General features: G+C 65.5%; 114 protein-coding genes and 1 tRNA gene (2 of these 115 cut by a window edge). 56 read left to right on the forward strand and 59 right to left on the reverse strand.

Annotation, left to right across the window (positions count from 1 at the left end):
• Nucleotides 1–1,737: the 5' portion of a M1 family metallopeptidase gene (locus ACUXST_RS06055; protein WP_458389073.1), read on the reverse strand. The gene continues 201 nt to the left of window position 1, outside the view; the window shows 1,737 of its 1,938 coding nt (coding positions 1–1,737); its start codon is at nt 1,735–1,737; its stop codon lies beyond the left edge, outside the window.
• A 208-nt stretch (nt 1,738–1,945) separates the two neighbouring features.
• Between ACUXST_RS06055 and ACUXST_RS06060 the strand changes: the two genes are divergently transcribed.
• Genes ACUXST_RS06060 through ACUXST_RS06070 form a run of 3 tightly spaced genes read left to right on the forward strand, consistent with a single transcriptional unit; the run spans nt 1,946 to nt 4,204 of the window.
• Entirely contained in the window at nt 1,946–3,016 is a 1,071-nt protein-coding gene (locus ACUXST_RS06060; protein ID WP_458389548.1) for a sensor histidine kinase, read from the forward strand.
• Nucleotides 3,016–3,819, forward strand: a complete 804-nt coding sequence (locus tag ACUXST_RS06065) for a LytR/AlgR family response regulator transcription factor (RefSeq protein WP_458389074.1) — start codon at nt 3,016–3,018, stop codon at nt 3,817–3,819. The genes ACUXST_RS06060 and ACUXST_RS06065 overlap by 1 nt, the downstream gene beginning before the upstream one ends.
• Nucleotides 3,794–4,204, forward strand: coding sequence for a response regulator (locus tag ACUXST_RS06070; protein WP_458389075.1), 411 nt, complete (start codon nt 3,794–3,796; stop codon nt 4,202–4,204). Before ACUXST_RS06065 ends, ACUXST_RS06070 begins: the two co-directional genes overlap by 26 nt.
• A gap of 13 nt (nt 4,205–4,217) precedes the next feature.
• Here ACUXST_RS06070 and ACUXST_RS06075 read toward each other — a convergent pair whose 3' ends face one another.
• From ACUXST_RS06075 to ACUXST_RS06105, 7 genes are all read right to left on the reverse strand, one after another.
• Entirely contained in the window at nt 4,218–4,742 is a 525-nt protein-coding gene (locus tag ACUXST_RS06075) for a hypothetical protein (protein WP_458389076.1), read from the reverse strand.
• Between the two features lie 27 nt (nt 4,743–4,769).
• Nucleotides 4,770–5,060 (reverse strand): hypothetical protein, encoded by a 291-nt coding sequence (locus ACUXST_RS06080; protein ID WP_458389077.1) that lies wholly within the window; start codon nt 5,058–5,060, stop codon nt 4,770–4,772.
• Nucleotides 5,061–5,086: 26 nt separating this feature from the next.
• Entirely contained in the window at nt 5,087–5,635 is a 549-nt protein-coding gene (locus ACUXST_RS06085; RefSeq protein ID WP_458389078.1) for a hypothetical protein, read from the reverse strand.
• 81 nt (nt 5,636–5,716) lie between these two features.
• Entirely contained in the window at nt 5,717–6,730 is a 1,014-nt protein-coding gene (locus ACUXST_RS06090) for an anion permease (RefSeq protein ID WP_458389079.1), read from the reverse strand.
• Between the two features lie 12 nt (nt 6,731–6,742).
• Nucleotides 6,743–7,384 (reverse strand): DUF47 domain-containing protein, encoded by a 642-nt coding sequence (locus ACUXST_RS06095; protein ID WP_458389080.1) that lies wholly within the window; start codon nt 7,382–7,384, stop codon nt 6,743–6,745.
• 117 nt (nt 7,385–7,501) lie between these two features.
• Complete coding sequence (locus tag ACUXST_RS06100; RefSeq protein WP_458389081.1) at nt 7,502–8,725, reverse strand: ABC transporter permease; 1,224 nt, start codon at nt 8,723–8,725, stop codon at nt 7,502–7,504.
• Nucleotides 8,722–9,645, reverse strand: coding sequence for an ABC transporter ATP-binding protein (locus tag ACUXST_RS06105; RefSeq protein WP_458389082.1), 924 nt, complete (start codon nt 9,643–9,645; stop codon nt 8,722–8,724). The genes ACUXST_RS06100 and ACUXST_RS06105 overlap by 4 nt, the downstream gene beginning before the upstream one ends.
• 83 nt (nt 9,646–9,728) lie before the next feature.
• Here ACUXST_RS06105 and queG point away from each other — a divergent pair, with 83 nt between their 5' ends.
• The gene (gene queG, locus ACUXST_RS06110) at nt 9,729–10,784 is read left to right on the forward strand and encodes a tRNA epoxyqueuosine(34) reductase QueG (protein WP_458389083.1); all 1,056 of its coding nucleotides are present in this window, start codon (nt 9,729–9,731) and stop codon (nt 10,782–10,784) included.
• On the opposite strand, the gene ACUXST_RS06115 is transcribed toward queG, so the two are convergent.
• Entirely contained in the window at nt 10,763–11,122 is a 360-nt protein-coding gene (locus ACUXST_RS06115) for a hypothetical protein (protein WP_458389084.1), read from the reverse strand. The two genes, queG and ACUXST_RS06115, sit on opposite strands and share 22 nt — an antisense overlap.
• Nucleotides 11,123–11,220: 98 nt before the next feature.
• Between ACUXST_RS06115 and ACUXST_RS06120 the strand changes: the two genes are divergently transcribed.
• Complete coding sequence (locus tag ACUXST_RS06120; RefSeq protein WP_458389085.1) at nt 11,221–12,216, forward strand: adenosine kinase; 996 nt, start codon at nt 11,221–11,223, stop codon at nt 12,214–12,216.
• On the opposite strand, the gene ACUXST_RS06125 is transcribed toward ACUXST_RS06120, so the two are convergent.
• Nucleotides 12,213–13,859 (reverse strand): amino acid permease, encoded by a 1,647-nt coding sequence (locus ACUXST_RS06125; RefSeq protein WP_458389086.1) that lies wholly within the window; start codon nt 13,857–13,859, stop codon nt 12,213–12,215. The genes ACUXST_RS06120 and ACUXST_RS06125 overlap by 4 nt on opposite strands.
• A gap of 74 nt (nt 13,860–13,933) precedes the next feature.
• Nucleotides 13,934–14,311: a histidine triad nucleotide-binding protein gene (locus tag ACUXST_RS06130; RefSeq protein WP_458389087.1), complete on the reverse strand. Its 378-nt coding sequence runs from the start codon at nt 14,309–14,311 to the stop codon at nt 13,934–13,936.
• 48 nt (nt 14,312–14,359) lie between these two features.
• On the opposite strand from ACUXST_RS06130, the gene ACUXST_RS06135 reads away from it, so the two are divergent.
• The 5 genes from ACUXST_RS06135 to ACUXST_RS06155 all read left to right on the forward strand — a co-directional run bounded on the left by ACUXST_RS06135 (nt 14,360) and on the right by ACUXST_RS06155 (nt 18,686).
• Complete coding sequence (locus ACUXST_RS06135) at nt 14,360–14,857, forward strand: SspB family protein (protein WP_458389088.1); 498 nt, start codon at nt 14,360–14,362, stop codon at nt 14,855–14,857.
• Between the two features lie 9 nt (nt 14,858–14,866).
• Nucleotides 14,867–17,803: a PAS domain S-box protein gene (locus tag ACUXST_RS06140; RefSeq protein ID WP_458389089.1), complete on the forward strand. Its 2,937-nt coding sequence runs from the start codon at nt 14,867–14,869 to the stop codon at nt 17,801–17,803.
• A 186-nt stretch (nt 17,804–17,989) separates the two neighbouring features.
• Entirely contained in the window at nt 17,990–18,196 is a 207-nt protein-coding gene (locus ACUXST_RS06145; RefSeq protein ID WP_458389090.1) for a cold-shock protein, read from the forward strand.
• 62 nt (nt 18,197–18,258) lie between these two features.
• On the forward strand, nt 18,259–18,465 hold the full coding sequence (locus tag ACUXST_RS06150; protein ID WP_458389091.1) for a hypothetical protein: 207 nt from the start codon (nt 18,259–18,261) through the stop codon (nt 18,463–18,465).
• Between the two features lie 8 nt (nt 18,466–18,473).
• Nucleotides 18,474–18,686, forward strand: a complete 213-nt coding sequence (locus ACUXST_RS06155; RefSeq protein WP_458389092.1) for a hypothetical protein — start codon at nt 18,474–18,476, stop codon at nt 18,684–18,686.
• 13 nt (nt 18,687–18,699) lie between these two features.
• On the opposite strand, the gene ACUXST_RS06160 is transcribed toward ACUXST_RS06155, so the two are convergent.
• From ACUXST_RS06160 to ACUXST_RS06175, 4 genes are all read right to left on the reverse strand, one after another.
• Complete coding sequence (locus tag ACUXST_RS06160) at nt 18,700–19,032, reverse strand: cupin domain-containing protein (protein ID WP_458389093.1); 333 nt, start codon at nt 19,030–19,032, stop codon at nt 18,700–18,702.
• Nucleotides 19,033–19,127: 95 nt separating this feature from the next.
• On the reverse strand, nt 19,128–19,727 hold the full coding sequence (locus ACUXST_RS06165; protein WP_458389094.1) for a PilZ domain-containing protein: 600 nt from the start codon (nt 19,725–19,727) through the stop codon (nt 19,128–19,130).
• The gene (locus tag ACUXST_RS06170) at nt 19,724–20,032 is read right to left on the reverse strand and encodes a PilZ domain-containing protein (RefSeq protein ID WP_458389095.1); all 309 of its coding nucleotides are present in this window, start codon (nt 20,030–20,032) and stop codon (nt 19,724–19,726) included. Before ACUXST_RS06170 ends, ACUXST_RS06165 begins: the two co-directional genes overlap by 4 nt.
• Before the next feature lie 80 nt (nt 20,033–20,112).
• The gene (locus ACUXST_RS06175; protein ID WP_458389096.1) at nt 20,113–20,451 is read right to left on the reverse strand and encodes a hypothetical protein; all 339 of its coding nucleotides are present in this window, start codon (nt 20,449–20,451) and stop codon (nt 20,113–20,115) included.
• 196 nt (nt 20,452–20,647) lie between these two features.
• Here ACUXST_RS06175 and fumC point away from each other — a divergent pair, with 196 nt between their 5' ends.
• Nucleotides 20,648–22,045 carry a class II fumarate hydratase gene (gene fumC, locus ACUXST_RS06180; protein WP_458389097.1) on the forward strand — a complete coding sequence of 466 codons (1,398 nt, stop codon included), beginning with the start codon at nt 20,648–20,650 and terminating at the stop codon, nt 22,043–22,045.
• Between the two features lie 15 nt (nt 22,046–22,060).
• On the opposite strand, the gene ACUXST_RS06185 is transcribed toward fumC, so the two are convergent.
• The gene (locus ACUXST_RS06185) at nt 22,061–22,573 is read right to left on the reverse strand and encodes an acyloxyacyl hydrolase (RefSeq protein ID WP_458389098.1); all 513 of its coding nucleotides are present in this window, start codon (nt 22,571–22,573) and stop codon (nt 22,061–22,063) included.
• 37 nt (nt 22,574–22,610) lie between these two features.
• The gene (locus ACUXST_RS06190) at nt 22,611–23,180 is read right to left on the reverse strand and encodes a DUF2585 family protein (RefSeq protein WP_458389099.1); all 570 of its coding nucleotides are present in this window, start codon (nt 23,178–23,180) and stop codon (nt 22,611–22,613) included.
• 59 nt (nt 23,181–23,239) lie between these two features.
• Between ACUXST_RS06190 and ACUXST_RS06195 the strand changes: the two genes are divergently transcribed.
• Nucleotides 23,240–24,217 carry a magnesium transporter CorA family protein gene (locus ACUXST_RS06195; protein ID WP_458389100.1) on the forward strand — a complete coding sequence of 326 codons (978 nt, stop codon included), beginning with the start codon at nt 23,240–23,242 and terminating at the stop codon, nt 24,215–24,217.
• 1 nt (nt 24,218) lies between these two features.
• On the opposite strand, the gene ACUXST_RS06200 is transcribed toward ACUXST_RS06195, so the two are convergent.
• The gene (locus ACUXST_RS06200; RefSeq protein ID WP_458389101.1) at nt 24,219–25,052 is read right to left on the reverse strand and encodes a hypothetical protein; all 834 of its coding nucleotides are present in this window, start codon (nt 25,050–25,052) and stop codon (nt 24,219–24,221) included.
• 272 nt (nt 25,053–25,324) lie between these two features.
• A complete protein-coding gene (locus ACUXST_RS06205) occupies nt 25,325–26,695 on the reverse strand; it encodes a glycosyl transferase family protein (protein WP_458389102.1) in 1,371 nt (456 codons plus the stop codon).
• A gap of 202 nt (nt 26,696–26,897) precedes the next feature.
• Between ACUXST_RS06205 and ACUXST_RS06210 the strand changes: the two genes are divergently transcribed.
• The 8 genes from ACUXST_RS06210 (at nt 26,898) to ACUXST_RS06245 (ending at nt 35,511) form a co-directional block, all read left to right on the forward strand.
• Nucleotides 26,898–27,404 carry a hypothetical protein gene (locus tag ACUXST_RS06210; RefSeq protein WP_458389103.1) on the forward strand — a complete coding sequence of 169 codons (507 nt, stop codon included), beginning with the start codon at nt 26,898–26,900 and terminating at the stop codon, nt 27,402–27,404.
• A 24-nt stretch (nt 27,405–27,428) separates the two neighbouring features.
• A complete protein-coding gene (gene rlmN, locus ACUXST_RS06215) occupies nt 27,429–28,610 on the forward strand; it encodes a 23S rRNA (adenine(2503)-C(2))-methyltransferase RlmN (protein WP_458389104.1) in 1,182 nt (393 codons plus the stop codon).
• A 16-nt stretch (nt 28,611–28,626) separates the two neighbouring features.
• Entirely contained in the window at nt 28,627–29,361 is a 735-nt protein-coding gene (locus tag ACUXST_RS06220; protein ID WP_458389549.1) for a sulfite exporter TauE/SafE family protein, read from the forward strand.
• Nucleotides 29,362–29,410: 49 nt separating this feature from the next.
• On the forward strand, nt 29,411–30,253 hold the full coding sequence (locus tag ACUXST_RS06225) for an oxygenase MpaB family protein (protein WP_458389550.1): 843 nt from the start codon (nt 29,411–29,413) through the stop codon (nt 30,251–30,253).
• A gap of 68 nt (nt 30,254–30,321) precedes the next feature.
• Nucleotides 30,322–31,614, forward strand: coding sequence for a class I SAM-dependent methyltransferase (locus ACUXST_RS06230; protein ID WP_458389105.1), 1,293 nt, complete (start codon nt 30,322–30,324; stop codon nt 31,612–31,614).
• 133 nt (nt 31,615–31,747) lie between these two features.
• Nucleotides 31,748–32,815, forward strand: a complete 1,068-nt coding sequence (locus ACUXST_RS06235; protein WP_458389106.1) for a phosphatase PAP2 family protein — start codon at nt 31,748–31,750, stop codon at nt 32,813–32,815.
• Between the two features lie 201 nt (nt 32,816–33,016).
• On the forward strand, nt 33,017–34,498 hold the full coding sequence (locus ACUXST_RS06240) for a hypothetical protein (RefSeq protein ID WP_458389107.1): 1,482 nt from the start codon (nt 33,017–33,019) through the stop codon (nt 34,496–34,498).
• Nucleotides 34,495–35,511: a glycosyltransferase family 2 protein gene (locus ACUXST_RS06245; RefSeq protein ID WP_458389108.1), complete on the forward strand. Its 1,017-nt coding sequence runs from the start codon at nt 34,495–34,497 to the stop codon at nt 35,509–35,511. The genes ACUXST_RS06240 and ACUXST_RS06245 overlap by 4 nt, the downstream gene beginning before the upstream one ends.
• Here ACUXST_RS06245 and ACUXST_RS06250 read toward each other — a convergent pair.
• Both ACUXST_RS06250 and ACUXST_RS06255 read right to left on the reverse strand, forming a co-directional pair.
• Nucleotides 35,445–36,188: a class I SAM-dependent methyltransferase gene (locus tag ACUXST_RS06250; RefSeq protein WP_458389109.1), complete on the reverse strand. Its 744-nt coding sequence runs from the start codon at nt 36,186–36,188 to the stop codon at nt 35,445–35,447. The genes ACUXST_RS06245 and ACUXST_RS06250 overlap by 67 nt on opposite strands.
• Nucleotides 36,173–36,589 (reverse strand): GtrA family protein, encoded by a 417-nt coding sequence (locus tag ACUXST_RS06255; RefSeq protein WP_458389110.1) that lies wholly within the window; start codon nt 36,587–36,589, stop codon nt 36,173–36,175. The genes ACUXST_RS06250 and ACUXST_RS06255 overlap by 16 nt, the downstream gene beginning before the upstream one ends.
• 71 nt (nt 36,590–36,660) lie before the next feature.
• Here ACUXST_RS06255 and ACUXST_RS06260 point away from each other — a divergent pair, with 71 nt between their 5' ends.
• On the forward strand, nt 36,661–38,460 hold the full coding sequence (locus ACUXST_RS06260) for an AcrB/AcrD/AcrF family protein (RefSeq protein WP_458389111.1): 1,800 nt from the start codon (nt 36,661–36,663) through the stop codon (nt 38,458–38,460).
• 6 nt (nt 38,461–38,466) lie between these two features.
• On the opposite strand, the gene ACUXST_RS06265 is transcribed toward ACUXST_RS06260, so the two are convergent.
• From ACUXST_RS06265 to gluQRS, 10 genes are all read right to left on the reverse strand, one after another.
• Nucleotides 38,467–39,099 carry a MarC family protein gene (locus ACUXST_RS06265; protein WP_458389112.1) on the reverse strand — a complete coding sequence of 211 codons (633 nt, stop codon included), beginning with the start codon at nt 39,097–39,099 and terminating at the stop codon, nt 38,467–38,469.
• The gene (locus ACUXST_RS06270) at nt 39,096–39,731 is read right to left on the reverse strand and encodes a hypothetical protein (protein WP_458389113.1); all 636 of its coding nucleotides are present in this window, start codon (nt 39,729–39,731) and stop codon (nt 39,096–39,098) included. The genes ACUXST_RS06265 and ACUXST_RS06270 overlap by 4 nt, the downstream gene beginning before the upstream one ends.
• On the reverse strand, nt 39,728–40,615 hold the full coding sequence (folD, locus tag ACUXST_RS06275; RefSeq protein ID WP_458389114.1) for a bifunctional methylenetetrahydrofolate dehydrogenase/methenyltetrahydrofolate cyclohydrolase FolD: 888 nt from the start codon (nt 40,613–40,615) through the stop codon (nt 39,728–39,730). Before folD ends, ACUXST_RS06270 begins: the two co-directional genes overlap by 4 nt.
• Entirely contained in the window at nt 40,612–40,914 is a 303-nt protein-coding gene (locus tag ACUXST_RS06280; RefSeq protein ID WP_458389115.1) for a YggT family protein, read from the reverse strand. Before ACUXST_RS06280 ends, folD begins: the two co-directional genes overlap by 4 nt.
• Nucleotides 40,915–40,949: 35 nt before the next feature.
• Entirely contained in the window at nt 40,950–41,909 is a 960-nt protein-coding gene (egtD, locus tag ACUXST_RS06285) for an L-histidine N(alpha)-methyltransferase (RefSeq protein WP_458389116.1), read from the reverse strand.
• Nucleotides 41,893–43,140, reverse strand: coding sequence for an ergothioneine biosynthesis protein EgtB (gene egtB / locus ACUXST_RS06290; protein WP_458389117.1), 1,248 nt, complete (start codon nt 43,138–43,140; stop codon nt 41,893–41,895). The genes egtD and egtB overlap by 17 nt, the downstream gene beginning before the upstream one ends.
• Nucleotides 43,137–43,760 carry a flavodoxin family protein gene (locus tag ACUXST_RS06295; protein ID WP_458389118.1) on the reverse strand — a complete coding sequence of 208 codons (624 nt, stop codon included), beginning with the start codon at nt 43,758–43,760 and terminating at the stop codon, nt 43,137–43,139. The genes egtB and ACUXST_RS06295 overlap by 4 nt, the downstream gene beginning before the upstream one ends.
• A gap of 82 nt (nt 43,761–43,842) precedes the next feature.
• Complete coding sequence (locus tag ACUXST_RS06300) at nt 43,843–44,403, reverse strand: cob(I)yrinic acid a,c-diamide adenosyltransferase (protein ID WP_458389119.1); 561 nt, start codon at nt 44,401–44,403, stop codon at nt 43,843–43,845.
• A gap of 12 nt (nt 44,404–44,415) precedes the next feature.
• Complete coding sequence (locus ACUXST_RS06305) at nt 44,416–44,622, reverse strand: HIG1 domain-containing protein (protein WP_458389120.1); 207 nt, start codon at nt 44,620–44,622, stop codon at nt 44,416–44,418.
• A 9-nt stretch (nt 44,623–44,631) separates the two neighbouring features.
• Entirely contained in the window at nt 44,632–45,486 is an 855-nt protein-coding gene (gene gluQRS, locus ACUXST_RS06310) for a tRNA glutamyl-Q(34) synthetase GluQRS (RefSeq protein ID WP_458389551.1), read from the reverse strand.
• 196 nt (nt 45,487–45,682) lie between these two features.
• Between gluQRS and ACUXST_RS06315 the strand changes: the two genes are divergently transcribed.
• Complete coding sequence (locus ACUXST_RS06315; RefSeq protein ID WP_458389121.1) at nt 45,683–46,249, forward strand: HNH endonuclease; 567 nt, start codon at nt 45,683–45,685, stop codon at nt 46,247–46,249.
• Here the strand turns inward: ACUXST_RS06315 and ACUXST_RS06320 are convergent.
• Nucleotides 46,222–47,103 carry a UTP--glucose-1-phosphate uridylyltransferase gene (locus ACUXST_RS06320; protein WP_458389122.1) on the reverse strand — a complete coding sequence of 294 codons (882 nt, stop codon included), beginning with the start codon at nt 47,101–47,103 and terminating at the stop codon, nt 46,222–46,224. The genes ACUXST_RS06315 and ACUXST_RS06320 overlap by 28 nt on opposite strands.
• Nucleotides 47,100–47,423 (reverse strand): hypothetical protein, encoded by a 324-nt coding sequence (locus ACUXST_RS06325; RefSeq protein ID WP_458389123.1) that lies wholly within the window; start codon nt 47,421–47,423, stop codon nt 47,100–47,102. Before ACUXST_RS06325 ends, ACUXST_RS06320 begins: the two co-directional genes overlap by 4 nt.
• 76 nt (nt 47,424–47,499) lie before the next feature.
• Here ACUXST_RS06325 and ACUXST_RS06330 point away from each other — a divergent pair, with 76 nt between their 5' ends.
• The 5 genes from ACUXST_RS06330 to ACUXST_RS06350 all read left to right on the forward strand — a co-directional run bounded on the left by ACUXST_RS06330 (nt 47,500) and on the right by ACUXST_RS06350 (nt 52,995).
• Nucleotides 47,500–48,072, forward strand: coding sequence for a TlpA family protein disulfide reductase (locus tag ACUXST_RS06330; RefSeq protein WP_458389124.1), 573 nt, complete (start codon nt 47,500–47,502; stop codon nt 48,070–48,072).
• 52 nt (nt 48,073–48,124) lie between these two features.
• Nucleotides 48,125–48,607 (forward strand): transcription antitermination factor NusB, encoded by a 483-nt coding sequence (gene nusB / locus ACUXST_RS06335; protein ID WP_458389125.1) that lies wholly within the window; start codon nt 48,125–48,127, stop codon nt 48,605–48,607.
• A complete protein-coding gene (thiL, locus tag ACUXST_RS06340) occupies nt 48,604–49,584 on the forward strand; it encodes a thiamine-phosphate kinase (RefSeq protein WP_458389552.1) in 981 nt (326 codons plus the stop codon). Before nusB ends, thiL begins: the two co-directional genes overlap by 4 nt.
• Before the next feature lie 162 nt (nt 49,585–49,746).
• A complete protein-coding gene (locus ACUXST_RS06345) occupies nt 49,747–51,906 on the forward strand; it encodes a sodium-translocating pyrophosphatase (protein WP_458389126.1) in 2,160 nt (719 codons plus the stop codon).
• 126 nt (nt 51,907–52,032) lie between these two features.
• Nucleotides 52,033–52,995, forward strand: a complete 963-nt coding sequence (locus ACUXST_RS06350; protein ID WP_458389127.1) for an IS1595 family transposase — start codon at nt 52,033–52,035, stop codon at nt 52,993–52,995.
• Nucleotides 52,996–53,141: 146 nt separating this feature from the next.
• On the opposite strand, the gene ACUXST_RS06355 is transcribed toward ACUXST_RS06350, so the two are convergent.
• Complete coding sequence (locus ACUXST_RS06355; protein WP_458389128.1) at nt 53,142–53,882, reverse strand: DUF3800 domain-containing protein; 741 nt, start codon at nt 53,880–53,882, stop codon at nt 53,142–53,144.
• Nucleotides 53,883–53,885: 3 nt separating this feature from the next.
• Here ACUXST_RS06355 and ACUXST_RS06360 point away from each other — a divergent pair, with 3 nt between their 5' ends.
• From ACUXST_RS06360 to ACUXST_RS06395, 8 genes are all read left to right on the forward strand, one after another.
• Nucleotides 53,886–54,020: a hypothetical protein gene (locus ACUXST_RS06360; protein WP_458389129.1), complete on the forward strand. Its 135-nt coding sequence runs from the start codon at nt 53,886–53,888 to the stop codon at nt 54,018–54,020.
• Complete coding sequence (locus tag ACUXST_RS06365) at nt 54,017–54,262, forward strand: hypothetical protein (protein WP_458389130.1); 246 nt, start codon at nt 54,017–54,019, stop codon at nt 54,260–54,262. Before ACUXST_RS06360 ends, ACUXST_RS06365 begins: the two co-directional genes overlap by 4 nt.
• A gap of 39 nt (nt 54,263–54,301) precedes the next feature.
• Nucleotides 54,302–55,273 carry a quinone oxidoreductase family protein gene (locus ACUXST_RS06370; RefSeq protein ID WP_458389131.1) on the forward strand — a complete coding sequence of 324 codons (972 nt, stop codon included), beginning with the start codon at nt 54,302–54,304 and terminating at the stop codon, nt 55,271–55,273.
• A 139-nt stretch (nt 55,274–55,412) separates the two neighbouring features.
• The gene (gene infA, locus ACUXST_RS06375) at nt 55,413–55,661 is read left to right on the forward strand and encodes a translation initiation factor IF-1 (RefSeq protein ID WP_458389132.1); all 249 of its coding nucleotides are present in this window, start codon (nt 55,413–55,415) and stop codon (nt 55,659–55,661) included.
• A complete protein-coding gene (locus ACUXST_RS06380; RefSeq protein WP_458389133.1) occupies nt 55,662–56,234 on the forward strand; it encodes a Maf family protein in 573 nt (190 codons plus the stop codon).
• Nucleotides 56,227–57,183, forward strand: coding sequence for a ribonuclease (locus tag ACUXST_RS06385; RefSeq protein ID WP_458389134.1), 957 nt, complete (start codon nt 56,227–56,229; stop codon nt 57,181–57,183). Before ACUXST_RS06380 ends, ACUXST_RS06385 begins: the two co-directional genes overlap by 8 nt.
• Nucleotides 57,167–57,352, forward strand: coding sequence for a DNA gyrase inhibitor YacG (locus ACUXST_RS06390; protein ID WP_458389135.1), 186 nt, complete (start codon nt 57,167–57,169; stop codon nt 57,350–57,352). Before ACUXST_RS06385 ends, ACUXST_RS06390 begins: the two co-directional genes overlap by 17 nt.
• A gap of 43 nt (nt 57,353–57,395) precedes the next feature.
• Nucleotides 57,396–57,471 (forward strand) — tRNA-Phe (locus ACUXST_RS06395).
• A 16-nt stretch (nt 57,472–57,487) separates the two neighbouring features.
• On the opposite strand, the gene ACUXST_RS06400 is transcribed toward ACUXST_RS06395, so the two are convergent.
• From ACUXST_RS06400 to ACUXST_RS06445, 10 genes are all read right to left on the reverse strand, one after another.
• The gene (locus tag ACUXST_RS06400) at nt 57,488–58,468 is read right to left on the reverse strand and encodes a Gfo/Idh/MocA family protein (RefSeq protein ID WP_458389136.1); all 981 of its coding nucleotides are present in this window, start codon (nt 58,466–58,468) and stop codon (nt 57,488–57,490) included.
• A complete protein-coding gene (locus ACUXST_RS06405; RefSeq protein WP_458389137.1) occupies nt 58,465–59,436 on the reverse strand; it encodes an MDR/zinc-dependent alcohol dehydrogenase-like family protein in 972 nt (323 codons plus the stop codon). The genes ACUXST_RS06400 and ACUXST_RS06405 overlap by 4 nt, the downstream gene beginning before the upstream one ends.
• Before the next feature lie 2 nt (nt 59,437–59,438).
• Nucleotides 59,439–61,544: an NAD-dependent epimerase/dehydratase family protein gene (locus tag ACUXST_RS06410; protein ID WP_458389138.1), complete on the reverse strand. Its 2,106-nt coding sequence runs from the start codon at nt 61,542–61,544 to the stop codon at nt 59,439–59,441.
• Entirely contained in the window at nt 61,541–62,635 is a 1,095-nt protein-coding gene (locus ACUXST_RS06415) for a CgeB family protein (protein WP_458389139.1), read from the reverse strand. The genes ACUXST_RS06410 and ACUXST_RS06415 overlap by 4 nt, the downstream gene beginning before the upstream one ends.
• Entirely contained in the window at nt 62,632–63,741 is a 1,110-nt protein-coding gene (locus ACUXST_RS06420; protein ID WP_458389140.1) for a CgeB family protein, read from the reverse strand. Before ACUXST_RS06420 ends, ACUXST_RS06415 begins: the two co-directional genes overlap by 4 nt.
• On the reverse strand, nt 63,738–64,856 hold the full coding sequence (locus ACUXST_RS06425; RefSeq protein WP_458389141.1) for a glycosyltransferase family 4 protein: 1,119 nt from the start codon (nt 64,854–64,856) through the stop codon (nt 63,738–63,740). Before ACUXST_RS06425 ends, ACUXST_RS06420 begins: the two co-directional genes overlap by 4 nt.
• The gene (locus ACUXST_RS06430; RefSeq protein WP_458389142.1) at nt 64,853–65,929 is read right to left on the reverse strand and encodes an SDR family NAD(P)-dependent oxidoreductase; all 1,077 of its coding nucleotides are present in this window, start codon (nt 65,927–65,929) and stop codon (nt 64,853–64,855) included. The genes ACUXST_RS06425 and ACUXST_RS06430 overlap by 4 nt, the downstream gene beginning before the upstream one ends.
• On the reverse strand, nt 65,926–67,041 hold the full coding sequence (locus ACUXST_RS06435) for an SDR family NAD(P)-dependent oxidoreductase (RefSeq protein ID WP_458389143.1): 1,116 nt from the start codon (nt 67,039–67,041) through the stop codon (nt 65,926–65,928). Before ACUXST_RS06435 ends, ACUXST_RS06430 begins: the two co-directional genes overlap by 4 nt.
• Nucleotides 67,042–67,158: 117 nt before the next feature.
• Nucleotides 67,159–68,910 (reverse strand): hypothetical protein, encoded by a 1,752-nt coding sequence (locus ACUXST_RS06440; RefSeq protein WP_458389144.1) that lies wholly within the window; start codon nt 68,908–68,910, stop codon nt 67,159–67,161.
• A 2-nt stretch (nt 68,911–68,912) separates the two neighbouring features.
• Nucleotides 68,913–69,497 (reverse strand): protein-tyrosine phosphatase family protein, encoded by a 585-nt coding sequence (locus ACUXST_RS06445; RefSeq protein WP_458389145.1) that lies wholly within the window; start codon nt 69,495–69,497, stop codon nt 68,913–68,915.
• Between the two features lie 136 nt (nt 69,498–69,633).
• Between ACUXST_RS06445 and ACUXST_RS06450 the strand changes: the two genes are divergently transcribed.
• From ACUXST_RS06450 to ACUXST_RS06465, 4 genes are read left to right on the forward strand one after another with little or no spacing between them, the layout of a single operon-like run.
• Nucleotides 69,634–70,428 (forward strand): TIGR04290 family methyltransferase, encoded by a 795-nt coding sequence (locus ACUXST_RS06450; RefSeq protein ID WP_458389146.1) that lies wholly within the window; start codon nt 69,634–69,636, stop codon nt 70,426–70,428.
• The gene (locus ACUXST_RS06455; protein WP_458389147.1) at nt 70,425–71,438 is read left to right on the forward strand and encodes a glycosyl hydrolase; all 1,014 of its coding nucleotides are present in this window, start codon (nt 70,425–70,427) and stop codon (nt 71,436–71,438) included. Before ACUXST_RS06450 ends, ACUXST_RS06455 begins: the two co-directional genes overlap by 4 nt.
• The gene (locus ACUXST_RS06460) at nt 71,438–72,547 is read left to right on the forward strand and encodes an inositol-3-phosphate synthase (protein ID WP_458389148.1); all 1,110 of its coding nucleotides are present in this window, start codon (nt 71,438–71,440) and stop codon (nt 72,545–72,547) included. The genes ACUXST_RS06455 and ACUXST_RS06460 overlap by 1 nt, the downstream gene beginning before the upstream one ends.
• Nucleotides 72,548–72,562: 15 nt before the next feature.
• Complete coding sequence (locus ACUXST_RS06465; protein ID WP_458389149.1) at nt 72,563–72,751, forward strand: DUF3008 family protein; 189 nt, start codon at nt 72,563–72,565, stop codon at nt 72,749–72,751.
• Here ACUXST_RS06465 and ACUXST_RS06470 read toward each other — a convergent pair whose 3' ends face one another.
• Genes ACUXST_RS06470 through sucC form a run of 4 tightly spaced genes read right to left on the reverse strand, consistent with a single transcriptional unit; the run spans nt 72,752 to nt 76,623 of the window.
• Entirely contained in the window at nt 72,752–73,669 is a 918-nt protein-coding gene (locus tag ACUXST_RS06470) for a TonB family protein (RefSeq protein ID WP_458389150.1), read from the reverse strand. It abuts the gene before it with no gap.
• Nucleotides 73,670–73,726: 57 nt separating this feature from the next.
• Nucleotides 73,727–74,656 (reverse strand): electron transfer flavoprotein subunit alpha/FixB family protein, encoded by a 930-nt coding sequence (locus ACUXST_RS06475; RefSeq protein ID WP_458389151.1) that lies wholly within the window; start codon nt 74,654–74,656, stop codon nt 73,727–73,729.
• Nucleotides 74,653–75,402: an electron transfer flavoprotein subunit beta/FixA family protein gene (locus tag ACUXST_RS06480; protein WP_458389152.1), complete on the reverse strand. Its 750-nt coding sequence runs from the start codon at nt 75,400–75,402 to the stop codon at nt 74,653–74,655. The genes ACUXST_RS06475 and ACUXST_RS06480 overlap by 4 nt, the downstream gene beginning before the upstream one ends.
• Nucleotides 75,403–75,417: 15 nt before the next feature.
• Nucleotides 75,418–76,623: an ADP-forming succinate--CoA ligase subunit beta gene (gene sucC / locus ACUXST_RS06485; RefSeq protein WP_458389153.1), complete on the reverse strand. Its 1,206-nt coding sequence runs from the start codon at nt 76,621–76,623 to the stop codon at nt 75,418–75,420.
• A gap of 208 nt (nt 76,624–76,831) precedes the next feature.
• Between sucC and dinB the strand changes: the two genes are divergently transcribed.
• The 4 genes from dinB (at nt 76,832) to ACUXST_RS06505 (ending at nt 80,163) form a co-directional block, all read left to right on the forward strand.
• Nucleotides 76,832–77,869, forward strand: coding sequence for a DNA polymerase IV (gene dinB, locus ACUXST_RS06490; RefSeq protein WP_458389553.1), 1,038 nt, complete (start codon nt 76,832–76,834; stop codon nt 77,867–77,869).
• 163 nt (nt 77,870–78,032) lie between these two features.
• On the forward strand, nt 78,033–78,566 hold the full coding sequence (locus ACUXST_RS06495) for a CarD family transcriptional regulator (protein WP_458389154.1): 534 nt from the start codon (nt 78,033–78,035) through the stop codon (nt 78,564–78,566).
• A gap of 120 nt (nt 78,567–78,686) precedes the next feature.
• Nucleotides 78,687–79,415 carry a head GIN domain-containing protein gene (locus tag ACUXST_RS06500; protein WP_458389155.1) on the forward strand — a complete coding sequence of 243 codons (729 nt, stop codon included), beginning with the start codon at nt 78,687–78,689 and terminating at the stop codon, nt 79,413–79,415.
• Between the two features lie 40 nt (nt 79,416–79,455).
• Entirely contained in the window at nt 79,456–80,163 is a 708-nt protein-coding gene (locus ACUXST_RS06505; RefSeq protein ID WP_458389156.1) for a GIN domain-containing protein, read from the forward strand.
• Here ACUXST_RS06505 and ACUXST_RS06510 read toward each other — a convergent pair.
• The 3 genes from ACUXST_RS06510 to mgtE form a co-directional block, all read right to left on the reverse strand.
• On the reverse strand, nt 80,157–80,834 hold the full coding sequence (locus tag ACUXST_RS06510) for a CADD family putative folate metabolism protein (protein ID WP_458389157.1): 678 nt from the start codon (nt 80,832–80,834) through the stop codon (nt 80,157–80,159). The genes ACUXST_RS06505 and ACUXST_RS06510 overlap by 7 nt on opposite strands.
• A gap of 61 nt (nt 80,835–80,895) precedes the next feature.
• Nucleotides 80,896–81,297: a DUF1489 family protein gene (locus ACUXST_RS06515; RefSeq protein ID WP_458389158.1), complete on the reverse strand. Its 402-nt coding sequence runs from the start codon at nt 81,295–81,297 to the stop codon at nt 80,896–80,898.
• Nucleotides 81,298–81,336: 39 nt separating this feature from the next.
• Nucleotides 81,337–82,749, reverse strand: a complete 1,413-nt coding sequence (gene mgtE / locus ACUXST_RS06520) for a magnesium transporter (protein WP_458389159.1) — start codon at nt 82,747–82,749, stop codon at nt 81,337–81,339.
• Nucleotides 82,750–82,870: 121 nt separating this feature from the next.
• On the opposite strand from mgtE, the gene ACUXST_RS06525 reads away from it, so the two are divergent.
• The 4 genes from ACUXST_RS06525 to ACUXST_RS06540 all read left to right on the forward strand — a co-directional run bounded on the left by ACUXST_RS06525 (nt 82,871) and on the right by ACUXST_RS06540 (nt 87,257).
• Nucleotides 82,871–83,338, forward strand: a complete 468-nt coding sequence (locus ACUXST_RS06525) for a peptidylprolyl isomerase (protein ID WP_458389160.1) — start codon at nt 82,871–82,873, stop codon at nt 83,336–83,338.
• Nucleotides 83,335–84,090: an SDR family NAD(P)-dependent oxidoreductase gene (locus tag ACUXST_RS06530; protein ID WP_458389161.1), complete on the forward strand. Its 756-nt coding sequence runs from the start codon at nt 83,335–83,337 to the stop codon at nt 84,088–84,090. The genes ACUXST_RS06525 and ACUXST_RS06530 overlap by 4 nt, the downstream gene beginning before the upstream one ends.
• A gap of 72 nt (nt 84,091–84,162) precedes the next feature.
• Nucleotides 84,163–86,475, forward strand: a complete 2,313-nt coding sequence (locus tag ACUXST_RS06535) for a CDC48 family AAA ATPase (RefSeq protein WP_458389162.1) — start codon at nt 84,163–84,165, stop codon at nt 86,473–86,475.
• Nucleotides 86,476–86,615: 140 nt separating this feature from the next.
• Nucleotides 86,616–87,257: a class I SAM-dependent methyltransferase gene (locus ACUXST_RS06540; RefSeq protein WP_458389163.1), complete on the forward strand. Its 642-nt coding sequence runs from the start codon at nt 86,616–86,618 to the stop codon at nt 87,255–87,257.
• 3 nt (nt 87,258–87,260) lie between these two features.
• Here ACUXST_RS06540 and ACUXST_RS06545 read toward each other — a convergent pair whose 3' ends face one another.
• Nucleotides 87,261–88,421 (reverse strand): phospholipase D-like domain-containing protein, encoded by a 1,161-nt coding sequence (locus ACUXST_RS06545; protein WP_458389164.1) that lies wholly within the window; start codon nt 88,419–88,421, stop codon nt 87,261–87,263.
• 127 nt (nt 88,422–88,548) lie between these two features.
• Here ACUXST_RS06545 and rpoZ point away from each other — a divergent pair, with 127 nt between their 5' ends.
• Nucleotides 88,549–88,890 (forward strand): DNA-directed RNA polymerase subunit omega, encoded by a 342-nt coding sequence (rpoZ, locus tag ACUXST_RS06550; RefSeq protein ID WP_458389165.1) that lies wholly within the window; start codon nt 88,549–88,551, stop codon nt 88,888–88,890.
• A 30-nt stretch (nt 88,891–88,920) separates the two neighbouring features.
• Here rpoZ and ACUXST_RS06555 read toward each other — a convergent pair whose 3' ends face one another.
• The gene (locus tag ACUXST_RS06555; protein ID WP_458389166.1) at nt 88,921–89,415 is read right to left on the reverse strand and encodes a winged helix-turn-helix transcriptional regulator; all 495 of its coding nucleotides are present in this window, start codon (nt 89,413–89,415) and stop codon (nt 88,921–88,923) included.
• Nucleotides 89,416–89,590: 175 nt separating this feature from the next.
• Here ACUXST_RS06555 and ACUXST_RS06560 point away from each other — a divergent pair, with 175 nt between their 5' ends.
• Both ACUXST_RS06560 and ACUXST_RS06565 read left to right on the forward strand, forming a co-directional pair.
• Nucleotides 89,591–91,681, forward strand: coding sequence for a RelA/SpoT family protein (locus tag ACUXST_RS06560; protein ID WP_458389167.1), 2,091 nt, complete (start codon nt 89,591–89,593; stop codon nt 91,679–91,681).
• Nucleotides 91,682–91,747: 66 nt separating this feature from the next.
• Nucleotides 91,748–92,692 (forward strand): formylglycine-generating enzyme family protein, encoded by a 945-nt coding sequence (locus ACUXST_RS06565; RefSeq protein WP_458389168.1) that lies wholly within the window; start codon nt 91,748–91,750, stop codon nt 92,690–92,692.
• 3 nt (nt 92,693–92,695) lie between these two features.
• On the opposite strand, the gene ACUXST_RS06570 is transcribed toward ACUXST_RS06565, so the two are convergent.
• Entirely contained in the window at nt 92,696–94,984 is a 2,289-nt protein-coding gene (locus ACUXST_RS06570) for an NADP-dependent malic enzyme (RefSeq protein ID WP_458389169.1), read from the reverse strand.
• Between the two features lie 164 nt (nt 94,985–95,148).
• Between ACUXST_RS06570 and mutS the strand changes: the two genes are divergently transcribed.
• Complete coding sequence (mutS, locus tag ACUXST_RS06575) at nt 95,149–97,722, forward strand: DNA mismatch repair protein MutS (RefSeq protein WP_458389554.1); 2,574 nt, start codon at nt 95,149–95,151, stop codon at nt 97,720–97,722.
• The gene (locus tag ACUXST_RS06580; protein ID WP_458389170.1) at nt 97,719–100,421 is read left to right on the forward strand and encodes a [protein-PII] uridylyltransferase; all 2,703 of its coding nucleotides are present in this window, start codon (nt 97,719–97,721) and stop codon (nt 100,419–100,421) included. The genes mutS and ACUXST_RS06580 overlap by 4 nt, the downstream gene beginning before the upstream one ends.
• Nucleotides 100,422–100,470: 49 nt before the next feature.
• Here the strand turns inward: ACUXST_RS06580 and ACUXST_RS06585 are convergent, their stop codons facing one another.
• From ACUXST_RS06585 to ACUXST_RS06600, 4 genes are all read right to left on the reverse strand, one after another.
• Entirely contained in the window at nt 100,471–103,566 is a 3,096-nt protein-coding gene (locus tag ACUXST_RS06585; RefSeq protein ID WP_458389171.1) for a TonB-dependent receptor, read from the reverse strand.
• A gap of 163 nt (nt 103,567–103,729) precedes the next feature.
• Nucleotides 103,730–104,233: a translation initiation factor IF-3 gene (gene infC, locus ACUXST_RS06590; RefSeq protein WP_458389172.1), complete on the reverse strand. Its 504-nt coding sequence runs from the start codon at nt 104,231–104,233 to the stop codon at nt 103,730–103,732.
• A 158-nt stretch (nt 104,234–104,391) separates the two neighbouring features.
• Entirely contained in the window at nt 104,392–106,404 is a 2,013-nt protein-coding gene (gene thrS, locus ACUXST_RS06595) for a threonine--tRNA ligase (protein WP_458389173.1), read from the reverse strand.
• A 33-nt stretch (nt 106,405–106,437) separates the two neighbouring features.
• The gene (locus ACUXST_RS06600; RefSeq protein ID WP_458389174.1) at nt 106,438–106,956 is read right to left on the reverse strand and encodes a DUF2939 domain-containing protein; all 519 of its coding nucleotides are present in this window, start codon (nt 106,954–106,956) and stop codon (nt 106,438–106,440) included.
• A 195-nt stretch (nt 106,957–107,151) separates the two neighbouring features.
• Between ACUXST_RS06600 and ACUXST_RS06605 the strand changes: the two genes are divergently transcribed.
• The 3 genes from ACUXST_RS06605 to ACUXST_RS06615 are packed head-to-tail and all read left to right on the forward strand — an operon-like array spanning nt 107,152 to nt 108,865.
• Nucleotides 107,152–107,730 (forward strand): hypothetical protein, encoded by a 579-nt coding sequence (locus ACUXST_RS06605; RefSeq protein ID WP_458389175.1) that lies wholly within the window; start codon nt 107,152–107,154, stop codon nt 107,728–107,730.
• Nucleotides 107,730–107,945 carry a helix-turn-helix transcriptional regulator gene (locus ACUXST_RS06610; protein ID WP_458389176.1) on the forward strand — a complete coding sequence of 72 codons (216 nt, stop codon included), beginning with the start codon at nt 107,730–107,732 and terminating at the stop codon, nt 107,943–107,945. Before ACUXST_RS06605 ends, ACUXST_RS06610 begins: the two co-directional genes overlap by 1 nt.
• A 32-nt stretch (nt 107,946–107,977) precedes the next feature.
• Nucleotides 107,978–108,865 carry an alpha/beta fold hydrolase gene (locus ACUXST_RS06615; RefSeq protein WP_458389177.1) on the forward strand — a complete coding sequence of 296 codons (888 nt, stop codon included), beginning with the start codon at nt 107,978–107,980 and terminating at the stop codon, nt 108,863–108,865.
• Here the strand turns inward: ACUXST_RS06615 and ACUXST_RS06620 are convergent, their stop codons facing one another.
• The gene (locus ACUXST_RS06620; protein WP_458389178.1) at nt 108,866–109,822 is read right to left on the reverse strand and encodes an aldo/keto reductase family protein; all 957 of its coding nucleotides are present in this window, start codon (nt 109,820–109,822) and stop codon (nt 108,866–108,868) included. It lies immediately after the preceding gene.
• A 93-nt stretch (nt 109,823–109,915) separates the two neighbouring features.
• Between ACUXST_RS06620 and ACUXST_RS06625 the strand changes: the two genes are divergently transcribed.
• Nucleotides 109,916–110,503 carry the 5' portion of a cupin-like domain-containing protein gene (locus tag ACUXST_RS06625; protein ID WP_458389179.1) on the forward strand. Its footprint extends 429 nt past the window's final position, so 588 of the gene's 1,017 nt are visible here — the first part of the coding sequence; it begins with the start codon at nt 109,916–109,918; its stop codon lies off the right edge, out of view.

A 110,503-nucleotide genomic window follows, 5' to 3' on the forward strand; every position in this document is an offset into this window, starting at 1 on the left:
CGGGATCGCCGGATCATACCGGTTGGCGACTGCGAGAGTGAGCCACGCGAAGCGCACCTCCATGTTGCGGGTCTCGTTCAGTTTGAAGGCTGACTGGAGCGCGTCGAGTTTGGCCCTGCCAATCTTGCGCGGCAGTCGAGTGAGGAAGCGGAGGCGTTCGTCCGTGGTCCAGTTTCCCCACTCCTTCGGCGTAGCGGCGCCGCCAGCGAAGGTGCGCGCAGCCCGGTCCTGCTCGGCAAAGGTGCCGGCGCCGGGGCGGACCATGTTGGGCGGAACGCCAGGCTGATAGACCCAGCGGTCGAGCATCAACTTGCCCTCTAGCTTCTGGTCGCCCTTCACCAGGTACTTCCGGATGTCCCCAAGGAAGATGGCGGAGGTGACCGGCTGGAATGCGTGGCGGTCGAACCAGCCCTTCAGCCATGCGTCGAACGCCGGCCGGCCGACCGCCGCCTCGATCGTCCGGAGGAACGCGGCCCCCTTCTCATACGCGATGTCGCTGCCGGCATCGTCCGGGTTCTCACGCTTGAGGTCGAGATGGAGACGAGTTGCGGGGCTTGCAGGACCGCCGGCATCGCCGATCGCGCTGTTCATCGCGTCGATGCCAAGCAGGATCTGCTCGTCGGCAACTTTCTTGCCGTAAAGCTCCTCGACGATACGCCGCTCGGCATAGGTGGTCATGCCTTCGTTGAGCCAGAAGTCATTCCACGTCGCGTTGGTCGCGAGGTTGCCCGACCAGCTATGCGCCAGTTCGTGGGCGACCAGGCTCACCAGGCCCTTGTCGCCTGCAATGAAGGTGGGCGTGAGGAAGGTCATGTTGGGGTTTTCCATCCCGCCGAATGGGAAGGACGGCGGCAGGACGAGCACGTCGTAGCGGCCCCAGCGATATGGCCCGTAGAGGTGCTCCGCTGCGGAGACCATCTTTTCGGTGTCGGCGAGCTCGGCTGCGGCGGCTGGAAGCGTAGCCGGCTCCGCCCACACTCCGGTGCGGGCTCCAAGCGGCTTGAAAGCGAGGTCCCCGACCGCAATCGCGATCATGTAGGGGGCGACACTATGGTTCATCCGGAAGCTGAACACGCCCTCGCCGCCTTGCGTGATCGGCTGTTCCGATCGTGGGGCGCTCATCACCGCGGTCATGCCGGCGGGCACGTGGATCGTCGCTTCCCACGTCTGGCGGATACCCGGTGAGTCCTGCGTCGGGATCCAGCTTCGGTTCTCAATCGATTCGCCCTGACTGAACAGGAAGGGCGCGGTCTTTCCGGCCGTCTGCTGCGGGGTCAGCCACAGCAAGGCGCCAGCATTCGGCGCGCTCTTGTAGTTGATGACGAGGCGGTTGGTGTCGGGCTGAAGCGCGACAGTCAGCGGAGACCCGATCACAGGATCCTTCGCGCCGACCCGGAACTGCAAAGGCTTCCGGTTCTGGTCGGTGATTCCGTCGATCTCGAGTCCGTTGTCGTCGAGCACGATCAACCGGGCTTCGGGTCGCCGCTGGATATCGAGCGTGGCCGTGCCGCCCAGGCGCTTGCTGTCGAAATCGACATTGAGATCGAGAGCCACATGCGTGACCCGCGCCTCCAGCGGCTTGGCGAAACTATGAAGGTCCACTGCGTCCGGGGTCGTCAGGAGCGGAGCGACAGCCGGATCAGCGCTGGACTGGCCTTCTGGACGTTCGTGCATGCGTGAGTGGCACGCAGAAACGACGAGGGCGCCGAGCAGCGCCAGGCGGGTCAGCAGTCTCATTCCTCGGCCCCTGAGAAGACGGATGCGGGGCAGCCATAGGCCGGCGGCCGGTGCGGGCAAGCCTCACCGCTCGCATTGCCGGCGCCCGGCCTCTATATCCACCGCGATGGCGACCGACAGCGCGATCCTCGACCGGCGGACGGCACAGCATCGGCGTTCCGCCGATGTCGAACCAATCCGCTCGCCAGCGGCGCCGATCGCGCGCGGCATGGGTCTCGACCAGCCGTTCTTCGAGGACAAGAACCGCGCCTTCTGGATCCTCCAGTCGATCGGCTGGAGCGGCTATTTCATTCTCCGCACCATATCCGGCTTCGCGAACAGCAAGGGCTGGATGTTCGTCGTCCACACGCTTTTGCTGACAGCCACCGGTTATTCGCTCACCTTGTTGATCGGCGCGCTGTTCAGGCGCCTGATCCGGCTGCGCCCGGTCCTGACGATGGCGCTGTCCCTCGTCGCGGTCGTTTTGGCCTCGAGCGCTTTCTCGATCATCGAGACATGGAGCGCCGCGACGTTCGTAAACTCGGGATGGCGGCCGGTCGGCGTCGAATATTTCAGCGCCATCCTCTTGGACTTCGCGCTGCTCGCCGCCTGGGCCGCCCTCTACTACGGGATCAACTACTATCTGATGCTCGAAGAGCAGATCCGACAGCGCGAGCGGCTGGAGAACCAGGCATCGAGCGCGCAGCTCGCGATGCTCCGCTATCAGCTGAACCCCCACTTCCTGTTCAACACGCTGAATTCCATTTCGACGCTGGTGCTGCTCAAGCATACGGAGCGGGCGAACGCGATGCTGGCGAGGCTGTCCTCGTTCCTCCGCTACACGCTTGCGAACGAGCCCACAGCCAAGGTGACCCTGGCGCAGGAAGTCGAGACTCTGAAGCTCTATCTCGAAATCGAGAAGATGCGCTTCGAGGATCGGCTTCGGCCGCACTTCCGGATCGAGCCGGAGACGATCGGTGCGCGACTGCCGTCGCTGCTCCTCCAGCCACTCATTGAAAATGCGATCAAATATGCCGTAACGCCGAGCGAGAACGGAGCCGACATCTTCGTCGGCGCGCGGCGCGAGGGACAGGCGGTGCGCATCGAAGTTGCCGATAGCGGTGGCGATGCTCCAGGCGGCATGGCAGCGAGCCCGTCCACGGGAGTCGGCCTCGCGAACATCCGTGACCGGCTGACCCAGGCCTATGGGCCATCACATCGTTTCGAGACTACGCAGAACGAGAAGGGCGGATTCAGCGTTATCGTGGAAATCCCCTATGAGAGCGGAGACAAGGCCTGATGACCATCCGGACCATATTGGTCGACGACGAGCCGCTTGCGACGCAGGGCCTCCAGCTGCGGCTGCAGGCTCATGACGACGTGGAGGTGGTCGCGACAGCGTCCAATGGTCGCGAGGCCATCCGCCAGATCAAGACCGACAAGCCCGACCTCGTATTCCTCGACATCCAGATGCCGGGCTTCGACGGCTTTTCTGTCATTCAGGGTCTGATGGATGTCGAGCCGCCGCTGTTCGTCTTCGTGACGGCGTATGGCGATCATGCCTTGCGGGCCTTCGAGGCACAGGCAGTTGATTACCTGATGAAGCCGGTCGACGAGGATCGGCTTGCCGCGACTCTCGACCGTGTTCGCCAGCGGCTCGCCGAGCGGCGCAGCGCCGATGAGGCCGAACGGCTGAAGGAAGCCCTTGCCGAACATGCGCCGGAAGCCGCCGAGGAACTGGCCGATGCAGCGCCTGAAGGTCCTGCGTCGAACCGCTACGAGAAGATGATCAACATCAAGGACCAGGGCCAAATCTTCCGCGTAGACGTGGATACGATCGAACGGATCGACGCCGCGGGCGATTACATGTGCATCCAGACTGGCGACAATACGCTGATCCTTCGCGAGACTATGAAGGACCTCGAGAAGCGGCTCGACCCGCGCCGTTTCCAGCGCGTCCACCGCTCAACCATCGTCAATCTCGACCTCGTTCGGCAGGTGAAGCCGCATACCAACGGCGAATGCTTCCTGGTGCTCGATTCGGGCGCGCAGGTGAAGGTGTCGCGAAGCTACCGCGATGTGGTCGCACGGTTCGTCCACTGACGACGGCGACAAGGTGACGGTCGATCCCGTCCTCGCAGGGCGGAAGATCCTGATCGTGGAAGATTCGCCGGTGGTCGGCCCATTCGCGGCAGACATCGTAGAGGCGCTCGGCGGCATCCCGATTGGTCCCGCGCCGACGCTGGCAGCGGCGCGCGAGCTAATCGCGGCCGGCGGGTTCGATCTTGCCCTGGTCGATGTTCATATCCGCGGCGAGCGCGCGTTCGCACTTTGTGACTCGCTTGCGGCGCAGGGCGTGCCCTTCGTTCTGACGAGCGGTTATGCAGATTGGCAGGTGCCGGAGCGCTTGGCCGGATGCACCCGCCTGCAAAAGCCCTATGGTCGGGACAGCGTGCGAGACGCGCTCAGGACGGCTCTGGCGTCCTGAGCGCGCCGTCACTTCACTGAGTCTGAGGCGTGCCGCCCATCGTCTGCGGGCCGCCGGTCACCGAACCGCCCGAAGCGATCTGCTGCTGGACGAGCTGCGTCAGCTGCGGCGACGCAGTGGTCGCGGTGCAGCCGGCCTGACCGCTGGCGATAGATGCCGCGAGCGCCGAAACCGAAACGCCGCAGACGTTCGCAGCCACCTCGATCGGGACCTGCGCACTGACCGGAATGTTGTTGCGGTTGACCTGCAACGAGACCGACAGATCGTTCAGGACGTTCTGCAGATTGACGTTCACCAGTGTCGGGATGCTCGTGCCAGTGCTTGCACTGGTTCCAGCGTCGGTGCCGGCACCCGTCGTGGTGCCGGTCCCGGCAGTCGCACCTGCGTCGGTGCCTGTAGATCCGGTCGGAGTCGTGCCGGTCGCGTCAGTACCAGCCGGAACGGTGGTGCCGGTGCTGGCCGGCGGCTGCTCCGACTTACATCCGGCCAGCATAAGCGCAGCAACGCTGGCCGCGACCATCCATGAACGTGCGCTCATTCGAGCCCTCCTTGTCTTGACGTAATGTTACTGCGGCTGCGTCGGCGTGGTCGGAGCCGGCGTCGTGTCGGCCGGCGCCGTTCCCGTCGTGTCCGAGCCAGTCGTGGTCGTCGTACCGGTCGTTCCATCGGTGCCCGTCGTCGTCGTGCCCGTCGTCGTGGTGCCCGTCGTGTCGGTGCCGGTCGTCGTGGTCGTCGTGTCGGTCGTGGCAGGCGCAGTCGTGCCCGTCGTTCCCGCATCCGGCGACTGGCTCGTCTGGCAAGCGGCAAGTGCAAGGGCTGCGACGGCCGATCCGATCATCCATGTACGTGTGCGCATTGTCTTTCTCCTGCTTGGTGTCGGCCTTACTGGGCGGGAGTAGTCCCGGCCGTAGAGGTCGTCGTGTCGGTAGTCGTGCTCGTCGTTCCGGTCGCCGGGGTGGTCGTGGTTGTCGGCGCGGTGGTCGTCGTCGTCGTGCCGGTCGCCGAGGTGCCGGTTGTGGCCGGAGCAGTCGTGGTGCCGCTCTGGGCGCCGCCGCCTACGGAGCCGTTGGCGGCAAGCTGCTGCTGAACGGCCTGCACGAGCTCGGGCGAGGCGGTCTGCGCCGTGCATCCCTGGCTCGAGCCTCCGCCAGCTCCGACTGAAAGGATGTTGATCGATACGCCGCAGACGTTGGCCGCCAGGCTGATCGGGATCTGCGCGTTGATCGGGATGTTCGACTTGTCCACGTGAAGGTCGAGCGCGAGGTTGTTGAGCACGTTCGAGAGGTTGACGTTCACCAGGCCCGGAACGGAACTAACGCCCGAAGCAACCGCGCTGCCCGCGCTCTCGACACCATCCACGGCGGACGACGCGGTCTTGCAGGCGGAGAGGAGGCCGAGAGCCGCGACGGCGGCGATGATCGATTTGCGCATGAAACAACCCCTTGTTTTCAGCGCCAACGCGCCTGGCGGGGATTGTTTCCGCTGCGGCTTAGTCGGCAGGGGATCGCCGCGTCACCAGATTGAAATGAAAAGGTAAAACAACGCGCCGACGGTGGCGGACGCCGGGATGGTGATGATCCATGCGACGAGCACGTCCTGGGCGACGCCCCAGCGCACGGCAGAGGCGCGGCGGGCAGCGCCGGCGCCGATCACGCAGCCGGTAATCGTGTGCGTCGTCGATACGGGAATGCCGAGGTAGGAAGCGCTGAACAGCATTACCGAGCCGCCGAGCGAGGCTGAAAAACCTTGGTGCTGGGACAGTTTGGTAATGCGCGTGCCCATCGTCTCAATGATCCGCCAGCCGCCGGTCAGCGTGCCCACGCCCATGGCGACGTAGCAGCTCAGCGCCACCCAGTTTGGCACTTCAAAGGCGCCGTGGAGATGCCCGGTCGAATAGAGGAGGACGGTGATCAGGCCCATTGTCTTCTGGGCGTCATTGAGGCCGTGGCTGAGCGACAGGGCTCCGGCGGAAACGAGGTGCAGGCCGCGGAATGTTCGCTCGGCGCCGCGCGCGCTCGCCCGGACGCCGAGCCAGCTCGTGACGAGCATGATCAGCATGGTCAGCATCAGTCCGAGCACCGGGGAGAGCACGATGGCGATCAGCGTCTGGTTAAGGCCGCTCCACTGGATGCCTGATACGCCCGCATGTGCTGCGCCGGCACCGATGATCCCGCCCACCAGCGCATGGCTCGACGAGGACGGGATACCCTTGAGCCAGGTAACGACGTTCCAGAACATCGCGCCCACCAGCGCTCCGAACACCACCGCCGGCGTGATCAGGTCCTTGTCGATCAGGCCCTTGCCGATCGTGTCCGCCACCTTGTGCAGGCTCGGCCATTGCAGGGCGAGGAAGTAAGCGGAGAAGTTGAAGAAGGCGGCGAAGGCGACCGCACCGACCGGGCTGATGAGGCGCGTCGCGACAACCGTGGCGATCGAATTGGCCGCGTCATGCAGGCCATTGAGGTAATCGAACGCAAGCGCGACCGCGATCAGGCCGATCAGTAGTGGAAGGGCGAGGGTGTGCATCAGTCGCCCTGGTCAGGCATGATCGATGACGATGCCGTCGATCTCGTTGGCCACGTCTTCAAACGCGTCCGCGATGCGCTCCAGATGCTTGTAGATTTCGCGGGCGACCATGAACTGCATCGGGTTGCCGGAATGCTCCTGGAAAGCCTTTTTGAGCCCGGCCGCATGGACGACGTCCGCCCGGCTCTCCAACTGGACCAGCTTCTCGGTAAGTTCGTGGATACGAGCTCCCTTGCGGCTGATGTCGCGCAGCATCGGGACCGCTTCTGCGGTGATCCCGGCCGCTTCGAAGATGATCGCGACCATCTCCCTCATTTCGGGCTCGAAGGTCTGAAGCTCGTAAAGGCTGATGGCGCGTGCCGTGTCCTGGATCTCGTCGATCGTGTCGTCCATCGCGCCGATCAGCGAGGTGATTGCGCCGCGGTCGAACGGCGTCAGGAAGGTGCGTCGGACGCTGGTCAGGACCAGCCGGATGATCTCGTCGGCCTCGTGCTCCCGGCGGTTGATCTCGGCGATCTGCTCCTTGTGGGGAACGCCTCCATCGACGAGCTTGCTCATCGCATCGGCGGCCGCAACCACGGTCGCGACGTGCGCTTCGAACATCCCGAAGAAATCGCCCTTTTTCGGCAGCAGACGCTGAAACCAAGCGAACATGGAAGTCCCCTGCATTGCCGTAACATGGCTCGTTCCGCCGCGCCTATAGCGGCAAATATGGCGGACGCTACAGCAGCCGTGCGGAACCGCACAGCGGCCGTCCCGCTCTGAGGCAAGCTAAGGCGTGGGCCTCGGATGCCGCCGTGCGGGGGAGCGCCAGCGTTCGAACCACCGGCGCCTCGGTCCGGACTTCAGAACGGTCTTGCGGAAGAGGTGCGATCCGATGCGAAGGATCAGCGCGATCCACAGTGCCTGCCAGCACACCGCAAGCAAGTGCGGCCAAAGCTCGGATCGCTGCGCCGCGCGGGCGAGCATGACCATCGGCGAAGATAGCGGGAATGCGGCGGCAATCAGCCCTTTCGCCGAGTTCGGGCTGCCGATCGCGGTCGCCGCGAAGCCGAAGATCAGCACCTGCCCAAAGGTCACCGGCATCGACATGGTCTGCACTTCGCGAGCGGTCGAGGCCTGGGCGCCGATCATTAGGAAGGCCGCGCCGAACAGCAGGTAGTTCATCCCGAAGTAGATGGTGGAGAGCGCCAGGAACGCGGGCCAGCCGACGGCCGGCGGCGGCAAGCTGGAAACGCCGCCATGCTTGACGAGCTCGATGAGCAGGGCGCCGCAGCCGATCCACACCACGAGTCCCAGGATCGAGGCAGCCAACATTGCGAACAACTTGCCGACGAACATCGCTTCGATCGGGATCGCCGCCGCGATCACTTCGATAACCTTGTTGGATTTCTCCTCGATAAGTTGGGAGAGCACCATCGTCGAAAGCATCAACGTCAGCAGAAAGAGGACAACCTGCGCGACCTGGGCGGTCGTCGCCTGATCCTTGGCCAGCGATCCGGATGACGCCTGCGTCTGTGTCACGGTGATCATCTGAGCGTTACCTGGCGATCTTGCGTTGGCAAGGATCAGCCGCAGCTGTCCGCCGGTCGTCGGATCATCCTGGAGCGGCCCGGTCAGGTGCGGTGCGGCCAGGCCGCCGGTGAGGACGGCGCGGATTGGCGGCACCCGCGTCGCGAGCAGCCGCTTCACCTGTGCAGCCGCATTCGCCTCGGGCCTGTAGTGGACCAGGGCGACCAGCGTGTCCTGCTGGATCGCCCGCGCGAGCTGTGACCGGGCATCATCCAGCATCGCGAATTCGGCGTCGGACGAGACTACGGCCACGACCGGCTTCTCGGTCTGGCTGGCGACCTGAGCGCCGATGCTGCCGAAGACCCCGCCGAACAGCAGCGGGAACATCGGGCCGAGCAGGAAAAACAGGAAAGTTTTGGAAAGCACCGTCGCCGCGAAGTCGCGGCGGCCAATGACGAATGCGCCGCGCAGCAGCCGCTTCATGGTTGCGCCTCCGTGTGCCCCATGGCCGCGGCCGCGTCACCGCCGGCGATCGCAACGAATGCGTCGTGGAGGCCGGGCCGTTCAATGGCCAGCGTCTCGATGCCCGCGCCGCCGTCGATGAGTGCCTTGAGCAGCGGCTCCGGCCCGGTCGGCGGAAGTTCGAACACCCATTCGCCGGCTTCCTGCCGCGCGGAAGACGGGAAGGCCGCACGCCACGGACCATCCTCCGCCCGGGTGCGCAGGCGGACGATCGGCCGAAGACGATTGCGGGCTTCCGCGACGCTGTCGTCGAACACGACCTTGCCCTTGGCGATGATCGCCACCCGCTCGCACAGGCGCTCGGCATGGGCGATGACGTGGGTTGAGAAGATGATCGTGACGCCGCTCTCCGCCTGACCGCGAATCAGCTGCTCGAGCTTGCCCTGGTTGATGGCGTCGAGGCCGGAGAAGGGCTCGTCGAGCACCAGCAGGCGGGGGCGGTGGATGATGCTGCCGAGCAGCTGCACAGTCTGCGCCATGCCCTTCGACAGGCTGCGGATCGGCTTGCGCGACCACTCGCCGAGGCCATGTTCGGCAAGGAGGGCCTCGGCCCGATTGCGTCCTTCGCGCAGGGGGACGCCGCGGAGCGCGCCCATGAACGCAATCGCGTCGCGGGCGTGCATGGCCGGATAGAGGCCGCGCTCTTCGGGAAGGTAGCCGACCTCGGGCGCCGCATCGATCGGCCGATCGTGACCGAGCAGGCTGCGCCTTCCGCTCGACGGGTCGATGATGCCCAGAAGCATGCGCAACGTCGTGGTCTTGCCGGCGCCATTGGGGCCGAGCAGTCCGTAGATGCTGCCCGTCGGGACGGCGAGGCTGACTCCATCGACCGCTCGCGTCTCACCGAAATCCTTTACGAGATCGACGGCCTCGACCGCCAAGCCGCCGCGCACGATGCTTTGAGAGGCCTGTCGAAGCACTGAAATCCCTGCGAAAATGCAAGCAACCGTGTAGAGCGCGAGCCGTGCATACGGGTCAAAGCCTTGAGGAAGCAATAAGGGCGAAAGCGGGCGAGCTGGGCTTCGCCGCCTGCCGTTTCGCGCGCGCCGATGCAGCCGATGCCGCGGGCGTGGACCTGCGCCGTTGGCTGGACGATGGCCGGCACGGAGCGATGCAGTGGATGGCAGAGCGCGCTCATCACCGCGTCAGCGCGCAGGCGCTGTGGCCGGAAGCCCGTTCGGCGATCGCCCTGGCGATGAGTTATGCGCCGGAACACGATCCGCTCGCCCTGGCGGAAACGCCGGAGTTGGGCCGCATCTCGGTCTACGCGCAGGGCGGCGACTACCACAAGACCGTGAAGAAGGCGCTCAAGGCGCTCGGCCGCTGGTTGGCGGCGGAGGCCGGGTGCGAGCTCAAGGTCTTCGTCGACACGGCGCCCGTCATGGAGAAGCCGCTCGCTCAGGCGGCGGGGCTCGGCTGGCAGGGCAAGCACACCAATGTGGTCAGCCGGGAGCACGGCAGTTGGTTGTTCCTCGGTGTGGTCCTGACCAGTCTCGACCTTGCGCCGGACGCGCCCGCCGACGTCGGGCTTCACTGCGGAACCTGCAGCCGCTGTCTCGACGCATGCCCGACAAAGGCATTCGACGGTCCGCACCGGATCGATGCAAGGCGCTGCATTTCCTACCTGACGATCGAGCATCAGGGGCCGATACCGGACGAGTTCCGCAAGGCGATCGGCAACCGGATCTACGGCTGCGACGACTGCCTTGCCGTCTGCCCGTGGAACCGGTTCGCGAAGAGCGCCTCGGCCAACCGCGCCTTCCTGCCGCGAGACGATCTCGCTGCGCCCCGGCTCGGCGACCTGCTCGCGCTGGACGATGCGGCTTTCCGCGTGAAGTTCGCCGGCTCCCCGATCAAGCGGATCGGCCGCAACCGTTTCGTCCGCAATTGCCTGATCGCTGCGGGCAACAGCGGCGAGCCGGCGCTTGCCGCCTCAGTCCGCCCCCATCTCGATGATCCCGATCCGGTGGTCGCCGAAGCCGCGTCCTGGGCGCTCGATCAGCTGCCCCGGTCCATCTGAGCGACGCAGGTCTGGGGATTGGTATCGAGGCCGGACGGTAGCCGCGCGTCGATGTGCGTGGCTCGTTGCGCTCCCCCGCCCGACGGGTAGAGATAGACGTCCAACACGCAGTTGGGTCGGCGGAACTGCAGCTTGAGGCTGGCGCCCTCGCGCACCTGCAAGGCTGGCGACCCGAAATGGGCGACCAACTCGGCCGCGGTCATGCCGATGACGGCGCCCTGCTCGCGCGGCTGCGGAGCCTGGACGACCGGCGGCGGCGCGACCGACGTTTGGGGCTGCCCCTGCGGAGCTGCGCAACCGGCGACGAGGAGAATGGCGGCAAGAGCGATACGGCGCATCCCCGGAGGATGCCCGCAGGCACGCGCTCGTGCAAGGTTGCCGGGCGCCGAGTGCGCCGCTACCCGCCGCGCTCCTGCACCCGTTCCCCGGAGCTTTCATGGCCGACCCCCGCCTCGACGTCCTCGCCATTGGCAATGCCATCGTCGACGTGATCACCGACGTCACTGATGATTTCCTCGAGGAGGAGGGTCTCACCAAAGGCTCCATGCGGCTGATCGATGCCGAAGAGGCCGAGCGGCTGTACGGACGCATGACGACCCCGCTTCAGGTCAGCGGTGGATCGGCGGGCAATACGGCTGCTGGCGTTGCGGCGCTCGGCGGACGTGCCGGCTTCATCGGCCAGGTGGCACCTGATGGCTTGGGCGACTTCTACGGCGACAATCTCCGCTCCACTGGGGTCGAGTTCACGAGCCGGCCGGCCGATTTCGGCGTGCCGACTGCCCGATCCATGGTGCTGGTCACGCCCGACGGGCACCGCACCATGAACACCTTCCTGGGTGCAGCGCAGCACCTGCCGTCGGCGGCTCTCGACGAAGCGCAGATCGCATCTGCGGCGATCCTCTATCTTGAGGGCTACCTCTGGGATCCCGAGACGCCGCGCTACGCCATGGTGCGGTCGATCGAGCTGGCGCGCGAAGCTGGCCGCAAGGTCGCCTTCACCCTCTCCGACACCTTCTGCATCGAGCGCCATCGCGACGGCTTCAACGAGCTGATCGACGGCGGACGGATCGACATCCTCTTCGCTAACGAAGCAGAGATCCAGGCGCTTGCGGGTATCGGACATCTCGAAACCGCTGTGGCAGCGTTCGCCGGCAAGGTCGAAACGCTAGTCGTGACCCGCGGCGAGCATGGCGCCCTTGCCGTCCAGGGGGACGAGCGGGCCGATGTTCGGGCCGAGCCGGTCGGCCAGGTCGTGGATACGACCGGCGCCGGCGACCTGTTCGCTGCCGGCTTCCTGGTCGGCTACGCGCGGGGCAAGAGCCTGGAGGGTTCGCTGCGTATCGGGGCCATCGCCGCCGCCGAGGTCATCCAGCACTATGGCGCACGCCCCGAGGCCGACCTCAGGGCGCTTGCCGGTTCGTTGCTGGCTTAGTCGCGCTCGGCGCGGCTGCCGGGCTCCGGAGCTCCCGGCAGCGCGCCGATCCCGACAGACTGCGGAGCATCCGGATCGAGTTCCGGTACTTCCGTGATGCCGTGCGCGACATGGCTGTGCCGGTATCCGTAGAGAAAGTAGAACACGAGGCCGAGCACCGTCCACACCAGGAACAGCATCTTGGATTCGATGTTCAGACTCATGAACAGCACCGCGCAGCCGATGATCGACGCTGGCGCAACGAGGTAGAGCGCCGGGGTGCGGAACGGCCGGTGCCGGCCCGGGTCGGTGCGGCGAAGGATCATCACGCCGAGCGAAACCGCGGCAAAGGCGAACAAAGTGCCGGCGTTCGAATAGTCGGCGAGAGTGCCGACCGGCAGGAACGCGGCCGCGATCGCCACGAAGACGCCGGTCACGATGGTCACGATCCAAGGCGTGCGGAAGCGCGGGTGAACGGCTGCGAGCTTGCCCGGAAGTAGGCCATCGCGCGCCATAACGAAGAAGACCCGAGTCTGACCGTACATCATCAGCAGGACGACCGAGGGCAAGGCGATCGTCGCCGCAAGTCCGAGCAGGTTGCCGAGCAGCGGGTGCCCGACGTTGCGAAGGACGTGCGCGAGCGCCTCCTTCGAGCAGACCAGCGGAGCATTCGCCGCCTGGCACGCCGCGTTTGCGTAGAGCTCCGGCGAGCCCTCCTGCAGCGGCAGCCCATTGGCTCCCAGCAGCGGCTGAGCGCCGTAGGCGCCGATCGCGCCACTGGCGACGAGGATGTAGAAGATGGTGCAGATCGCGAGGCTGCCGATCAGGCCGATCGGAACGTTGCGCTGCGGATTCTTGGTTTCCTCCGCAGCCGTCGAGACCGCGTCGAAGCCGACGTAAGCGAAGAAGATCGACGCTGCGGCGCCAAGCACGCCCGCACCCGATGAGCTCAGCGGGCTGCCCCAGCCACGCGGCGTGAAAGGATGGAAGTTCTCCGTGTGACCGCTGATCATCGGCAGGGTGACCGCGACGAACAGCGTCAGGGCGGCGACCTTGATGACCACCAGCACGGCGTTGAAGGTCGCGCTTTCCTTGGTTCCGATCACGAGCAAGGTGGTGACGAGGCCAACGATGAGAACGGCCGGCAAGTTGACGATGCCGCCAAGCTCGCCGCCTTCGAGGAAGCCCATCGAGATCTTTGGGCCGACGGTTATCGCATGCGGTAAGTGGACACCTATCGAGTCAAGCAGGCCGATGATGTGACCTGACCAGCCGACAGCGACGGCACTGGCGCCGAGAGCATATTCCAGGATCAGTGCCCAGCCGACGAGCCAGGCAACGATCTCGCCCATGACGGCATAGGAGTAGGTGTAGGCCGACCCGGCGACGGGGACCATGGATGCGAGCTCCGAGTAGCAGAGCGCCGCAACCGCGCAGACGAAGCCGGCGATGATGAAGCTGATCATCATGCCCGGGCCCGCCTTCTGAGCCGCGGTCGCCGTGAGCACGAAGATACCGGTACCGATGACGGCGCCGATGCCGAGCATGGTCAGCTGGAAAACGCCAAGCGAGCGCTTGAGGGACTTCTTTTCCGCAGTTGCAAGTATCGCGTCGAGTGACTTGATCCGTGCGCTGCCGCCCTCGCGCGGTGCTACAGTGGCCATCCTACTCCCCTATGAGCTGTTTGGCGCGACCCTAACGGCTGAGGACGCGAGGGCAATCCCCCTTGGAGTGCCGCTTACCGGGCAAGCATCGGCCCGAGCGGCCGGCCGCCGAGGATGTGGACGTGCAGGTGCGGCACTTCCTGGCCCGAGTGGTAGCCGACGTTGGCGAGCAGCCGGTAACCCTCGGCGACGAGCCCTGCATCCCGCGCGATCCGGCCTGCGGCACGCACGAACGCGGCGATCTCCGCGTCGGAGGCGCGCTCCGAGAAATCGTCCCACGACACGTAGCTGCCTTTGGGAATGACGAGGATGTGGGTCGGGGTGAGCGGGCTGATGTCGTTGAAGGCAAGGACGTGCTCGTCCTCATAGACCCGCGTCGCGGGGATCTCGCCGCGCAGGATCCGGGCAAAGATGTTGCTGTCGTCATAGGCTTGGGTGGCATCGATGGGCATGCAACGACTCCGCTTGACCGGTCGGCCCCGCCCGCTACCAGAAACACGATGGCGGACGAGACTCCTGAAAGCCTGATCCCGTACGACGAGATCGTCCAGGACGCACTGCGGGCGGTTGTCGGCCGCGTGCTTGGCGAGGTCGCGCTCTCCGGCGGCCTACCTGGCGACCACCATTTCTACATCACGTTCAGCACTCGCGCGCCTGGTGTCTCAATCCCCAAGCACCTGATCGAGCGCTTCCCGGACCAGATGACGATCGTCATCCAGCACCGCTTCTGGGACTTGAAGGTCGAAGAGGATGCGTTCAGCGTCGGGCTCTCGTTCGGCGGGGTACCGTCGACGCTGCACGTGCCGTTCGCTGCCGTCACCCAATTCGACGATCCCGCGGTCGAGTTTCGCCTCACCTTCCAGGCCAATGCGGCGGAGGAAATCGACGAGCATCACGAGACCGCGGAAAACGATGCTCCGGGCAGCGAGGCTGCCGACCCGGTTGCGCGAGATGATGGCTCCAACGTCGTTAGCGTCGACTTTACCCGCAAGAAGTAACGGAAGCGGGTGACCGCCGAGCGCGACAATCCCATTGCCAAGCCCGCAAGCGGCGCCGCCTGCTTTGCGGAGGCCGCTCCGGACCTCGCGAACACGGAGGGATCGATCGCCGCCCTTCGCGAGAGCGAGGCACGGCTGGAACTGGCCACCCATGCCGCCAACATCGGCATCTGGGACTGGGATGTCGCCAGCGGGCGGATGACCTATTCATTGCTGGCCAAGGCAATCTGCGGGTTCGCGCCAGACCAGGAGGTGACCTACGCGGATGCCAGCCGGGTGACTCATCCCGCCGACCTGCCGCGGACGACCGAGATGGCGCGGCGCGCGCTGGACCCGGCTCTGCGGGAGAGCCTGCCCTACCACTATCGCGTCGTCCGTCCGGATGGCGCTGTGCGTTGGGTGCTTGCCCATGGCGAAGCCGTGTTCGCTGAAGTGGACGGGGAAACGCGCGCGGTCCGCTACGTCGGCACGCTACAGGACGTCACTGAACAGCGGCGCCTGGAAGAATCCGACCGTTCGGCGCAGTCGCGCCTCCGCCTCGCCGTGGAAGCGGGCAAGATGGCGATCTGGGAAGTCGACCTCGAAGCGCAGGAATTGGTTGGCTCGCCGGAACTGAACCGGCTCCTGGGCTTCCCCGAAGACGCCGAGCCCACAATGGAAGATGTCGGCGCCCATTATTATACCGGCGAAAGAGAGCGGCTGAGAGCGGTAGCCGAAGCCGCCCTCGCGCGCGGCGAAACCACGATGGACGCCGAATTCCGCTACTTCGGCCCCGATCGTTCGCTGCGCTGGTTGTGGCTGCGCGCAGAGTTTCTGATGACCGACGAACAGCGGCCGCTGCGCGCCATCGGCGTCATCATGGACGTCACTCAACGTAAGCAGTCCGAGCTGCGCCGGCAGACCCTTGCCGAACTCGCCGACCGCTTTCGCAACCTGGATGATCCATCCGATCTGGCCTATGCGGCAGCCGAGACGCTGGGTCGCGCCCTTGACGTGAGCAGGGCTGGCTACGGAACCGTCGACCCGATCCGGGAAACGATCACGATCGAAAGGGACTGGAACGCGCCGGGCGTTCACAGCCTCGCCGGCGTCCTGCAGTTTCGCGATTATGGATCATACATCGAGGATCTGAAGCGCGGCGCCACGGTGGTCTTCGCCGACGCCGAGCGTGACCCCCGGACCGCAGCGACTGCCGACGCTCTGAAGGCGATCAGCGCCCAAGCCGTCGTCAACATGCCGGTCAGCGAACGCGGTGGTTTCGTTGCCTTGCTTTACCTGAACCACGCCACTGCGAGGGAGTGGACGCCCGACGAACTCGCCTTGATCAGCGAAGTCGCCGAACGCACGCGCGCAGCCGTCGCGCGAAGGGAAGCAGAGATCGAACTGCGTGAGCTCAACTTGTCGCTTGAGCGCCGGGTGGATGATGCATTGGCTGAACGCAAGCTGTGGGCCGATGTGTTCGAAAGCTCGGACGCGCTAATCGCGGCGGTTGCTCCCGACCGCACCTTCCTCGCGCTCAACAGCGCCTTTGCGGCGGAGGCGGAGCGGGTGTTCGGCATCCGTCCCGCGATCGGTGACCGCCTGCAGGACATCCTCAAGGAAGTACCGGACGAAGCCGAGGCCGTACTCGCCATCTGGGACCGCGCACTCGCCGGCGAGGAATTCTTCCTGACCCATGACTTCGCCGACACAGCCGGTGATCGGCCGGTCTATGACTTGCGCTTCAACAATCTCCGCAACCGCGAAGGTGAGGTGATTGGCGCCTTCCAGTTCGGGATCAACGTCACGGAGCGCGCGCAGGCGCAGGCGCGGCTAGCCGAGGCGGAGGAAGCGCTGCGGCAATCGCAAAAGATGGAAGCCATGGGTCAGCTGACCGGCGGCGTCGCGCACGACTTCAACAATCTTCTGACACCGATCGTGGGCAGCCTCGACCTTCTCCAGCGGCGGGGTCTCGGCGGCGAACGTGAGCGCAGGCTCATCGACGGGGCTCTGCAATCGGCCGAGCGGGCGAAAACGCTCGTCCAGCGACTGCTCGCCTTCGCGCGTCGTCAACCGCTGCAGCCGCGGGCCGTGAACTTGGCCAGCCTTGTGCAGAGCATGTCCGACCTGGTCGCCAGCACCTCAGGTCCCCGCGTCACGCTGAACGTTGATGTTCCGGAGGCTCTGCCTGCGGTTCAGGCTGACCCCAATCAGCTCGAGATGGCGATCCTCAATCTCGCGGTGAACGCCAGGGACGCAATGCCAGATGGCGGCGTTCTCACCATCAGCGCGACGGAGCAGAATGTCGGGGCCCGGCTTCGGTCGAGCCTTCAGGCCGGGCGCTACATCCGCCTGTCCGTGGCCGACACCGGCGTTGGGATGGACGCCGAAGTTCTCGTCCGGGCCATCGAGCCGTTCTACAGCACCAAGGGCATCGGCCGGGGAACTGGGCTCGGGTTGTCGATGGTTCACGGGCTCGCCGCACAGTTGGGCGGCGACCTCACCATCGAGAGCCGGCCAGGTGTCGGCACCAATGTCGAACTGTGGCTTCCCGTCACGCGCGAGCAGCCGACCGACGACGCTGTTGCTATCGAAGCTCATGAACCCTTGACTGCCGGGACTGCGCTGCTCGTTGATGATGAGGAGCTGATCCGCATCAGCACGTCGGACATGCTTCAGGAACTTGGATACCATGTCGTTGAAGCGAGCTCCGCCGAAGCTGCGATGAAGCTCCTGGCTGAGGGATTGCAGTTCGACGTCCTCGTCACCGACCATCTGATGCCGGGGCTCACCGGCACCGAGCTTGCACGCGCGATCTTAAACGAGCGACCCGGAACGCCGGTGCTGATTATCTCGGGCTACGCCGAGCTCGACGGCATCGCACCCGATCTGCCGCGAATCACCAAGCCGTTCAGAAGGGATGAATTGGCGGCGAACCTGGCCGCCCTGGTTACCCGCGCCGCGTAGCATCCCTAATCGTCCCGCCTGGCCGTTCTTTGCGCGATCATTGTTAAATGCCGCCGCAGCGCCTATCTAAGGCTTGCTAATAGTCGCATTCAGACGGTCTTCGGCGCTTTGCGGCTCCTTTTCCTTCTCGCCTCTCCTAGCCACCGGAGGGCCGATTGGCGGTCCGCCATCAGAAGGAATCACAACATGGTCACTGGAACCGTAAAGTTCTTCAACAACGAAAAGGGCTACGGCTTCATTCAGCCTGAGGACGGAAGCAGCGATGCATTCGTTCACATCAGCGCCGTCGAAGCAGCCGGCATGGGCACGCTCGAGCGTGACCAGCGCGTCACCTACGAGCTCGAGAACGACAAGCGCGGCCGCGCCAGCGCGGTCAACCTGCAGAGCGCCTGATCGAGCGATTCCCCGCCCCGCGATCCCGCGGGGCGGGCCACTCGATTGAAAGGAACGCTCCGATGTCGACACTCCAATTCTACAATGAACGTGCCGCCGACTGCCGCCGCGAAGCGGATGCCAGTCCGCTGGTCAATGTTCGCGAGCGTTGTCTGAGCGCGGCTCAGGCCTGGGACAGCATGGCAGATCGCGTCCGCCGCACGGAAACATTCCGCGCCCAGGATGCCGCGCGCAAGTCCGGCGAACCCCATCCCTGGTCGGCCGAATGAGCCGCGCAATGCAACTCGCAATGAGCGAGAGCGAAGTCATGGCCGGCTGCTCGGCAGCGAAGGTCGGCATTTCGGCCATCGAGACGCTGCCTTCCGGCGGCGTGCGCCTGGTCTGCAACAGCGTCAGCGGCGCCGAGCAGATGCGGCGTAAGTTCAAATCCAAGATCATCAGCGTCGAACAGCCGCGGGAACGTCACCGGCCGGTTGCGCCTCTCTGGTGAGCGCGGGGCGGCGCTAGCGTTCGCCGCCTTCCGGACCCCAGAAAATTACCCAGGCCGAAAAGTCAGGCGTGAAGTCGACGAAGCGGTGCTCAGCGCCAGCCTTGACGAAGATGACGTCGTGCGGTCCGAACTGTTTCGAAACACCGTCGTTGATGAACCTTCCGTAGCCGGACACGACCACATAGATCTCGTCCTGGCGATGCGGCTCCTGCGTGTCGGTCCCACGCGGGGCATACAGACCAACCCGCATCGTCCCGTGCCGAAGCGCATCGGTGAACCGCATCGTGCTGCTGGGGTCCGGGAGCCTGCTCTCCACATCCGCGAGCGAAAGCAGCCAGTCACTCATCGGTACCTCCCCTCAAGCGCTTCGCACGCCTGCTGACGTGCACCACCGCGATACAGATTAGGGGCCGCGGCGTCATGCCGGCTTGGGCCGGGCGATCAGCCCTGCAGTTTTCGAAGCAGCAGATCGAAGACAGCTGCATAGATCGGCCGCACGAACTCGAGCCCGCCGTAATAGCCATCCACCCAGCGCACCGTCGCTTCCATCGGCTCCAGACCGTCGAACTTGGCCCACAGCACTTCGCCCTCCTTCGGGCGCTCGACGAATTCAACCTTGCACCCCGTTGAGGTGAGGTCGAACAGCCTGGCTTGGTAGTGCTGCCGGCCAAGGCGGCGCAGCGAGAGATGGCCGGCCAGTTCGACGCGTTCCTCCTGACGTGGCGCATGCGCGGTCTGAGCGGCCTCTTCGGCCTTGAACTCGAGACCGGCGCGGCCATCCCTGTACCATCGAACGGTGGCGTCCAGCGCGCTGCCGAGACCGAGCATCGAAACCTTCAGTTTGATGCCGGGCATTAGAGCGAGGGACGTCTGCACCTTGCAGCCATCGTACGACAGGTCGAGCACCGTCACGCCGAACGTCGTCCCGTCGTCCAGGGCCCCGAACCCGCTCAGCTGAACCGCGCGCCTCGGTTGGCGGTCGCTCGCTGCGCCGCCTGAGCGCTCCGAGCGAACGCGGTCTGCAGTGCTTCCGCCGGTCACCACCTGGGCGGGTCCGAGTTCTCGGCGAACACTCCTCCCGCCGTGAACCCGTTTACCCAGCGCAACTCACAGGCGAGCGTCTCGCGAGGGGTGTGCATCTTCAGCTTCTGCCCAGGCTGGAGAGCCGCTCGCGAGCGCAGCCGGAAACCGTCCTTGGAAAGGTCGTCGATGATCGCCTTGGCGGTCCGATCCGCGCTGAGCTCGAGCGTCACGGGCATGCTGATCCGGATCCGCCGCGGCCGCGCGGCAGGGTCGCCGTCCTGCGGCAGCGCACTTTCGTCCGAGGATCGGTCGAGCTTGTCCATGCGCGCAACCTACAGCGCGGCGTGTGAAACGTCAGCTAATCGTCATGGTTAATGGTCCGATTTGGACCGGTCTGAAGCCGTCAGCGCAGCTGTGTGATCGGCCGGATCGTGAAGCCGGTAATCTTCGTCCCGAAGCGGCATTCGAACGACTGACGCTGCTTGCCGTCGTCGGTGGTCCCCCAGACGACAATCCGGTCCGTCTTTTGCTGCTGTACGTCGATGATCTGCACCGTGCCATAAGGCGCGGCCTGCGCGGTGCAGGCTTCGCGGGCCTGCGGCTGTAGCGCTTCGTTGCTGACGGGCGTGCCTTGGGCACTTCGCGCGGCCATGCTGAGCGCGGAAGCCGCCATGCCGGCGACGCAACCGCCAAGGAGCGGGGCGACGGCCACGATCGAGAGTGCTGCCAGGATGCGCTTCATTCGAGCAACTTTCTTTGACGAGCGAAGGAGTTAGCCGCGCGAGGCGTTCACGGCAAGCTGAGCGGGCGGGCGCGGCATTCCGGCGGTCATGACCGGACCAGGTGCGGCAACTTGTCTCGCTGACCGTTTCGTAGCATCGGACGCGCCAGCATCCGTCGACGCGCGAACGCGTCCTGGGCTACTGAACAGGAGACCTATGCCGAGCACTGCCACGCGTACCGAGACCGACAGCTTCGGACCGATCGCGGTCCCGGCCGACGCTTATTGGGGGGCGCAAACGGAGCGGTCCATCGGCAACTTCCCTTTCGGCCCGCGGGAACAGATGCCGCTTGAGATCGTCCGTGCGCTCGGCTTCATCAAACAGGCCGCCGCACGGGTGAATGCGCGCATTGGCGGTCTTGATCCCAAGACTGCCGAAGTGATCCAGCAGGCCGCCGCCGAAGTCGCGCGCGGCGACCTGGACGGTCAGTTTCCGCTGGTCATCTGGCAGACCGGCTCCGGCACCCAGTCGAACATGAATGCCAATGAAGTGATCGCGGGCCGGGCCAACGAGATCCTCACCGGCAAGCGGGGCGGCAAAAACCCGGTCCATCCGAATGACCACGTCAACAAGGGTCAATCGTCGAACGACAGCTTCCCGACGGCGATGCACATCGCCGCTGCGATGTCGGTCGAGGGTCGGCTGTTGCCGTCGCTCCGCAAAATGCTTGCGCGGCTCAGCGACCAGGCAAATCGCTGGGACTCGATCGTCAAGATTGGCCGCACGCACCTGCAGGACGCGACGCCACTGACGCTTGGACAGGAGTTTTCGGGCTACTCTGCGCAGGTCGAAGACTGCATCGCTCGCGTGGAAGGCGTGCTGCCGCGCATCCTGCGCCTGGCGCAGGGCGGCACTGCCGTCGGTACCGGCCTCAATGCACCCAAGGACTTCGCCGAGGAATTCGCTAAGGAAGTCGCCAAGCTCACGCGGCTGCCGTTCACGTCGATGCCCAATAAGTTCGCGGGCCTCGCCGCCCACGACGACCTCGTTGAGCTCTCCGGCGTGCTCAACGTCATCGCGGTGGCGGTAAGCAAGATCGCCAACGACATTCGCCTGCTCGGCTCCGGCCCGCGCTGCGGTCTCGGCGAGCTTAAGCTCCCGGAGAACGAACCCGGCAGCTCGATCATGCCCGGCAAGGTGAACCCGACCCAGGCCGAGATGCTGACGATGGTCGCCGCCCAGGTGATGGGCAACCACGTCGCGGTGACGGTCGGCGGACTTCAGGGCCACATGGAGCTGAACGTGTTCAAGCCGCTGATCGGCGCCAACGTCATCCGCTCCATCAACCTGCTGTCGATCGGGATGGAAAGCTTTACCGATCGGATGCTCGATGGTGCCGAGCCCGACGAGAAGCGCATCGCGGACCTGATGAACCGCTCCCTCATGCTCGTGACGGCCCTGGCCCCGGAGATCGGCTACGACAATGCCGCGAAGATCGCGAAGCATGCGCACCAGACCGGGCAGACGCTCAAGGAAGCCGGGCTGGAGCTTGGTCTGGTCGACGAAGCGACGTTCGATCGCGTCGTGAAGCCGGAAGGGATGGTCGGCCGCTAAGCGCGGGCGGCTCGTCTACAGCGCCAGGTTCAGCCGCACGCCGAGGTTGTCGATGCCCGGGTTCTCGTTGCTGAACAGGGTCGCGTGGCTCATGTGGACCCAGCTCGCCTCAACCGACATGCGGCTATTAAGCCGCGCTCCGACGCCGAGTTCCGGCTCGAACAGCACGCGGCTTCCAAACGCGATCTTGTCGAAACGGTAGAACTTGCCGGCCGAGCCCGTGTGCACCGCCAAGCCCAGGCCAGGCCGGATGTACATGCGGTTGCCGAACTTCGCCGAGAGCCCGACGGCTGCGTAATTCGTGTCGCCAGCCGTGTTCACCGCAGCGAACGCATAGGGCTGCAGCGGCGTGTGCATCATACCGCCGCCGCGATAGCCGACCTGCAGGTCGAGCCCGCTCTCGAGGCCGCTTTTGTCCGTCGGCAGCTTGACGTCATGCACGTAAACTCCGCCGAACAGCTCGCCGGCGTGGGCCGGTGCGGCAGCAGCGAAGAGAGCGAATGCGAGTGCGGCAGCGAGCTTTCTCATGGCGGCTCAATGCTTAGCCGCCGCATCGGTGCCGATGCTAGCCCCCCGCCTGCCAGTGGGCGATCGCCGAATTAGGTGCCAAGAGCATCCAGACATTCAGCGTCAGGTTGTCGCGAATGACGAACAGCGGGATGAGCTCGAGCACGACCAGGAGCACGATCGAAGCCCATACCGGGAGCTTGCGAGCGACCCAGAGCCCGATCCCCATCATGGTGATGTCCGACATGGAGTTGAGCACGCTGTCGCCCGAATAACCCAGCGCCGCGGTCGCCTCGCGATAGCGGTCGATAACCACTGGCGTGTTCTCGACGATCTCCCAGCTTGCCTCGACCGCTAGCGCTGCGAGGAAGCGCCACTCGACGGGGGCCTTGCGCGCGACCAGCCACAGCAGAGCGTAGAAGATGAGCCCGTGGACCATGTGGCTCGCGCTGTACCAGTCGGCGAGCATCTGGCTGGTCTTGGAACTGTCGCGTCCGGCGACCCACAGGTCCACGGTTCCGCAGGTGCAGATCGGGTTTCGACCCATCGCGAGCAGCAAGGTTGCCGTGATCGCCATCAGCAGGACTGCGGCGATAACGGTGCGCTGGCTTCGGGTCAGTGCGAACATGACAGCCAATTAACATTCATACGCTTGCAAAGCGTTACGCTTGGCCCGACACCCCTGCCATGCTGCGCGCCTACGGACCCGGCTGCGACGGGAGCATCGTCGAGGCCAAGCTCGACCGCATCCCCGAAGGGGCGACCTGGATCGACCTCGAGGAGCCGACGCAGGAGGAGGAGCGCTTGGTCGAGCGCTGCATCGGCGTCGACGTGCCCACGCAGGACGAGATGTCGGAGATCGAGCCCTCCAGCCGCCTGTATGAGGAGAACGGCGCGCTCTACATGACTGTGAGCGCATTGCGCGGTCTCGACGAGCACCAGCCCGCCACGACGCCAATCGGGTTTGTCCTAGGCAAGGATCGCCTGGTCACCGTCCGCTACGCGACGCCCAAGCCGGTCCGCGCTTTCGAGAACCACGCCCGCCGCGACCCCGACCTGGTGCGTGACGCGCCAACCGCGCTCGTTAGGCTGCTGGACGCGATCATCGACCGCATGGCCGACGAGATCGAGGGCGTTGCGGCCACGATGGAGCAACTCTCCTCGGCAGTCTTCGTCGCTGCTCCCGACGAGCGCCGCATCCCCGCCGAAAAGCTGACCCACCTGTTGACCAGCATCGGCCGCACCCAGACGCTGCTGGCGAAGATCCGCTACACCGCCGTCAGCACCAGCCGCATGCTGAACTTCCTTGGCGCCAGCAACCGCATGCACGAGCCGGCCAACGTCGATTCCCGCCACCATCTTGCCAGCCTGGTCACCGACGTCACCGCTCTGGCGGAACACTCGACGTTCCTCGCGGACAATTTGCAGTTCCTGCTCGACGCCTCGCTTGGCCTGATCAGCATCGAGCAGAACGCGGCGATGAAGCTATTTTCCTGGGCGGCGGTCGTGTTCCTGCCGCCGACGCTGATCGCCGGTATCTTCGGCATGAACTTCGAGCACATGGCATGGATTCACTCATCTTACGGCTACCCGCTGTCGTTAGGTCTCATGGTCGCGAGCGCCGTGCTTCCGTATCTCTACTTCAAACACCGGAAGTGGATCTGACTTAGAAGTCCCCGGCCAACGTCACAGCTGGGCCGGAGCCCGGGCGAGCGTTCCCGGCAACCCGCTGGCGCCAGTCAAAGTAGACACGCACGTTGTTGCGAACACGCATGGTGACCCGCGGTCCGACGTCCACGCGATACAGCCCCGGCTGTACTCCGCCCCAGACGCCAAGCCCTGCCGAGAATTGCTTGTACACGGGACGAGTGACCGTGAGGGCGCCGTCCGCAAAAAGGTCGCGGCGCTTGAAGCCGACGAGGCCGCCCTGCGCGTAGGCGTTCAGCAGGAAGTCGCCGAACACCGGCCGGTCGTAAACGCCACCTTCAGCGAACAGCGCGAAGGCATTGCGGCCGCCGCCTGTCATGCCGAGCCTCTGGCGCCGTTCGGCAGTGATCCAGACCGGGACCGATTGCAGCGGATGGACTCGGAAGCCCAGCGCAACTTCGCCGCCGCGGCGGCCCACCTCGGTGGTGGTTCGAAGCACCGCGGCAATCTGCGCTTTGAAGTTGTAGATCAGGCGTGCGCCTGCCTGGCTGCCGCCGAGCATACCGTTCGGCGCAAGTGACGGCGCCGGGGCGGCCGTGAGCGTCTGCGTACTGCGAAGAAGCGCCCACATGCTGAGTTGGATGCGGTCGAGGCGGGCCTGCGCTACTGCCGGAATCGCGGTTTGCAGCGGAGTCAGGATCTCCGATCGAGCCGGCTGGTGTGAGGCGGACGCGAGGCGCGACAGCGGCCACTCGTCCAGCTGCGGCACCGATGGGAAGAAATGCGGACGCGGCGAAGGTAGCAACTCGGTGTAGCGGTCGGCCGGACGCGCCGGCGGCAGTGGTATCGTCACGGTCCTTCCCACCGGCACCAGTATGGGCCGGAAACCTGCCGGCCAGCCATACCGGGGCATCTGCATGCTCGCAGCTTGCAGAGGCGGAGCCTCGCTCAAGGATGTGACCGCAAGGGGCTCGATCGACGGGAATTCTGTCGGCGTGATCGGCGCCGGCTGAGCGTTGCCGGGTTGCACGTGAAGGATCGAAGCGCCGGGGAGGACGCCAAGCGTTGCGGCGCGAAGCCCCACCCAGGCCAGGACGACCAGAACAAGGAACCGTAACGACGGCCTCACCGCGGCAGGTCCGCCGGGAACATGTGACCGGTCTTGTCCCACCGTTTGGGTCCGCCCCCGACGTGGAGGGCGAGGGCACGCATTGCAGCCAGCACGGCGATGACGTTCCCGACGAAGTGGCGAGGAATGGACAGGAGCCCTTCCGAGAAGCCGTAGGCGGAGGCCGTGAAAGCGGCCCGCATCAGCACGCGCCAGGCGAGCAAGACCGCGTTGATCGTGAGAAGGGTCGTGAGTGCGTGGTCCATTCGCGCCTGCACAGGCGCGCCGAGCGCTTCGGCGAGCCATAGCTGCGACCACAGCAGGGCCGCGCCGTAGCCAGCCAGAAGCAGTAGTGCAGCGATGGGTCCACGGCGGTCTCGCAGCCGCATCCAGCGCTCGCCGAGCCCGCCGCTCCAGCCCAGGCGGTCCCAACCGGCGAGGGCAATGCCGCCAAGCCAGCGTGCCTTCTGCCGAACGGCGCCGCCGAGTGTCGCCGGAAAGTGCCCGCGGCTGGCAACGACGCCCCGACTCCCGGCACGCGCGGGAATGCGGACGAACATCGTCTTGAGCCCGAGTGCTCCGATGCGGAGGCCGATCTCGTAATCCTCGGTCATGCTGGTGCCAGCGAACGGCTTGCCGTCCTGCAGCGCGGCGAGGCGGGCGAGCGCCTTTCGTTCGATCGCGCACCCGACGCCGGCGAGCGGGATTGCCGCACCCACTGCTTCGCGGACGACTAGCTCCTTGACGTGCGCTTCGGCGAACTCGTCGCAATAGTGACCGGCGATCCACCGCGAATGCGGGTCAGGCAGCGGCAGAACCGGAACCTGCACGACGGCGGCGCGATCGATCAGCCGGTCGAACAGCTTGAGCTCGAACGGATCAACGAGATCTTCGGCATCGTGGAGGATGATCGCCTTGGCGCTGCCGGCACCGGCAAGTTCATGGGCCAGGAGAGCGTCATACAGATGGTTGAGGCAGTCGCCCTTCGTTGTCGGCCCTGCGGCACGAACTTCGACTGGAATGACGCGCCGGTCGGCAACGCTCGCGATCGCCGCAGCGGTCGCCGGATCATTCCGATAATGGCCGACGAAGATCGCGTAGTTCGGGTATTCGGCGCGGGCGAGCGTTGCCCGCAGCATGGATGCTATCACCGCACTCTCGTCCCATGCTGGAACGAAGATGGCCATGAAGCCGGGCTCTGCAGCGGCCTGCAGGTCGCTCGCGAAAGCGCGCGGGAAGCGGCTGTAGACTGTCACAGAGCGCCACAGGCGCCGCCCGAAGTAGATCAGGTCGACAGCAAGATCGTTGAGCCCGAACAGCAGGAAACCGGCGCCTGCGAACAGCGCCAGCTCGGCCGCGATTCGGCCGAGGAGGTCGGCGGTTGCCACTGAATGCGGGGCTAGGATGCGCGAAAATAGCGCGCGCGGAAATCTCGGTTCATGGACAGGCCCCTCAACGAATCAACAGGACCGAGCGAGGCGGAAGCTGGCAGAACCCTCCTCTTATCGCAAGATTGGAGGGTTAACGGCCAAATTGGACCGGGGCAGCCATGGCGTGGCGTCTGGCAGCGCGGCCCGCTACCGTCGGGACATGGATGTGCGCCGCGCCCTTGCCCTGCTGTTGCTGATGATGCAGGCAAGCGCAGCCTCCGCCGCGCCCTCGGTGGTGTTTGCAGGCGGCTCGTGGGCGGCCCTCGACCGGGGTGATGCTTGCGTGGCGCTGACCCGCTCGCTGCGGATCGCCGCCAGGGGCAAGGTGCAGGCGACGGCAGGCTTCACCTTCACGCCGGACCACCGCCGCTGGGGCGAGTTTCACGCTCACCTCCGGCGCTTGCCGCGGTCGGGGGCGAGCGTGATCCTAAACATCGGGTCCCAGCCGTTCCTGCTGGTGTCGCGGGGCGACTGGGCGTGGAGCCGGGGTCCGCTGCAGGAGCAGGCGATCATCGCCGCCGCTCGCAGCGCAAGGGGGATGAGCGTCGAGAGCCGCGACGCAGGCGGCCGTCGCTTCGTGGACCCTTACCTGCTCGACGGCGCGCCGACGGCCATCGACGCGGCGGCGGCCAGGTGCGCACTCCGGGGTGCTGGCAAAATCCGCTAGTCCTACCTAGATAGGCGGCTCGCCATGAGTGCCGATACCGTCCTGATGCCGATCCCCGGCGCCGTCGATCCCGTGCCTGTGCCGCGGGCCGTTGTCGCGCGCGCAGATGGCCGCGTCGAACTCGTCGGGCTGTCGAAGGCGCAGATCCAGGGCGAGCTGGAGACGGCGGGTCTGGAACCGCGCCAGACCAAGCTTCGCGCCAAGCAGATCTGGCACTGGATCTACAATCGCGGCGTCAGCGACTTCCTGGCGATGAGCGACATCGCGAAGCCGCAGCGCGGCTGGTTCGCGGAGCGCTTCGTCATTTCACGGCCGGAAGTGGTCGAGGCGCAGGTCTCGACGGACGGCACGCGCAAGTGGCTGCTGAAGACCCACGACGGTCACGATTTCGAGATGGTGTTCATCCCGGACGCGGACCGGGGCACGCTCTGCGTCTCCAGCCAGGTCGGATGCACCCTCAACTGCCGCTTTTGCCACACGGGAACCATGGCACTGGTCCGCAACCTCGAGCCGGCGGAGATCGTCGGCCAAGTGATGCTCGCGCGCGATGCGCTCGGGGAATGGCCGAGCCAGCCTGAGGGACGGATGCTCACCAACATCGTGATGATGGGGATGGGTGAGCCGCTCTATAATTTCGACAATGTCCGCGATGCGCTGAAGATCGTCATGGACGGCGACGGGCTGGGACTCTCTCGGCGCCGGATCACGCTGTCGACCAGTGGCGTGGTGCCGATGATGGAGCGCGCGGGTGCCGAGATCGGAGTCAACCTCGCCGTCTCGCTCCACGCCGTGACCAAAGAGATCCGCGACGAGATCGTCCCGCTGAATCGCAAGTACGGCATTGACCAGCTGCTTGCGGCTTGCGCAGCCTATCCGGGCGCCAACAACGCGCGGCGGATCACGTTCGAATACGTGATGCTCAAGGACAAGAACGACAGCGACGAGCATGCCCGCGAGCTGGTGCGGCTGATCCGGGAGTACCGGCTGCCGGCGAAGGTGAATCTCATCCCGTTCAATCCCTGGCCCGGCGCCGTGTACGAATGCTCGAGCGAAGAGCGCATTCGCTCATTCAGCAACATCGTCTTCGAAGCCGGGATTTCCGCTCCAGTGAGAACGCCGCGCGGCCGGGACATCGACGCGGCTTGCGGCCAGCTGAAGACCGCAGCCGAGCGCAAACGCCGCGCGCAAGCCGCGAGCGCTGCCTGATCTTGCAAGCATAGGCCTGGCTGCCGGCGCAGGCTGCGTCGGCGGTGCTATGAACGCGCTCGCGGGCGGCGGCACTTTCGCCACGCTCCCGGCGCTGATCTCGCTCGGGCTGCCGGCCAATGTTGCAAATGCAACGTCCAACGTCGCGCTGCTTCCGGGCGCCGCGACCAGCGCTGCCGCTTATCGTGACGAACTTGGTCCGATCGGCCAGCTGTCGGTGCGGCTGCTTGCGGGGATCACCTTCATCGGCGGGCTGGTCGGCAGCGTCCTTCTCGTCCTGACACCCAGCCGCGCATTCGACTTCATCATCCCGTGGCTTCTGCTGCTCGGCTTCATCGCCATGCTGTTCGGCAAGGCCGCTTCCGCCTGGCTGCACGACCGGGTGACGATCGGCCGGCGTACACTGGTCATCGCCCAGTCGCTGCTCGCCATCTACGGTGGCTATTTCGGCGGCGGCGTCGGACTGATGGCCACGGCCACTTACGGCCTGCTTGCCGGAGCACATCCACGATCCCTCTTCTCCGTTCGCACCTTTATGCTTGCGGTCGCCAATCTTGCCGCAGCGATCGTGTTCATCGCCGTCGGACTGGTCCGCTGGGCGGCATGCATTCCGATGCTTGCAGGATCGATTATCGGCGGCTGGATCGGAGCAAAGGTCGGCAAGCGCCTGCCTGCCGGGCCGGTCCGGGTCTGGACCCTGACGGTCACGGCGGCCACTACTCTGGTCTTCTTTGAGCGGGCCTATGGCTGATCAAGCTCATGTAATTGCGGGCGATCCGAACCCGTGGCATGCGGCGGTGATGCTTGCACCAATCCGCCGGGCGCTGGTCAAGCAGGTGCGTTCCACCTTCAACGACAGCGCGAAGGGTGAGCGGCCAATCCCGAGGTCCGAGCACGCGCTGTTCCGCCCGGACTCGGTGATCTGGCGAGTTCACGCGGACGTCACGTCGATGATGGCAGGCGGAGTCGCGGCTCTGCTGACCCAAATGCTTCACCCGCACGCGCTCGGCGGCGTTTGGGACCATAGCGATGTCCATTCCGACATGCTTGGCCGCTTGCGGCGGACCGCCCGGTTCATCGCGGTGACCACTTACGGTGAGCGCGAGTCGGCGGAGCAGGCGATTGCCAAGGTCCGGCAGATCCACGGCTTCGTTGGCGGCGAGCTGCCCGACGGCACCGAATACCGGGCCGACGATCCGCACCTGCTCGCCTGGGTGCATGTCGCAGGGGCGGTCCTGTTCCTGGATGCCTGGCGCCGCTACGGCGAGCCGCGGATGAGCGTGGCTGATCAGGACACTTATTTCGCGCAGGCCGGGGAGATTGCGCTGATGCTGGGGGCGGATCCGGTCCCGGGAACGCGTCGCGCCGCCGAGCGCCTGATCGACGAGTTTCGACCGGAGCTCCGGTCCGATGAGCGGACCCGCAGTTTCCGCGACCTCGTCCTCAACGCTCCGGCCCCTTCGCTTGCAGAAGTGCCGGTGCAGCGTCTGCTGATGCGGGCGGCGGTCGACCTGCTGCCGCCGTTCGCGCGCAAGCTGCACGGCTTACGGGCGCCGGCGATCACGGCGCCGGCGGTCCGCGGCGCAACCATGGGTCTGGCAGGCACGCTGCGCTGGGCGTTCGGCGCCGAAAGCTATCGCTAAACCTGCCTGATTGCCGAGCGCGCAACTCCGTGGCAATTCGCTACCAAAGGTCTGGAAAGGTCCATTAAATGTCGCTGATCGGAAGGCTGGTGAACACGTTGCTGCCGAAAGGCGGCAGCATCACCCTCCTCGCCCCAGGCAAGCCGCCCGAGACTCTCGGCGGCGGCGGTGGCAAGCACCTCACCATCCGCTTCACAGACAACAAGGTCGGCTTCGACATCGCTCGCAATCCGCGGCTGGGCTTCGGCGAGGCGTACATGGACGGGCGCCTGGTGATCGAGGACGGCACGATTCTCGAGCTCATGGAAATGGTCGTCGGTTCAAACCGCTGGGAAGACGGCGGCCGGGGCCGGGCGGCCATGTCACGGGGCAAGCGCACGCTGAAACGGCTGTTCTCCACGAACAACCTGAAGCGCGCCCGCCGGAATGTCGCCCACCATTATGACCTCAAGGACGAGCTCTATGAACTCTTCCTCGACGCGGACAAGCAGTACAGCTGCGCCTACTTCACCGATCCCGGCAACAGCCTCGAGCAGGCGCAGCTCGACAAGAAAGCGCACATCGCCGCCAAGCTCGCGCTCGAGCGGGGACAAAAGGTGCTGGACATCGGCTGTGGGTGGGGCGGCATGGCGCTGTTCCTGCACAAAGTGGCGAACGTGGACGTGCTCGGTGTCACCCTGTCCGAGCATCAGCTGAAAATCGCTCGTCAGCGCGCCGAGGCGGCCGGCGTATCGGACCACGTCAAGTTCGAACTGATCGACTACCGAAAGCTCACCGACAGGTTCGACCGTATCGTCTCCGTCGGCATGTTCGAGCATGTTGGCGGCGACCATTACGATGAATTCTTCGCCAAGTGCCGCGACCTGCTGAAGCCCGACGGCGTCATGCTGCTGCACACGATCGGCAAGCTCGGCAGCAAGTCGAAAGCGCCCGATCCCTTCACGGACAAGTACATTTTCCCGGGCTACCACCTGCCCGCGCTGTCGGAGATGACGGCGGCGAGCGAGGGCGCACGATTGATCGCGAGCGACGTCGAGACGCTACGGCTGCACTACGCATACACCCTTCGCGAGTGGCTCAAGCGTTTTGCGGCCGAGCACGACGCGGTCGTGAAGATGTACGACGAGCGCTTCTACCGAATGTGGGATTATTATCTCGCCGGCGGGATCGTCATGTTCGAGAGCGGCTCGGCCTGCAATTACCAGGTCCAGTATATCCGCGACCGCCGGGCACTGCCGATCACCCGGGCCTATATGGCGGAAGCGGACGAGCGCTACCGTCGCCTGGGGGCTGAGGCAGCGCCAGCGTCGAAAAAGCGCACGAGCGCTCGCGGCAAGTCGCTCGAAACCACGAGTAACTAGAGAGCGAGCTCAGAGTGGCCTGCGGAAGCGGGCCGGCAGTGGGCAAGCCGCGTATTCACCGATCCGCGAAGGCTCCCGTTAACCATTTTCTCCTACCTCCCGACCCAGAGACGCTTGGGTGGCGAGGAACGGAATGGTTGAAGCGCGCGAACTCAGGGCGACTGCACTGACCGGCGGAATCCTGTTCGCTTACGCGGCTGTCGTCCTTTCGACCGGTCGAGTGAATATCTTCGAGTTCGGCAAGCTGTTGGTGGCGTCGGTCGCCGGAGGAGTGCTGCTCTGGGTGCTCGTTGGCACCTTCCTCGGTTTCGTTCACGTCGGCAGGGCGGCCCGCGCCAGCGGCAGCAATCCGTTCCTCGGCGAGTTCGTGAAGGGCGTCGCGCGCGAGCGCTGGCAGCGCGACCGCTGGGTTGGCCTGGTCTGGCCGCCACTGCTGTTCGCCGGGCTGATGGCGTCGTTCAACGCCTTCAAGCAGATGGTCTTGCCGCTTGCCGGGTACCGCTTCGACCCACTTCTCTCCCGCGCGGACCGGGCCTTGTTCCTCGGTCATGATCCCTGGCGGGTCACGCACGCGGTGCTCGGATCACCCGAAGCAACGATATTTATCGACCGGCTCTACCACGGTTGGTTCCTGCCGATGTCGCTCGGCATCATCCTCTGCGCGTGGCTGCCTTCAGTCACCTTCCGGGCGCGGACGCAGTATCTGCTCACCTACATGGGCGTGTGGATTGGAATCGGCAGCTTCCTCGCCTTTCTCCTGCCGTCCGCCGGACCCTGCTTCTACTCGCGCCTGGTCGGACCATCGCCGAACTATGATGCGTTGCTCGCCTCCCTCGCGCATGTTCAGAGCGTCACGGGCTCCACAGTGCACTCGCTGAAGATCCAGGACATCTTGTTCGCTGACCGCGATTCGCACTCGCTGATCATCGGCGCGGGCATCTCCGCGATGCCTTCGGTTCACAATGCGCTGGCGCTCCTGTTCGCGCTTGGCGCCTCCCGGCTGAACCGCACCGCGGGCTGGTTGTTCGGCGTCTATGCTGCCGTCATCTGGATCGGCTCCATCCACCTCGGCTGGCACTATGCAGTGGACGGCCTTGTCGCCGATGCGCTGACCTTCGGTTTGTGGCGGGTCAGCGGGCGCGTGGCTGAGCGGCTCGAACGGCCATTCGCTTCGACCTACGCTGAGCCGGCGCTCGCCTAACCTAGGCTAAATAGCGGCCAAAATCCGCTCCGCCGTTCTAAAGCCGGTCTGATCCGGCCGCTCTGGCGCATGGACAAATGACCCCATCGCATTAGGACGCGCCGGGGGATGGCTTCAGCCTTTTCGAAACATCGGGCCCAGCCCGTTTGGACCGCAGAGCCCGGAGCAGGGCCGCGGCCGTGGTGGGAGTCGCGCTGGTGCGTGGCGTTCCTGGTGCTCGCTGCGATGATCCCGCTTCTCTACCCGCCGATCCCGCCGCTGGTGGACCTGTTCGGGCACATGGGTCGCTACCGCGTTCAGCTCGACATCGGCCGTTCGCCGTGGCTGGATCAATATTACGGTTTTCACTGGGCAGCCATCGGCAACCTCGGAGTTGACCTGCTTGTGATGCCGCTCGGCCGGCTGATCGGCCTCGAACCCGCGGTGAAGCTGATCGTGATGGCGATCCCGCCGATGACCGTTGCCGGGTTCCTGTGGGTCGCGCGCGAAGTGCATGGCCGCATTCCGCCGACCGCTCTGTTCGCGTTGCCGCTCGTTTATAGCCATCCCTTCATGTTCGGCTTCGTGAATTTCGTGCTGTCGGTCGCGCTCGCGTTCCTGGCGTTCGGCCTGTGGCTGCGCCTTGGCCGCTTGGGGAAGCTGCGTCTGCGGTCGATCCTGTTCGTCCCAATCTCTTTGATCGTCTTCTTCGCGCACACTTTCGGCTGGGGCATGCTGGGACTGCTGTGCTTTTCGGCCGAGGCGATCCGTCAGCACGACAGCGGACGCGGCTGGTTCCGCTCCGGGCTCAACGCCGCGCTTCACGCCTCCGTGATGGCGCTGCCGATCATCATCACCATTGTCTGGCGCAGCGAAGCCCACGGCGGAATGACCGCGGGCTGGTGGAACTGGAGTCTGAAGTGGAAGTGGCTGCAGTACTGCCTCCGCGATCGCTGGAAGCTCTTCGACCTAGGGTCTTTGTGCGTAATCGGGCTAATGCTTGCCTACGCGCTGTTCAGCCGGCGCCTGACCTTCTCGCGGAACCTGCTGTTCACGGGGTTCGTGCTGCTGGTGTGCTTCTTCATCCTTCCGCGAACCGTCTTCGGATCAACCTACGCGGACATGCGGCTGCTGCCGTACGTCATTGCGACCGTCGTTCTCGCCGTGAGGTTCAAGGGGCCGACCCATCTCCCCGTCGCGCGGGTGCTTGCTGCGCTTGGCCTGCTGTTCTTCCTCGTACGGATTGGCGGCAACACGCTGAGCCTCGCCCTCTCTGCCAACGACCAGACGGCCAAGCTGACGGCGCTTGAGCACGTACCGGACGGCGCGCGGGTGGTGAGCCTCTACACGTTGCCTTGCACCAACACCTGGGCGCTGCCCCGGGATAGCCATCTCGGCTCCATGGTTACCGTGCGGCGGGAGGGGTTCGCCAACGACCAGTGGGTGCTCGAGGGGTTGAACCTGCTCGACCTCAAGTACACGCGTGCGGGCTACTACGCCTCGGATCCTTCCGAGATCGTGCGCCCGAACAACTGCCGCGACGGCCTCCACCTGCAGCTGAACACCTCTTTGAGGTCGGTGCCTCGAAACGACTTCGATTATGTCTGGCTGCTCGATCCCGCGCCCTATGACCCAGCGGCCACCGCGGACATGCAGCCCGTCTGGCGCGGACCAGCCTCCGTCCTCTATCGGCTTCACCCATGAAGCTCTCGATCGTCATCCCTTGCTACAACGAGGAGCCGTGCCTGGATCTGCTGCACAAGCGGGTCAGCGCGGCTGCCCGTGCAAGCGTCGCCGAGGACTTCGAGATCGTCTTCATCAACGACGGTTCGCGTGATCGGTCATGGCCGATGTTGCAGCGGCTCGCTGTGGACGATCCGCACGTCCTCGCGATCAATCTCTCCCGCAATCACGGCCACCAGCTTGCGCTGACCGCGGGACTCGACCTCTGCAGCGGCGACACCATCCTGATCATCGACGCGGACTTGCAGGATCCGCCGGAGCTGCTCGCCGCAATGCGGGAAATCATGAACCGCGAGCAGGCGGACGTGGTCTACGGGGTGCGTAGGAGCCGGGCCGGCGAGACTGCTTTCAAGCGGGCTACGGCGCATGGCTTCTATCGCTTGCTGTCGCGGGCGACGGAGGTCGACATCCCGCTCGATGCCGGCGACTTCAGGCTGATGAGCCGGCGTGCTCTCGACGCGCTGCTGGCGCTGCCGGAGCAAGCACGTTTCATCCGCGGGATGGTCGCCTGGATCGGCTTCCGGCAGGTGCCGTTCCCCTATGACCGCGACCAGCGGTTCGCCGGCGAGACCAAATATCCGTTCAAAAAGATGCTGCGGTTCGCCATCGACGCGCTCACCGGCTTTTCATCGGCGCCGCTGAAGCTCGCGAGCCACATCGGGCTGGCGCTGTCGATCGGTTCAGTGATCCTGATCGCCTACATCGCCTATGCGTGGAGCGCCGGCCGCAACATCCCGGGTTGGACGTCTCTCATGCTCGTCGTCGTGGTGCTCGGAGCGGTGCAGATGTTCGTGCTCGCGCTGATGGGTGAGTACATCGGCCGGCTCTACAACGAGTCCAAGCGCCGTCCGCTCTACATCGTGCAGGAGATTGCCGGTGGCGCCGCGAGGCACCCAGCCCGTCTCGGCTATGTCGCCGATGCGACGGCGAACAGCGACAGTCCCGGCGGCAGCGGCACACGCCCTATCAGGTGACGCTCGGCCGCGAACGTCCGCTCCAAGGCCGAGTTGAGCGGGGCTGCGGGCAAGGAAAGATCAGCACTGTCCTTGCCCCGGGCCTTGGACGCCATCCGCTCGGCCACGGCGACGGGGAACAGCAGGCTGTTAAAATAGCCTATCGCTTCAAGCCGAAGGGGCGAAGCCCGCAACAGGCGCTTCAGTGCCGTCTTCGAGTAGCGCCGCTTGTGGTGATTCACGACGTCGTGCGCGGACCACATCCACTGGTGGGCGGGAACCGTCATCACGAACTTGCCGCCTGGCTTCAGCCGAGCGGCTATCGAAGCAATCGCCGCCTGGTCATCATCGATATGCTCGATGACGTCGAACGCGCCGACGAGATCGTACTGGCTCTCGCCAACTCCTGAAAGCTCGGGAAGCGGCGAACTCATGACCGAGCGGCCAAGGCGCTTCTCGGCGATGCCCCGTGCCTGCTCGTCCAGTTCCAGGCCGTCGACCTCGCCGAACTCGCCAAGCATCGCCAGGTTGTGGCCGGTTCCGCAGCCAATCTCCAGCAGCCGGGCGCCTGGCGGAGGAGGCGCCTTGCGCCGGATGAGTTCGGCAATGACCCGCCGCCGCGCCCGATACCACCAGTGCCTCTGGTCCAGCTCGGCCATCTGTTCGTAGACGACGCGCTCCATCAGCGGAAAACCCACTGGCGGTTGAGCGTGAAGGTGATCGCCGGTGTGACGAACAGGATCGGCACGAGCGGCCACCACCATGGGCCACCAAGCATGTCACTGTCGGTGAGGATGAACACGAAGCCGGCGTTGAGGCCGTAGCTGACGAGCGAGACGATGAAGAAGCGGACCGTCGTCTTGGCCGGATCGTCCCGCCGCCCGTGCCCGCGAAAGCTCCAGCGGCTGTGGAGCACGTAGCCGGTGATCATCGCCGCCAGATAGCCGGCGAAGTTCGCGACTTGAGGAGAAGTGAGATGGAACTTGGCGAGCGGCGAATAGACCACGGCGTACAGCGCTGTCACGAAGCCGCCGACCATTCCGAAGCGGACGATCTGACCGAGCATGACCCGGCGTTCGGCGGAGATTGCGGACAGCATCGAAGTGGAGGGCGGGTTGAACCTGAATGCGGCCTGTTTGCCACGTGGAAACGAGCGGCTACAGCGCTAGCATGCTTCAGCGCAAGCAGGACGTGAACGCCGCGGTGCCGCTGGATTGGCTCGAACGGCACTGGAAGTGGGTGACGCTCATTGCCTGGGCGCTGTTCTGCGCCTGGTTCGTCTACAGCCGCTGGACCGACATCCGGCTGTTCAACCTGGCGGATACCGACGACAATATGCGCATGATGCAGGTGCGCGGCCTGCTTCACGGGCAGGGCTGGTTCGACCTGCGGCAGTATCGGCTTAATCCGCCGTTCGGAGCCAACATCCACTGGTCGCGCCTCGTCGACCTGCCGATTGCCGGGCTGATCCTGCTGCTCCGGCCGTTCCTCGGCGGGCCCGGAGCCGAGCGGATTGCCGTCGGCTTCGCGCCGCTGCTGCCCTACCTGATCCTCCTGTTCTCGCTTGCGCTTACGGCACGGCGCCTGATCGACCCGCGGGCCTATCCGCTGGCATTCGTCGCCATCTATTTCGCTGGCTCCACCAACGGCATGTTCATGCCGGAGCGGATCGACCACCATGGCTGGCAGCTTGCGCTTCTCGCGTTGTCGGTGGCCGCGCTTGCGGATCGAAATCGAGTGCGCGGCGGAGCTACGCTGGGCATTGCCACTGCCCTGTCCCTGACGATCGGGCTCGAGATGCTCATCTATCTCGCCATCGCGGGCGCTACGATGGTGCTGTTGTGGGTTGCGGACCGCGAGGAGAAGGTCAGGCTCTCCACCTACGCGTTGTCCCTGGTCGCGGGGACGGCGATCGCCTTCCTGGTCTTCACTTCCTACGCAAACCGCGCGGCCGTTTGCGATGCGCTGTCGCCGGTGTGGCTTTCCGACGCCCTGCTCGGCGGAGCACTGATGTACGGCCTCGCCTGGATGTCCCCCGAACAGCGTGGACGACGCCTTATTTTCGCGCTGGGCGCCGGAATTGCCGTTGCCGCCTTTCATGCGCTGACCTGGCCGCATTGCATCCAGCGCCTCGAGGGCGTTTCGCCGGAAGTCGAGCGGCTCTGGCTCAGTCACGTCCGGGAAGCCCGCCCGGTGTACAAGCACGGCTGGCAGACTGCGTCGATTACCCTGGCGCTTCCGCTGACGGGTTGCATCGGATGGCTGCTGCTGATGTTGCATCGCCGTCGCGATGCGGAGTTGACGCGGCGGACTGCCGCTGCGGCGGCCATGTGCATCGCAGCGACGGCGTTGCTGTTCTGGCAGATGCGAACGGGTCCGGCAGCGCAGATGCTGGGCTCTGTCGGCGCCGCCGCGATTATCTGGCTGCTGGTGCCGCCGCTCTGGAATTCGCGCTGGGCGCCGGTCAGGGTGCTCGGCGTCGTCATGGTGGTCGTGATCGGCGCCGGTGCAGCGGTGCCGTTGGCCATCAGCTATGTTCCGGGCAAAGCGCTCACGCCCAGGGAGATCGCCATCAACCGAGCCAACCGGCTCTGCAACACGCTTTGGGCCTATCACCCGGTGGCCATTCTGCCGAAGGGGGTCGTCTTCACCTTCGTGGACTTCGGGCCGCGGCTGATCACGGTAACGCACCATGACTCGATCGCCGGGCCATATCACCGCAACGGACAGCAGATCGCCGACGTGATGAATGCATTCCGGGGACCCGAGCCGCAGGCGCACGCGCTCGTCGCGAAATATCACTCCAGCTACCTGCTGACCTGCCCGAACAGCTCGACCACCACGATCTTCTCGAGCGAGACTCCGAACGGCTTCTACGCGCAGCTCGCCAAGGGCAAGGTGCCGAGCTGGCTCACGCCCGTCCCGCTGCCGAAGGACTCGCCGTTCCGAATGTGGAGAGTGGTGAGTTAGGCGCCCTCAGCCGAGGACGCGCGGGAAGCTCTGCTTGAGCCCGTCGACGACGAACTGCGCCGCCAGGGCTGCGAGGATCACCCCAAGAACGCGGGTGATCATCGCTTCGACCTTCTCGCCGATCAGCCGCATCAGGGGGCCGGAGGCGAGCAATGTCACGAGCGTGATCAGCATGACGACGGTAATTGCGGCAAGCACGACGAGGACGTGAGTGATCGTCTCGGCGCGGCTGATCCATAGCATGGCGCTGGCGATCGACCCGGGACCCGTGATCATCGGAATGGCCATCGGGAAGACGCTGATGTCCTCCGCTTCGGGCGTGCCCTCGATCGCGTGCGCCCGGCTTTCGCGGCGCTGCGTCCGGCGCTCGAACACCATGTCGAGGGCGATCACGAACAGCATGATGCCGCCGGCGATGCGAAAGCTCGCCAGGCTGATGCCGAGTGCCTCGAGCATCGGCCGGCCGAGAAGCGCGAAGAACATCAGGATCGCCCAGGCGATGACCGACGAGCGAAGCGCCATTGAACGGCGGTGCGCGGCGGACGTGCCGCGCGTCAGGCTCGCAAAAATCGGCGCACAGCCGGGCGGGTCGATGATCACCAGGAAGGTGACCAGCGCCGACCCGAACAGTTCGATCATTTGGCGGGCAGATCCCTGGTCAGCACCTGGACGTAGCCGTGGCCCTTCCACTGGAACAGCCGGAAGTGACGTCCGCCTTTGGAGTCGACGCGCCAGTCCCAGCCGAGCGTCTTGTCTGCGGACTGTCCGCGGCCATTGTCGATCCGCGTCGTCTGCGCCTTTTTCGTGCTCAGCGCCGGCGGCGCGGCAATGGGAGCTCCCGATGGCTTGCCGGCGCAGGCGGCACGATGGACGACCGGCTGTCCCCGGGCTGCCGCGCCGGTGCTGGGACCGCCGCCGTCGTAGACCCAGCGCCAGCCGGCGTCCGTTCGCTGCCAGACAGTCGTGAAGGACCCGCCATGCCGGCCCCCGACCCCGAACCACGGGCCGGTATTCACCGCAGTACGTCCGTCGCACGAGACGTAGCTGTGCGCCGGACGCCAGCTAATCGAGCGACGCGGATCCTTGCGCCCCCTCAGGAAATCGCGCGCCCAGGAGGCCTGCGGGGTGAGGATGACGGCATCCTTGTCCGCGTATTTGCGGAAGGCGCTCCACTGTCCGATCCGCTGGGCATCGGCTGCGAAAGCGCGCTCGGCGTCGATCGCCGTCGGCGCGGGTACGACAGCGAAGAGAAGTGCGGCGGCGACGATCATAGACCCTCCGGAGCTGGAATGGCGTGGCGGCGGAATGCGGCGACGACGGTGTTGCGAAGCAGGCAGGCGATGGTCATCGGACCGACGCCGCCGGGAACCGGGGTAATGGCGCCGGCAACCGCAAGAGCCTGGTCAAACGCCACGTCGCCGAGCAGCTTGCGGCTGCCGTCCGGCTGCTCGACACGCTCCTGGCCGACGTCGATGACGGTCGCGCCGGCTTTGATCCAGTCGCCGCGTATCATCTCAGGCCGCCCGACCGCCGCAACGACGATGTCGGCGCGCTTCACCACGCTGGGAAGGTCCCGCGTTCGCGAGTGGGCAATGGTCACCGTGCAACTGGCGCGCAGCAGCAGCTGCGCCATCGGCTTTCCGACGATGTTCGAGCGCCCCACCACCACGGCGTCCAGCCCGGACAGATCGCCAAGCTCGTCCTGAAGCAGCATCAGGCAGCCGAGCGGCGTGCACGGCACCAGCCCGTCGAGCCCGGTCGCGAGCAGGCCGGCATTGATCGGGTGAAAGCCGTCCACGTCCTTGGCGGGATCGACGCGAGTCAGGATCGACTGGTCGTCTACGTGACGGGGCAATGGAAGCTGTACGAGGATGCCGTCGACGCTCTCATCGGCATTGAGCTGGTCGACGAGCGCCAGCAAATCTTCGCTCGACACCTCCGCAGGGATGCGGTGCTCGAAGCTTTCCATCCCGGCGTCGATCGTGGCCTTGATCTTCGAGCGGACGTAAGCGGCGCTCGGCGGGTGCTCGCCGACCAGAACGACGGCCAGGCCCGGTGCCCGGCCGGTTTGGCCTTTGAATTCGGCCGCAAACTCCGCGACGCGGCTCCTCAGCCGGGCGGCAGCGGCGCGCCCGTCGATCAATTTGGCCGTCATTGCACGTTCTGGGTGAGGCTTACTTCTGCCCCGGTCAGCAGCATGTCGGCGATCTGGATCAAAATCAGCAGGACCAATGGCGAGAAGTCGATGCCTCCGAAGTCTGGCAGCATGGCCCGGATCGGCCGGTAGATCGGCGCGCTGATACGCTCGAGTGCCGAGGCGAAGGCGCGGACGCCCTGCGAGCTGGGGTTGAGCACGTTGAACACGAACAGCCAGCTCAGCACCACCTGGATGATGATCAGCCACCAGATGATGTCGAGCAGGTAATGGGCAATCTGGAAAAGTGCGTGGAGCATCGCGGCGGCTTAGCCGTGCCGGTGCTGGCGGGCAATCAGGGCGCGAACCGCTCTTTCTGCGCGTCCGCGAGGATGACCGAGAAATCGCCGTTGGCATCGCTCCATTCCGCGATAGGCGTCCAGCCTCCCGCGAGGAGGAGCAAGCGGGCGCCGCGATGCCCGTACTTGTGACTGTTCTCGGTGTGGATCGACGAGCCCCGATCGAAATGGAAGCTGGTGCCGGAGATGGAAAAGTCGATTTCCCGCTGCGCGACGAGGTGCATCTCGATCCGCGACATGATGTCGTTCCATCGCGCTTCGTGGCGGAACGCATCGACAGGGATATCGCCGTCGAGCTCTCGGTTGATCCGCTCGAGCAGGTTGAGGTTGAATTGCGCGGTAACGCCCGAGGCGTCGTCGTAGGCGGCGATCAGCCGTTCGACGGGCTTCACCCGATCCATACCGATCAGGAGCTGCGCGCCGGTCCCCAGTAGCGAGCGGAACCGGCGGAGCAGTTCGGTGGCGCTCCACGGGACGAAGTTGCCGATCGTCGAGCCGGGAAAGAAGCCGAGCTTCGGAAGGTGCGCGACTGCATCGGGAAGGGCGAAGTCGCGCGCGAAATCGGCAACCACCGGAAGGACGTCGATGGACGGGAAGCTCTGCTGGATCTCCTCTGCGCTGAGCTCGAGGTAGTCGCCGGAAATGTCGACGGGAACATACGCTGCCGGTCGGATCGCGTCGAGGAGCACAGGCGTCTTGGTAGCCGAGCCGGCACCGAACTCGACGACAGCCGCACCCTCCGGGACGTGTCCGGCGACCTCGGGCATGATGCTCTGCAAAAGCACGGTTTCGGTGCGGGTCGGATAATAGCTCGGCAGGCGGGTGATGTCGTCGAACAGCTCGGACCCACGCTGGTCGTACAGCCAGCGCGCCGGAACCGCCGGGATGGGTGAAGTGAGCCCCGCGAGCACATCGTCGCGGAAGGCACGGGTTTGCGGATCAAGCGTCGCGAGCAAGGCGGACTCCGGTGAATTGCCAGCGCGCGTCCGGCGGGAAGAAGTTGCGGTAGGATGCGCGGCTGTGGCCGCGCGGAGTCGCGCAGCTGGCGCCCTTCAGCACGAACTGCCCGCACATGAACTTGCCGTTGTACTCGCCGACAGCGCCCTCGGCAGTGACGAAGCCGGGGTAGGAGGCGAAGGCGCTCTGCGTCCACTCCCAGACGTCACCGAACATGCCGCCCCCTGGCCGCGGAACCACCGGCGCAGCCTCGTCGAGCTGGTTGCCGAGGTGCGGGTCGGCGGAGGCGGCGAAGCTTTCCCACTCCGCTTCGGTCGGCAGGCGCGCACCGGTCCAGCGGGCAAAGGCGTCGGCCTCGTAATAGCTGACGTGGGCAACGGGCGCAGCCCAGTCGATTTCGCGCCGGCCGGCAAGCGTGAACTCGGTCTCTTCGTCGCGCCAGTAGAGCGGCGACTTTACGCCAGTGCGGCGGACCCAGTCCCAGCCTTCGGCCAGCCACAAAGTCGGTGTTGCGTAGCCGCCGGCGCTGATGAACTCGCGCCACTCTCCATTGGTGACGCGGCGGCCGGCGAGGCTGTGCGGCTGGAGGAAGACGCGATGGCGCGGACGCTCCGAGTCAAACGCAAAGCCAGGGCCGTCCGACCCGATTTGCACTACTCCCTCGCGGCCGCTGTGAAAAGCGAGGGGCTCGGCGGCGAAGCAGGTCGCGGCCGCGAGTTCACCGTAGGCCGGTTCGAGCGGGTTCTCGGCGAAGGCGGCGAGCAGGTCCGTCAGCAACAATTCCTCATGTTGCTGCTCGTGGTTGATCCCGAGCTCCACCAGCGCGCGTGCATCGGGGCTCAGAGACGGCAGCGCCCGGTCGAGCGCTTCATCGACCGCGGCGCGATAGTCGCGCACTTCATCGAGCGTGGGGCGGCTGAGCATCCCACGCCGCGAGCGGTCGAGCCGTTCGCCTTCGCCTTCGTAATAGCTGTTGAACAGGAAATGGAAGCGTTCGTCCTGCGGCCGGTAGTCGGAGACGTGATCGCGAAGCACGAAGGTTTCGAAGAACCATGTCGTGTGCGCGAGGTGCCACTTGGCCGGGGACGCCTCCGTGAAGGGTTGGAGCGAAGCGTCGGCATCGCTGAGCGGGCCGGCGAGGTCGAGTGTAAGCCTGCGCGTCGCGAACAGCCGCGATGCGAGTCGGTCCGAGCTATTCGCCCGGACGGCCAGCGGGGCAGAGGCGTTCACTTGGGCTGCGCTACTCCCGGGTACGGTTGTGCCTTTAGCAGATTCGCGAGGTGAACGGCATTGGAAGCGAGCATGTCGATGCCCTGCTGGACCGCGTCGGGAACTTTACGCAGATCTTTGAAGTCGGTTTTGTGCATCGCTTCGCCAACCCAGTAGGACGCCGCGCCGGCGGGGATGGTCCACCCCTCGTCGTTCAAAGCCTGGAACAGGGACGCCGTGACATTGTGCGCGCCGTCTTCATTGCCGACGATCGCAGCCAGCGCGAGCTTCCCGTAGCTCGGCATTCGACCCTGGTCATCGGTTTCGCTGAGGAATGCGTCCATGCGCTCGAGGACGCGTTTGGCGACGCTAGACAATTGGCCGAGCCAAATCGGCGTACCGAAGATCAGGATATCGTTTTCGAGTATGCGGCGCCGGATGTCCGGCCATTCGTCGCCCCCGCCTTCGTCGGAGTTCACGCCGGGAAGGACGTTGTGGTCGGCGATCCGGATGGTCTCTCGAATCTCCGCGCCGCGCTTCTGCAGAGCGTCGGTCATCAGCCCGATCATCTTGTCCGTGGACGACGGCTCGGACCCGCTGCGCTTCAACGTGCAGTTGATGGCTATGGCAGTGAGCGGCACGCGCGACCTCCGTTACGAGCAGGGAACGGTGCTATAACGGCTGTTTGCGCGGTTCGTGCCGCTGCGGGGTACCGGCTTTCGGCTAGGTGCGTGTCGCTCCGGGCTGCCACAGCACATCTCCGGCGCCACTGGCGGCCACTGCACGCGCAGCGACGAACAAATGGTCGGACAGCCGGTTCAGGTAGGCAAGCGCCAGTGGGTTCAGCGGTTCGGCCTCGTTAAGCGCCACTGCCGCGCGCTCGGCACGCCGAACAAGAGTCCTCGCCAGGTGGAGCGACGCGACGGCGGGTGAGCCGCCAGGCAAGATGAAGCTAGTGAGCGGCTCGAGGTCCCTGTTCATGGCATCGATCTCGCGTTCGAGCCGGTCGACCTGGCTGGCGACGATGCGAAGCGCCCCATCAATCTCGCCGGGCGTCGCCACGTCCGCGCCGAGGTCGAACATTTCATTCTGGATGCGCAGCAGGGTGTCTGCCGCTTCGCCACTATCGAGGCTAGCTATCGCTACACCGATGGCAGCGTTGGCTTCGTCGACCTCGCCGATCGCCGCCATTCGCAGGCTCGCCTTGCTGACACGGCTGCCGTCGACCAGCCCGGCGCTGCCGCCGTCCCCAGTGCGGGTGTAAATCTTGTTGAGTTTGACCAATCCGCCAGCCGCTTAGTGGGTCGACTGACCGGCAACGACCAGGATCAGGATCACGATGACGATCGCGACTCCCTGATAAAGCACGCGCCGCTGCATGTAGTGCTGCTGCCGCTCGCCGGTGACGTCCTTGCCGGAAGCCATGGCGATGACCCCGCGCACGAGGACATAGGCGGTCGCGGCCATGGCGATCAGCAGCAGGATGAGCAGGGGGAGTCGCATGGCCGCTATTTAGGCGTCCTGAAGGCGAAAGCCAGACGGCAGAAGGCCGGTAAGCAGCTCCCTCACAAGCGAGGTCCCGTCCAATCCGCTCTCCCGCATTGCCGCAAGGGTCGGCGCGAGGTGGCGCTTCGCGAGGCGACGGCCGTCGGCGTGAGTGACCAGCGGATGGTGCAGGTAGATCGGCTCGGCGAGTCCAAGGAGAACCTGCAGGAGGCGCTGCGTCGGCGTGGAGGGCCGCAGATCGGCGCCGCGCACGACGGTGGTCACCCCAGCGGCGGCATCGTCGAGCACGCAGGCGAGGTGGTACGAGGCGGGCGCATCCTTGCGCGCGAGGATGGCGTCGCCGATTTGCTCCCGTCCTGCCGTGAAGCTTTTGCCATCGACCTCTGTCCAGCTCGGTATTCCGGCCAGTTCGAGCGCCTTGGCCGAGTTCAGCCTCCAGCAGTGCGCCGTCGTTCGGCGCCGGTCAGGGTCGTCCGGAAGCCTGCGGCAGGTGCCGGGATAGGTGCTTGCCGCATCGCCGTGGTTGGCAGTCAGCGACAGCGCGATGTCCGCCCTGGTGCAGAAGCACGCATAGACCAGACCACGCGCCCTGAGCCGTTCGAGAGCCTCGTCATAGGAGGCGGTGCGGTGCGACTGCACGAACAATGGTTCATCCCAGTCCAGACCAAGCCAGCGAAGGTCCTCGAAAATCCCGTCGACGAATTCCGGACGGCAGCGGGTTTGGTCGAGATCCTCGATGCGCAGCAGGAACTTGCCGCCTTCCAACCGAGCCCGGTCGTGGCCAATTGCTGCACTGAACGCATGGCCGAGGTGCAGCCGTCCGGTCGGCGAGGGAGCGAAACGCGTGACGACTTGCACCATCACGATGCACAGGCCTCTTGACCGCGAGTCCCGGAAAATGCTGTCATGACCATGTCACGCTGGCTTGGCATCCAGCGGTCGACAAGGGAAGACGGGCCGATTGCCCTCTCCTCCTTAGGCCCTGACTGGGGCGCGTGCGACGAGGGCCGGGGAGCTGCAGTTCGGACCAACCGGACGAAAGGCTTGTGGCGCCCGCATGTATCACCCCGAATTGATCCGCCATCCCGAGAGCTGCCCGGCACTGGTCCTCAACGCCGATTACACGCCGCTGTCCTATTACCCGCTCTCGCTTTGGCCGTGGCAGACGGCGATCAAAGCAATGTTCCTGGAGCGCGTCGACGTAGTCGCTCATTACGACCGCGAAGTGCACAGTCCCAGCCGGGCGCTGAAGCTGCCGTCGGTCATCGCGCTTCGCGACTACGTCCGGCCGAACGAATATCCGGCGTTCACCCGGTTCAACCTGTTCCTGCGCGACAAATTCCGCTGCGTTTATTGCGGCTCGGGCCGGGAGCTGACGTTCGACCACGTGATCCCGCGCGCTCAAGGTGGCCGAACGACATGGGAAAATGTCGCCACCGCCTGCGCGCCGTGTAATCTTCGCAAGGGCGGACGGACGCCCGTGGAAGCGCACATGCCTCCCCAACGCGAGCCGATCCGTCCGACGAGCTGGCAGCTGCAGGAGCACGGGCGGGCGTTCCCGCCGAACCACTTGCACGAAAGCTGGCGCGACTACCTTTACTGGGACGTCGAGTTGGAAGCCTGAGCAGCGAGGAACTCGCGCACGGCCGGCCCGACATCGTCGCGGTCCAGCGCCATGGCGAGATTGCCGATGACGAACCCGGCGGCGCTTCCGCAGTCGTAACGCTCGCCTTCGAACCGATAGGCATGGAACGGCTGTTGCCCGATCAGCTTTGCCATTGCGTCGGTGAGCTGGATTTCGCCCCCCGCGCCGGTTTCCTGTGCGTCCAGCTCACGCATGACCTCCGGCTGAAGAATGTATCGGCCCGGCAGCATGAGGTTTGACGGGGCGGTGCCAGGTGCGGGCTTTTCGACCATTCCGCGGATCTCCGTCAGGCGGCCGTCGGTCGAGCCCGGATCGATGACGCCATAGTTGTGCGTCTCGCTGTCCGGCACCTCAAGTGCGGCGACGAGGTTGCCTCCGACCCGCTCATATGCCTCGATCATCTGCGCCAGGCAGTTCGGCGTGCCGTACATGAGCTCGTCGGGAAGGAGCACCGCAAAGGGCTCGTGGCCGACGATGTGCCGGGCGCACCAGACCGCGTGCCCGAGACCGAGCGGCTGCTGCTGGCGAACGGTTACGAGCTCGCCGAAATGGGTGTTGGAGGGCTCCAGCACGTCCAGGCTCTTGCCCTTGCCGCGCATGGTCGTCTCAAGCTCGAAGGCAGTATCGAAATAGTCGACCAGCGAGGACTTGCCGCGCCCGGTCACGAAGATCAGCTGCTCGATCCCCGCCTCCCGCGCTTCGTCGACGGCATACTGGATCAGCGGCCGGTCGACGATCGTGATCATCTCCTTGGGGATGCTCTTGGTCGCAGGGAGCAGGCGGGTGCCGAGCCCGGCCACGGGAAAGACGGCCTTGCGGATTTTGCTGATCATTTGGGTGTTGCGAGTCCGGTTTCGTTGGTGACGGGGTAAGGGTCGGCGCCCGCTGGAAGCTCCGGTGCGGCGCCGCCACTTGGCGGAGGAAGGTCGAACGGGTCAGGCTCACGCGGAGTCGACCGGGTCATCAGTTCATCGATTCGCTGAGGTCTGGCGTACGGCGGCGCCTGCAGCAGGTCGGCAGGCGTTGGGGTTGCGCTTGCCATGGCCGGTTTCACCGGCAGCGGCTGTCCGGCCGGCGGGCGGAGATCTGCAACCTTCCCGCATCCGGCCAGAACTGCGGCGGTAAAGATCAGCAGGTGACGCGCGAGCTTCATCGGCGACCGACTAGCCGCTAAGGCCTCCCCGCGCCAGCACATGCATGAGCCGCAAGCATCTTCCGGGGAGCTATCCGTGCCATCCACCCCTATCCGTCTGACGACCGTCATCGCTGCAGCGGCGGCCCTGCTGGGCTGCGGGAAAGCCGAGCAGGCCAAGCCGACGAAGAACAAAGACGCGACCGAGGGACAAGCCGGGCTCGCGAAGGGCGTCGACCGCTCGCACAAGGGTACGGCCGCGCCTGACGTCCAGTTCGTCAATGGCGACGGCGAGGAAACCAGCATCGCCGAGGTTGGCGGCGGCAAGCCGCTGCTGGTGAACCTCTGGGCGACGTGGTGCGCACCTTGCGTCAAGGAACTCCCGACCCTCGACAAGCTCGCGCAGACTTCAAAGGGCGTGCAAGTCGCGGCGATCAGCCAGGACTTTGGGCCGCACGCTTCGGTCGAAGCATTCCTGACGTCCCGCAAGATCACGAACCTGGCGGCGTTCCAGGACAGCAAGATGGCGCTCTCGGGCGCGCTGAATGCGCAGATACTACCGACGTCCATCCTGTTCGACGCGAAGGGACAGGAGGTGTGGCGCTATGTCGGAGACCTCGACTGGACGAGCCCGGAAGCTGCCAAGCTTCTTTCGGAAGCGGGATCCTGACGGAGTCGCGGCCTTTCGTGCACGGCACATGGGCGTTAGGGGCTGGCCGCCCATGAGTCAGACCCGTTCCCGTTCGCGCTCCGCCGCCCGCCTCGCCGCAGTGCAAGCTCTTTACCAGCGGGAGATGGAGGGGACGCCGGTTCCGCGGCTACTCAAGGAATTTCACGATCACCGCCTCGGCGCGACCATCGAGGAGGCGGAATATCACGCCGCCGAGCGCGATTTCTTCGATGATGTCGTCAGCGGCGTCGAGGCGCGCCAGGGCGAGATCGACGGCAAAATCGCAGCGCACCTCGCGGCGGGCTGGTCGCTCGAGCGGCTTGATCGACCGATGCGCGCGATCCTGCGCGCCGGAGCCTACGAGCTCATTGCTCGCAACGACGTGCCGGTCGGCTCCGTGATCTCCGAATATGTCGATGTCGCCCATGCATTCTACGACAGGCGCGAGAGCGGCTTCGTCAACGGACTGCTCGATTCCATTGCCAAGGAGGCTCGGAGCCGCGGCGGAGGAGTCGAAGCGGGCAACGCGGGATAGTGGACGAATCGGACGTCATTGCCCGCGTCCGGCGGATCGCTACCGACCCCGCCGCTCGGGGCCTTCAGGATGACGCGGCGCTACTCAACGGCCTTGTCCTGACCCACGACAGCATCGCCGAAGACGTTCATTTCCTGAGCACCGACCCGCCAGCCAGCGTCGGCTGGAAACTCGTGGCGGTGAACCTATCGGACCTGGCTGCCAAAGGTGCCGAGCCGGTCGGCGCCCTCCTGTCGATGGCGCTTGCTGGCGATCCGGGGTGGGATTCGGAGTTTCTCACCGGCATCGAGCACGCTTGCGAAAGCTACCGGCTGCCGCTGATCGGCGGCGACACCATCGCGCTGCCCGCGGGAAGTACGCGCGTGCTCGGAATGACAGCCATTGGCCGTGCAGGAGAGCGGGTACCGGACCGCGCTGGTGGCCGTCCGGGCGACCGCTTGTGGTTGATCGGCCATGTCGGCGATGCAGCCGCGGGGCTTCAGCAACTCCGCGCCAGCCCTCGGGCGGCGAGCGTGCTGGTGGACGTATACCGGCGTCCGGTGCCGCTGCTTGCCGCAGGGCGCGCACTTGCCGCGCACGCCCATGCGATGATGGACATATCGGACGGTCTCCTGCTCGACGCGCGACGCATGGCCCAGGCGAGCGGCTGCACGATCGAGATTGCGCTCGACAGCCTGCCCTTGTCCGAAGCCTTCATCGGCGAGGTGGGGAAGGATTCCCGGGCTCGTTTGTTCGCCGCTACCGGAGGCGACGACTACGCTCTGCTGGCCGCGCTGTCAGCGGAGCTCGACCCGTCAACGCTTTGTTTACCTTCTGGCACCAGAATCACGGCCGTCGGTGTCCTTCGCAATGGCGAGCCGCAGGTGCGGCTGACCAGCGAAGGCAAGCCCGTCGATCTGCCGGAGACACTTGGCTTTGAGCATTCGCGCAATCAGCATCGGGACACTTCCCACCCATTCCTGGCTGATCGGCATTAGCGGCCTGATCTCCGGCATGGCAGCGGCCCTGCTCATCCACTAGCCTGCTCCGGGCGCGGAGTTGCAAGCTCCGCCTGCGCCCCATAAAGAACGCCCTGTTCTTCAAGGCCGCGCGGTTCCCGCCGGCCACATCCAGTTTGCGCGAACGGGGAAAAATCGCTGATGAACCTGCTTCTGATAGCCATCGTCTGTGGCATTATCGCCGTCCTCTACGGTATCGTCACAAGCCGCCAGGTGCTCGCAATGTCGCCCGGCAATGCTCGCATGGTCGAGGTTGCAGCCGCCATCCAGGAGGGTGCGGGCGCCTACCTGCGCCGTCAGTACACGACGATTGCCATCGTCGGCGTGGTCGTCGCCATCATCGTCGGTGTGTTCCTGGGCGTGCTTTCTGCCGTCGCGTTCGTGATCGGCGCGGTACTCTCCGGAGCGGCCGGCTTCATCGGCATGAACATCTCGGTCCGCGCCAACGTCCGCACCGCTGAGGCTGCGCGCACCAGCCTTCAGAGTGGCCTGACGACGGCGTTCCGCGCCGGAGCCGTCACCGGAATGCTCGTCGCCGGCCTCGCCTTGCTCGCGATTGCCGGTCTGTTCTGGTACCTGACGGGTCCCGGCGGCTATGCCCCGAACGACCGTCCGGTCATCACTGCCCTGACGGCGCTCGCGCTTGGCGCATCGCTGGTCTCCATCTTCGCGCGTCTCGGCGGCGGCATCTTCACCAAGGCCGCGGACGTCGGCGCCGACCTGGTCGGCAAGGTCGAAGCCGGAATCCCCGAGGATGACCCACGCAACCCCGCAGTCATCGCCGACAACGTTGGCGACAACGTCGGCGATTGCGCAGGCATGGCCGCCGACTTGTTCGAAACCTATGTCGTGACAGTCGGCATCACGATGGTCTCGATCGCTCTTGCGCTCGGAAACGCGCCGCTCACGCGGGCGCTGATGATCCTGCCGCTGCTGATTGGCGGGGTCTGCATCATCACTTCGATCATCGGCACCTACATGGTGAAGCTCGGCAACAAGGGCTCCATCATGGGCGCTCTTTACAAGGGCTTCTGGACGGCCACGCTCCTCGCCATCCCGGCGATCTTCGCCGCCTTCTACTTCTCTCTCGACGGCGACCTGAACTCGGTCATCGGCGGAGCAGGGGCCGGCACGCCGGGCGCTCCGACGACCGCAGACGCGGGCGGCTTCACGGGCATGGACCTCTTCTATTCGAGCCTCATCGGCCTCGCGGTCACGGCGCTGATCGTCTGGATCACCGAATATTACACGGGCACGAACTACCGCCCGGTCCAGTCCATCGCCAAGGCCAGCCAGACCGGCCACGGCACGAACGTCATCCAAGGCCTTGCGATCAGCCTGGAGTCGACCGCGCTCCCGACCATCGTCATCGTCGTCGGCCTGATCGCCAGCTACCAGCTTGCCGGCTTCCTGGGCGTCGCGTTCGCGGCGTCGGCGATGCTCGCGCTTGCCGGAATGGTGGTCGCGCTGGACGCTTACGGTCCGGTTACCGACAACGCCGGCGGCATCGCCGAAATGGCCGGCCTGGAGGAAGACGTGCGCACGCGCACCGATGCTCTCGACGCAGTTGGCAACACCACGAAGGCAGTCACCAAGGGCTATGCGATTGGCTCAGCCGGTCTCGCCGCGCTGGTGCTGTTCGGCGCCTACACGGCCGATCTGCGTGAGTTCGGCGGCTCGATCGGCGTGACGACCAGCCTCGACACGCTCTTCAGCCTGTCGAACCCCTACGTCATCGTCGGGCTGCTGCTCGGCGCCATGCTGCCGAACCTGTTCGGCGCGATGGGCATGACCGCCGTCGGCCGCGCCGGTGGTGCGGTCGTCGAGGAAGTCCGCGCCCAGTTCCGCGAGAACCCGGGCATCATGGATGGCACCGCCCGTCCCAACTATGCGCGGACCGTCGACCTCGTCACCCGCGCTGCAATCCGCGAGATGATCATCCCCTCGCTGCTTCCGGTGCTTGCCCCGATCGTCGTCTACTTCCTGGTCGGCGCAGTCGCCGGCAAGGAGAACGGCCTGGCTGCCGTCGGTGCGCTTCTGCTCGGCGTGATCGTCTCCGGCCTGTTCGTCGCCATCTCGATGACCAGTGGCGGTGGTGCCTGGGATAACGCCAAGAAGTACATCGAGGACGGCAATTATGGCGGCAAGGGCTCGGAAGCGCACAAGGCTGCCGTGACCGGCGACACCGTTGGCGATCCCTACAAGGACACCGCCGGTCCGGCCGTGAACCCACTGATCAAGATCACCAACATCGTGGCGCTCCTGCTGCTTGCTGCCCTTGCCGCGCACGCTGCCCACTAAAGCGAACACCAATACGTCACTTCAGCCCTGCTCCGGTCCGCCGGGGCGGGGCTTTTCTTTTGGCGATTACGTATTTGACAAACCCACGTTGATTGAGTAAGACGGACGGCAAGGAGTAATGCCGTTATGTCCGTTCTATCCCAGCCCCGCTTTCACGACGAAGCCAAGGCTTTCGAGTATCTGGAAAGCATCGTCTGGGCGGACGGCACTGTATGCCCGCATTGTGGCATTATCGGCGGTCGCGTTTACAAGCTTGACGGTGTTCGCGGTAAGCCGAGCAAGAAGAGCCCCGAAGGCGCGATCCGCCACGGCCTGAAGAAGTGTGGCGAGTGCCGGAAGCAGTTCACCGCCAAGGTTGGCACCGTTTTCGAGGACGCCAAGCTCCCGCTTCACATCATGCTCCAGGCCGTTCACCTGATGATGAGCAGCAAGAAGGGCATCAGTTCGCACCAGCTAAGCCGCGTTCTGGAAATCCAGTATAACTCCGCGTGGTTCCTGTCTCACCGCATCCGTGAAGCCATGCGCTCCGGTGATCTTGCTCCGTTCGGCGGCGAGGGCAGCATTGTGGAAGTGGACGAGACCTTCATCGGCAAGCTCAAGGGCGTTCCGAAGAAGCGCGCCTTCCACCACAAGATGAAGGTTCTTGCGCTGGTAGATCGCACGACCCGTCAAGCCCGCACGATGGTCGTGGATAATGTCAGCGCCGCAACGCTGCTGCCGATCGTCAAGGCGAACATCGCTCGCGAAGCTGTCGTCATGACGGACGAAGCGAACGCCTATCGCACTCTCGGCCAGCACTTCGCCGGCCACGGCTTCACCGCTCACGGTGCGGGCCAGTACGTTGACCTTGCCAACCGCGAGATCCACACGAACACCATCGAGGGCTACTTCAGCATCTTCAAGCGCGGCATGAAGGGTGTCTACCAGCATTGCGGCGAGCAGCACCTGCATCGCTACCTCGCGGAGTTCGAGTTCCGGTATAACAACCGTCAAGCGAACGGCTGCAACGATGGGGAGCGCACCCAGCAAGCGCTTCGGGGCATCGTTGGCAAGCGCCTCACCTATGGGGGGCCTGTTGCGACGAACTGACTCGAAATTGAGTCTGGACGGTACGGAGCCGGAACAGCTCTGGCTTGCAGGCATATAAAGAGTTCTTTATATCGTTAAGTGGAACTCCACGGCCCGAATACGGTGGATTGCCACCCGTGTCGCAGGGCTAGGGCCGTGGGGGACCATCACATCTTAGTTTGATGGTTCCAGACGGTCAGAAAGCGTGCAGACTTAGGGGTGTCCACCGCCCAATCGTCGCGCCCAGACAGGTTCTGCACGAGCTTCGCGAGTTCTGCCTTTGACGGCTTCGCGTAAGAGATGGAGTTCCGCTTCGCGGCTATTGCTCCGAGAACTACATCGGCCATTTGAACGATGTTGGATTTGCTCGAACAAACAGGTTCAATCTCGCGAACGCAATTTGGACGGGCTTTGTAGAGTTTGTAAGCATCTGCACAGATCGCGCCCCGTAACGTGCACACGTCCTTGCAATCGGCTCCCGAGTCCAAGCGGACCCGTATGGCGCAGTGCGGGCCGTAGAAACGCGCCACGCGGTGAAGCAAAAGCTGGTAGTACATTCGGTTAACACTGGTGTCCTTAGTGTCTCCCGGCCTCGCTTTGTGCTGGTAGCCCTTGAACTTCGCAATGATGACATGGAGTGCCGCCTGTCGTTCTTTCACCAAGTCAAAAGCGTAGCGGACAAGAGCTTCGTAGGCGTCCTTCCGGTCTCCGCCTCGATACTCTGACCAGTGAAACTCCGAAGTCATGTTGGCGCTAGCACGGATGCGATCAACGGCCGCATTCACCTCGGCGATGCGGGTGCCCCGAACAGCAAAGCCTCCTGCAACCATGTAGGTGCGATCACGACTGCTGCTATCGCCGAAGAAGGTCAGTGATGGTAAGATGGGCGCAGATATAACGATGGGCACGACATGGCCGACCCTAAGACGCAATCCGACAAGTTCAAGCAAGCCGCTCGCGAGCTAGAGTGCGACGACGACGCAGCGCGCTTTGACGAGCGAATGAAGAAGCTGGTGAAGCACAAGCCGGTGGAAAAGCCGGAGTGAAAAAGGACGGCGCCTATGTGGACGGCGTAGCGCGGCGTACTAAGCGCGTCTTCATTCTCATTGAACTTGTGACAGCGCTGATCGTCACCTCAGGGGCGATTGATTGTTCGTTTGGCCTCGGCTGGGGCTACCACTGGAAAGACGTAGCCATAGGGCTGGGCATCATGTTGTGGGGCGGCTTTGTTTACCTCTGCTGCAAAGGTATTTTCCGCTTCCTCGGCTCGGGTTTGTCAAATACGTAATCGCCTTTCTTTTGGGCCGGATAGGCGTTGAAGCCGCCCATGCCGCACGCGATCCGAATCCATGAGACCGGCGGCCCCGAGGTCCTCATGTGGGAAGACGTCGAGGTCGGCGAGCCTGGTCCGGGACAGGTCCGGCTCCGCCAGGAAGCTGCCGGCCTCAACTTCATCGACGTCTATCACCGCACGGGTCTGTACCCGCAGGACCGCCCGTTCACGCCGGGGGTCGAGGGAGCGGGCGTAGTCGACGCAGTCGGTCCCGATGTGAGCGCGCTGAAGATCGGCGATCGCGTAGCGTACGCTGGCCCGATCGGCGGATATGCCGAGGTCCGGCTGATCGACGCGGACCGCGTCGTAGAACTGCCGGACGCAATTCCTTCAGAGCAGGCGGCAACGATGATGTTGCAGGGTCTCACCGCGCACATGCTGCTTCGACAAGTCCATAAGGTGAAGCCTGGCGAGACTATCCTGATCCACGCGGCCGCCGGGGGTGTCGGCCTGATCGTGTGTCAATGGGCCAAGGCGCTCGGAGCGACGGTGATCGGCACCGTGGGCAGCGACGAAAAGGCGGAGCTCGCGCGAGCACACGGCTGCGACCACCCGATCGTCTACACCCGCCAGGACTTCGTCGCCGAAGTCGACCGCATCACCGGAGGGCGCAAGCTGCCGGTTGTCTATGACTCCGTCGGCCGCGACACCTTTCTGAAGTCAATAGAATGCCTGGCGCCGCGCGGGATGATGGTCAGCTTTGGCAATGCCTCGGGACCGCCCGATCCGATTGCGCCGGGGCTGCTCGCGCAGAAGGGCTCGCTCTTCCTGACCCGCCCAACGCTCTACAATTACGTGGCCGCGCGCGCCGAACTCGAGTCCGCAGCGAACGCCCTCTTCGACGTCGTCGCGTCGGGCGCAGTGAAGATCGAGGTCAAGCAGCGGTTCCCACTGCGCGACGCTGCCGAAGCCCATCGCGCCCTCGAATCCCGCCGAACGACGGGCTCGACGATCCTGACGATTTGATCTGACTTCATCTTCCCATCTGGTAGAATCGTTGGCGAGGCCACGGCCTTGTGGGGAAATCATGGAAGGTGGGCGCCTTCCCTTTTGTGGCGCCCGCCGCTAAGGCTCCGCGACTTTTTATCAGCAAGAGAGGACTCGCTTGGCCAAGGAAGAATTGCTCGAGATGCGCGGGCGGGTGGTCGAACTGCTGCCCAATGCGATGTTCCGCGTCGAGCTTGAGAACGGCCACGAAGTTCTCGGCCACACGGCCGGCAAGATGCGCAAGAACCGCATCCGCGTGCTCACCGGCGACGAAGTGCTGGTCGAAATGACGCCCTATGACCTCACCAAGGGGCGGATCACCTATCGCTTCATGCCAGGACGCGCGGGACCGCCCGGCTACCCGTAAATGCGGCTGATCCTCGCGTCCGCGAGCCCGCGCCGCATGGACCTCCTGGCCCGTATCGGCGTCACGCCTGACGCCGTCCTCCCCGCCGATATCGACGAGAGCGTTCCGAAGGGCGAGCTGCCGCGCGACCATGCCGCGCGGCTCGCGCGTGAGAAAGCGCATGCTGTCGCGGCGCTCGAACCTGACGCGCTCGTCCTTGCCGCAGACACGGTGGTAGCGGTCGGCCGCCGCATCCTACCGAAGGTCGAGGACGAACAGACGTTGCGCTCCTGCATGAAGCTGCTGTCGGGGCGCCGCCATCGGGTAATGACCGGGGTTGCTCTCGCCATTCCTGGGATGGGCACGCGCGAGCGGCTCGTGGAGACGATGATCGCCATGAAGCGGCTTAGCGACGAAGAGATCGACTATTACGCAAGCCACGGCGAGTGGCGCGGCAAGGCCGGCGGCTATGCGCTTCAGGGTTACGGCGAGGTCTACGTCCGCCACATCGCCGGAAGCTATTCGAACGTGGTCGGCCTGCCGCTTGCGGAAACGCGCGTGCTCCTGAAGTCGGCGGGATATCCGCTTGCCTGAATGGTGGATCGAGCGTGGCATCGGCGAGACCCGTGCTGCGCTGGTCGAGGACCGGGCGATCGTCGAGGCAAGGATCGAGCTTCAAAACCTGGTCCGTGCCGGAACCGTCACCGCCGCCAGGCTCAGCAATAATGGAAGCAACGGGCGGAACGCTCTGGCGCTTGACGATAGTGGTGCCGAATACCTCCTGCCCCGCGGCGCTGCGGGCATCAGCGAGGTTGCGGAGCTTGCGATTGAGGTCACGCGCGAGAAGATTCCGGGCGCGGAGCCCTGGAAGCGTGCCCTTGCTCGCGTAAGCACGGATGAGCCCCGCCAAGCTCCAGCGCTGAACGGCCGTGCGCTGCCTTTTCCCGCTGCTGATGATGCGCTCGCAGCCGCGGGCTGGAACGACCTGATTGAAGAAGCGCGCTCGGGCATCGTGCGCTTCGCCGGCGGCGAGCTCCGGATCTCGGCGACACCTGCGATGACCCTGATCGACGTCGACGGCTACCTGCCGCCGGACGAGCTTGCGGTGCTCGGTGCCGCAGAGGCAGCGAAGTCGGTGCGCCGCCTCGACATAGGCGGGTCGATCGGCATCGATCTGCCGAGCGCCGGCAGCAAGGCCGCGCGGCAGGCCGCCGCAGCCGCAATCGACGCGCACTTGCCGCAGCCGTTCGAGCGCACGGCGGTCAACGGCTTCGGCTTCGTCCAGATCGTCCGGCCGCGCACGCGGGCGTCGTTGGTCGAGCTGGCGCAAGACCGTGCGGCGTTCGAGGCGCGCGCGCTCATGCGCCGGGCTGCGCTGGACAGGCCGGGGCCAAGGCGGCTGGCGGCACATCCGGCAGTCATCGCTGCAATCGAGGCCGGCGGTGATTGGACGGACAGGCTTTCGCGTCACGTCGGTGGCGCCATCAGCTTGCGCGCCGACGCTGCTCTTCCCATGTCGGGCGGGTATGCGGAACCGTTCTGACTCAAAGCGTTGCCCCTTGTGCGGCAAGCCCGAACACGTCGATCACGCGCCTTTCTGCAGCCGCGGCTGCAAGGATCGGGACCTGCTCAAGTGGCTCGGCGAAGGCTATCGGATTCCGGGGCCGCCGGTCGATCCCGAGAGGGTGGACAGCGAAGAGGACGCCGGTTAGGGACCGCCGTCGCTTGGCCGGGCCCGCCCGTCCCGACGCGGATGCCCAGGTAGCTCAGTTGGTAGAGCACGTGACTGAAAATCACGGTGTCGGCGGTTCGATCCCGTCCCTGGGCACCATCACCTCTCCCGGACGCTAGCTGCCCCCGTTGTAGAGCCGGTCGAGGACACTGGCCGTCTCGAGCAGCCCTTGCGTACTGCCGCTGAAGCGCTCGCCGGCCGCGAGCGTGCGGACCCACTCGGCGGCGGCTCGGCCGCCCCATTCATCGGGGGCAGATGCAATCTGCTCGGCGTTGCGGCCGTGGAACTGCTCGGCGGTGAAATCGAAGAACGATCCTTCGACGTTGCGCATTTGGGCTCCGCCGCCGGTGCCAATGACGGTTGCTTCGATCACCGCGTCACGCCCGGCGCTGAGGTTCCATGAACAGGCGATCCGCACGTTGACGCCGTTGGCGAGGCGGAGCTGCGCAATCGCGTAATCTTCCACTTCGTCCGGGGCGACCGCTCGTCCATCGCGCAGCAGAGTGGAGCTGGCCATCTCGACATCCGGAAAATCGAACAGCCAGAGCGCCAGGTCGACGAGGTGCACGCCAAGGTCGATCAGGCAGCCGCCGCCGGACAGCTTCGGATCCCAGAACCAGCCGGCGCCCGGGCCGTAAGCGTTGTGGAAGGTAAGGTCGGCAATGAATGACTTTCCCAGCATTCCAGAGACCACGCGCTCCCTGACCGCCTGCATGGCCGCCGTGTAGCGGTAGGAAAGGTCGACCCCGAGCAAGCGGTCCGAGCGCCGTGCGGCTGCGAGCACTTCGTCCACCTCGGCAGCCGTGCGGCCCAGCGGCTTTTGGCAGAACACGGCGGCCCCGGCGTCGAATGCCCGCACGCATTGCTCAGCGTGAAGTGCGCTCGGTGTCGCGATCACCACGCCGTCCGGCTTGCGTGCGAGCAACTCGTCCAGCGAACCAACGAGCTGCGCACTGGGCGCGAGCTCCTGGGCTTGAGCGGCCATCTCGCTGCTTGGATCGCAGATTGCGACTGCCTCGGCCTGACCGGTTGCAAGCATCGCCTGCATGCGATTGCGGCCGATCCAGCCGGTACCGAGAAAACCGAGCCTGATCACGCGGGCAGGACGACGGCTTTAACGAAATTGCCCGGGCGGTCGCGCGTGGCGTCGAGTGCCTCGCCGAGCTGGTCGAGCGGATAGCGGTGGGTGATTAGCGCCTTGGGATCGAGCTGGCCCGAAGCGATTGCCTCTGCCGCTTCCTGCATGCCGCGAAGGGCGACGTTCTGGTCTCGTTCGTGGGCGTTGGCGACGTCGAAGCCGCGCCAGTTCCACAGCTGCATGTTGACCTGTCGCGGCCCGTCCTGGTGATAGCCGGCGATGACCAGCCGGCCGCCCTCCGCCGTGAGTTCGGCGGCGAGGTCGAGCGGCCATTGCTTGCCGACGGCTTCGATGACGCGGTCGCAGAAGCGGCCGTCGGTCAGCCCGCGGACCCGATCGATGATCTGCCAGTGATCGTGCATCGGGATAGTTTCCGCAGCGCCCATGCGGCGTGCCAAGTCGAGCGATTCTTCGCGGCGGGAAATGGCAATCACCCGCGCCCCTGCGTCGCTCGCGAGTTTCACGAGGGCTCCGCCGAGGAAACCGATGCCGACGACCGCGACCGTCTGTCCGGCCTGGATGTCGCTCCTGCGGAAGATGTTCATCGCGCAGCCGAACGGCTCCAGCGGGACGTCGAGTCCCTCGAGTGCGTGGGGCAATTTCACGACGGCGCTCGCATCGGCGAGATCGTATTGCGCATAGGCCTTGCCACTCAGCAGGCCGACCCTGTCGCCAGGCTTCAGATCGGTCACTCCGTCGCCGACCGCATCAACGGCGCCCCAGCCTTCATGGCCGAGGCTGCCCGGCTCGGTCGGAAACTGCATCCACTCCGGGCCGGCCCATGGCGTGAGGTTGGAAGCGCATACGCCGCAGCCTTCGAGGCGGACGCGGACCTGGCCGGGTCCGGGCTCCGGCACTGGAACGTCGGCAATGTGCAACTCGCCGGGGCCGGTGACGACCGCCGCACGCATCAGATTGTGGGTCATCCTTACTCCGCGGCGGCGATCAGCGGGGCGTCGATGTACATCGGCTGCGCGACCCGGTTGGACTCGACAGCGAACCACTCGATCGTCGCATCAAGTCCCTGCTCGAGGTCGATGGACGGCTGCCAGTCGAGCAGTTCCATCGCCCGCCCGATGTCGGGCTTGCGGCGGCGGGGGTCGTCTTCGGGTAGCTCCTGGTAGGTGACCCGGGATGAGCTCCCGGTCATTGTGATGACGAGGTCCACCAGCTGCTTGACGGTGAGCTCGTTCGGATTGCCGAGGTTGACGGGCATCCCGACCGCGCGATCGCTGTCCATCAGTCGCGTCAGGCCCTCGACCATGTCGTCGACGTAGCAGAAGCTCCGGGTTTGCGACCCGTCGCCATAGATCGTGATGTCCTCGCCCGAGAGCGCCTGGCAGACCACGTTGGAGACGACCCGGCCGTCGTCCGAGCGCATGCGCGGACCGTAAGTATTGAAGATGCGCGCGACCCGCACGTCGGCACGGTGACTGCGGAGGAAGTCGAATGCCAGCGTCTCCGCGGCGCGCTTGCCTTCGTCGTAGCAGGCGCGTGGACCGGTGCAGCTGACCCATCCGCGATAGTCCTCTCGCTGCGGGTGCACTTCGGGATCGCCGTAGACCTCACTCGTCGACGTAAGCAGCAGCCGCGCGCCCGTTTCTTCCGCGAGCCGCAGCGCATTGCGCGTACCCATCACGTTGGTCAGCATCGTGTGCTCGGGATCGGCTTGGTAGTGTGGCGGGGAGGCAGCGCAGGCGAGATGATAGATGTGCGTGAAGCGCGTCCGTCCGCCACGCAGCCACTGCGGCAAACCGTCGATCACATCATCCTCGACGAACTCGAAGCGGCTCTCGTGCTCCAGGTGGCGCAGGTTGTCCTTCCGGCCCGTCTGAAGGTTGTCGAGGCAGATCACTTGCGCGCACTCGGCGATCAGCCGGTCGCACAGATTGGATCCGATGAACCCTGCGCCGCCCGTGACGAGGGCGATCTTCTGGCCGTTGGATTGCACTCTCTGCTCCCTGTTCTTGTTGCCTCGCTTAGCCTTCGCTGCGTCCTCGATGTGGCGCTGCAATTCCGACGCGCGGTGCGTGGAGGTGTGGTCGTGGAGGATTCTCGCCCGCGCGGCCCGGCCCATGTCGGCGGCCTCTTCGCCGGACTGCAGTCGCGAGACAACCTCTTGGCCGCTGTCGGCCAGGATGATCTCGCGCCCGGGCTCGAACAGGCTCTCAAGCCCCGCCCATTTGTCGGAGATCACCGGCGTCGCGCAGGCTGCCGCCTCGAATAAGCGCACGGACGGCGACCAACCCGCGGCGATCATGTCGGCGCGGGTGACGTTCAGCGTGTAGCGGGAGGCGGCGTAAAAGTGCGGGTGATCGGCGGGCGGCAAATGGTCGATCCGCTCGACGTTCTCCGGCCACTCGATGCTGTCTGGATACTGCGGCCCCGCAACGCAGAACTTGAGGTGCGGGAGCTTGCGCGCGGACTCGATCAGCAGCTTCTCGAGCGTCGGCTGCCGGTCGTCGCTGTACGTGCCGAGGTAGGTGAGGTCCCACGTCTTGGGCACGTCGAGCGGCGGGTAGGCGTCGGGGTCCACCGAGCAGTAGAGCGCGCGCGCCATCGGCGATCCGTAATGGCGCTCAAGCCGCTCCAACGTTGGGCCGCCGGTGAACGACAGGTACAAGTTGTAGCCGGGGATGATCTCGGGCGAGAGATATTCGAAGTCGCCGCGCTCCAGCTTGGCGAGCGTGACCGGCGTGTCGATGTCGTAGAAGGCCGTCACTCCACGCGCCGTGCGCTGTACGTAACGGCCCACCTCCACCCCTTCGGGTACGTAGGACCCGACGATCACCGCGTCGGCTCCGGCGATCTCGTCACGCCAGCCGTCTAGATCCTGGAACGAGCCGTAGAACTCCAAGCGGCAGTAATCGGGATCGGCGATGTCACGGTTGCTGCGGTACCAGGGCACGTCCCGTTCCAAGAACAGGATGTCATGGCCGAGCGCCCCGAGCGCCTTCAGCAGCGCACGGAACGTGGTTGCGTGACCGTTGCCCCAAGACGAGGACAGGCTGAGGCCGAGGACGACGAGCTTCATGCCGCCACCTCTTCCAGGCGCTCCGCCATCTCAGCCCGAAGCAGCGCGTCGACTTGAGCGCCGCGGTGCGCGTAGGTGTGCTCGGCCAGTACGCGCTTCAAAGCAGCAGAGCCGATCTCCCGCGCGCGGTCCGGCGTAAGGGCGCCGACATGTTCGGCAACATCCTTGCCGTCGCGGGCGACCAGTACTTCCTGGTCCGGGATCAGGAACTGCTCGATGCCCTCCCATGCATCCGTGATCAGGCAGGCCGCGGCTCCGGCGGCCTCGAACACGCGCGTCGCCGGCGAGAAGCCAATGTTGGCCATGCTGTCGCGGGCAACGTTCAGCACCGCCATCGGCGTGCAGTTGAAAGCGTTGTGCTCGTGCGTGAACACGTGGCCAAGGTGACGGACGTTGGCGGGCATCGCTTTCGATTCCCAGCCGTTGCCGCCGATCAGGAAGCTGCGCTCCGGTAGCGCTGCGGCCGGCTCAAGGAAGAACTGCTCAACGCGTGCTTCCCGGTCAGGAAGGCGGTTGCCAAGGAACGACAGATCGGCGGCAAAGCGCTGGTCGGGACCGACCGGATGGTGGGTCGTCGGGTCGAGCGCGTTGTATACGGGCACGCAGCGCCGCGCTCCGAATCCTTCGTAAGCATCGATCACCGGAGGGCCGCCGCCATAGGTGAGCACGAGATCCAGGTCGGGCAGAGCTCTGCGAACGGGGTGGTCCTCAACCTGCCGCATCTCGTCGAGCGTTGCCGCTGCATCGACATCCCAGAAGATCTTCAGCGAACCGGGACGGCTGTGCTCGATGATGCCGGCGATCAGCTCGTCGTCGAATACGCCAACCCCGCTCGCCTTGACGGCGATGTCGGCCGCACCTGCCTGCTCCAGCACCGAGCGCAGGCCCTCCGGCGTTGCCGGATAGACGACCGACTTCGCCCATGGCTGCGGCTCCATGTCGCGATGCTGCTGCCGTTCGTAGGCGTCCGGCTCGTAGAAAGTGATGTCGTAGCCGCGGCTGGCCAGGTCGCGCAGGAGTCCGCGATAATAGGTCGCCGCGCCGTTCCACCACGACGACAGCAGGCTCGATCCGTAAAAGGCGATCTTCATGCGACGCTCCGAAGTGCGGGCGCCCGCAGTTGCTCGACGATGCTCAGAAGTTCCTCCACTCGATGGCTGCAGGTATGCCGGGCACGGATGGTTTCGAGGCCGCTGCGAACGAGGCTCGCCCGCAGCTGCGGATCGGATTTCAGCTGTGTCAGCGTTCGGCTCATGTCCGCTCCGTCGCTGACCATCAGAAAGTCCTCGCCAACGCGGAACAGGTGTTCGCAGTCGTCCCACGGCGCCGACACCAGCGGAATGCCGCAGGCAAGCGCCTCGAACACGCGGATGGTCGGGATTCCGGGCAGCACCTGCGTGTAGAAGCGGCGCGGCACGTGAACCGTCGCGAGGTGGCGCGCGAAGACCTCCGGCGCGGACGCGTTGGCGATCCAGCCATGATAGCGCGCACCGAATTGCGCGAGGGTGAGCTTGGCTTCCTCAGGGTAGCGAACGCCGTAAATGTCGAGCGGCAGGTCAGTGTCGCGCGCGGGCGCCAGCAGGAAGTCGACCAGCTCCTGGCTGCGCTCGTCGTCGCCCCAGTTGCCGATCCATACGAGGCCTTCGCGCCGATTTTCCTGAACCGGCGGATGGAAGCGGCGAATGTCGGCGGCTTCGTGCCAGACGAATACGCGTCCGCCCCAGCCCCAATCCTCATATACGCGCGCCAAGGTCGCTCCGAACGCGAGCACCCCGTCGTAGCCGTCGAGGTCGTACGCACGCATTTCTTCCGGTGCGGAGACAGCGCGGTGATGCGTATCGTGAAACAGCAGGAGGAAGCGGCCGCCACCCGCACGCAGCCGGCCAATCTCCGCAACCAGGCTCGGCTCGTTCCACTCGTGAACGATGACGAGGTCGGCGTCGTCGACAAGTGCTGCAATCTCGGCGTCGGCCGCGTATACGACGGGTTCAAGCTCCGGATAGCTTGTGCGGAACGCGTTCAGTCCGGCGTCGCCGGCGTCCTTGAGCAGGTTCGAAAGGCTCCACGAGGCGGCTGGTTCGTACGCTTGGACGTCGTGGCCGCGCGCTATGAGATCACTGAGAACTCCGCGCAGAAAATGCGCGTTGCCGTGGTTCCAGCAGGACCGGAGCGAATGGGTGAAATAGACGATCCTCATGCCGCACCGGCTATCTGCAGTGGGCGCGTCCGTTCGACAGCGGTCGTGAGCAGGTCGGCGTACAGGGAGGCCATGGCGTCGGCCATGCGTTCGGGCGTGTAGCGGCGAGCACGCTGCTGAGCTGCGTTGCCGAGCTTGGTCCGAACAGCACGGTCGTCCAAAATATCTCGGATCGCACAGGCGAACCCTCGAGGATCGCGCGGTGACACGTATACCGCCGCCTCACCCCAAAGCTCGCGGTGCGTCGCGATATCCGACAGCACCAGTGCGCAGCCGGCCTGCGCAGCTTCAAGCACAGATAGCCCGAACGGTTCGTAAAGCGCCGCAGACGCGAACACGGGCCGCGCGGCGAGCATGTCCGCCAGGCGCTCGGCCGAAAGCTGTCCGACGAGTTCCAGGTGCTCAAGCTCAATGGACGCGCCATTCGGGCCGTGAGTAGGTCCAGCGGCATTGAAGGGTACCGGCACCTGGGCCGCCGCTTCATCCAAGGTCGCGACATTCTTTCCTTCGTCCCACAGCCGGCTGGCGGTGAGCACGAACTCCTCTCGCTCTCTGGCTGCCGCTGGCGACCAGCGGCGACCGTTGTGCACCGGTATGACGTGTCGCACGCGGTAGATGCGCGCCGTCTCTGCGGCGAACGCCTCCGTTGGCGCGACCACAGCATCCGCAGAGCGCAGCCCCGTCGCGACGAGGTCACGCCGCCATTTGAAATCCTCCGGCAGCGGGATGCCTCGAACCGCGTCCCACCAGCTCGCGACACAGCTGTGTTGTACGGCAACGGTCGGCTGATCGAACTCCGCGCCCGCGAGAATGGCGGCCGTATGGACTTGGACGAGATCCACGGACTCATGCGATGCGATGGCGGCAAGCCGCTGACCGGCACGTCCAAGCTCGGCCGCGTTTGTCTCCGCCCAGTCGAGCGGCAAGCCAGTATCGACGAGGCGGATGCCTTCGGCTTCCCGGCGCTGAGCTTCGGTCGGCGAGGGTCCCATCACCGCCAGCACGGCTTCGACCCCGAGCGCCGCCAGCGCCCGCGCGAGATCGAGGCTGTAGACCCACACCCCGCCGACGGCATCGGTGGTGAGCAGGATGCGCATCTTGCGCGCGTCCGTCATTCGGCAGCGCTCGCAAGCTGCGGCTGCAAGTTCAGCTCCAGACCACGCTCCTGCGAAAGCCACGCGGCCAGCCGGGCCACGCCATCGTGCCATCCCCGCGGCTGGGCGAGACCTAGGGCGTCCCGCGCCGCTGCCGTGTTCGACACGTACCAGCGCTGATCGCCGGGGCGCCAATCCTCGTACCGGACGTCCACGTCGCGCCGAGTGATGGCGCGAATCTCCTCGAGCAATTGCCTGAGGCTGATCGCGTTGGCCGGTCCGCCGCCGAGGTTGAACGCGCGACCCCGAACCTCATCGATGCGCTCCCACGCGCGAACATAGGCATCGACCGCGTCGGCGACGTCGAGGATGTCACGCACCTGGCGACCGTCGCCGTAGATGGTGATCGGCTCGCCTTCGAGCGCCCGGATCAGGAAGTGGGCAACCCAGCCCTGATCCTCCGTGCCCATCTGCCGCTGCCCGTAGATGCAGCTCATTCTGAAGACGGCCGTCGGGATGCCGAAGCTGCGGCAATAGTCGAGGACGTATTGGTCCGCCGCGCCTTTCGAGCAGCCGTACGGGGTGTGGAAATCGAGCGGCCGGCTCTCGTCGATGCCCATTCCGGCGATTTCACCAGCCGGCTCGTGGCGGTCGTCCCCGGCGTTGAACTCGACATCACCCAAGTCGCCATAAACCTTGTTGGTCGAGGCGAAGATGACCGGCACCCGTTCACCGCGAAGGCGGATCGCGTCCAGCAAGTTGATCGTACCGCGGACGTTCGTCTCGAAATCGTCCCGGGGGTCGACCATGCTGGTCGTCACCGCAACCTGCGCGGCCATGTGAAACACCGCCTTCGCATCGGCAGCAGCACGCACCAGCTCGTCCTCGTCCCGGACATCGCCGACGACGCTGCTGACGCGAGCGCCGTGCCGCGACTTCAGCCAGGCGAGGTTGCGCTCGACGCCCGCACGCGACAGCGCGTCATAGACGACGATATTGTGTCCCTCGCCCGCAAGCCGGTCGGCGAGGTTGGAGCCGATGAAGCCCGCTCCACCGGTGATGAGGATGGGCCGTGTATCCGCGGCCGCAGTCACGCAACCAGACCCTTCGCTTCCAGTTCGGCGCGCGCCTGGTCGACCTTGTCGTCGGCCTCCTGTTCGGCGACCCACTCGGCCAGCTCGGTGAGGCCTTCCTGGAAGTCCTTCTCGGCCCGGAAGCCGAGCCTTTCAGCGGCCTTGCTCCCGTCGCAGAAGCAGTGCCGAATGTCGCCGACGCGCGACTTGCCGACGATCTCCGGCTCGATGTCGTTGCGGTTCATCGCCTTGGCGATCGACTGCGCGACTTCCGTGACGCTGCGGTCGTTGCCGGAGCCGATGTTGAAAACTTCGCCGACGGCCTTGGGGTCGGTGAGCGCTTCGGCGAACGCACGAGCGACATCGCCCACGTAGACGAAGTCGCGGCGCTGCTCCCCGTCTTCGAAGATGAGCGGGCGCTGCCCGTTCGACAGCCGCGACGAGAAGATCGCCAGCACCCCGGTATATGGGTTCGAAAGCGCCTGGCCCGGGCCATAGACGTTGAACAGGCGCAGGCAGGTGCCTTCCATGCCATAGGCCTGCGTCATGATTAGAGTCTGCCGCTCCTGCACATATTTGCCGAGCGCGTAGATCGACGCGAGGCTGGGCTGCTTCCACTCTGGCGTGGCGACCGGCGACAGGGGCCGCCCCTGGTTGTCCGTCGGGTCCCAGCTTTGCGATTCCGACGTGCGCGGCGCGCGTTCCGCATTCTGGACGAGCTCGCCGTCGGCATCCCGATAGAGGCCTTCGCCATAGATGCTCATCGACGAGGCGGTGACGACCCGTCGCACGGGCTTGTCGATCAGCGCCTCGAACAGCACCGCCGACCCCGTCTCGTTGACCGAGGTATAGCGCTCGACCGCATACATCGACTGGCCGACACCGACTTCAGCGGCGAGGTGGACGACGCTGTCCACGCCCTGGAGCGCCCGCGTGACCACGTCCTTGTTGCGGATATCGCCGACGATCAATTCGGCATCTTCGGACAAATCTTCGGGCCGTTCACGGTCGCCATGGACCTGCTCGATCAGGCTATCGAGAATGCGCACGCGATTGCCGCGCGCTAGCAGCTCACGAGTGACGGCGCGACCGATGAATCCCGCTCCGCCGGTGACCAGAACATGTTCCCCCAATGGCTTCCCTTTCCCTGCGGCGAATAACTTATGTTATATTATCAGCAGTTTACACCTGCTTCTTCTTCTTGAACCGATTTTCCCGCGGGTTGTTCCAAGGCCGGTTCGTTCCGCCGTCTAATCAACCCAGCTTTCCTGCCGAGTCGGCGCTTTGGAACAATCAAGAAGATGTTGAAGCTGCTGGCGATATCGGTGTCGTGATGCGTCTAGTCGCTGCGTTTCGGCAGCATTTCCGCGCGTCAGTTCAGCGCCGAATGAAGCTACGCCGAGCCGGAAAGCGGCGTACGCGATCAGGTAGAATTCGAGCAGCTCGCGATCGACACTACGCCCGGCGGCCTGTTCGGCCGCGGAGATCAAGGTCGCCGCTTCGTCGCGGCCGAGCTCGAACTCGGTGATCGCTCCGGCGACATCCCACGAGAAGTCCTCGCAGCCGATGAGGTCGTGCGCCTGGTGGTGGTCGACGCCGTCGGTCTTGAGAAGCTGGCCGTCCGGCGTTTGCAGCCATTCGTGACGATCCATCCGGTTGTCTGTGCAGACCGGCCGCACCCGGCCCTGCAGCGGCTCGAGCTTCGGTCGCCAGGCCTCAAGCAAGGTGACCGCGTCCTCGCCCAGGCCCAACAGGATGTTGCGGCGAGCCATCTCGTAGAGGCGCGCCAGCGATGCCCCGTCTTCCTGACCGGCCGCGAATAACCGTGCCCGGGCGCCGATGTAGCGCCCGACCGGTTCGACCGGCCGCTCGTCACTGCGCAGCGCTTCCGCATCGCCCCGCCACCTTTCGACAAGGAACCCATGCGCGACGCCAACCGGTTCCGGTGAAAGGCCGGCGGCGTGCAGAGCGCGCGCCATTCCAAGCTTTTCCGTGGCGGTGCTGCCCAATCCGGCGAACTTCGCAACGAATTCGTTGCCGTCGCTGCTGACCAGAAACTTGCGTCGTTCGAACATTGCAACGACCGGCGGCCAGTCGGCTTCGTTCGCGAACCCCAGCCGCCGCCACTCGCCACCCGAAATTTCCCGCGGCTCGTCGTCGAGGGAGCCGTGCAGCTCTCGAAGCCACTCGCCCACCAGGCCCTTTAGGTGATCGCCGAAGTCGGCGACCTCGCGCTGTGCCGATTGCCACCGCATCCGATGCGCGGCGCTTGCGTGAGGGCCGAGCGGCCCCGCATGGCTCGGCAGGAAGGCGATGCGTTCAAGCGGGACGCCGCGCTCCTGCAGCCAGTCGGCGACTGCGCCGAACGAACTCCCCGATTGGCCGGGTCCCTCGTCGACGATGATGTAGTGTGCGTCGCCGGCGAGAAGCCGACGCTCCAGTGCGGGGTCGATCGAGACGACGCGTGCGAACGGATCGCCGAACGGGCGCACCGTAACGGGCACATCGGCGTCGAGGGCTGCGGCTACGACGGGCGCCAGCGTGGAGCCGATACTGCGAACACCGATTACGCGTGGAGGGCCGTCGAGCCGCAGGCGTCGCGCGGCTTGGAGGTAAGCCTCGGGATACACTGAGTAGAAGGCGAAGCCCTCGGGGTTCTTCGAAACCACGGACTCGGGAAGGCTCGCAACGTCCTCCACTTCCGCCAGGTCACCAATGCTTTGGAATCCGCTATCCCACGAACGGCAGAGCATATGCGCGATCCCGAGAACGAGATCGCCGAGCGCCTCCGTTTGCGGTGTGATGCCGTCACGCGCGGCTTGATCGAAATCCGCATCGGCTACACCCTGGAGCAGGCGGCCGCTTTCGATGAGCGTGCCGGCAATCGCTGCGTGACGATCAAGTCCCGCTGGCATCTCTGAGATACCGGAGAGGGACAGCCGGATGGCGGCGAGCCGTTCGCGCGGGTTCACGCGCTCGGTCCGGTCGCCGAAGATCAGCATGCTCAGCCCTGCGCCAGGTGCCGGTAAGCGATGCAGCCGAACGTGTGATAGTCGGGCGCCGTCTTGCCGCGGGACGCCAGCCAGTCGGCCCAACCCTGATATTGCGAGCGGCTTGGCGAGACGACCTCACGAGCGTCCTTTGCACGCGACAGGGCGTCGAGCGGTTCCCAGCCCAGGTCCACCATCACGCAAAGCGACAGGAGCGCTGACCGGCCAATCCCATGCTGGCAATGGATCAGCACCTTCTCGCCAAGGTCGATATGTTCGCGCGCGAACTGAACCCCTTCATCGAGCATGACGACGCTTGCCGGCTCCAGGTCGGGTGTCGGGAGGTGAAGGAAGGCGATTCCGGCCGCGCGCAGCTGCTCCTCGTCGTCACGATCTTCTTTCCGGAGGTCGATCACCGCGCCGATCCCGTGGTCCGCGGCCAGCGCACCGGCTCGATCGATCGGGAAGTAGCCGCCGACGGCTAGGGCGTCCGTCAGCCAGTGAAAATTCGGCGTCCATTCGCCAGCATCGCCGGTCACAGGATCTTCTTCATCTTCGTCTTGAGCATCTTCTTCTTCTTCATCCCAGCGCGGCACCACTACTGTTGTTCGCGGCCGGTTACTGTTGTTTGGCGCCAGCTACTGTTGTTTCGTGCAGTCACGAACGGAACAACAAAGCTTCACAACTGTTCCGCGCCCGTATGATGATTCATTCCAAGCCCGAACCAATCCTCGGATGACCGTCGCAGAATCGAAGCTCCGCTCTGTCCCCGGCAGCGACTTGAAGGAGCGCATCGAAGCGCTTGCGCCTTGGTTTCACAACCTGGAACTCGACGGCGTATGGACCGCGCCCGATCATTTCCTCGGTGATTATCCAGGCGCCAAGTTCCGCCGCTTCGGCCCGCATCTCCCCGCCGATCTCACCGGCAAGAGCGTCCTCGATATCGGCTGCAACGCGGGCTTCTATTCGATCGAGATGAAGCGACGCGGTGCTGCCCGCGTGCTCGGCATCGACAGCGACGATCGCTATCTCGCACAGGCTCGACTTGCCAGCGACACGCTCGGGTTCGAGGATATCAAGTTCGCCAAGCTCGACGTCTACGACGTCGGCGCCATCGGCGAGCGGTTCGACGTCGTGATTTTCATGGGCGTGCTTTACCATCTGCGGCATCCGCTGCTCGCGCTGGACCTCATTCGCGAGCATGTCGCCGGTGACCTGATGCTGTTCCAGTCGATGCAGCGCGGCTCCAGGCATGTGTTGCCGCTGCAGCCGGATTACGACTTCAAGGAAAGCTCGATCTTCTTCGAGACCGGCTACCCCAAGCTTCACTTCATCGAGCGGGAATATTCACGCGACTGGACCAACTGGTGGGTGCCCAACCGCGCCTGTACCGAGGCGATGCTCCGCTCGGCGGGGTTCACCATCGACCGCCAGATCGAGGAGGAAGTTTACCTCTGCCGCGTGGCCGAGCGCCCCTATGCGAAATACGGTCCAGCGGCCGTCTACCCGGCCAGGGAGCCGCGCGCATGATCGAAGCGGCGATGATCTGGAACGAGCCGAACAACAAGTCGCATTGGGATCCGGAGATCGACCCCGACTGGTCCAAGTTCGCGGAGCACGTGATCGCCGCGGGCAACGCGATCCGGAGCGTGAACCCCGAAATGACGCGAGTCCTTGGCGGCATGTCGCCGATCGATCCGCACTGGCTCAAGCGCATGGACGCGCATGGCGCGCTCGATGCTGTCGACGTTGTCGCGGTTCACGGCTTCCCGCTCGACTGGAACCTGTGGCCGCTCAGCGCCTGGCCCGACAAGATTGCCGAGATCAAGGCTGTCACCGACAAACCGGTGTGGGTCACCGAGGTCGGGGTCAGCAGCTTCGGCGCGGAGGAGGTTCAGGTCTTCGGGCTGGAACGTACAGCGGAGCTTCTGACCAGCGTCGTCCCGCGAATCTTCTGGTATTCACTTTTCGACCTGCCGCAGTCGTGGGGCGCGGAGACCCGCCACCGCGAGGCGGAGGGCTCCTCCTACTACCGGCATTTCTACCTCGGCCTTATCCGCGAAGACGGCACGCCGAAGCCGGCGCTCGAGGTCTATGCCCGCTACGCGGAGCAGGTCGGCCTCATGCAGTGGTTCCACTTCCACGATCCGCGGCTCGACGAAGCGGTGCAGTGGATGAAGCGGCTTGGCACCCGCCGCATCCGCACCGGGCTTTCGTGGGCCGACAGCTTCCGCCCGAACGCCATCGACTGGTTCGACCGCCAGATGGAGGCGCTCGCGGACTTCGAGGTGACCGTGACTTTCTGCTTTACGCCCGAGCACCTCGGCATCGCGCCGCACCACACCAGTGCGGCCAGGGACCCGCAGGCTTTTGCCGACTTCTGCGCCTGGATGATCGACCGCTACGCTCCAGCCCAAGGGCAGCAAACCGCCATCTCCGGGCCCCAACTTCCCGACGGCGTCGAGGTCCGGGCACCTGAGCTTACGCCACTTCACTTCAACCGCGACGAGCGCCTTGCCGCCGAACGGAGCGCCGCCTGATGCTGACCCCGACCAACCCGATCAACGTCGCTGTCGTCGGCGTCGGCAATTGCGCGAGCTCCCTCGTCCAGGGCATCGCTTACTACTCGAACGGAGGCGCCAACGAGCAGATCGGCCTCTCGCACTGGGACCTCGGCGGCTACCGCCCCAAGGACCTGAAGATCGTCGCCGCCTGGGACGTCGATCGACGCAAGGTTGGTCGCGATGTCTCCGAAGCGATCTTCGCCAAGCCGAACTGCACGGCAGTCTTCTGCGACCACGTGCCCGAGACCGGAACGACGGTGCGCATGGGCAAGGTCCTAGACGGGGTCGCCGAGCACATGGCCGAATACCCGGAAGAGCGCAGCTTCATGCTGGCCGACGGCGAGCGCGAGCCGACGCGCGATGAACTGGTCGAGGTCCTGCGCGAGACAGGGACGGACGTTCTTGTGAATTATCTGCCGGTCGGATCGCAGCAGGCGACCGAGTTCTACGCCGAATGCGCGCTCGAAGCGAAGGTTGCCTTCGTCAACTGCATCCCGGTGTTCATCGGCAGCGACGAGGGCTGGGCGAAGCGGTTCGAGGAAGCCGGCGTGCCCGTCATCGGCGACGACATCAAGGCGCAGCTCGGCGCCACCATTGTCCACCGCGTGCTGACCGACCTCTTCCACAAACGCGGTGTCCAGCTCGACCGGACCTATCAGCTCAACACCGGCGGCAACACCGACTTCCTCAACATGCTTGAGCGCAAGCGGCTCAAGTCGAAGAAGATCAGCAAGACCGAGGCAGTGCAGTCGGTTGCCGAGCATCGGCTCGATCCCGATAACATCCACGTCGGGCCAAGCGACTATGTCGCGTGGCAGAATGACAACAAGGTCTGCTTCCTGCGGATGGAAGGCCAGTTGTTCGGCGGCGTGCCGATGAACCTGGAGCTTCGGCTGTCGGTCGAGGATTCGCCCAACAGCGCCGGCGTCGCCATCGACCTGATCCGCTGCGCAAAGGTCGCTCGCGACCGCGGCCTGTCCGGCGCGATCCATCCGGCTGCGTCGTCCTTCTGCAAGCATCCGCCGCGGCAGATCCCAGACGACGAAGCATTTGCCGAACTGGAGCGTTTCATCCGCGGGTCCTGAACAGGAGAAGCCAACATGCCAGCGAAGTCCGCCGCCCAGCAGAAGGCCGCCGGAGCCGCCCTGTCGGCAAAGCGCGGCGATACGCCCGAAAGCAAGCTCAAGGGTGCCGCCAAGAGCATGGAGAAATCCATGTCGCAAAAAGAGCTCGAGAAGATGGCCTCGACCTCGCGCAAGGGTAAGCCGGAGCACGTCTCCAAAAAGTAGCTAGTTGGCCATTCGGAAGACCACGCGCTGGGTGAAGTAGCTCGGCACCTTCGTCCCGTCGGCAAGCTCCGCAGGCTCAAGCTTGGCCCGCCTGGTGATTGCATCGCAGGTGATCCGGTTGAATTCCGGTTCGTTGTAGTGGCTGAGGCTCGTGCACTTAGTGACCCGGCCGGACGCATCGACGAGCAAGCGAACGGCAACTTGGGACTCCTTGCCTTGGCTGAGCATGTCCTTTGGATAGTCATTCGCGCGCAGCCACTCACGGGAGTTTAGCGCCCAAACGGGACGGACGATCTTGGCTTCCAGCTGCGGATCGACACCCCAGTCCTTCAGCGATTCCTCGCCACATTGATCGAGAGCCTTGATGGCATCGCCGAGCGAGCCCGTTTCAAGGATCACTGTTCGATTTCGCCGGGTTTGAATTGCGATCTCGGTTGCGGCTGCGGCGAAAGCCTGTCGTTCGGCCTTCTCTTGCGCCTGAACGGCCAGTGAGACGGGAGCCGGGCGCTGATCAGGATGCTTCACAGCTTCCCGCGACTCCTCCTTGCGCTTAAGCGCAACGGCTTCGGGCGCCAGAGTCACGTTGCCCCAGAGAATTGCGGGCTGTTCGGTGGTGACGGTCTGCGCCACGTGCCCCTGCAAGCTCTCTCCCTGGACCGGCAGCAATCGGGCGGCGACCTCGTCGAGCGTCGTTTCGAGGGGTCGGCCGATGGCCAGCATCTCCATCTCGCCGGGGACTGTGCTCTCGAACGCAAGAGTGGTCTTGGTCTTGCCCTCCCCGAAGTTGCGGATGAGCCGGCAGCTGTTCTCGGCATAATCGACGACCCAGGGACTGGAGGGCTTGAGCCGGACCGGTTCGGCAGCAGCAACGAGCAGCGGCGTCATGCCGCAACACGCGATCACGATGCGCAGCCGCATAGCACCCCTCTTGCCCGAGCCTCGGCAGGCTAGGCGACGGGGCGCCGTGCCGTCCAGTTAAAGCTTCTCGGTCAGTTCCGGCACAATCTTGAACAGGTCGCCGACCAGGCCGATGTCGGCGACCTGGAAGATCGGTGCGTCTTCGTCCTTGTTGATGGCGACGATAACCTTGGAGTCCTTCATCCCGGCGAGGTGCTGGATGGCGCCCGAGATGCCGATCGCGACATAGACTTCCGGTGCGACGATCTTGCCCGTCTGACCGACCTGATAGTCGTTCGGCGCATAGCCTGCGTCCACTGCGGCGCGGCTGGCGCCGACGCCGGCGCCGAGCTTGTCAGCCAAGGGATCGATCAGGGCGTGGAACTGGTCGGCCGAGCCGAGCGCACGGCCACCGGATACGATGATCTTGGCGCTGGTCAGCTCCGGCCGTTCGCTCTCGGATGCTTCGGCGGAAACGAAGCTGGAAAGGCCGCTGTCGGCCGCGGCGTCGACCTGCTCGACCGAAGCGGAGCCGCCGTCCGCGGCAGCCTTCTCGAACGCCGTGGTGCGGACGGTCAGGACCTTCTTCGCGTCGCTCGACTTGACTGTCGCGATTGCGTTGCCGGCGTAAATCGGCCGCGTGAACGTGTCCGGCGCTTCGACGGAAAGAACGTCGCTGATCTGCATGACGTCGAGCAGTGCGGCGACGCGCGGAGCGATGTTCTTGCCGGTGGTCGTTGCCGGAACAACGAACGCGTCGTGGCTCTCCATCAGCTTGACGGCAACGGGCGCGACCGCCTCCGCCAACTGGTGCTCGAGGGCCGGAGAGCTTGCTGCATAGACCTTCGACACGCCGGCGATCTTGGCTGCGGCCGCGGCAACCCCGTCGACATTGTTGCCGACGACCAGTGCGTTCACGGCGCCCAGCTTTTTCGCGGCAGTGACCGTGGCGAGGCTCGCGTCTTTCACCGCGCTGCCGTCATGTTCGATGAGGACGAGTACGCTCATGATTTCGAAATCCCCAGACCCTTGAGCCGCTCGACGAGTTCATCGACCGATCCAACCTTGATGCCGGCCTGGCGCTTGCCCGGCTCGACAACCTTCAGCACCTGAAGGCGGCGAGCGACGTCCACCCCGTAGTCTGTCGGCGACTTGGTCGCGAGCGGCTTGGACTTGGCCTTCATGATGTTGGGCAGCGACGCGTAGCGCGGCTCGTTGAGGCGGAGGTCGGTGGTGACGACCGCCGGCAGCTTGAGCTTCACCGTCTCGAGGCCGCCGTCCACCTCGCGGGTGACGGTCGCTTCGTCGCCGAGCTCGATCTTGGATGCGAAGGTGCCCTGCGGCCAGCCGAGCAGCGCGGCGAGCATCTGTCCCGTCGCGTTATTGTCATCGTCGATCGCCTGCTTGCCGAGGATGACGACCTGCGGCTGTTCCTCGTCGACGACCTTGGCGAGGATCTTGGCGACACCGAGCGGCTCCACCTCTTCGTCGGTCTGCACGAGGATCGCCCGGTCCGCGCCCATGGCGAGAGCGGTGCGGAGCGTCTCCTGCGCCTTGGCCGGTCCGATCGACACCGCGACGATTTCCGTCACGCCGCCCTTCTCCTTGAGGCGGATGGCTTCCTCGACGGCAATCTCGTCGAACGGGTTCATGCTCATCTTGACGTTGGCGAGATCGACGCCGGAGCCGTCCATCTTCACCCGCGGCTTCACGTTGTAATCGATCACGCGTTTGACCGCGACGAGCACTTTCATCGGTTCACTCCAGGCTTAGGCGGCAACGGGCGTGCGGACTTCCGCGACGATTTTCCTTGCCGCGTCGCCAAGGTCGTTGGCGGCGATGATCGGCAGGCCGGAGTTCGCCAGGATGTCCTTGCCCTGCTGCACGTTGGTGCCCTCGAGCCGGACGACCAGCGGCACGCCAAGCTGCACTTCGCGCGCCGCCGCGACGATGCCGTCGGCGATGATGTCGCAGCGCATGATGCCGCCAAAAATGTTGACGAGAATGCCCTTCACGGCCGGATCGCTCAAAATGATCTTGAACGCCGCCGTGACCTTTTCCTTCGAAGCGCCGCCGCCGACGTCGAGGAAGTTGGCCGGCTCCGCGCCTTCCAGCTTGATGATGTCCATCGTCGCCATGGCGAGGCCGGCGCCGTTGACCATGCAGCCGATCGAACCGTCGAGCTTGATGTAGCTGAGGTCGTACTTCGACGCCTCGACCTCCATCGGGTCTTCTTCGGTGAGGTCGCGCAGCTCCTGCAGATCCTTGTGCCGGAATTCGGCATTGTTGTCGAAGCCGACCTTCGCGTCGAGCACCAGCAACTGGCCCTCGTCGCTCACCGCCAGCGGGTTGATCTCGATCTGCGAGGCGTCAGTGCCGAGGAACGCCTGGTAAAGGCTGCCGAGCACCTTGCCGGCCTGCTTGGCGAGGTCGCCGGTAAGGCCGAGCGCCGCCGCGACTTCGCGGCCGTGGTGAGGCATCAGCCCGGTTGCCGGATCGACGGTGATGGTGTGGATCTTCTCGGGCGAATCGTGCGCGACGGTTTCGATGTCCATCCCGCCTTCAGTGGAGGCGACAACGGCAATCCGGCCGGTCTCACGGTCGACCAGCAGCGCCAGGTAATATTCTTTCGCAATATCGACGCCATCCGTGATGTAGAGGCGCTGCACCTGCTTGCCCGCCGCCCCGGTCTGCACCGTCACCAGCGTCTTGCCGAGCATTTCGGAGGCATGCTCGCGCACCTCGTCGATCGAATGGGCGAGGCGAACGCCGCCCTTGGCGTCGGGCCCAAGCTCCTTGAACTTGCCCTTGCCGCGGCCGCCGGCGTGAATCTGCGCCTTCACGACCCACAGCGGTCCGGGAAGCTGCCGTGCGGCGTCGACCGCTTCATCGACAGACATTGCCGCGTGGCCGGCGGGGACCGGCACGCCGAATTTCGCGAGTAGCTCTTTGGCCTGATATTCGTGGATGTTCATGGCCGCGCCCTTAAGCGATTGGAGCGTCGGTGCAAAGGTGAGCGGTCCATGCGAATGTTCCCAATGTTCGCACTGACGACGAGTTTCTGCGGCTCCAACGCCCACGTCGCTTTGCTTCTAGAGGTCGCTAGACTCGAGCCGGCGCTGTAGGACAGGAAATTCCGTGGCCGAAGCCGACCGCCCTCTCCGCAAGATCATCCATGTCGACATGGACGCCTTTTACGCGTCGGTCGAACAGCGCGACGCGCCGGAGCTGAAGGGCAAGCCGCTCGCGGTCGGCGGCGGGCATCGCGGAGTCGTCGCTGCGGCGAGCTATGAAGCCCGCAAGTTCGGCGTGCGCTCCGCAATGCCCTCGGTAACCGCCAAGCGGCGGTGCCCGGAGCTGATCTTCGTGAAGCCGAGGTTCGACGTCTACCGGGCAGTCTCGCAGCAGATCCGAGCGATCTTCGCCGATTACACCCCGCTGATCGAACCACTCAGCCTCGATGAAGCCTATCTCGACGTTACCGAAGACCGGCTTGGGCTCGGCAGCGCGCGGGCGATCGCCGAGGATATTCGCCGTCGCATCCGCGAGGAGACCGGCCTCACTGCGTCGGCGGGCGTCAGCTATTGCAAGTTCATCGCCAAGCTCGCCTCGGACCACCGCAAGCCCGACGGGCTGACGGTGATCACGCCGGAGCGCGGAGCGGAGTTCGTCGCCTCGCTGCCCGTCGCGCGCTTCCATGGCGTCGGCCCAGTGACTGCGCGCAAGATGGAAGGGCTCGGCATCCTCACCGGTGCGGATCTCAGCGCGTGGACGCTGCCGCAGCTTCACGCCCATTTCGGCAGCTCGGCGGACTGGTACTGGCGGATCTGCCGCGGCATCGACGAGCGAGAGGTGAAGCCGGACCGCCCGTACAAGTCGGTGAGTGCCGAGCGCACCTTCGACGAGGACCTGCGCGAGCGCGACCGCCTTGCCGCCGAGCTGGAGCGCATCGCCGGTTACGCCTGGGACCGGGTCAAGCGGGCCGAAGTCAGGGGCAGGACCGTGACCCTCAAGGTCAAGTTCGGCGACTTCACATTGATCACGCGGTCGATGAGCTTCGGCTCGCCGGTACCCGACCAGGAGGCGTTCGCGGCGGCCGGGCAAGTGCTGCTCGCGGGGCTGTTCCCGCTGCCCAGGGGCATCCGCCTGCTCGGGCTAGGGCTGCACAATCTCGCCGAAACTGATGCAGATGTTCCTCTGCAACTCGGACTCGCAATTTGACATGAGTTGTGATATAAAATCCGCATTGGGCCGCTCGATCTTCCGCAGCGGCCTCAACTTCGCAGGAAGCTTGCAATCAGGCAGCAGAGCCACGGCCGTCAGGTCGTTTTGGGGGACGATGCGGACGTGTCGGCTCTCGTTGCCGCAAATGGAAAGGTGAGCAATGGCTACAAAGGCGCTTAGCTTCGACGTTGGCGATTATGTCGTGTACCCCAAGCACGGAGTGGGCCGCGTCGTGGAGCTGCAAAGCACCGAGATCGCCGGGACCCGTCTCGAGCTCTACGTACTTCGGTTCGAGAAGGAAAAGATGACCCTTCGCGTGCCCGTCAACAAGGCGGACTCGGTGGGCATGCGCAAGCTGTCCTCGGACAAGACCATGAAGGACGCCCTCGAAACGCTGAAGGGCAAGCCGAAAGTCAAGCGCACGATGTGGTCGCGCCGCGCTCAGGAATATGAAGCGAAGATCAACTCGGGCGACCTGACATCGATTGCCGAAGTGACCCGCGACCTGTTCCGCCCGGACGATGCGCCCGAGCAGAGCTATTCCGAGCGTCAGATCTTCGAGGCAGCGTCCTCGCGCCTGGCGCGTGAGCTTGGCGCCATGGAGCAGACCGACGAGAAGGCCGCCCTGGCCAAGATCCTCGACATCCTGAACACGGCTGTCGCCGGTCATCAGAAGGCGAAGGAGCCGGCGTAAGCCGCACTTGCGTGACTGCCTACTAAAGGGGCGCGTCCTTTGCGGGACGCGCCCTTTTTCGTTGTGCTACATGTGTAGTCCTGTTATAGTTCACTACTACACCTAAGAGGAGGCGACGAGATGCGCAGGGTCATGGCGATCGGAATTCTAGCGGGTGCGCTGGCAGTGGCGGCGTGCAGCCAGGCACGGAGCGAGGACGCCGGTCCGTCCATCTCGCGCAACTATACGGTCGGCGGGTTCACCGCCATCGAAGTGGCCGGTCCCTACGAGGTTGAGGTGCACACCGGCGGCAACCCCGGCGTGTCCGCGACCGGGCCCCAGAAGATGATCGAGCAGATGGTCGTGGAAGTCCGGGGCGACCGGCTGCTGATCCGGCCGGAAGAGCACCGGGGCATGTTCCACATGGGGTGGCATTCCAACGGCACCGTCCGAGTCGCCGTGACAGTGCCGCAGCTGCAGGGCGCGAGCATCGCCGGCTCGGGTGACATCCGCGTCAACCAGGTCCGCGGCAATTCCTTCAACGGCGAAGTCGCGGGCTCAGGCTCCCTGGGGATCGACTCGCTCGAAGTGCAGACCCTCAAGCTCGCGATCGCCGGCTCCGGCGACGTGAAGGCTGCCGGCGGCCGGGCGCAGTCGGTGAAGTACGAGATTGGCGGGTCGGGCGACATCGATGCGCGCGGCGTGCAGGCGCAGACGGCCGACGTGTCGATCGCCGGATCGGGCAGCGTCTCGGCGCATGCGACGGGAACTGCGGACATCAACATGATGGGCTCAGGCGACGTCGAACTGACCGGAGGCGCCAAGTGCTCGATCAGCAAGCATGGTTCGGGCGACGTCCGCTGCAGCTGAACTTAAGCGACATTTAACCATGATGCGGGAAGGTGGGGTCATGCGCATCCACCTTCCCCTGCTCGCCGTCGCCGTCGCCGCTGCCGCGCCGGCCGACGCGGCAACCCGCAACTTCGGCATCACAGGCTTCGAGCGCGTCCGCGTCGAAGGACCCTTCAAGGTTCAGCTCACCACCGGCGTTGCCCCGTTCGCGAGCGCTTCCGGGTCAGCGGCAGGAATCGATCGCGTGGCGATCGACATGGTCGGACGAACCCTCGTCATTCACAGCAACATCTCGGCATGGGGCGGGTCCTCGAATTCCGACAGTGTCGGCCCGGTGGAAGTCCGCATCGGCACGCACGAGCTTTCGGGGGCAACTCTAAGCGGCTCGGGCTCGGTGCAGATTAATCGGGTGAAGGGCCTTTCCTTCGTCGCGGCAGTCGAAGGCTCGGGCGCGCTCGGCATTGCTTCGGCGGACGTTGATCAGCTCAACGTCAGCATGATCGGGACCGCCAGTTCCGTCGTTGCCGGGCGCACCGGCACGCTGAAGTTGACGGCGCGCGGAGTGTCCTCGTTCGACGGCTCGGCGCTGGTCGCCAAGGACGCGACGATCGGCGCCGAGGGCGCATCGACGGTCAAGACGACGGTGACCAACTCGGCGAAGATCGAAGGCTCGGGGCCGGCGACCGTTACGCTCGACGGCAAGCCGGCGTGCACCGCCAAGCTGAGCGGCTCCGCCAGCGTCTCGGGCTGCCGCGCGTCTCAGTGAACGCTGGCGCGCGCCTCCACGCCTGACAGAAAATTCCACAAGGCGCCGGCAAGCTCCTCGCCTGCCGCGATCGCCTCGCGCTGTTCGGCTTCGGGAAGCCGCTCGAGCAAGTCGCGGCAGACCGAGCTGTGCTCGACATCCGCAGTTGCGTGGACCCGGAAGAAGCGCAGGGTCGCCTCGTCCGTGATTGCGTAACGGTCGATCAGCCCCTCGATTTTCGCAGACGCGACGCCGAAGAACTGGCTTTCATAGGCGTAGAGAGCGCCGAGACCGGCCGCGTAGGACTGGTGCGAAAGGCGGCGGAAGGTAGCGATCAGGGCCTCGGTCTCCGGGTTGAGCTGCTGCGCGCGGACGGAGTCCTCGTTCTCGCCGAGGCCGCAGGCGAACATCAGCCACAAACTCGCGTGATCCTGCTTCCCGGCATCCAGGCCTTCTTCCTCGGCCAGGTTCTCGGCAAGCATCCGGCGTCCGTCGCGGTCGGGGCAGGCGCTGTGCACGGCGCTCACGGCGCGCGGGAAGGCTTCGACGTGATGGAAATACTGGCGCGAATAGTCGCGCAGCGTGTCGAGCGGCAGGCGCCCTTCGGTCCAGGCTTGGTAGAATGGGTGCTTCAGCATTGCCCGCTCGGCGACCTTGCCGTCGATTGCCTGTGACACATTGAAGTTCGTCATGCCTGCCTCCCTGTCGATTGCGTCTTCGATTACCGGTCGGGAGAAGCGTCGGCAAGCCGACTTAGACCAGTGCGAGTGAGGCGAGCTTTCCGTAGAGACGCGGCGGGAGCATCCCAAGCCCGGAGCCGTCATCGTCTGAGCTCGGAGCGTCAGCTTCCTCGAGATAGCGCCAGCCCTGGTGGGCCCGGCGCGGCTGCGGTGAGACGGTGACCAGTTCGGCTGCGCACACGATGTCGATCCGCCCGTCGTCGCGATCATCGAGGCGGATGATCTCCTGGGCGGCGACGAGGCGATGCTTGACGATCCAGTGCAGCGATCCGCCGATCAGTTCGGCAGCGCGCTTGGGGCGCATCCGCGTTGCCACGCGCACCTCGCCGGCTTCGGCGCGGCGCGCGATTCGGTCCTGCAGCATTTCAAGGTCGCGGCAGGCAAAGGCGACCTTCGTCAGGTGAAGCTTCGGCACGCACTCGGGATGGCGAGGTAGCCGTTGATTCGCAATGGTTTAGTGAACGAGGCCGGAGGCCGTGGCGAGGCCGAGCACGGCAAGATAGCCCATCGAATCGGTTATCATCGTCAGGAAAATGCTGCTTGCCACGGCGGGGTCGGCGCCAGCGCGTTCGAGTGTCAGCGGGACGAGCACTCCGGCGCACCCGGCGGTGACGATGTTCACCATCATGGCGGCGCCGATGACGAGCCCGAGCGGCGGGCTGTGCAGCACCAGTGCGACTCCCAGTCCGATCAGCAGCGCGATGGTGAGGCCGTTGAGAAGCGCGACCCGGATCTCACGCCCGACGGCCCGCCAGCGGTTGGAACCGGTGAGCTGGTTGGTAGCGAAGGCGCGGACGGTAACGGCCAGCGTCTGCGTGCCGGCATTGCCTCCGACGCCCGCGACGATCGGCCCGAGCGCAGCAAGGATCGCCAGCTTCTCGATCGATCCGGTGAACTGCCGGATGATCGTGGCGGCGACGAGCGCGGTGACCAGGTTGGCGGCGAGCCAGCGGACGCGTGAGCGGTAGCTCTCGCCGACCGGCTCGTTGATGTCGCCTTCACCGACGCCCGACAGCAGCAGGACGTCTTCGCCGGCCTCTTCCTGGATGATGTGGACCACGTCGTCGACCGTCACCATCCCGACCAGGCGTCCGCTCTCGTCGGTTACGGCTGCCGAGACCAGCGCATACTTCTGGAAGCGAAGCGCGACGTCCTCCTGGTCCATGTCGACGGGGATGAGGGTCTGCTCGCGGGCCATGATGCTCGACACCGGCGTGCCGCGCCCGGTCCGCAGGATGGTCGAAAGCTTGCAGGTGCCGACCGGATGGTGGGTCGCGTTGACCACGAAGACTTCCCAGAAGTCGGTCGGCAGGTCCGCGGTCGAGCGCAGGTAATCGATGACCTGACCCACCTTCCAGTGCTCCGGAACGGCGCACAGGTCGCGCTGCATGAGGCGGCCCGCGGATTCTTCCGGATAGCTCAGCGCCTCTTCGACGGCCGCGCGATCGTCCGGCTCCATCGCCCGGAGCACTGCTTGCTGTTCGTCGCGGTCGAGGTCTTCGATCAGTGCGACGGCATCGTCGGTCTCGAGCTGACCGGCGATGTCCGCAAGCTGCTGCGGCTCCATCTCGTCGAGCAGGCCCTCGCGGACGTAGTCGTTCATCTCCGCGAGCACGTGCGGCCCGACGATCCCGGCGAGGGCCTTCACCAGTCCTTCGCGCTCGTCGCGGGCGGCAAGCTCGATGAGATCGGCGATATCCGCAGGGTGGAGCGGCTCGACGAGGCGCCGGGCAGTCTCGTCGTCGCCGGCATCGACGGCGTCGAGCACCTTGTCGACGAAGTCTGCGCGCAGGCGATCTTCGTCGTCGATTGCGGAGTTGCCGTCCTCGGCCGGGGCGGCGGTGGCGATGTTCTCGCTCTCGCTCATCCTTACCCCCGAAATGCCAAGCGCGCTGTCGTCGCGCCCTCCTATTGCCGGGCGGACTCTGGCGCAAGCTGCCCCGGCTCCCTAAATCGCCGCTTCAAGATGAACCTAGTGGGAGTGAATGATGGCTGATGCAGACCGGCTGACCCTGACCCTTTCGAGCGGCGGCGACGTCGTCATCCGGCTTCGGCCCGACCTTGCGCCGGGTCACGTCCAGCGCATCACCGAGCTCGCCAACAGCGGTTTCTATGACGGCGTGCCGTTCCACCGGGTGATCCCGGGCTTCATGGCCCAGGGCGGCGATCCGACCGGCACCGGCACCAGCGGGTCCGACCTGCCGAACTTGAAGGCGGAATTCAGCCGCGAGCCGCACGTGCGCGGCACGGCGTCGATGGCGCGGACGCCCGATCCGAATAGCGCCAACAGCCAGTTCTTCATCTGCTTCGGGGACGCAGGCTTCCTCGATGGTCAGTACACGGTCTGGGGCCAGGTCGAGAGCGGCATGGAGCATGTCGACGCGCTTCCGGTCGGCGAGCCGCCGCGCGAACCAGGCAAGATCGTCAAGGCGACGGTAAGCTCAGGCGGCGAGTGAACCCAGTTGCGCTGATCACCGGCGCGTCCGCGGGGCTGGGGGCCGAGTTCGCTCGGCAGCTTTCGGCCCGCGGCACGCGGCTGGTGCTGGCCGCTCGGCGCGAGGACCGGCTTCGAGCGCTTGGCGACGAGCTCGGCAATGCCCGCGCAGTCGCGATCGACCTCTCTGCCGCCGATGCTGCCGAACGGTTGGTCGACGATCTCGACGCGGCCGGCGAGCAGGTCGAACTGCTGATCAACAATGCCGGGTTCGGCCAGATCGGCCGCTTCGTCACTTCCGACGCCAGGCGACAGCGCGAGATGATTGACCTCAATGTCGGGACGCTGACCGGCCTGTGCCGCGCAATCGCTCCGCGCATGGTCGAGCGGCGGTCGGGCGGCATTCTCAACGTTGCCTCCACCGCGGCATTCCAGCCTGGCCCCAACATGGCCGTCTATTTCGCGACCAAGGCCTATGTGCTGTCGTTCAGCGAGGCACTGCATGAGGAGCTGAAGCCGCACGGCGTGCATGTCACGGCTTTGTGCCCGGGGCCGACGCGCACCGAGTTCGGCGACATCGCCGGCTTCGGCGGCAACGGCATGTTCGACCGGGTCGCGATGGAATCGCCGGGCGTGGTGGCCGCAGGACTAGCGGGGCTGTCAAAGAACAGGGCTGTCGTCGTGCCCGGCGCCATCAACAAGTTCGGCGCTGCAAGCACCCGCTTCGCGCCGCGTTCCATCGTCCGCAAGATCGCCGGAGCGATCAAATATTGACCCCCATGATTGAACCCGCGCCGCACCCGCGCCGTTACCGGTGCGGGCAAGAGAGCGCGAGCAGGAGCACCGATGGCTGACACCGATACGATGGAACGCGTGAAATCGCGCAGGGTGCAGGTCGCGAGCCTGCAGACGGGCGATAGCGGACGCGGCTTCGCCAGGCTGCCCCAGGCGATCATGGAAGCCCTCGGCATCCGCGAGGGCGAGGTCATCGAAATCGTCGGCAAGCGCTCGACGGCCGCGATAGCCGTTCGTCCCTATGGCGAGGACGAAGGCATCGACATCATCCGCCTCGACGGTCTGCAGCGCGCCAATGCCGGGGTCGGCTCCGGCGACTTCGTCGAGGTCCGCCGCGGCGAGGCTAAGCCGGCGACGCGCGTTGTCTTCGCCCCGGCCCAGCCGAACGTCCGCCTCCAGGGCTCCGCCGACGCGCTCAAGCGCACCTTCGCCGGGCGCCCGTTGAGCGAAGGGGATACCGTCGCGACGACTGGACATCAGCGCGTCAACGCTGACATGCCGGAGCCCATCCGGCAGATGCTGAACGCGCCCGCCTTCGCGCTTCAGGAACTCCGCCTGGTGGTTGTCTCGACGACTCCGAAGGGCATCGTTCACATCGACGGCAAGACGGCCGTCGACCTCCTGCCGGAATATACCGAGAAGGACGGCGAGCGCCGGGCCGATGTCACCTACGACGACCTCGGCGGCATGCGCGACACCATCGACGCGCTCCGCGAGATGGTCGAACTGCCGCTGCGCCATCCCGAGCTGTTCCAGAGGCTCGGCGTAGATCCGCCCAAGGGCGTGCTGCTGCATGGTCCGCCCGGCACCGGCAAGACCCTGCTGGCGCGGGCGGTCGCCAACGAAAGCGCGGCCAAGTTCTTCCTGATCAACGGTCCCGAGATCATGGGCTCGGCCTATGGCGAGAGCGAGCGGCACCTGCGCGAGATCTTCGAGCAGGCATCGCAGGCGGCGCCGTCGATCATCTTCATCGACGAGATCGATTCCATCGCTCCCAAGCGCGGCCAGGTGACCGGCGAAGCGGAAAAGAGGCTGGTCGCTCAGCTCCTGACGCTGCTCGACGGCATCGAGCCGCGCCAGAACCTCGTCGTGATTGCAGCGACGAACCGGCCCGAAGCCATCGACGAGGCACTCCGGCGCCCCGGCCGCTTCGACCGCGAGATCGTCGTCGGAGTTCCCGACGAGCCTGGGCGCCGGGAGATCCTCGGCATCCACACGCGCGGCATGCCGCTCGCTCCGGACGTCGATCTCAACGACCTTGCCCGGCGGACCTACGGTTTCGTCGGCGCGGACCTTGCGGCACTTGCCCGCGAAGCGGCGCTGGAGACCGTGCGCCGCATCATGCCGAAGCTGAACCTTGCCGAGGACGTCATCCCGACCGAGGTGCTCGACACCCTGTCCGTCGAGCTTCGCGATTTCGACAATGCCCTGAAACGCGTTCAGCCCTCGGCGATGCGGGAAGTCATGGTCGAAGCGCCGACCATCGGCTGGGACGACATCGGCGGCCTCGACGATTCGGCGGGGCGCCTCAAGGAAGGCGTCGAGCTGCCGCTCAAGCATCCCGAGGCATTCCGGCGGCTCGGCATCCGGCCCGCCAAGGGGTTCCTGCTCTACGGTCCGCCGGGGACAGGCAAGACGCTGCTCGCCAAGGCGGCGGCGCGCGAGAGCCAGGCGAACTTCATCGCGACGAAGTCGTCGGACCTGCTGAGCAAATGGTACGGCGAGAGCGAGCAGCAGATCGCCCGCCTGTTTGCCCGTGCCCGCCAGGTGGCTCCGACGATCATCTTCATCGACGAACTCGACAGCCTGGTGCCCGCACGCGGCGGCGGCCTCGGCGAGCCGCAGGTCACGGAGCGCGTCGTGAACACCATCCTCGCCGAGATGGACGGGCTCGAGGAGCTGCAGAACGTCGTCGTGATCGGCGCCACCAACCGGCCGACGCTGATCGACCCGGCACTTCTCCGGCCCGGCCGCTTCGACGAGCTCATCTATGTCGGTCCGCCGGATGAGGCCGGGCGACAGCGCATCCTTGCGATCCACGCTCGTCATATGCCGCTCGCTGAGGACGTGGACCTGACGTCATTGGCGAAGCGGACCGAGCGCTTCACCGGCGCGGATCTCGAGGACCTGGTGCGCCGCGCCGGTCTGACCGCGCTCCGCCGCGGCCTTGATGCTGCCAAGGTGGCGATGGCGGATTTCGAGAGCGCGCTGACCGAAACTCGCGCCTCGGTAACGCCTGAAATGCTCGAGGAATATTCGCGCATCCAGGAGACTCTGAAGAGCGATGCCGTGCGGCCGATGGGCGGCATCGGCTTCGTGCTTCCGGGCATGCTTCGGCCACGCCCCGGCGGCAAGCCGGACTGAACCAGCGATCGGGTGCCGATAAATCAGGTTAAATCGCGCGCCTGCGTGGGCCGTGGTGGCGGCAAGCGCGTTGGTGACCTTGCCAAGCGGCAGTGCATTTGCCAACGCTCGCCGCCTTTGCGATCCGATACGGAGCATTCATGCCAGTTTCTTCCGCGCGCGCGTTGAAAGGCCCCCGCCGGCTGGCGCGGCGCCGTGACGGCCGCAGCGCGAACCCCCAGTGGCAGTTCCTGCGCGGCTTCCTGAAGCATCCGGTGATGGTCGGATCGATCATCCCGTCGAGCCGCAAGCTGATCGACAAGATGCTCGGTCCCGTCGACTGGAAGAACACGCGGCTGTTCGTCGAATACGGCCCGGGTGTCGGCACCTTCACGCGGCCGCTTCTGGAGCGTCTGCCGACCGACGCGACGCTGGTGACGATCGACACGAACCCGGAGTTCACGCGCTACCTTCGCGAGTCGATCGAGGACGAGCGGCTGGTGCCCGTGACGGGGTCGGCTGCCGACGTCGAGAAGATCCTTGCCGACCGCAACCTCGGTGCGGCGGACTATGTGCTCTCGGGCCTGCCGTTCTCGACCCTTCCGCCCGGCGTCGGCGACGCGATCGGCGCGGCGACCAGCAAGGTCATCCGGTCCGGCGGCGCCTTCCTGGTTTACCAGTTCAGCCCCAAGGTTCGCGATTTCATCCAGCCGCATTTCGAGCGGATCGAGCGCGGGTTCGAATGGATCAACGTGCCGCCTGCGACACTGTTCTGGGCCTGGCGCGAGCCCAAGGAAGGCTGAGGCCTAGGGCACGCGCAGCGCCAGGCGCCGCGTGACCGTGTAATCGAGCGACGTCACCAGGAACCACGCGACGCGCCAGCGCAGCCGTTGAAGCCAGGTCGCGCGCTGCTTGTAGACTTCCGGTGTGATTTCCAGGCTGTCGCCGATCTCATGCTCGAAATAGCTGCGCATCATCGTCGCGAACTCGGGATCGCGCACGCGAAGCATCATCTCCATGTTCAGGTACAGGCTGCGGAGGTCGAAGTTGGATGATCCAATGTGGACCACGTCGTCCATCACCAGAAGCTTCGAGTGAAGCTTGGTCGCCTGATATTCGAAGATCTTCACCCGGCGCCGGAGCAACCGGGCATAGGTGCTGCGAGCCGCCTCGATGGTCTGTGCGTTGTCGGACTTGGACGGAATGATGATCCGGGCCCGTCCGCGCGCCGCAATGGCGCCGATGCGCTTCAGTATGCCCCCCATCGGGGCGAAATAGGCAACGACCATTTCCAGGTCATTGGTCGTCGACAGGTCGCGCAAGGTGGCAAGGCCCCAGGGTGAGCGGCGCTGCATCGGCCCGCCGAACAGCCATTGCAGCGTACCCTCATGCTCGCTGAAATGTCGGACCACGGCGCGCAGGGTCTTCAGCTTCGATCGCTTGGACAGCGACCAGTTCATCAGCGCGTCGTAATAGGGGACGAGGCGGCCTGCTGCCGCCCCGTCGACCAGCAACCCGATGTCCCGCCACGCGCCGTCCGCCACCTTGCCGAAATAGCTGTCCTCAACGTTGAAGCCGCCGATCAGGACTTGGCACGCGTCCGTCTCGCCATCAGCAAGCGCCAGCTTCTGGTGATTTCGGAGCAGGTAGCGGCGCCCGTAGGCCGGGTTGAACCGGCAGAAGCGCGCGCCGCGGTCGTTGAGTTCGCGGAAGTAGGTTTCGGGCGTGTGGCTGCTCCCGAATCCGTCGATCAGGAGAGAGACTTCGACGCCCCGGTCCAGCGCACGGTAGAGCCCGTCGAGCACGCGCTGCCCGCTGCGGTCGGCAGTGTAGATGTAGTAGAGTAGGCGAAGCGACTTCTTGGCGCCGTCTATCAGGGCCATCAGAGTCTCGAGGCGTTCCGGCCCGTCGGGGATCAGCGTCAGGCGGTTGCCGTCGACGATCAGTGAGCGATGCCCTTCCGCCATGGCAGTCGTCTGACCACGGATGCCGCGCAAGGCAAGGTGCCGGGCCGCCACTTTTGTTGACTTTCGGAAGGCCGCGCCCTAACTCGCCGGCTTCCCTATCGTTTGAAAATGGTCTGCGAGGCGACGAATGGCGCGCGTTACGGTTGAAGATTGCGTCGACAAGGTGCCGAACCGGTTCGATCTGGTTCTGCTCGCCGCGCAGCGTGCGCGGCAGATTTCGTCTGGAGCCGACCTGACGATCGATCGCGACCGCGATAAAAACCCGGTTGTCGCCCTGCGCGAGATCGCTGACGAGACCGTGCGTCCCTCGACGCTGCAGGAAGCGGTCGTTGCCGGCCTTCAGAAGGTTCGCGTCGACGAAGAGGACGAGACGGAAGAGCTGGCATCGCTGAGCGATGCGGCCGAGGCGCTCCGCCTGACCGCCGCTGCTCCGCCGCGGCCGAGCCCGTCCGGCGGTGATTACGAGTAATCGGGAGCGCTCGCCGCTCGGCGGGCGTAACTATTCGGCGGCTTGCTGAACGGCCGACGCTTCGGACTGATCGATCCAGGTAATCTCGTCCCGCTTCAGCGCACGCCCATCGTGCGCCTGGACGCACATCTTGCGGACCGGGCGCAGGTCATGCCGATCCGCGAGCACGACTCCCGGGCCGCCGTGCCCCCAGTCTTCGCCCCATTGTCGCAGTGAAACGATCACCGGCATCAGTGCCTCACCCTTCGGGGTCAGCGAGTAGATGACCTTGCGGCGGTCGGTCGGATCCGGCTGCCGTTCGAGGATGCCGCCGGCGACCAGCTTGCCTAAGCGGTCCGACAGGATGTTGCGGGCGATTCCAAGTCCCGCCTGGAATTCCTCGAAATGGTGGAGCTGGTTGAACGCCCCGCGCACGATCAGGAACGCCCATTTCTCGCCGATGAGTTCAACCGCCGCAGGGATTGGGCACGAAAGCGCCGCCTTCCTGAATGCGTTGATCCGCGTGTCCCCCCGGTCTCCCGGCAATGGCTGCACTCCCCAAGCCCTTAGAATCGCATGAAAGCACAAGCTGTGGCGGTTGAATAGTTGTTATCGGCTACGATGATGTAATCCGGCAATAATTCCCTGCTGCGCTGCCTTGGGTGCCCGCCGCAACGTTTCGCGCTTGCACAACACTGCTCCCTGCCACCATCTTAGGGGCGTGCTGAGACAATATGAGTTGGTCGAGAAAGTCCGGTCGTATGATCCGGACGCAGACGAGAGTCTGATCAACCGCGCCTATGTGTTCTCGATGAAGGCGCACGGGTCGCAGAAGCGGGCTTCAGGCGACCCCTATTTCAGTCACCCGATCGAGGTTGCGGGAATTCTCACCGACCTGAAGCTCGACGACCAGACGATCGCGACGGCGATCCTGCACGACACAATCGAGGACACGGTCGCGACGCCGGCCGAGATCGAGAAGCTGTTCGGCAAGGACGTTGCCCGGCTCGTCGACGGAGTCACCAAGCTCAGCAAGATCGAGGCGCAGTCGGAAAACGAACGCGCTGCCGAGAACCTTCGCAAGTTCCTCCTGGCGCTGTCCGATGACATCCGCGTGCTCCTGGTGAAGCTCGCCGACCGGCTGCACAACATGCGGACGCTTTATCACATCCCGTCCGAGGACAAACGGCGGCGGATCGCCCGCGAGACGATGGATATCTACGCGCCGCTCGCCGAGCGCATCGGCATGTACGAGATGATGACCGAGATGCAGACGCTGGCATTCCGCGAGCTCGAGCCGGACGCCTACGCCTCGATCATGCGCCGGCTGCACCAGCTGACGGAGTCCGGCGGCGATCTCGTCAGCCGCATCGGCCTGGGGCTTCAGCTCTACCTCGCCGACAACGGCCTCGAAGCCGAGGTGACGGGGCGTCAGAAGCACCCCTTCTCCATCTGGAAGAAGATGGCCGAGCGGCACATCAGCTTCGAGCAGCTGTCCGACGTGATGGCGTTCCGCGTGATCGTCGACGACGTTGGCGAATGCTACCGCGCGCTCGGCCTCATCCACAGCCGCTGGCCGATGGTCCCGGGCCGGTTCAAAGACTACATCTCGACCCCGAAGCGCAACGGCTACCAGTCGCTGCACACCTCGGTCATCCACGACTCCAAGATGCGGATCGAAATCCAGATCCGCGACCGCGCGATGCACGAACTTGCGCAGCGCGGCCTCGCCGCTCACTGGGCCTACAAGGAAGGCAAGCCTGCCGCCGACCTCCACGTCCCCTGGGTGGATGATCTCGTCGAGATTCTCGAACACGCCGAGAGCCCGGAAGAGCTGCTCGAGCATACCCGGATGGCGATGTACCAGGACCGGATCTTCGCCTTCACGCCGAAGGGCGAGCTGATCCAGCTGCCCAAGGGCGCGACTCCGGTCGACTTCGCTTATGCCGTGCACACCGGCCTTGGCGACCGTACCGTTGGCGCCAAGGTCAACGGACGCGTGGTCCCCCTGCGGACGATGCTCGAGAACGGCGACCAGGTCGAAATCCTGACGTCCGAGGCGCAGCACCCGCAGCCTTCGTGGTTGCGCTTTGTCGCGACCGGCAAGGCGCGCGCGGGCGTCCGCCGCTTCGTGCGCCACAAGGAGCGCGAGGAGACCGTCGAGCTCGGGCGCAAGATCTACGACGAGATCGTCCAGCGGCTTCCCGCAGAACTCGACAAGGATGCACAGAAGCGGGCGCTCAAGAAGCTCAAGATCGAGAACTCGGACGAGCTGATGATCGCCATCGCCCGCAAGCGGGTGCGCGACGAGGACCTGATGGAAGCGCTGATGCCCGGGTCGGCGGGCGGCGACGTGTCGCCCCGCCCGCTCGGCCAGCGCAAGGCGATCTCGATCAAGGGCCTGACCGCGGGCGTCGCCTATCATCTCGCCCAGTGCTGCCATCCGGTGCCCGGCGACCGGATCGTCGGCCTTCGCCGCGAGGACGAGGAGATCGAGGTCCACGTGATCGGCTGCGACACGCTTGCGAGCGGCATCGATGCCGACTGGCTCGACCTCGCCTGGGGCGAGGGTTCGGACGGCGGCGCGGCGAGGCTTGCCGTGATCCTGCGCGACATCCCGGGCGCGCTCGGCACCATGTCGAGCATCCTCGGCGCGAAACACGCCAACATCGTCAATCTCGCGCTGATTCACCGCGACGGCAGCTTCCAGACCTTCAATCTGGATGTCGAAGTGCACGATCTTGCGCATCTTCACTCGATCATCGCCGCCCTTCGGGAGGCGGACCCGATAAGCTCGGTCCAGCGGATTTAGGCGCAGCTTTACCGCGCTCATCTAAGGGCTCATGCTCGCCGTGGTCGGGCAGCGGGGGCTCTCATGATGAAGTTGCGAACGGCAGTTACGCTCGGTTTGGCGGCGATGCTGGCGGGCGCTGCGGAAGGCAAGCATCCGCTCCGCACATTCCACGACTGCCACGGCTGTCCGGTGATGGTCGCCCTGCCAAGCGGTCACTTCCTGATGGGCTCGCCCGAGAAGGAGCCGGGCCGCGACGCGGTCGAAGGACCGCAGCGCCGGGTCGCAATCCGCAGCTTCGCCATGGGCAAGTACGATGTCACTCGGGGGGAGTGGGCCGCCTTCGTCTCTGCAAGCCGCCCACCGACGCAAAACGGCTGCGAATGGAGCGGCCTGACGCGCGATCATGAAAGTTCGGCGAACTGGCGCCACCTCGGCTTCGCTCAGAGCGATCGGCATCCGGTCGTCTGCGTCACCTGGGACGATGCCCAGGCTTATGCCCGCTGGCTCAGCAAGCGCACCGGCAAGCACTATCGGCTGCCGAGCGAAAGCGAATGGGAATATGCGGCCCGAGCGGGCACCGACACAGCGTTCTACTGGCGTGCCGATGCGAGCCATGCGCGGGCCAATTACGGCAAGCCCGAATGCTGCGGAGGGCTGACCGAAGGGCCCGACAAGTGGCTCTTCACTTCTCCGGTGGATGCCTTCCCGCCGAACGCATTCGGGCTGCACGACATGGCCGGCAACGTGCTGCAGTACGTCGCCGACTGCTTCGTTCCGTCCTATGCGAGGGCGCCCAAAGACGGATCGGCCGTCGTTGGTCGCGTCAAGCTCGAGACGAGCAGCTACCTTGCCGACCTCAACGGCACGAACAGCTGCGACTATCGCGTCGTGCGCGGCGGCGACTGGGGCGACCGGCCGGCGTGGATCAGGTCCGCGGCGAGGAACTTTGCTCCGCCCCCCGGCGACGTCCGACTTTCGAGCTACCGAAGCGGTGGAGTCGGTTTCCGGGTGGCGCGCGACCTGCCGTAGTGGTCAGACCCGCGCCGCCTCGCGCTGGTGACGAGCGTGCGCGTCGCCTGCGGCAAGCACCGCAAGCATGACCAGGTCCGACGCGCTAGCGGTCATCGGCGCGATCTGCACCGGATGCTCCAGCCCGAGGACGTAGGGGCCAAGCACGCTCTCGCCGCCCAGCTCCTTGAGCAGCTTGGCCGAGAGGCTGGCCGACTGAAGGCCCGGCATGACGAAGATGTTGGCCGGACCCGACAAGCGGCTGAACGGATAGAAGCGCTCCTGCATGTCGACATTCAACGCCACGTCCGGAGCCATTTCGCCTTCATATTCGAAGTCGGGATGGAAGCTGTCGAGCAGCGCAACGGCTTCGCGCAGTTCCTCGATGTGAACGCCCGGCGGGTTGCCGAACGTCGTGTAGCTGGTGAACGCGACACGCGGCTCAAGGCCCATGCGCCGCGCGAAGGCTGACGACCGCAGGGCGATCGCCGCATATTGCTCCGCCGTCGGCCGCTCGGTCACGGCGGTGTCGGCAATCAGGACCGTGTGGTGCCGGCCGACGATGACGTTGATTCCGAACGGCGTTGCGCCGGGCTCGTCGTTGATGACCGTCCGCACCTGGCGAAGCGACTGGCTGAAGGGCCGCGTCGTGCCGGTGATCATCGCATCCGCTTCGCCGAGCGCGAGCATCGCCGCCGCGAAATAGTTGCGGTCCTGGTTGACCATGCGCTCGATCTCGCGGCGCAGCATGCCGTGACGCTGGTGCTTCTGGTAGATGTGATCAACGGCGCGGCCGACCAGCGGTGAGTTGCGGCTGTTGAGGACCTCATAGTCCTGCGGGTTGTCGACGCCGATTTCCTTCAGCTGTTGGTAGACGTCCTCGCGTCCGACCAGCACCGGCGTTCCGTACCCGCCCTCCTTGAAGGCGATCGCCGCGCGCAGAACGTTCGGCTCCTCGCCCTCCGCGAACAGGACGCGCTTTGGATTGGCGCGTGCTGCTTCGTAGGCGAGGCTCATGACGCCCACGGTCGGGTTGAGACGCGCACGAAGCTCCTGGCGATAGGCTTCCATGTTCGCGATCGGCTTCTGAGCGACACCGGTCTGGACAGCGGCTTCGGCAACGGCGGACGCGACGACCTCCATCAGGCGGGGATCGAACGGCGCCGGGATGATGTAATCGCGGCCGAAGCTCTGCGACCGTCCGCCGTACGCCGCGGCGACTTCCTCGGGCACCGGTTCGCGGGCGAGCTCGGCCAGCGCTTCGGCGGCGGCGATCTTCATTTCGTCGTTGATCGCCGTGGCCCGCACGTCGAGCGCGCCGCGGAAGATGAACGGGAATCCGAGGACGTTGTTGACCTGGTTGGGAAAGTCCGAGCGGCCGGTGGCAATGATTGCGTCAGGGCGAACCGCCGTCGCATCCGGCGGCCAGATCTCGGGGTCCGGGTTGGCCATCGCGAAGATGATGGGTTCCTTGGCCATCGACTTGACCATGTCGGGCTTGAGCGCACCGGCGGCAGAAAGCCCGAGGAACACGTCCGCTCCGACCAGTGCTTCACCGAGGTTCTGGGCAGTCGTCTCGACCGCATGCGCAGACTTCCACTGGTCGAGGTCGTTGCGGTCTTTGCGGATGGTGCCCTTCCGGTCGCACATGATGACCTGGTCACGGCGCACGCCCATGGCCTTGATCAGCTCGGTGCAGGCGATCGCCGCCGCGCCGGCTCCGTTGACGACTACTCGGATGTCCTTGAGGGCGCGGCCGGTGAGATGGCAGGCATTGATCAGGCCAGCCGCGGTGATGATCGCTGTGCCGTGCTGGTCGTCGTGGAAGACCGGAATGTTCATCCGCTCTTTCAGCGTCTGCTCGATCACGAAACAGTCGGGAGCGGCGATGTCTTCGAGGTTGATGCCGCCGAAGCTCGGCTCGAGCAGTTCAACCGCGTCGATGAAGCGCTGCGCGTCCTCGGTCGCGACCTCGATGTCGATGGCGTCGACGTCGGCGAAGCGCTTGAACAGCACGGCCTTGCCTTCCATCACCGGCTTCGACGCCAGCGCGCCAAGGTTGCCGAGGCCGAGGATCGCAGTGCCGTTCGAGATAACGGCGACGAGATTGCCTTTCGCGGTGAAGTCGTAGGCGCAGCCCGGATTCTCCGCGATTGCGCGGACCGGCACCGCCACGCCGGGCGAATAGGCAAGGCTGAGGTCGCGCTGCGTCGCCATGGGCTTGGAAGCGATGATCTCGATCTTTCCGGGTCGACCCCGGGAGTGGAATTCAAGCGCTTCGGCTTCGGAGAATTTGACGTGGCTTTCCGACATGCGCCGGCCTTAGCGGTTTCGCGGTCGCATCGTCACCCTCAACTTGTTTCATGGTCCACCGAGACGACTGCCGCAGCGCGACCAAACAGATGCTGAAACAAGTTCAGGATGACGAATGAAGCGGCTACGGATTGGAGATGGCCCGCGCCGACGCTCCAACCCCCATGATGACGCAGTACAAGCGCCTCAAGGAAGAGGCGGGCGACGCGCTGCTGTTCTACCGCATGGGCGACTTCTTCGAGCTGTTCTTCGACGATGCGAAAGCGGCTGCGGCGACCCTCGACATTGCGCTGACCAAGCGCGGCGAGGATGCCGGCGAACCGATCCCGATGTGCGGCGTGCCGGTCCATTCGGCGGAGGCCTATCTCGCCCGGCTGATCAAGGGTGGGCACCGCGTCGCCATCGCCGAGCAGACCGAGAGCCCGGCCGAAGCGCGCAAGGCTCGGGGGTCCAAGGCGCTGGTGGATCGGGCGATCGTCCGGCTGGTCACTCCGGGCACGCTGACCGAAGAGACCTTGCTGGATTCTGCCGCGGCAAACTGGTTGGCCGCCATTGCTCGCGTGGGTGACGACTGGGCGATCGCGGCGGCGGACATTTCCACCGGGCGATTCGAGCTGATCGGCTGCGGCACGGGCGAGCTTGCCGCCGAGCTTGCGCGGCTTTCGCCTGCCGAGACCATTGCGGATGCGCCGGTGCCGGGAGTCCGCACGTCCGCGGGCAAGGGCGGGTTCGACAGCCTCGAGGGAGAGCGCTCGCTGAAGGGCCGCTTCGGTCTGGCGACGCTGGACGGGCTTGGCGGTCCGTCGCGGGCCGAGCTTGCGGCAACCGGCGGCCTGATCGCCTATCTCGATGCGACGCAGAAGGGGGCTGGAGTCCTGCTCGACGCCCCGCGCCGGATAGGTCGGGCAAGCCACATGGCGATCGATGCCGCGACGCGCGAGAGCCTGGAACTGACGCGGTCGACGTCGGGCAGCACAAGCGGCAGCCTGCTCGGCGAGATCGACCGCTGCCAGACGGCCGGCGGGCGGCGCCTCCTGTGCGAGGATGTTTCGGCGCCGCTGAACGATCGGAGCGCAATCGAGGCGCGGCTCGCGCTGGTGGCCTGGTTCCACGAGGATGCGATCCGGCGCGAGCGGGTGCGGCAGGCGCTGAAGGCCATGCCGGACTTTGCGCGGGCGCTGGCGCGGCTCGCCGCCGGCCGCGGAACTCCCCGCGATCTGGCGCTGCTACGCGACGCGCTCAGTGCGGCCGAGGCGCTGGCGCGGGAACTTGGCAATGAGCCGGACCGGCCTCCGCTGCTCGACAGGCTGCTGCCGCGTTTGAGGGGTCACGAGGCGCTGATCGAGCGGCTGTCGCGGGCGCTGGTTGCGTCGCCGCCGATCGATGCGTCGAAGGGCGGCTATATCGCGGAAGGCTACGATCCCGAGCTCGACACGTTGCGCGACGCCGCCTCGAACGGCCGACGCGCGATCGCGGGCTTGGAGAGCCGCTACCGCGACGCAACCGGCGTCGGCTCGCTCAAGATCCGGCACAATGCGGTGCTCGGCTATCACATCGAAGTTTCCGCCCGTCACGCCGAGCGGCTGATGGCACCCGACAGCGGCTTCACGCATCGCCAGACGCTTGCCGGCGTGGTCCGCTTCAACTCGCCCGAGCTTCACGAGGAAGCGAGCCGCGTCGTGGAAGCCGGCGGCCACGCGTTGGCTGCGGAAGCAGCGCATGCGGAGGAACTGACGAAGCTCGCCGTCGCTGCGGCCGCACAGATCACAGCGACTGCCGAGGCGATCGCGCGGATCGATGTGGCGGCCGGCCATGCGCACCGCGCCGCCGAGGGCGGCTGGTGCAAACCCCAGTTGCTGGACGAGCCGTGCCTCGACATCGAGGCGGGGCGGCACCCGGTCGTCGAAGCGGCGCTCCAACAGTCCGGCGAGCGGTTCGTGGCCAATGATCTCTCGCTTGGCCGAAGCGACCGGCTGTGGCTGATCACCGGCCCCAACATGGGCGGCAAGTCGACGTTCCTGCGGCAAGCTGCCCTGGTTGCGGTGCTTGCGCAGAGCGGGAGCTTCGTGCCTGCGAGCCGCGCAACGGTCGGCATTGTCGACCGGTTGTTCAGCCGCGTCGGTGCCGCCGATAACCTCGCCAGGGGCCGCTCGACCTTCATGGTCGAGATGGTCGAGACCGCTGCCATCCTCGCCCAGGCGACGCCACGCAGCCTGGTTATTCTCGACGAGATCGGGCGCGGCACATCGACCTATGACGGGCTGGCAATCGCCTGGGCGGTGGTGGAGGCCATGCACGATCAGGTCAAATGCCGCACGCTGTTCGCGACACATTATCACGAGTTGACCCGGCTCGCCGGACGGCTGGACTCGCTCTCGCTGCACCACGTTCGCGCGCGCGAGTGGAAAGGTGACCTGGTCCTGCTTCATGAAGTCGCAGGCGGCGCGGCCGACCGCAGCTACGGCATCGCAGTCGCCAAGCTTGCCGGACTGCCGCCGGGCGTCGTTGCACGAGCGAAGTCGGTGCTTGCGAAGCTGGAGGCCGGCCGTGACGCCACGGGCGGAATCGCTGCCGGGCTCGACGATCTGCCGCTGTTCGCTGCGGCGGCCGAGCCGGAAACGCCGCCCGATCCGTTGCTCGCCGCAATCGAGAGCATCGAGCCCGACAGCCTGACGCCCCGGGAGGCACTCGATCACCTGTACAGGCTCAAGCGGCTGGCGGTGGAGCGGGCGTCATGACGCTTCCCGAGCTCGAGAACCGCCGAGCGATCATCGACCGTCGCGCCGTGGCCGGACGGCTCGTGAGTGGCGGCGATGCGGCGCAAGTGCTTCGCGAAGCGCTCGACACCGGCCGCGCCGAAGTGGCGCGGCGGCTGGCCGATCAGCCGGGCAACGGCCGCGCCGCGGCGCATGCTACGGCCTTCCTCACCGACCAAATCGTCCGCCTCGCCTATGAGTTCGTCACCGGAGGCGCATCGGAAAGCGATGCGCTGGCGCTCGTGGCGCTAGGCGGCACCGGGCGGGGCGAGATGGCGCCCTACAGCGACGTCGACCTGATGGTGCTGACCGCCCGCGCTCCGACCAGCCAGGAAGAGGCGGCGGCAGAGGCCATGTTCCACCTTTTGTGGGAGCTCAAGCTGAAGGTCGGCCATTCGGTGCGCTCTCTGCCGCAGCTTCTGCCGCTCGCCAAGAACGACATGACCGTGCGCACCGCGCTGCTGGAGGCGCGGCGATTGTGGGGCGCCGACAAGCTGTTCGATGTCACGATGAAGCGCTTACGCAAGGAAGTGGTGTCCGGCAGCGCAGCAGAGTTCGTTGCGGCCAAGCTCGCCGAACGCGACGCGCGGCACGTCCGGATGGGCGACAGCCGCTACGTCGTCGAGCCAAACGTCAAAGACGGGAAGGGGGGCCTTCGCGACCTCCACACGCTCTACTGGATCGGCAAATACGTACACGGCGTCGAACGGCCGCACGACCTGGTGGGCGCCGGGCTTCTCAGCGCCGCGGAGTTCCGGCGTTTTGACCGCGCCGAGCGCTTCTTCTGGGCGGTGCGCTGCCACCTCCACCTGCTCGCCGGCCGGGCCGAGGAGCGCGTCAGCTTCACTTACCAGCCGCGCATCGCCGAGATCATGCACTACGCCGACCGGCCGGGGAAATCGGCCGTCGAGCGGTTCATGCAATTCTACTTCCTCAACGCGAAGACCGTGGGCGACCTGACCGGGGTCTTTCTCGCGCAGCTCGATGAGCAACTCGGCAAGAAAGGATTCCGCTTCGCGCTGCCGACCATTCGCAGGCGGCCGGCGCGGTTGGGAGGCTTCACGCTGGACCGAGGCCGCATCTCGATCCCGTCGGACGACTTTTTCCGCGACGATCCGGTCCGGCTGCTCGAATTGTTCGCGCTGGCCGCGCGCGAGCAGCTTCAGATCCACCCGACGGCGATGCGAGCCGCAACCCGAGACTCCGCGCTGATCGGCCGCAAGGTGCGGGACGACCCCCGTGCGAACGCGCTGTTCCTGGAGGTTCTCACCTCCATCCACTCGCCCGAGATCGTGCTGCGCTGGATGAACGAGACCGGCGTATTCGGCCGTTTCGTTCCGGACTTCGGCCGCGTCGTCGCGCAAATGCAGTTCGACATGTATCACCACTATACGGTGGACGAGCACTCGATACGCGCCCTCGGTTTGCTTGCGGCGATCGAGCGGGGCGACCTCAAGGAAGACCACCCGCTGTCCACCGCGCTGTTTCGGCAGATCGGATCGCGACGCGTGCTCTACGTCGCCGTCCTGCTGCACGATATCGCCAAGGGGCGCGGCGGCGATCATAGCGTCATCGGCGCCGAGATCGCGATGCGGCTCTGCCCGCGGCTGGGTCTCGACCGGGCGGAGACCGAGACCGTCGCCTGGCTGGTTCGCCACCACCTGCTGATGTCCTCGACGGCGTTCAAGCGCGACTTGGCCGACCCCAAGACGATCGAGGATTATGCGCGGCAGGTGCAAAGCCCCGAGCGGTTGCGGCTGCTTCTGATCCTGACTGTCGTCGACATTCGAGCAGTGGGCCCCGGCGTTTGGAGCGAGTGGAAGCGCCTGCTGTTGCGCAGCCTGTTCGAAGCAGCAGAGGAGCGCCTGCGTCTCGGGCACAAGCAGCATGGCCGCGCCGAGCTTGTCCGCGACCGGCAGGCTGCGCTTGCCGAGAAGCTCGGCTGGAAGGCGAGCGCAGTACGCGCTCATGTGAAGCGCCTGTCGGACAGCTACTGGCTCGCCGAGCCGCTCGAGTGGCAGCTTGCCAACGCCCGGCAGGTCGCTGCGGCCGCGGCCCGCATCGGCGACGCCAAGCCGACCGTGGTCGCCGAGGACGATGCTGACAGCAATGCGACGCGGGTGACCGTTTTCGCCCCCGACCGTGAAGGCCTGTTCTACCGGATTTGCGCCGGGCTGGCGTCGGGCGGCGCAAACATCATCGACGCGCGGATCCACACGACCCGCGACGGAATGGCGCTCGACAACCTGCTGGTCCTGGACGCGCAGGGCCGGCCCTATGCCGACCGGCGTCTCCGCAGTCGGCTCTTGCGGTCGGTCGAGGCGGCGCTGACGCTGCCGGAGTCGCCACGGCTGCCATCAGCAGAACTCGCCTCGGGCAAGAGCCGAGCGTTCAGCGTTGCACCGTCTGTCTCGGTTGCGGAGCAGGCGTCGACGCGGACGACGGTCGTCGAGGTTCATGCCCTCGACCGGCCAGCGCTTCTCGCTCGGCTTGCCGGCGCGATCCACGCCGAGGGTCACCGCATCCATTCGGCGCACATCGCCACGTACGGCGAGCGGGCGGTGGACGTCTTCTATCTGACCGACGCGGACGGCCGGAAGCTCGCGGCCGAGCAGGTCGATGCGCTGCGGTCCGCGCTGCTGTCGGCCGCCGGCGATACCGAACAGGCGCGGGCAGCCTGAAACGAGAAGGCCCGCCGGTGAGGGCGGGCCTTGCCGGTAAGCTGAACCCTTAGCCTCGCTCCCCCTGTGCCGGCGGCGGCGGCGGGGCAGGCGGGAGCGGGCATATGTCGCTCGTCAGGATGACGGTGCCGTTCGCGCAGGTCTGGGTTGGCGCCGGAGGAGGCGGCGGCGGCGCAGGCGGAGCGACGTAGGGTGCCGGCGCGGTCCGATTGAACCCGAGCTTGCCCCGTAGGGTGACGCCGAACGTCCTCGGCTCGCCAAGGAATGCGCCGTAGAGCTGCGTCGCGGCCGGGTAGAAGCCCGCCTGAACGCCGCGCGTCGTGCCGCTGCCCTGCACCGGAGCGTCGAAGCCCACCTGCAGGTACTTCTCCTTGAACAGGTTCTGCGCCCAGAACTCGAGGCCCCAGCTCTCGTCCGGTCCGTGGATGCCAACGCGGGCATTGACGACCAGGAACGCCTTCTGAGTCTTCTCGATGTCGAGGTCGGAGCCGGTGTTGAACCGGGTCATGTGCCGCGCATCGACATAGAACAGCCCGCGAAGCCCGCTGCTGCCGATCTGCGGTGTCCAGGCAATCGACCCCGTCGTCGTCCACTGCGCGGAGTTGGAAATGCGGCGGCCCGGCAGCTGGAAGAGGTAGTCATTGAGCGGCCGTCCGCTCGCGCCGATCAAGTTGTGGCGGAAGCGCGTGTTGGCGAGCACGGCGCCGGCGTTGATCGCCAGATCGGGCATCGGCCTCGTGAAGATCTCGAGCTCGACGCCCTGGTTCTTGACACCGGCCCTGCTCTTGCCGGTGCAAGCGCCCGTACGGGAGCTGCTGTCGGTGTCGGCACCGGCGAGATCCTCGCTGCAGCTGTTGATGTTCTCGACGATGAAGTTGAGGCCGTTGAACGTGTTCAGCTGGAAGTTCTTGAACAGCTGCCGGAACAGGGCGACGTTCACGTCGATGCCGCGGCCGTTGTACTTGGCGCCAATCTCGAATGCGTCGTTCGTCTCGGGCTTAAAGGCGAGGTCTGCGCCCGATGCGACCACGCCGCCGCAATTGGGCTGAGTTGCACTGACGCAGATGGCGCCGCTGCCCGACAAGGGCGGCGACCCGGGCGTCGAGTTTGCCCGCCACAGCGCCGAACGATCGAGGTTGAACCCGCCGCCCTTATAGCCGCGCGAGTAGCTCGCGTAGGTGAGCAGCCGATCGGTCGGCTTGTAGCTCAGCACCGCGGTGCCCGAGAGCTTGCTCTCCGTCAGCTTGTCGTCGAGCGCGAGCACGCCGCCGGGGGCGCCCGGGATGACGCAGGGGAGTTGCTGGAACGCGGCCAGCGGGCTCGACGAGATCGCCGAGCACAGCGTGTTGTTGTCGTGGAGGTCGGCCACCAGTCGCTTGCGTTCATGCGTGTAGCGAGCGCCGATGGTCAGCTTGAGCTGCGGCGTGATCGCGAAGATGTTGTGCGTGAACAGCGCCCAATTGTTGCTGGTCTGGTCGAAGCGGTCATCCAGTCCAACGCCGTTGAAGTTGAATGCCGGCTGGCCGAGCACTGCCGCGAGCGAGCCGAAACCAGGATTGGCCGGATTGGCGCTGAGGGCACCGAGCGTCGTGGCGCTGCTGATCAGGCCGGCACGCTGGGTGATGAGCGCGGAAAGCTGGGCCTGCTGCTGCGGTGTGGGGTTCGGGATGGCCTGGAGCTGGGCGATGGCTACGCTGAGCTGCTGGATGCCAGCCTGGAGCTGGGCAAGAGTCTGGCCGAGCGCGGGGCCGACGCAATTGCCGGTCGGCGTCGGTGCGACTGCCGCGGGAAGCACGGATGCGAACAGCAGGCAGTTCGCGAAACGGCCATAGTCGGCGCCGTAGGACAGGTTGTCGACGACCCTCAGCTTCTCGTTCGCGTAGTAGCCGCCGACTAGCCAGTCGAGGCGATTGTTGAACGTGTTGCCCTGTAGACGAACCTCCTGGCTGAATGTCTTGAAGCGGGTGAACGAACCTCCGTCGCTTGCGCGGTAGAGCAGGTCGAGATTGTTGAAGTCCGCGTCCTGGCCGCGATCGTAATTGTTGTAGCGGTACGCGCTGACGGAGGTCAGCTCCGCCCAGCCCATGTCGTAAACCGCCTCGCCGGACACGCCGTAGTCCTTCACCTTGCTCGCGAAGTCGCGGCCCGGGGTCATCGATACGTCGCGGGCAAACCTGTTGTCGTTGATGATCCCGCCGAGAGCCCGTTCGATACCGGCGACGCTCGACGGCGACCGCGTGTAACCGCCGTTGACGTCCGTGACGGTGTTGAAGGTCGGCAGGTAGGACGCGGCGCAACATTCCTCGTCACGCTTCGAATAGTCGCCGATTAGCCGGAACGAGAACTGGTCCGTCGGCTTGAACAGCAGTTGCCCCCGCAGCAGCCAGCGGTCGCGGTCATTCACGTCGCGGCCGGACACCACGTCCTTCAGGAAGCCGTTTCGCTTGAGGTACACGCCGTCCAGGCGCGCGGCGATGCTGCTCGAGAGCGGACCGGTGACGCTGCCTTCGAAGCGGCGAAGGTGATAGTTGCCGAGGTCGATCTGACCGCTGACTTCCGGCGTGAAGCGCGGCTTGGCCGTGATGATCGAGATGAGCCCCGCGGACGTGTTGCGGCCGAACAAGGTGCCCTGCGGCCCGCGCAGCACCTCGATACGGTCGAGTGGCCCAAGCTCCGTAAGCGCTACGCCAGCACGGGAACGGTAGACGCCGTCGATGAACACGCCGACCGAGCTTTCGAGTCCCGGGTTGTCGCCGACCGTGCCGACGCCGCGAATGCGCGCGACACCGGCGCCTGCTTCCGACGAGCTTGAGGAAACAAGCAGTGAAGGCGACACCTGCTGCAGCTGACGGATGTCGCTGGCGCCGGTGTACTCCAGGGTCTGCGCAGTCACGGCGCTGACCGCCATCGGCACGTCGGAGAGCGCTTCGTTACGGCGCGTCGCGGTGACGATGATGTCGCTGGTATCGACGGACTGCTGCTCGCGGGCCTGATCCTGCACGGCGGCCGCTTCCGACGTTGCGCCCTGCGTGGTCTGGGCGCCTGCCTTGTCCGTGTCGGTGTTCGATTGCGCGGTCGCCTGGCCGAACGCGGGCGCGCCGGCAGTCACCAGGGCTGCCGAAAGCAGCCACATCGATTTATGCATGTCCTCTCCCCCTGCTCATGGCGAGCAACAGTCTCTCCGAGGGGGAGGCTAACTCCGAACGGCAATGGACGAAAGTGCGGGCGCGACGAACCCGCGCCGCATGACGCACTATTGCAACACTGGTGTCAGTAACTGCCGCAGCGCGGGCAGTGTCGCAGCGCGCCTATTTGGGCGAGAGGACCATCAGCATCTGGCGACCTTCCATGCGGGGGTGCGCCTCGATCTTCGCGACTTCAGCCGTCTGCTCCTGCACTCGGCGAAGTACCGCCATGCCAAGCTCGCCGTGCGCCATCTCGCGACCTCGGAAGCGCATGGTGACCTTCACCTTGTCGCCTTCGTCGATGAACTCGAACACCTTCTTCATCTTGGTGTCGTAGTCATGGTCATCGATGTTCGGACGCATCTTGATCTCCTTGATCTCCTGCGTCTTCTGCTTCTTGCGCTGCTCGTTGGCCTTCTTCTGCGCTTCGTACTTGAAGCGGCCGATATCGAGGAACTTGGCGACCGGCGGATCGGCGTTCGGCGAGATCTCGACGAGGTCGAGGCCGACCGACTGTGCCTGCTCGAAAGCTTCCCGCGTATACATCACGCCCAGGTTTTCGCCGTTTTCGTCGATCACCCGAACCTTCTGGGACTGGATGAACTCGTTGTAGCGAGGACCGCTCATTGGTGGCGGCGGCGCCATTCCTCGGCGCGGATAGGGCGGTGGTATAGCGGTTTCTCCGTACAATTGTTGGACGATGCCGAATTAGGCACTCGCGCGGCAGATGAAAAGTGCGCGCGGTGATCAGCGAGTCGTTTTTGCCGCATTGTGGCGGCATGGCTTCACCGAAGATCGGGCGGGACGGCCTCGGCAGAGATCATCGCGACGACCTCGTCGACGCTCATCACTGCCTGGCGCTCCTCGGAGCCGAGGCGGCGGAGGGCCACAGTGCCTTCCTCGGCCTCGCGCTTGCCGACGACGAGCAGCAGCGGGACCTTGGCGAGGCTGTGCTCGCGCACCTTGTAGTTGATCTTCTCGTTGCGAAGGTCGGTATCGACGCGGATGCCGGACTTAGCGAGCTTGGCCGCGACTTCCCGTGCATAGTCGTCAGCGTCCGAGACGATGGTCGCAACGACCGCCTGCACCGGCGACAGCCACAGCGGGAACTTGCCCGCGTGATGCTCGATAAGGATGCCGATGAAGCGCTCGAACGTGCCGAGGATGGCGCGGTGCAGCATCACCGGGCGGTGCTTCTGGCCGTCCTCCCCGACGTAGGTGGCGTCGAGCCGCTCCGGCAGAACGGTGTCCGCCTGGATGGTGCCGACCTGCCAGGTTCGGCCGATTGCATCCGTGAGGTGGAACTCAAGCTTCGGTGCGTAGAAGGCTCCCTCGCCGGGAAGCTCTTCCCAGCCGAACTCGGGCGTGTTGCGGCCGGCCGCGGTGACGGCGTCGCGGAGCACCTGCTCGGCCCGGTCCCATTCCTCGTCGCTGCCGTAGCGTTGCTCGGGTCGGAGGGCGAGCTTGATCGCGTAATTGTCGAAGCCGAGATCGCGATAGACGCTGTCGAGCAGGTCGCAGAACGCCTTGATCTCGTCGATCAGCCGGTCCTCGGCGACGAAGATATGGGCGTCGTCCTGCGTGAACTGGCGGACCCGCATGATGCCGTGGAGCGCGCCGTGCGGCTCGTTCCGGTGGCAGCAGCCGAACTCAGCCATGCGGATCGGCAGGTCGCGATAGCTGGTGATGCCCTGCTTGAAGATCAGCACGTGGGCCGGGCAGTTCATCGGCTTGAGCGCCATCAGGTCCGCGTCGCCGGAGAGGATGGCGCTGTCGTCGTCGGTCGACGGGATCTCGTCGGGGACGACGAACATGTTCTCGCGATATTTGCCCCAGTGTCCGCTCTTCTCCCACTGGCGGGCGTCCATCAGCTGCGGCGTCTTCACCTCGACATAGCCGGCGGCGTCGAGGCGGCGGCGCATGTAGGCCTCGAGCTGCCGCCACACGAGATAGCCCTTCGGGTGCCAGAAGACACTTCCGTGGGCTTCGGCCTGGAGGTGGAAGAGATCCATCTCCTGTCCGATCTTGCGGTGGTCGCGCTTGGCCGCTTCTTCGAGGCGGACGAGATGCTCGTCGAGCTGCTTCTTGTTCAGCCACGCGGTGCCGTAGATGCGGCTCAGCATCGGGTTCTTGGGGTCGCCACGCCAATAGGCGCCCGACACGCGCGTCAGCTTGAACGCATTGGGGTCGAGCTTGCCGGTCGAGGCGAGGTGGGGCCCGCGGCAGAGGTCGATCCAGGCGTTCTCGGCGTGACCGGAGCGATACATGGTGATGGGCTCGCTGTCGGGCAGCTCCATCACCCACTCGGCCTTGAACCGCTCGCCCTGCTTCTCGAACAAGGCGCGGACGTCCTCGCGCTGCCACACTTCACGGATCAGCGGCTCGTCACGCGCGATGATGCGGCGCATCTCCTCTTCGATGGCGGGCAGTTCTTCCTCGGTGAAGGCGCCGTGCTCCGCCGTCGGCGCGAAGTCGTAATAGAAGCCGTCATCCGTCGCCGGGCCGAAGGTGATCTGCGTTCCCGGATAGAGGTTCTGGACCGCCTCGGCGAGGATGTGCGCGAAGTCGTGGCGAACCAGTTCCAGCGCTTCGGCCTCATTCTTGCTGGTGACGAGCTCCAGGCGACCGTCGCCTTCGAAGGGACGCATGATGTCGCGCAGTTCGCCGTCGATCTTGGCGGCGATCGCAGCCTTGGCGAGGCCCGGCCCAATGGCAGCGGCAACGTCGGCGGGCGTCGAGCCCTCGGGCATTTCCTTCACCGACCCGTCGGGAAGCGCGATCTTGAACATCTCGGTCATTGCAGGCGCATGTAGCGACGCGCCGCCAGACCCTCAACCGCCCGCGGGCGCAGGAAGATCGACGGCCGAGAGCTTCCAGCCGAGCCCCGAGCGGCGGAACACCAGTGCGCCCTTCGCCGGATCCTTGTCGCGGACCCGGAACGTGTCGAAGCCATCGCGCTCGATTATCGGATCCTCGCTCGCAGTCACAGGACCCGCCTTTGCACCGGCCCTGGCGCCAAGCTGCTTCTGGCGCGCGAACATGGCCGCGACGCCTTCCGGGCTAACGGCGCTGTCGACGATGGGACCAAGGAGCGCGAGCGCAACGGCCGTGCCCATTTTCCCGCCCCCCTCGCTGACCGGCGACTTGGCGAATTGCCCGGTGATGTAGCGTCGGAGGTCGCCTTTGAGGTCCTGGCGAAGCGCCGGATAATCCACGTAGCGGGAAACCTTGGCGGCATTCCGCTCCTCGGAAGCGGCACGCAGCTCATGCAGGGTCCAGAGCGGCGAAGCATACCACCACCCGCCCACTGCGAGCACGACAACGAGAACAATGGCCATGACCTTGCGCATTCAAAGAGCTGTGCGCTGTCCGCCCGGAGGAAAGCAAGGCCTCGCCGGCAGCCCCTCCAGCAGCGACCGAAGCGCAACTCGCGATCAGGCACCAGTCACTGGACCGTCCCTCGATCACGCGTAAAGCATGCTTGACAAGTGCGCCAATCGATGTAAAGGAGGCTTTGCAACTTGGAAAGGACACTTGCAATGGAATTGAGCGCATCAACCCGCGCGCAGTCGCGGCTGTGGATCGGCGCCTTCCTGGTCGCCACCTTCGGCAGCGGAGCGCTGGTCCGCGCGGGCGTGGTTCCCGGCTGGCCCGGTCTGGCTCTGTTCGCGGCCTCGTTCCTGCTGCTCTTCCCGCTCGTCCGCTCCGTCGAGCGGGCGCAGGCCGCGGCTGGCTGCAGTTCGAATGCGATGCGCGCCTATAACCGGCGGATCATTGTCGCCTCCTTCGCTTATGTGGCGCTGCTGCTCGGCGGCGTGGCGATCGGCCGCTACTATCCCACACCGCCTGCCGTTCGCTTGCTGCTCGCGGTCGTGGTGTCCGTGCCCATTCTCTTCATGATCAGGGCGATGGCACTCCTGCTTCGCGAAGAGCAGGACGAGTATCTGCGGATGCGCATCGTTCACCAGTCGCTGATCGCGACCGGGTTCCTGCTGACGGCAGGCACGGTCTACGGCTTCCTCAACGCGTTCGACCTTGCACCCAGGATCGACGCCTATTTCGTCGTGCCGGTGTGGGGACTTGGGCTCGGGGTCGGCCGCCTCTTCCAGCGCGAGCCAGCCTGATGGAGAACCGTCTTCGCGTGCTGCGCGCCGAGCGTAGCTGGAGCCAGCAAGACCTGGCCGAGCGGCTCGAGGTCTCGCGCCAGAGCGTCAACGCCATCGAGACCGGCAAGTACGACCCCTCGCTGCCGCTGGCCTTCCGAATTGCCGAGCTGTTCGAGCGGCCGATCGAGGAGATCTTCACCTCTCCGACCCGGCGCAGCTCCAAAGCGATCTGATCACCTGAAAAACCCGAAGAGGAGAAATCCAAATGCGTCTTTGCGCCCTCATCCTGGCTGCCCTTGCCGCGTCCACTCTCGACTGGTCGGGAACTGCACATGCCGCACCCGCCGCGAACGCCGAGCAACGCCTGCCGCACATCTCAATTACGAGCATCGGCAAAGGCAGCCCGATCGTCCTGATCCCCGGCCTGTCGACTCCACGCGCGGTATGGGACGGTGTGGTCCCCGAACTCGCTGCAAGCCATCGGCTGATTCTCGTCCAGGTTAACGGCTTTGCGGGCGATGAGCCTGGAGCCAACCTCAAGCCCGGGGTCATCGACGGTGTCGTCGCCGACCTCCACGGCTACCTGGCCGCCAACAAGCTGACCGGAGTCAAGGTCGTCGGTCACTCGCTCGGCGGCCTGGCCGCACTCGAGCTTGCCAACACTCATCCGGCCGACACCAGTGCGCTGATGATCGTCGATGCGCTTCCTTACGTGGGGTCCATATTCGTTCCCGGCGCCACCGTCGAACAGCTGAAGCCGCAGGCGGCCGCGATGCGCGACCAACTGACTGCCGGTTATGGCAGGCCGGCCGCCGGCGGGGAGCGGACAGCCGCTACGATGGCGATCACTCCTGCCGCGCAAGCCAGGGTCGCCGCCTGGATCGCCAAGGCTGACAGCCGCGTCGTTGGGGAAGCCATGTACGAGGATCTGACGACGGATCTGCGGCCCGATATGGCGTCGATCGCGACGCCGATTACGTTGGTCTATCCGACCACCAGCGCCATGCCCAAGGAAAGAGCCGACCCATTCTACCGGGGCGAATACGCCAACGCGCCGAACGTGAACTTCGTGCGCGTGGAGAACGCCGGTCACTTCGTGATGCTCGACCAGCCGCAGGCCTTTGCTGCGGCCCTCCGCAACTTCCTGAAGTGATCAGGCGGGCTCGCGGCTGAGCGCTTCGTCGATGATCTGCTCGGCACGCAGGAACAGCTGCGTGTCGACGATCACGCCGGAAGCGCCGGCATTCTCGCGGACCTGCTCCGGCCGCGAGGCACCGATGATTGCCGAAGCGATGTTCGGTTCGCGAAGCACCCAGGCGACGGCGAACTGCGGCAAAGTGAGCCCAGCCTCCTCCGCAACTGGCTTGAGCTGCTGGACGGCGCGAAGCAGGTCGGGCTCCATCAGGCGGCTCATGAAGCCGCCCATCTCCTGGCTCGAAGCGCGGGAGTCGCGCGGCGGCGGCGAGTCGGGATTGTACTTGCCGCTGAGCACGCCCTGGCCGAGCGGCGACCACACGATCTGTGAGATGCCGTTGGCCGCGCAGAGCGGGATGACTTCCGCTTCCGGTTCGCGCCAGACCAGCGAATATTGCGGCTGGCTGGAAACGAACTTCGCGACACCCGGCATCTCGATCGCTGCCTGGATGCGGTCCGCCGGCCACTCGGAGAAGCCGATGAAGCGCGCCTTGCCGCTCTCGACCGCGCGGGTGAGCGCTTCCATCGTTTCCTCGAGCGGCGTGTCCCAGTCGTAGCGGTGGCACTGGTAGAGATCGACATAGTCGGTCTTCAGCCGCTGCAAGGAGGCGTCCAGTTGCTTTTCGACCTGGAAGCGGGAGAGGCCGCGGTCCGTTTCGCTCATCGGGAAGAACAGCTTGGTGGCGAGCACGTAGCTGTCCCGTGAGCGCCCCTGCAGCGCATCCCCCAAGAAGGTTTCCGCGGCGCCGCGGCCATAAACGTTGGCCGTGTCGATGAAGTTGATGCCTTGGGCGAAGGCCTCGTCGAGACAGGCGCGCGCCTTGTCCGCTTCGACTCCCACGCCATAGGTCAGCCAGGAGCCAAGCGAGATTTCCGAGACCTCGAGGTCGCTGTCGCCGAGCTTGCGATATTTCACTGGATGACTCTCCTTCTCGAGCCGACAACCAGCGCAGGACCGTGCCGTTCCGGCGATTGCGCTTTGTCCGACTTGCTGGAAAGGGTCGCCGCGATGTTTGATCAGCTTCAGCGAGCAGAAGAGATTTCAGGCGCCGGACTGGAAGCCTTCCCGGACGAGGTCATCCGCGCCGCCCGCCCGGTAGTCATAAGGGGCGCGTTCAAGGACTGGCCCGTCGTTCGCGAGGCCGCGCGGTCGGACGAGGCTGCAGCGGCATATCTCGGGAGTTTCTACAACGGCCGGCCAGTTCAAACCGTGGTCGCTCCCGCTTCCGAGCGCGGCAGGTTCTTCTACGCCGAAGATTCGAAGCGAATGAACTTCCAGATATCGCCGCAACTGCTGTCGAACGTGCTCAAGGGCATCCTGCAGCAGGAGACGGCGGAGCAGCCGCTGGCGATCGCCATGCAGGCGGTATCGGCGCCCGATTGCCTGCCGGGCCTCGAAGAAGCCAATCCCAACCGGCTGGTGCCGGAGGGCACGCGGGCGCGGGTGTGGATCGGCAATGCGGTGACGGTCGCGCCGCATTTCGATGTCGCCGACAATCTCGCCTGCGTCGTCGCGGGCACCCGCCGCTTCACGCTGTTCCCGCCGGAGCAGACGCAGAACCTTTACCCGGGCCCGATGGACATCACGCCGGCGAAC

The sequence above is a fragment of the Sphingomonas sp. F9_3S_D5_B_2 genome (assembly GCF_054263715.1).

Excerpts from the sequence above, each read along its gene's own strand:
- ACUXST_RS06060 (WP_458389548.1), top strand. The coding sequence starts at position 1,946 with ATGGGTCTCGACCAGCCGTTCTTCGAGGACAAGAACCGCGCCTTCTGG.
- ACUXST_RS06065 (WP_458389074.1), top strand. The coding sequence starts at position 3,016 with ATGACCATCCGGACCATATTGGTCGACGACGAGCCGCTTGCGACGCAG.
- ACUXST_RS06070 (WP_458389075.1), top strand. The coding sequence starts at position 3,794 with ATGTGGTCGCACGGTTCGTCCACTGACGACGGCGACAAGGTGACGGTC.
- ACUXST_RS06075 (WP_458389076.1), bottom strand. The coding sequence starts at position 4,742 with ATGAGCGCACGTTCATGGATGGTCGCGGCCAGCGTTGCTGCGCTTATG.
- ACUXST_RS06080 (WP_458389077.1), bottom strand. The coding sequence starts at position 5,060 with ATGCGCACACGTACATGGATGATCGGATCGGCCGTCGCAGCCCTTGCA.
- ACUXST_RS06085 (WP_458389078.1), bottom strand. The coding sequence starts at position 5,635 with ATGCGCAAATCGATCATCGCCGCCGTCGCGGCTCTCGGCCTCCTCTCC.
- ACUXST_RS06090 (WP_458389079.1), bottom strand. The coding sequence starts at position 6,730 with ATGCACACCCTCGCCCTTCCACTACTGATCGGCCTGATCGCGGTCGCG.
- ACUXST_RS06095 (WP_458389080.1), bottom strand. The coding sequence starts at position 7,384 with ATGTTCGCTTGGTTTCAGCGTCTGCTGCCGAAAAAGGGCGATTTCTTC.
- ACUXST_RS06100 (WP_458389081.1), bottom strand. The coding sequence starts at position 8,725 with ATGAAGCGGCTGCTGCGCGGCGCATTCGTCATTGGCCGCCGCGACTTC.
- ACUXST_RS06115 (WP_458389084.1), bottom strand. The coding sequence starts at position 11,122 with ATGCGCCGTATCGCTCTTGCCGCCATTCTCCTCGTCGCCGGTTGCGCA.
- ACUXST_RS06120 (WP_458389085.1), top strand. The coding sequence starts at position 11,221 with ATGGCCGACCCCCGCCTCGACGTCCTCGCCATTGGCAATGCCATCGTC.
- ACUXST_RS06125 (WP_458389086.1), bottom strand. The coding sequence starts at position 13,859 with ATGGCCACTGTAGCACCGCGCGAGGGCGGCAGCGCACGGATCAAGTCA.
- ACUXST_RS06130 (WP_458389087.1), bottom strand. The coding sequence starts at position 14,311 with ATGCCCATCGATGCCACCCAAGCCTATGACGACAGCAACATCTTTGCC.
- ACUXST_RS06135 (WP_458389088.1), top strand. The coding sequence starts at position 14,360 with ATGGCGGACGAGACTCCTGAAAGCCTGATCCCGTACGACGAGATCGTC.
- ACUXST_RS06145 (WP_458389090.1), top strand. The coding sequence starts at position 17,990 with ATGGTCACTGGAACCGTAAAGTTCTTCAACAACGAAAAGGGCTACGGC.
- ACUXST_RS06150 (WP_458389091.1), top strand. The coding sequence starts at position 18,259 with ATGTCGACACTCCAATTCTACAATGAACGTGCCGCCGACTGCCGCCGC.
- ACUXST_RS06155 (WP_458389092.1), top strand. The coding sequence starts at position 18,474 with ATGCAACTCGCAATGAGCGAGAGCGAAGTCATGGCCGGCTGCTCGGCA.
- ACUXST_RS06160 (WP_458389093.1), bottom strand. The coding sequence starts at position 19,032 with ATGAGTGACTGGCTGCTTTCGCTCGCGGATGTGGAGAGCAGGCTCCCG.
- ACUXST_RS06170 (WP_458389095.1), bottom strand. The coding sequence starts at position 20,032 with ATGGACAAGCTCGACCGATCCTCGGACGAAAGTGCGCTGCCGCAGGAC.
- ACUXST_RS06175 (WP_458389096.1), bottom strand. The coding sequence starts at position 20,451 with ATGAAGCGCATCCTGGCAGCACTCTCGATCGTGGCCGTCGCCCCGCTC.
- fumC (WP_458389097.1), top strand. The coding sequence starts at position 20,648 with ATGCCGAGCACTGCCACGCGTACCGAGACCGACAGCTTCGGACCGATC.
- ACUXST_RS06185 (WP_458389098.1), bottom strand. The coding sequence starts at position 22,573 with ATGAGAAAGCTCGCTGCCGCACTCGCATTCGCTCTCTTCGCTGCTGCC.
- ACUXST_RS06190 (WP_458389099.1), bottom strand. The coding sequence starts at position 23,180 with ATGTTCGCACTGACCCGAAGCCAGCGCACCGTTATCGCCGCAGTCCTG.
- ACUXST_RS06195 (WP_458389100.1), top strand. The coding sequence starts at position 23,240 with ATGCTGCGCGCCTACGGACCCGGCTGCGACGGGAGCATCGTCGAGGCC.
- ACUXST_RS06210 (WP_458389103.1), top strand. The coding sequence starts at position 26,898 with ATGGATGTGCGCCGCGCCCTTGCCCTGCTGTTGCTGATGATGCAGGCA.
- rlmN (WP_458389104.1), top strand. The coding sequence starts at position 27,429 with ATGAGTGCCGATACCGTCCTGATGCCGATCCCCGGCGCCGTCGATCCC.
- ACUXST_RS06225 (WP_458389550.1), top strand. The coding sequence starts at position 29,411 with ATGCTTGCACCAATCCGCCGGGCGCTGGTCAAGCAGGTGCGTTCCACC.
- ACUXST_RS06230 (WP_458389105.1), top strand. The coding sequence starts at position 30,322 with ATGTCGCTGATCGGAAGGCTGGTGAACACGTTGCTGCCGAAAGGCGGC.
- ACUXST_RS06235 (WP_458389106.1), top strand. The coding sequence starts at position 31,748 with ATGGTTGAAGCGCGCGAACTCAGGGCGACTGCACTGACCGGCGGAATC.
- ACUXST_RS06245 (WP_458389108.1), top strand. The coding sequence starts at position 34,495 with ATGAAGCTCTCGATCGTCATCCCTTGCTACAACGAGGAGCCGTGCCTG.
- ACUXST_RS06255 (WP_458389110.1), bottom strand. The coding sequence starts at position 36,589 with ATGCTGTCCGCAATCTCCGCCGAACGCCGGGTCATGCTCGGTCAGATC.
- ACUXST_RS06260 (WP_458389111.1), top strand. The coding sequence starts at position 36,661 with ATGCTTCAGCGCAAGCAGGACGTGAACGCCGCGGTGCCGCTGGATTGG.
- ACUXST_RS06265 (WP_458389112.1), bottom strand. The coding sequence starts at position 39,099 with ATGATCGAACTGTTCGGGTCGGCGCTGGTCACCTTCCTGGTGATCATC.
- ACUXST_RS06270 (WP_458389113.1), bottom strand. The coding sequence starts at position 39,731 with ATGATCGTCGCCGCCGCACTTCTCTTCGCTGTCGTACCCGCGCCGACG.
- folD (WP_458389114.1), bottom strand. The coding sequence starts at position 40,615 with ATGACGGCCAAATTGATCGACGGGCGCGCCGCTGCCGCCCGGCTGAGG.
- ACUXST_RS06280 (WP_458389115.1), bottom strand. The coding sequence starts at position 40,914 with ATGCTCCACGCACTTTTCCAGATTGCCCATTACCTGCTCGACATCATC.
- ACUXST_RS06305 (WP_458389120.1), bottom strand. The coding sequence starts at position 44,622 with ATGCGACTCCCCCTGCTCATCCTGCTGCTGATCGCCATGGCCGCGACC.
- gluQRS (WP_458389551.1), bottom strand. The coding sequence starts at position 45,486 with ATGGTGCAAGTCGTCACGCGTTTCGCTCCCTCGCCGACCGGACGGCTG.
- ACUXST_RS06315 (WP_458389121.1), top strand. The coding sequence starts at position 45,683 with ATGTATCACCCCGAATTGATCCGCCATCCCGAGAGCTGCCCGGCACTG.
- ACUXST_RS06320 (WP_458389122.1), bottom strand. The coding sequence starts at position 47,103 with ATGATCAGCAAAATCCGCAAGGCCGTCTTTCCCGTGGCCGGGCTCGGC.
- ACUXST_RS06325 (WP_458389123.1), bottom strand. The coding sequence starts at position 47,423 with ATGAAGCTCGCGCGTCACCTGCTGATCTTTACCGCCGCAGTTCTGGCC.
- nusB (WP_458389125.1), top strand. The coding sequence starts at position 48,125 with ATGAGTCAGACCCGTTCCCGTTCGCGCTCCGCCGCCCGCCTCGCCGCA.
- ACUXST_RS06345 (WP_458389126.1), top strand. The coding sequence starts at position 49,747 with ATGAACCTGCTTCTGATAGCCATCGTCTGTGGCATTATCGCCGTCCTC.
- ACUXST_RS06350 (WP_458389127.1), top strand. The coding sequence starts at position 52,033 with ATGTCCGTTCTATCCCAGCCCCGCTTTCACGACGAAGCCAAGGCTTTC.
- ACUXST_RS06360 (WP_458389129.1), top strand. The coding sequence starts at position 53,886 with ATGGCCGACCCTAAGACGCAATCCGACAAGTTCAAGCAAGCCGCTCGC.
- ACUXST_RS06370 (WP_458389131.1), top strand. The coding sequence starts at position 54,302 with ATGCCGCACGCGATCCGAATCCATGAGACCGGCGGCCCCGAGGTCCTC.
- ACUXST_RS06380 (WP_458389133.1), top strand. The coding sequence starts at position 55,662 with ATGCGGCTGATCCTCGCGTCCGCGAGCCCGCGCCGCATGGACCTCCTG.
- ACUXST_RS06390 (WP_458389135.1), top strand. The coding sequence starts at position 57,167 with ATGCGGAACCGTTCTGACTCAAAGCGTTGCCCCTTGTGCGGCAAGCCC.
- ACUXST_RS06405 (WP_458389137.1), bottom strand. The coding sequence starts at position 59,436 with ATGACCCACAATCTGATGCGTGCGGCGGTCGTCACCGGCCCCGGCGAG.
- ACUXST_RS06410 (WP_458389138.1), bottom strand. The coding sequence starts at position 61,544 with ATGAAGCTCGTCGTCCTCGGCCTCAGCCTGTCCTCGTCTTGGGGCAAC.
- ACUXST_RS06415 (WP_458389139.1), bottom strand. The coding sequence starts at position 62,635 with ATGAAGATCGCCTTTTACGGATCGAGCCTGCTGTCGTCGTGGTGGAAC.
- ACUXST_RS06420 (WP_458389140.1), bottom strand. The coding sequence starts at position 63,741 with ATGAGGATCGTCTATTTCACCCATTCGCTCCGGTCCTGCTGGAACCAC.
- ACUXST_RS06425 (WP_458389141.1), bottom strand. The coding sequence starts at position 64,856 with ATGACGGACGCGCGCAAGATGCGCATCCTGCTCACCACCGATGCCGTC.
- ACUXST_RS06440 (WP_458389144.1), bottom strand. The coding sequence starts at position 68,910 with ATGCTGATCTTCGGCGACCGGACCGAGCGCGTGAACCCGCGCGAACGG.
- ACUXST_RS06450 (WP_458389146.1), top strand. The coding sequence starts at position 69,634 with ATGACCGTCGCAGAATCGAAGCTCCGCTCTGTCCCCGGCAGCGACTTG.
- ACUXST_RS06455 (WP_458389147.1), top strand. The coding sequence starts at position 70,425 with ATGATCGAAGCGGCGATGATCTGGAACGAGCCGAACAACAAGTCGCAT.
- ACUXST_RS06460 (WP_458389148.1), top strand. The coding sequence starts at position 71,438 with ATGCTGACCCCGACCAACCCGATCAACGTCGCTGTCGTCGGCGTCGGC.
- ACUXST_RS06465 (WP_458389149.1), top strand. The coding sequence starts at position 72,563 with ATGCCAGCGAAGTCCGCCGCCCAGCAGAAGGCCGCCGGAGCCGCCCTG.
- ACUXST_RS06470 (WP_458389150.1), bottom strand. The coding sequence starts at position 73,669 with ATGCGGCTGCGCATCGTGATCGCGTGTTGCGGCATGACGCCGCTGCTC.
- ACUXST_RS06475 (WP_458389151.1), bottom strand. The coding sequence starts at position 74,656 with ATGAGCGTACTCGTCCTCATCGAACATGACGGCAGCGCGGTGAAAGAC.
- ACUXST_RS06480 (WP_458389152.1), bottom strand. The coding sequence starts at position 75,402 with ATGAAAGTGCTCGTCGCGGTCAAACGCGTGATCGATTACAACGTGAAG.
- sucC (WP_458389153.1), bottom strand. The coding sequence starts at position 76,623 with ATGAACATCCACGAATATCAGGCCAAAGAGCTACTCGCGAAATTCGGC.
- dinB (WP_458389553.1), top strand. The coding sequence starts at position 76,832 with ATGGACGCCTTTTACGCGTCGGTCGAACAGCGCGACGCGCCGGAGCTG.
- ACUXST_RS06495 (WP_458389154.1), top strand. The coding sequence starts at position 78,033 with ATGGCTACAAAGGCGCTTAGCTTCGACGTTGGCGATTATGTCGTGTAC.
- ACUXST_RS06500 (WP_458389155.1), top strand. The coding sequence starts at position 78,687 with ATGCGCAGGGTCATGGCGATCGGAATTCTAGCGGGTGCGCTGGCAGTG.
- ACUXST_RS06505 (WP_458389156.1), top strand. The coding sequence starts at position 79,456 with ATGCGCATCCACCTTCCCCTGCTCGCCGTCGCCGTCGCCGCTGCCGCG.
- ACUXST_RS06510 (WP_458389157.1), bottom strand. The coding sequence starts at position 80,834 with ATGACGAACTTCAATGTGTCACAGGCAATCGACGGCAAGGTCGCCGAG.
- mgtE (WP_458389159.1), bottom strand. The coding sequence starts at position 82,749 with ATGAGCGAGAGCGAGAACATCGCCACCGCCGCCCCGGCCGAGGACGGC.
- ACUXST_RS06525 (WP_458389160.1), top strand. The coding sequence starts at position 82,871 with ATGGCTGATGCAGACCGGCTGACCCTGACCCTTTCGAGCGGCGGCGAC.
- ACUXST_RS06535 (WP_458389162.1), top strand. The coding sequence starts at position 84,163 with ATGGCTGACACCGATACGATGGAACGCGTGAAATCGCGCAGGGTGCAG.
- ACUXST_RS06540 (WP_458389163.1), top strand. The coding sequence starts at position 86,616 with ATGCCAGTTTCTTCCGCGCGCGCGTTGAAAGGCCCCCGCCGGCTGGCG.
- ACUXST_RS06545 (WP_458389164.1), bottom strand. The coding sequence starts at position 88,421 with ATGGCGGAAGGGCATCGCTCACTGATCGTCGACGGCAACCGCCTGACG.
- rpoZ (WP_458389165.1), top strand. The coding sequence starts at position 88,549 with ATGGCGCGCGTTACGGTTGAAGATTGCGTCGACAAGGTGCCGAACCGG.
- ACUXST_RS06565 (WP_458389168.1), top strand. The coding sequence starts at position 91,748 with ATGAAGTTGCGAACGGCAGTTACGCTCGGTTTGGCGGCGATGCTGGCG.
- ACUXST_RS06570 (WP_458389169.1), bottom strand. The coding sequence starts at position 94,984 with ATGTCGGAAAGCCACGTCAAATTCTCCGAAGCCGAAGCGCTTGAATTC.
- mutS (WP_458389554.1), top strand. The coding sequence starts at position 95,149 with ATGATGACGCAGTACAAGCGCCTCAAGGAAGAGGCGGGCGACGCGCTG.
- ACUXST_RS06580 (WP_458389170.1), top strand. The coding sequence starts at position 97,719 with ATGACGCTTCCCGAGCTCGAGAACCGCCGAGCGATCATCGACCGTCGC.
- ACUXST_RS06585 (WP_458389171.1), bottom strand. The coding sequence starts at position 103,566 with ATGCATAAATCGATGTGGCTGCTTTCGGCAGCCCTGGTGACTGCCGGC.
- infC (WP_458389172.1), bottom strand. The coding sequence starts at position 104,233 with ATGAGCGGTCCTCGCTACAACGAGTTCATCCAGTCCCAGAAGGTTCGG.
- thrS (WP_458389173.1), bottom strand. The coding sequence starts at position 106,404 with ATGACCGAGATGTTCAAGATCGCGCTTCCCGACGGGTCGGTGAAGGAA.
- ACUXST_RS06600 (WP_458389174.1), bottom strand. The coding sequence starts at position 106,956 with ATGCGCAAGGTCATGGCCATTGTTCTCGTTGTCGTGCTCGCAGTGGGC.
- ACUXST_RS06610 (WP_458389176.1), top strand. The coding sequence starts at position 107,730 with ATGGAGAACCGTCTTCGCGTGCTGCGCGCCGAGCGTAGCTGGAGCCAG.
- ACUXST_RS06615 (WP_458389177.1), top strand. The coding sequence starts at position 107,978 with ATGCGTCTTTGCGCCCTCATCCTGGCTGCCCTTGCCGCGTCCACTCTC.